The sequence below is a fragment of the Komarekiella delphini-convector SJRDD-AB1 genome, assembly GCF_014831675.1.
In the GTDB taxonomy this organism is placed as follows: domain Bacteria; phylum Cyanobacteriota; class Cyanobacteriia; order Cyanobacteriales; family Nostocaceae; genus Komarekiella.
On record NZ_VJXY01000007.1, the window covers coordinates 1 to 115,343 of the forward strand.

A 115,343-nucleotide genomic window follows, 5' to 3' on the forward strand; every position below is an offset into this window, starting at 1 on the left:
CCCCTGCCCCTCTGCCCCCCTTCCCCACTTGGAATGACGAACTATACTTAGAATTTCATCGCGGTTGCTACACGACCCACGCAGATCAAAAACGTTGGAATCGTCGTTGTGAAGGTTTGTTATATCAAGCTGAACTATTTGCTACTTTGGCAACAGTAAGCTGTGGCGTGATATATCCCAAAGCAGAGATAGAAGCAGCTTGGAAGCAGGTATTATTTCAACAGTTTCACGATATTTTGCCTGGTTCTTCAATTACTCAAGTTTATCTGGATGCACTGCCTCAGTGGCAACAAGTGGAACAAGTAGGAACGAAGATATTACATGAGTCACTTTTAGCGATCGCATCTCACATTACTTTACCAGAACCACCAAAGCCTAATAGTTTACCTATTTTCGTTTTCAATTCTCTCAATTGGCAGCGTTCTGAGGTAATCTCTGTCCCCTTAGCCACATCAGCAACAGCTACCCAGGAATGGCAGATTTACGATATTTCTGGAAAACAGCTTGCATCTCAGTTATCTGAACCATCTACGCTACTATTTCTTGCAACTGATATTCCAGCTGTAGGCTACCGTATATTCTGGCTTTCCCTCACTCCCCCCCTCCCTCCTTCACCCACTCCTACTCTTCCCCTAGAATGGATTCTGGAAAATGAATTTTTACGGGTTGTAGTTAATCCTGACACAGGAGATTTATCAAGTGTTTTTGATAAAGCTTATCAACGAGAAGTTTTGAGTGGTGCAGGGAATCAACTGCAAGCTTTTAAAGATAGTGGTCAATATTGGGATGCTTGGAATATAGACCCCAATTATGCCCAGCATCCCTTACCTCCAACGAGCTTGATATCTATTGAGTGTCTAGAACAAGGCCCTGTGCAAAGTCGTGTGCGGGTAGTGCGTCAATTGGGTGAATCGGAATTTTGCCAAGATTACATCTTGCAAGCTGGTTCACCTCTGCTAAAAATTGCTTCCACGGTTAATTGGCAAGAAAGTCAAGTATTAGTGAAAGCTGCTTTTCCTTTGAACATCGAAGCAGACTTCGCTACCTATGAGATTCCCTGTGGCGCTATTCGTCGCCCAACCAAACCCCAGACCCCAGCAGAACAAGCAAAATGGGAAGTCCCAGCCTTACGTTGGGCTGATTTGACTGGGCATACACAAGGTGATGCAGATATCTACGGTATTAGTTTGTTGAATGATTGTAAATACGGTTACGATAGCCAACCAAATCAACTACGTTTAACGCTGTTACGCAGCCCTAATTGGCCTGACCCAGATGCAGACAAAGGCTTTCACGAGTTTACTTATGCCTTGTATCCTCATACTGATAGCTGGGAATCATCTCATACGGTACGGCGTGGCTATGAATTGAATATACCGCTACAAGTAATAATGAATCCCCTTACTACTCAGAATTCCTCACGGGCTATGCCTCGCTACGCTAACAACACTCCTGATGGAGTTAAGTTCCTAGACTTATCATCTGAAAATTTAATCTTAATGGCGCTTAAGCCAGCAGAAGATAACCCACAGCAGTTAATTCTGCGGTGTTATGAATGTCATGGAAAAACAACCGAGTTATCTTTGCAAAGTGATTTCGGGTTGAGTCTTAAAGATACAGTAGATTTATTAGAGCGTTCTTCTGACACTACTGAATTCTCATCTCAGCAACAAATCTTGACGATACAACCCTGGAAAATCGCCAGTTTCAAGGTGATACCAGCGAATAATTCCAAGCTTGAGTGAGCCACTAGTTTTGAGTTTTAAGTTTTTAACTCATGACTCTAGAACGCCAGTTCACTCAACGGAGGGAACCCCCGCACGTGACTGGCTCCTCTTGACCCTCTTAGTCTTCGTGGTCGTCAAACGGATCGTTCAATTGCTTGCTAGGAGGGCCGAAAGAGGTGTAAATTGCCAGTCCGGTGATGGCAACTACCACAGAAGCTACAGAAATGCTAAGAACTATTGCGGGTTCCATAATTTAGGGATAGATTATGAGTGCTATTCTTATAGAATATTACAGAAGATTAAAAAAAGCTTTGGCAAGTAATCTTAGGTGAACTATGGCACAACGGACTAGGTTGGGAGATATCCTGAAGCCCTTGAATTCTGAGTATGGCAAGGTAGCTCCAGGTTGGGGGACTACACCTGTAATGGCTGTTTTTATGTTGCTATTTTTTGTGTTTCTGCTGATTATTCTGCAACTTTACAATAAATCACTGTTGGTTCAGGATGTACTTGTCGATTGGCGGAGTTTAGGCGGCTAACTGATACAAAGCGATTAAGCTTAGCTAACAAGTTAACCTATACCCGGCTCGTCCGGGTTTTTTTATCAGTTTTCAGTTGTTTATGATTTGTCGCTAAGTACTAACTATTGACTAAACTACAAATGTGGGTTTTTGAATAATTTTAGAGCTTACAGGAGAAAAAAATGAATATATTTGGTATCGGTCTGCCAGAAATGGCTGTAATTATGGTAGTAGCATTGTTAATCTTCGGCCCCAAGAAATTGCCAGAGATTGGTCGTAGTGTAGGTAAAACTATTCGTAGTTTTCAAGATGCTTCTAAGGAGTTTCAAAACGAGTTTCAAAAAGAAGCAGAACAGTTGGAACAAGTTGTAAAGACTACTGCTGAGTTGGAACCTAAGCAACTTGAGTCTGTTAAATCGGAGCAGGATACTGCTAGTTCTTCCCAAGCTAGCTAGGAGAGTGCTGCATATCGATTGATTGTAGGCAAAATGTTAGAAGCTGTTACGAAACCAGCTATGGTTATTCCCCAACTAATTGTCGGGTTGGGGAATCCAGACTCTAAATATGACCAAACACGCCATAATATTGGCTTTGCTGCTGTGGATGTTCTCTCTCGTTCATGGCACATTCCCATAGCGGAAAATCGCAAATTTCAAGGGGAGTACGGCGAAGGAATCGCACCAGGTGGAGGTAAAATCCGCTTGCTGAAACCTTTGACTTATATGAATCGCTCAGGTCAGGCAATACAAGCAGTAACTAGTTGGTATAAATTACCTTCAGAATCAGTATTGGTGATCTATGATGATATGGATTTGCCCTTGGGAAAAACTCGCTTGCGCTTGTCTGGTTCGGCTGGGGGACACAACGGCATGAAAAGTGCGATCGCTCATCTTAGCACGCAAAACTTTCCCCGTTTGCGAATCGGCATTGGTAAACCAAAAGGTGCAGCTAATAACGATAACTCAGAAGCCGTCTCCCATGTACTGGGGCGGTTTTCCGTTGCCGAAACTCAACTTATGTCTCTTGTACTTCAGTTTGTGGTTGAGTGTATGGAGCTAAGCCTCAAACAGGGAGTGGAAAAAGCTATGAATCTTTGTAATAGCCGCACCATCGATAATTCTGGGTCTTAGAGGTGGGTGAATGCTACCCTATTAACTTGATACAAGAAGCTCAATGGTGTTTTAAGGCGTTTATTTTGGTTGATGGGCAGCGATTTTAACCTGCTCTATACTAACCAGAATAAAATCTTGACGCACCTTGCTTATAGAGAGAGCATTTCACCGACACCCCAATAAGGGGTGCGGCACATTTTGATTAATTATTGTAAGAATAATGGCAACGCGCTGTTACTTGTTTTAGAACTATTTTCTCAAGTAACGCCAGTACCAAACCAAATAGCTTTATTTAAAGCGTCGTTTGCGTCTAGCTGCCACTGCCTTACGTTTGCGCTTTTCTATCGGTGTTTCAAAGTGCCGATGGTATTTTACATCGGCTAATATACCAGCTTTGGAAACCTGGCGTTTAAACCGACGCAAAGCTGAGTCTATTCCTTCGTTCTCTCCTAGAACCACTTGGGTCATTCTTACCTTGTCCTCATCATCAATAGTTTCCATTGTAATAGTAGCCTCAAACTTAGCCAAACTCCCCTAGGCTACAGCCAGAATTAAAAGGAAATTCATCCGGTTGAGGCTGCTTATCGTTCATGAAATTAGCACTTAGCTACAAATTAATGCTAGTGTTCACCATACTCTCAGCGGCAGCAGAGAAGATAAAAAAATTATAATACTAAATTTTCCTGAATGTACTATATTGCTGATAATCCAAGTAGATTAACTAGTAATGAACACAAGAAAAGTCTAATATTTCCACTTATTTTAAAAGTTGATTCTGCCCTCATTTAGTAATTTCTATCCAGCTGCCAATGCAGTGAGGTAGACCATATAGAGACATTGCATTGCAACGTCTCTAGCAAAGGATTTGTTGCTGGCATTTTTAAATTTATACTAGATATTACGTAAATGTTATTTTATTTAATCTGGTAATTCGGGACTCAAGACTAAAGAAAGAGCTAGTTGATAGAGTTGACGACGAGGAAGAGAAGTCATTTTTGCTAATTGACGACTGGCTTGCGATCGCGATATTCCCTGACTAATCAATTGTTGCAATTCGGCTTTCAATTCTTCTGGAGTCAGTAAAAGTTGAGTAGGTGGGTTTCCTGCCACCACTAAAGTATATTCGCCTTGGGGTTCGCGTTGGCTGTAATGGGCGATCGCCTCAGCAATTGTTCCCCGCCAAAATTCTTCAAACAATTTAGTTAACTCCCGCCCTAACACGATTTGGCGATCACTTCCCCAAACAAGCGCTAAGTCTTGCAAAGTTTCTCGCAAACGATGGGGCGACTCGTAGAAAATTAATGTGCGAGATTCTGTTTGCAAAGCTTCTAAATGTTCTTGTCGTTGTTGAGTTTTCGCTGGCAAAAAGCCTTCAAAGACAAACCGCTCAGTTGGTAGCCCAGCTGCACTCAAAGCAGTAATAGCAGCACTAGCCCCAGGAATAGGAACTACTGGTATATTCGCCTCAATACAAGCTTTCACCAATTCATATCCTGGATCGGAAATTCCTGGCATTCCAGCATCACTGACAAGAGCGATCGCTTTGGCATTACCCAACTGCTCTAATATCTCCGGGATGCGGCTGTTACGATTATGTTCGTGATAGCTCACCTGGGGTGTTTTAATTTGAAAATGCTGTAATAGCTTCCCTGTATGACGGGTGTCTTCCGCAGCAATCAGATCCACAGTTTGCAAAATCCGTACAGCCCGAAATGTCATATCTTCCAGGTTGCCAATTGGTGTCCCGACGACGTAAAGTGTTCCTGGTTTTGGATCGGTCTGCATGAGCGAGAAATTGGGAGAGTGGGAGAGTGGAGGGCAGAGGGGCAGGGGAGCAGGGGGGGATACAATAACTTTTGACTAATGACTAATGACTAATGACAAATCTTTTTACGGTTTATTTGTAGGTTTAGTAACCTTAGATTTGATTTATCTCGCTGACTCTGCTCTTAGGAATAATCAGAAGATTGTTGCTGCTGACTATACTGTAGCAGCAGGTGGCCCAGCCACAAACGCAGCTGTTACTTTCGGTTATTTAGGTAATCAAGCTAAGGTTTTGGGTGTGGTGGGTTCTCACCCGATGACGCAGCTAATTCGCCAAGATTTGGCAAATTACAAAGTTGCGATCGCTGATCTCGATTCCAGCACCATTACAGCACCGCCCGTCTCTTCTGTGATTGTCACCAAAGCTACAGGTGAACGGGCTGTAGTTTCGATCAATGCTGTCAAAACTCAAATTAGTGACGCATCTATCCCAACAAATATTTTACAAAATGTCGATATTGTGCTTATTGATGGGCATCAGATGACAGTTGGAAGTGCGCTCGCTCAAATGGCTAAAGCTCAGCATATCCCAGTGGCGATCGATGGTGGAAGTTGGAAATCTGGATTTGAGCAAGTTTTACCTTTTGTTGATTACGCTGTTTGTTCTGCTAATTTTTATCCTCCCAATTGTCACACCAGGGAAGAAGTTTTTGCTTACCTCCAGGCCTTTGGCATTCCTCATATTGCCATTACCCACGGAGAAAAACCAATTCAATACTTGAGTTGCGGTAAAACTGGCGTAATAGCTGTGCCACCTGTTCAAACGGTTGATACACTGGGGGCTGGAGATATTTTCCACGGTGCTTTTTGCAATTACATTTTAAAAGAAAGTTTTAACGATGCCCTAGCACAAGCAGCTAATATCGCCGCTGATTCTTGTCAATTTTTTGGCACGCGTCGCTGGATGGATTCTGAGTAAAGGGTACTGAGTAGTTAGGCTCAATATTGAAGTTAGTTCAAGTTAGACAAGGCTAAATTGATGAAAGATTTACAAGAAATATTAGCGATCGCTCTTGATGTAGGTTTAGGGGCAGCAAATATACTGCGGTCTTACTACCACGAGACTGCAAAAAATTCTAACTTAGATGTGCAGTATAAACATAATGAACCTGTCACAGTTGCAGATATAGCTGTGAGTCAATACATCTTGGAGAGCTTACAAGCGGCCTTAGGTAATGAAGACTTTGCCTATATCAGCGAAGAAACCTATCAATCGCAATTAGGTGGGGACACTCCTGAGTGGGTATGGATCATTGACCCTTTGGATGGTACACGAGACTTTATCGAAAAAACTGGGGATTATGCGATTCACATTGCTTTAGTGAACAAGACACGCCCAATACTAGCAGTAGTAGCAGTACCCGAAGCAGAAAAGTTGTACTACGCCACAAAAGGTGGAGGTACATTTGTGAAAACCCGTGATGCATCTATTTCCTTAAAAGTTTCCTCAAACAAACAAGTTGAAGATTTAACCTTAGTTGTTAGTCGTTCGCACCGCAATGAACGATTAAATTACTTGCTACAACACCTACCGTGTCAAAATCAGAAAGCTGTTGGCAGTGTCGGGTGTAAAATTGCCACCATCGTTGAACAACAGGCGGATGTCTACATTTCCCTTTCCGGTAAGTCTGCTCCTAAAGACTGGGACATAGCAGCTCCAGAATTAATTCTGACGGAAGCTGGGGGTAAATTTACTCACTTCGATGGGACTCCACTACAATACAACACTGGTGATATAAATCAGTGGGGTGGTTTACTTGCTAGCACCAGTCAGCATCACGAGGTGTTATGTCAAGAGGCAGAAAGGGCTTTAGCACAGTTTACACATAGCTAGAGTCTGGGCAATTTCCGTGCGAATGCGCTTTTATGACATTAGTTCATGGTAAGATTACCACCACACTCATAAAAAACATAACTCCTTAAATCCTTCGGTTTCAAATTCAGCCTTATTTTCAAGTTGAAAACTTTTAGGCGATCGCTAGCCACCTATTTACATCTAAACAATCCAAATAGAGCAGGCAACACGAACCCGTTATTGGCAGTTTCTCAAAACTGTCTTAAAGTTTTATTCTTGAAAGCTACTCCGTATGAGTTGCTAATTCAGGGCTATGCTATATTTATGGATATAAGGATTATTTTCGGTTGAGTAACCCGTTTTGATTTCTAAAAAGCGTCTCTCCGAATTTAACTCTCTACACTCTCTGAATTCGGAGACATTCTATGTCAATTTACGTGGGAAACCTGTCATATCAGGTTACAGAAGAGGACTTAAAGCGGGCTTTTGCAGAGTACGGAACAGTAAATCGCGTTCAATTACCCACTGATCGGGAAACAGGCCGTCCCCGTGGGTTTGCTTTTGTAGAAATGGAAACAGATACACAAGAACAAGCTGCCATTGAAGCACTAGATGGTGCTGAGTGGATGGGACGTGATTTGAAAGTAAACAAAGCTAAACCCCGTGAAGAAAGAAATAATTCCTCTCGTGGTAGCTGGGGCGGTAATAATGCCCGCCGCAACCGTTACTAAGTCCTTATACTGAAAAATTCACATCTAGAGTCTCCAGCAGAGGAAGCCAAAGGCTCAAATCTGCTGGAGTATTTTATTTTGTCTCTAGTTTTAAACTGTTCATCCACATTAGGAGGAATGAGAATGACGCAAGTAGTTTTAGGAGAGAATGAAGGTATTGAATCAGCTTTGCGAAGATTTAAGCGGGAAGTTTCTAAAGCCGGAATTTTCCAGGATATGAGAAAAAAGCGTCATTTTGAGACGCCAATAGAAAAAGAGAAGCGTAAAGCAATTGCTAGGCACAAGCAACGTCGTAAACAACGTTCTCGCTACAGTTAACATCCAAGCAAATTTGTCTTTCGATTTGATATCCAGCCAACATCTCTTCAGAATTCCATCTCACTTGTTTCATCTTTCTAGGTTCCTACGTCGAACATTTAGTGTTCTTTGTGGCTTTGTAGTGGCAAAAATTAATTTAATTAACCACCCTCCGGGTGACGCTCCTAATGTCGCTCTAAGCGTAGCCATGCCGCAGGCTTTACGCTACGCTAACACCAGTCGCCTAGGTTGGGAAACCCGCCAAAGAGCGCTGGTTCACGAAGACACTAAGGCACTAAGTAAAATTATTTGTTAATCGCACCGAGAAAGCAGATTTCTCACTACCTTGACAGGGCTAAGTGGGCAATGCCCACCCTATGTATATTTCAAAAATCCAATACCAGTCTTGTATAGACCAATTTCAGTAAAATTAAGTAATGCAGACGTATCTTCCTGTATACCCATAAAGTTACAATTTTTAGTTATGGATTTTCAGGAAAAATGCTGCGAGTATACCATCTTTTACTAGGTTCTATTTTATTTGTTTTAATCCCTCTGGGAGCAAAGTTGCTGCCTAACTTTTCTACTACTAAAGTGGCACAACCCTCAGCTGTGGTAAAGCTTCCTAGCTCTAGTGAGGAAAATATCTGGAAGAAAATCTTGGGAAAAACTGCTGCTCCAACTGGCTGGCAAGTGGCTGCTTGTGAGGGAAATGCACCCTTGTTGTGTATCTCTTCTAAAGAAGAACTTTTGGGTACGGTTGAGATCGGAGTTTACCCGCTAGCAAACAATCAGGATTTTCAAAAGCAGTTGGTAGCAGCAGGTATTCCACCTAGTTCTGGGGTAGAATACCAAACCACATATCAAACCCAAGTATTAACAGCACTTAAGGCTTGGGTTGCAGAATATTACACTGGTTTATTAAAAGATCGTCAGAGTGGATATGGAAAGCAGATAATTTTTTCAGTCTACCCAGCACAAACAGTATCCATTGGTAAGCTTCAGGGAATCCGCTATGGGTTTACTGGAATCAAGCAACAAGGTGGAGTACAAGAGCAACATATTAGTCATGCTGTGTTTGATGGTACTACACTTTACGTAATTACCACTGCCTTTGACCCAGGTTCGCAAACAGGTAAGTTTGAGAAACTAGAAAATTTGGCAATTTTTCAACCTTATTTATATGCGATCGCAGCAGAGTTGCGTTTGCCTCAATAGCACCTTGTCCCAACAGCTAAAAATATATTTACATAAAAATAAATTTCCATGCATGCTGGTGCTCCAGAATGTACGCAGTTTATGAAAATGATTGGCGAATTAATCAGGGATATTACACCTCGACATTTCATCACCGATTTGCAAAGCAGATATACTCAATCTAGCTGTGCCAATTTATCTTGGCGAGGTTTTATCCATGACTCAGCCTTCCTTCGATAAATCTAATAGCAATAGCGCTACCACTAGCTCTGTTGCTCGCCGAGACAAAGCTGCTAAGAGTAATTCCCACAGTAGACTTGATAGGCGTATGACAAAACTCAATAGTTCCGCAAGCCGTTCAGAGTCTCTTTTGCCTCAGCAGCAATGGAGTTTGAAGTCTAAAGCAACAGTTTGGGCGATCGGCTTAACTGTGCTCCCGGTGCTGACAGTTGGGATAGCTAGCTACCTTGGTAGTCAATCGATTACTAGGCAGATCACCCAAGCTAGATTTACAAGTAGTAAGACAGATCTCCAAGAAGTTGAACTTGCGCTCAACAAACACCATTCATCCCTATTATTTGAGACTGGGGTGATAGCTTTAACAGCAGGAGCGATCGCTGCTTTCCTGGCAAATCGTGCCACTAATCAAGTTCTATCTGCTACTAAGATTTCTACTGCTTTAGTAAATAGACTACAACGAGAGCAAGTGGGAACTCTGATTAGCGTTGCTGATCAAGATGAACTGGTGACGCTACAGGCAAATATTAATCTGCTACAAGAGCAGTTGCCAGAGTTGATTTGGAAACAAGAAGCTGAAGCCGAGCGTTCTCAGTTATTAATGAATGTTACTCGTCGCATTCAGGAAGCACTTTCACAAGAAGATATCCTGAGAACAACCGTCGAACAAGTTCGCGAAGCTTTCAAAATAGACCGCGTGGTGATCTTTCGCCTTGACGACCGTGGGAGTGGAACGTTTATAGAAGAAGCAGTAGCACCTGGTTTACCAAAGACTTTGTGGGCGACCGTCTCAGATCCCTGTTTTGAGGGGGGGTATGTCGAACAGTACCGCCAGGGGCGCATCCGAGCAATCAATGATATTTATCAAGCTAACCTTCAAGATTGTCATATCGGGTTATTAGAGCGATTTGCAGTCAAAGCAAATCTCATTGCACCTATCTTCAAAGATAACCAGCTATTCAGCTTGCTAATTGGACATCAGTGCTCTGCACCTCGTTTTTGGCAGCAATCTGAGATTAATTTGTTCGCCCAAATCGCCACGCAAGTGGGATTTGCTCTCGACCATGCCAAGCTTGTAGAACAGATAGATACCAGAGCCGACCAAGCCCAATTAATTATCGACATTACCCGGCGAATTCGGCGATCGCTCAACGAAGAAGATGTACTTAAAATCACCGTTGACGAAATCCGTAAAGCAATCAGTACTGACCGAGTGCTAGTCTATGGTTTTGATTCCAACTGGTATGGCACTGTGATTGCTGAAGCAGTGCTTCCAGGCTTTCCTAAAGCATTGCGGGCTAACATCAAAGACCCTTGTTTTGCTGAAGGCTATGTTGAACAGTATCAGGCAGGTCGAGTTCGAGCAACCAACAACATTTATGAAGCAGGACTGAGCGCTTGTCATATCAGCCAGCTCGAACCCTTTGCGGTGAAGGCGAATCTGGTTGCACCCATTCTCAAAGATGATCAGTTATTTGGTTTACTGGTTGCTCATCAGTGTTCTGCACCTAGAGAGTGGCGACAATTTGAAATTGATTTGTTTTCTCAGTTAGCTATGCAAGTTGGATTTGCCCTTGATCATGCCAGACTGCTCCAACGCATTGATGCTGAAGGGATGCAAACCCATTTAATTGCAGATATTACCAGGCGAATTCGCCGATCGCTCAACGAAGAAGATGTACTTAGAACCACCGTTGATGAAGTTCGCAAAGCAATCAGCACTGACCGAGTGCTAGTCTATGGCTTTGATTCCAACTGGTATGGCACTGTGATTGCCGAATCAGTACTTCCAGGCTTTCCTAGAGCATTGCGAGCCAAAATCAAAGACCCTTGTTTTACTGAAGGCTACGTTGAACAGTATCAGGCAGGTCGAGTTAAAGCAACCAACAATATTTATGAAGCAGGACTGAGCGCTTGTCATATCAGCCAGCTCGAACCCTTTGCGGTGAAGGCGAATCTGGTTGCACCCATTCTCAAAGATGACCAGTTATTTGGTTTACTGATTGCCCATCAGTGTTCTGCACCTAGAGAGTGGCAGCAGTCTGAGATTGATTTGCTCGCTCAGTTAGCTATGCAAGTGGGATTTGCTCTTGACCATGCTAGGCTTCTAGACCAGGTAGAACACGCATATGAATCTGTTGAATCCGCCTTTTACGAGCAGCAACAACAAAAAGAAGCACTCCAGCATCAAGCATCAGAACTACTGAGGGATAGTGAAACTGTTGTCGAAACTCTCTCCTCTGAGACACTCAGCCAGATGGAGTCTGTGACATCTGCCTACAATCAAATTCAAGCATTGGCTAATTCGGCTCAAGAAATGCTCCTCTGTCTCCAACAAGCTGAACGCCAAGAGCAGCGACTCAATGACACGTTAAAAGACGGGCTGGAGGGCATGAACCAGACTGGAGACAGTATTTGGGCAATCCGAGCAACAGTTATAGAAGCTGCCGCAAGAGTTAAGCGCTTAGATCAGCCTTCCCAAAAGCTCTTGCAAGGAGTGAGCCTGATCGCTCAGGTGACATCACAGATCAAATTCCATGTCATGAAGATCGCTCTGGAAGCAGCCCGTACTGGTGGAGCAGGTGGAGATGCTTCTGTGGCTGAAAAAGCCCTTTACCTGGCGCAGCAATTAGATGGCGACATTGCAGAAATTCAATCCCTAGTAGCAGAAATTCACACAGCAAATAATGAAATCGTAGCATTAATGGAGGCTGGAAAAGATCAGGCGATCGCTGGGACTAAAGGAGCCGCAGAAACTCAGCAAAAACTTAATCAAATCAACGTCATCAGCACCCAAGTGAATGCACTAATTGACGAACTAGCTCAAGCAGCTACAAACCAAGTAGAAACTTCAACCGCTGCTAGCCAATCTATTCTAGAAGTTGCAAGTATCGCTAATCAGACATCAGAACAAGCTGTAGCAGTAGCTAAGTCCTTGGCTAAGTTGACAGCGATTGCACAAGCTCCACAGGAGACTAATTCGTAATTAAGCTAATGCGCGTCTAAATTGCATAATTACTCTTTGTAATTGTTAACTGTTAACTGTTGACAGTTAACGGTTAACAGTCAACCTTAATATCGAGGTAATGTGCAATTTAGATGCATAACAGCTTATAACTAGCAATTTTCATGAAAGTTAGCGGCATAAGGGAGCCAGGGCTGTAGGTGTGTTTCCCAACTTAAGACAACTGGTGTCATGGGCATTGATACCTTCTTCCTCATTCTCCATGCTTAAAACTCCATTGCCTGTTGGATGGAGTTTTTTATTTTTGTGCTTTTGTGTCTATGCGCGAAACAAAAAAAGATGGATCATAGTGCCCATCCATTCAACCTAATTGTTGCAAGCCGATGCAATAACAATGTAAGCCGATGCAATAACAATGCAACTAAAAAGATACTGCAATCCGAAAACCGAGAAGGTTTCCCCGGCCATCTTGAGGATTCCAACTGCGATAAGCAGACCGACATAGCCTCAAAGAGTTTTTCCAAGAACCGCCTCGAACTAAACGAGACTGACCGTCATCGTCAGATAACCACACACTGCTATCAAAGGGTGCACCTTCATAATTGTCGTGCCAGTGATCCGCGCACCATTCCCACACATTGCCATGCATATCGTATAACCCAAAGGCATTTGCTGGAAAACTTCCTACTAAGCTCGTTTGCCCATAATTCGTCCTTTGGGAGCTAGCATTGTAGATATTGTTGTTATAGTTTGCCAAGCTGGGGGTGAGAGTTTCACCAAAATGAAAGGGGGTAGTGGTTCTGGCACGGCAAGCATACTCCCACTCAGCTTCGCTAGGAAGTCGATAGGCTCGTCCTGTTTTCTGAGACAATCGTGCACAAAACTCTACTGCATCATCCCAAGAAACTTGCTCCACCGGATAGTTTATCCCTTTAAAATTAGCTGGCTCAGGCTCGAGATCGCGATTAATTGGTGGAAGCAACGCAATTGCTCGCCATTGTGCTTGGGTAACTGGAAACTTACCCATAAAAAAGGATTGAACTGTTACAGAATGCTGTGGACTCTCAGAATCAAATCGTTCTAGTTCATAATCTGGAGAACCCATAAGGAACTGCCCTCCAAGAATAGATACCATCGCTAAGGTGATCTCATTACCTAGATCTTCAATAAAGTATTGAGCAAAGCCAGGAGTACGGTCAATGTCATAGGTAGCTGTGGAAGCAAACGATTGTTTTAAAGAGACAGTAGCTATCTCAAACTCAAATTGTTGCACAGGTAAGATTGTCGTCTCAACCTCAATTTTCTCAAACTCAAATAAATCGAGATCAAATTGCGATCCAACCATTGAGTTAAGGTTTGAGGATGAAGGTAATGGAGACGAGAGTAGTAGCGAGGATGATGGCGGCAACACTGTAATTGCAGTGAGTGCTTGCAACGCTTCAACTGCTGATGGATAGCGCAAAGTATAGTTATCGGACACCATTGTGTCTAGAATATCAGCAAAGCGATCGCTCACCCGTACACAGTCACGCCAGAGGGGTTGCCCAGTTCGGGAATCTTCATGCAGAAGATAGGGGGGAATTCCTGTCAAAGCTTCAATGCCCATCATTCCTAAAGCATAGACATCACTGCACAGGCGAGGTTTACCTCTGGCTTGCTCAGCAGGTATATAGCCTAAAGTGCCAATAAATACAGTGTTACGAATTAACTTCCGAAGATTAATTGAGAACGTGCCAAGTTCTTTGACGGAGCCAAAGTCAATCAAGAAAAGCTTACCATCCTGTTTACACCGCATCACATTTTCGGGCTTAATATCTCGGTGAATTACATTGTGTTGATGGACAAAGACTAGCACCTCCAAAATTTCCTGCAACAACTTTGTGACATCACTCTCTGCAAGTTGCTTTCCCCGCACAATTTCTTTTCTGAGAGTGTTTCCCTCTACGTAGTCTTGGATAATGTACAGTTCATTTTGTACAGCAAAGTGAGCCAGTAAGCGAGGAATTTGAGGATGTTCGCCTAATTTCTCTAGCATCACTGCTTCCTGCTCAAAAAGTTCCAGTATCTTTGGATGAGTATGCTTTGGCTTGAGCCGCTTGACTACACATAAAGGTTTGCTGGGACGTTTTTGATCTCTAGCCAAGTAGGTTTCACCAAAATTTCCTTCACCCAGTTGTTTCAGGATTTTGTAGCGTCCATCCAGTAGTTCTCCTATAAAATCCATACTCATTGGTAAAGTCCAGACTCAGTGCCAGTGAGGTTTTAGCGTATTTACGATTTTGCAGTTTCAAAGCTTCGGGTTGAGAGCAATGGGAAAAAGTTGTTGATCAAAAAGCTAGGATTTTTTGAGAGCAAATAGTTTAAGAGCATACGTCAATACCTTAAACATAGCAAAGTCACCAACTTCCTGGAACAGATAAACACTATCACCATTTGCAGAAATCGTGACAATGATACCGGATTGCCATAATTGTTGTTTGAGATTCCGGGAACAGCCTTCTAATGAAGAGTGCTGAGTACCGTAAAGCCCTGCGGGCATGGCTGCGCTTAGAGCGGATAGCTATGGTTTAGCCCGTACTGAGTACCAAGTGCTGAGTCCTGAGTTAAAAGACAGCTCACTTTAAAAAGGGGTATATATACTTCTCGCCGATAAAAGGATTCCGTCCACAAGCGAAAAGTCGGAGCGGCGGAAGCCGCCAAGGGCGAACGGTAACTCAGGACTCAATACTCAGAACTAAATTTGGTCAATAGTGAATCTGGACTCTTGATGCTTGACAGCCAGAACGCATAATCATCCACTCTTAACAAGTAGCAAATGATTACCTATTACCCACCCGCCTAAATCTCCGCTACAGCTCGTTCAATTAATCGACGTGCTAAAGTTTGCGTACCTGTATGTTCATAGTAATTTGTTGACATATCTAAGAACGCTGCTAAGTAGTCTAGTTTATCATCAGCAATTTCTACAAAACCTTGCAAGTTATGAACAACCTTTTGTGGTGTTAAATTATTAGTGTTGACGACACTACTCATCCAACCTTTAACTGAGTCAAAGCTTTCGCCAATAAAGTTTAGTTTGCCAGCAGAATTGTTGCCTGGAATCACATCTTTAATGTTTTGGAAAGTCGAGTTTTTTTCTAACTCTTGGGGATTTGTTTGATTAAGACCGGATATCGCTTTGCTAATGAAATCTGGCCCTAAAGGTATCAAACCATCAACGCAAATTAAAGCCACCATGCGGATGAGTGATTCACCACTATACTCACCTAAAGAGGCGACAAAATCCCCAATACTGTCTCCAGGAATACCGTTAATTTGGCAAAAAGCTACTAATTCAGCAACTAATTTCAATGTCAAATCGATGGTTTGAGCTTTGTCAGGCTTGGGAGTGACAGAATTTAAAAAACCCAAAAGAGGAATTTTCTCACCAACTTTGTTAGCTAAAGCTGCTGCACCAAGAGCTTTATCGGTACTATCAACAGTTTGATAAAGCCACAAGGCTGTTTGATATCCTTGAGAGCGATCGTTGTAAAGATAAATCGCTCGTTCGCCTATTTGCTGAATTAAATCTTCGTCGGTTTCACCAGTAACGGTCTTGATAGTGTTGACAAAGCCAACAGTGTTTTGCCATTCACCAGGAGCAACAAAATCGAGAGATTTTAACATAGAAATGGTTAAGTTGTTGGTTGGAAGTTGATCAACCAACTCAAAAATCGATTTGCTCACAAAAATCTCCTATCAGTTTTGTTATTTGAATGTTTGCAGTTGAGATTATTTCAGTTTGGCTAGACCATCAAGATTAAATTTACTTATCCAATTTGCGCGATCGCTCGCTGTAAATGACGGTGAGCGAGAGAGTACTTTCACTTGATACTTACCTACCAAAACAGCAGTTTGTGTCTTACCTTGTTCCACCGCTGGATAACCACCAATTTTTTTAGTGCTATTTGAAAATTTGGCCGCTGCTGTCGGTATGCTAGTGGTGTCAGAAATAGATAGCATGGCTAAATCTTTACCATCTTTTTTCAACTTCGCTTCTGCAAAGCCTTTTTTCTCTTGGGTATAGACGGACTGGTAGCCGGCTTGAGCAGATGGGAAGAACTCATTAAATTTCTCGCCTTGAGTTGCGTTTTTGGCAACCGCTTGACCACTCTTTTGTTGGCTGCTTTCTTGTTGCACCTGGTCAAAACGTCCGGGTGCTTTTGGAGTACAAGCTGTGGTTAGTAGTACGACTGAGAGCAATAAAGCAGCTAAAATTCTACGCTTACGGGTTAAAATCATCTCTGAGTTCTCTTTATCTTGAGCTTTTAGGCAATTATCTGCGCTGCTGTCAGTTATACCCAGAAAATTTACTTTTTGATAATTATTGTTGGATATCTAGAGTTACTTGTTTTCTAGCTTTGTGATTAATTGGAGGAGGCAGAAGGCAAGGGGAGCAGGGGAAGCAGGGGAGCACAAGGAAAATAATATACTAACTCTTGACTCCTCACTCATAACTCAGCACTATTGAATGCGGTGAGCAATCACAGCATAGAACGGATCTCCTCCGGCTGCACCCAACCACTGTAAAACAGCTGGTGCTGTTGACTTATGGACAATGACTTCTGGGGTAGAAAATCCTGGAACTGAGGCGAAGTAGCGTTTGACTAATTCAACTCTAGATGCTTCAGAAGCATCCCGCCAGGCTTGAATCGCTTTTTGAAAAAACATCCGGTTAGAAAAGCTAATAATTGCAACGCCACCTGGTTTGAGAATCCGATGAATTTCAGAAAATACTGCTTCTGGATACTGCACATACTGCACTGAAACGCAGTTGAGAACAGCATCAAAATCCTGATCTGGCAGAGGTAACTGAGGATTTTCGTTGATATTTTGGACAAAGTAATGATTTAAACGGGGATTACGTGCCAATTCTTCAGCATTTAGTCCGTGTCCCTCTACGTGGGCAAACTGCATCTCTTCAGGTAGATGAGATACCCAGCTGCTCATCATATCAAGTATGCGTGTGTTGGGTTGAAGGCGATCGCGGTAGAAATCCGTTAGCTGTTGAATAAATCCTTCATCGACATGAGTAACGAAGCGAGGATAATCATAAAACAGTTTGTCGTTTGTATCGTCTAATTTTAGGCGTTCATTTGGTCTTAGCATCATAAATCTCTGTTTTGCACAACTTTTTTCCTAAAATTGACTCAATTTCAGGTAATATTTTGAACAAGTGTTCTGTAACATATTTTAATAAAAGTAAGACCTATATAGCGATTCTCTGATCAATGAAATATCCGAACTCAAAAGAATCAATAACCAGAAGCCAGTAGCCAAAATGTATAATTCTCCTGTCTCCTGACTCTTAAACGACAGAGTATTTTAGACAACTGAGAATTGCGATCGGCAATCCACACAACAGCATTCAATTCTGATTAATTCAATGTTGTATAGACTACACTTGTTGCAGCCTATGTGGCGGCAAATGCTCCTAGCAGCAGCATTACCCTATATTAGTTTGTTACTTTGGATACTCCCCTTGTTGATATTCAGTTCTGGGGAGAATAGCCTTATGGCACATGATGAAGGGCTGTACGCTTGGCGAGCACGCCAGATGTTGGATTCTGGCGATTGGATAGCTCCTTGGGGTAATGCCCATCATAAAACTCCTGGGCCCTATTGGTTAATTGCTGTTTCCTACAAGCTGTTTGGTATCAGCGAAGCCAGTGGACGAATTCCTACTATGATAGCTGCCATTTTTAGCCTATTACTTATATATGAAATCGGCAAAATTTTGCTAGGTAAAAAAGTAGCTTGGTTAGCTGGTGCAATTTTGAGTGTGGAATTTCTTTGGTTGCAATACTGTCGCTTAGGTACGCCTGATTTACCGATGATTTTATTGGTACTTTTAGCTATTTGGTCTTTATTAAAAGCTGAATTGCATCCTAAATATTATTATTTTTGGAGTTTTCTTGCTGGCTTAAGTTTAGGTTTGGGCTTCTTAGTCAGAAGCTTTATGATTTTGTTGCCAATCATGGCTTTATTCCCTTATTTAATCTGGGAACATCGCCGTCATCGTCATCTTGCTAACCCAATTTTGTATTTAGGTTTAATAGTAGGTTTAATTCCTACCTTGGGATGGCTATGGTTTAACTGGCTGCGCTACGGTAATTTGAGTTATGGGCAGTTGTTTAAGTTTGTTGTAGATTTAGGTTCCGATGACCGTAACCACAATGGAGCATTTTTTTATGTCTGGAATATCCCTTTAAAATCATTTCCTTGGTTTTTTTTAAGTCTTTTAGGCTTAGTGTTAGCGTTACGCCGTCCCCTTCCTCGCTATCATCTTATATTGGTAGGTTTCCCACTTGTATTGTTTGCGGAACTTAGTCTGTTCTCAACTCGTTTACCTCACTATAGTCTTTGCCTTTATCCCTTCATCGCGATGCTTGCGGCGGTGGGTTTAAATTGGTTGGGTAGAATTTATCAAATAGGATTTACATACCAAAACATTTCGCCTCAATCGCTTCATAAAAAGGGGAGAAGAAATTTATTAACTCCCTTTGCAAAGATAGCTAGGGATCTTCCCCGTAACCTTAGTTATGTCTGTGGTGTGTTAGGTATTGTACTTATACTAGGGGGTATAGTTGCTTTAACTAGTGGTAATGCTGATATCCGCAAGTACTCACCACTCGGCTTGATTGTGGGGTTAGCTTGGTTAATTATGCCTGTGGTGTGGATTGGTCGTTACCATTTTGGTTACAAGTTTCTCACAGCTCGTTATTGGGTAGCTAGTTGGTTAATTCCCTGTTGGTTGGCTTTGGCTGTAGCTGGTAATATGGGTTTGCTAGGTGATTATAACCCTGTTTTTAGAGCTTTTTTACAACAAAGAGCGATCGCCTCAATTCTCCAAACTCATCCCATCTATTTTGTGCAAGTAGGAGGGAAAAACGCTGTACTGCTGAATTTATACACTCCTATTCACGCTCAACGAGTAGAAACCATTTCCCAAGTACCTACTTTTAGCTATGCTTGGATTTATACAAAAAAGCCTCCTGAATTATCTAAACCTCACCGGGTTCTCGGTACAGTAAAAGACTACCGATTGATTCAAGTGCTTCCTTAGTAATCTACCAAAACTAGGCATCAGCATATTTTAAGTGTGTCATTATCTTGATTTCCGAACTTCATAAAAATTTTCCTGAAAGCTTAAATCTCAAAAAATACAAATAAATAATACTGATTCAATTAATGTGGGACTTACGCAATAACTCTCTAAAACTCTTATTTCTTTGTGTCCTTCTCTACGAGACGCTACGCATTGCCATAACTGAATTAATCAAGTTATGATAATATTACGCACACTAAGCAATTCTCGAAATGGTTTCTACATCCGATTATTCCCAAACTGTGGAGTCGTGGCAGCAAATTCTTGCACCATACAGTATGGGCTACAGAATCAAATTGTTATCACAATTGCTCAGTCGCAAGTTTACTGAGAAGCTAGAACCGTTTGGACTGACTCCATTTCACTGGTTGATATTGTGCTGTTTATGGCAAGAAGATGGTTTACCAACTTCCAGCATTGGGGATAAACTCAAACAGGTGGGAGGGACTTTAACTGGTGTACTAGACCGCATGGAAGAACGCAGCTTGGTACGTCGAGAAAGGGATTCTCACGATCGCCGCATTTGGCGGATATGGCTAACGGATGCAGGTAAGGAACTAGAAACTGTTTTACCTCCAATCTCGGCAGAATTGCGTGACCAAGCGATGCAGGGTATTTCCTTAGCTGAGCGTGAACTGTTTTCGCAACTCTTGAATCAGGCGATCACTAACCTCTCCTAAAGGTATCCCACAATCACCCGACCGGAGGAAGCGCTGTTGATATTTGTTTTGAGAGAATATTACGTATACTAAGCAAATACCAAAGGAAGGTTATTAATTGAATATTACGCATTCTAAATAAACGACTATCAATTAAATCATCTAGTAAGCGAGTTAACAATCATGGGCGCTACTACTTCCAACGGACGCAACAAACACAAAGCCGCAATCCTAGAAAAAGAAATGATTACTGATTCAAAGTCTTTAGCAGATGAGACATCTATAAGTGCACAAGCAACTATTGTAATTCCTGAAGCCCCTGCAACTGAGGTAGATCACCAGCCAGAGGTGAGGAAAGAAGTTAAACCAAAAGGTAAAAAACCCATCGTTTTGATTTTGGCAGGATTAGGAGTGGGTGCGATCGCCGCAGGTACTTTTGGTTATCACTACTGGCAGTATGCCTCTACCCACCAGGAAACAGACAACGCCACCGTTGCAGGACATATCCACCAAGTTAGTAGCAAGATTCCGGGAAACGTCAGTCAAGTACTGGTGAGTGATAACCAACTGGTGCAACCAGGACAATTATTAGTGAAACTTGATCCACAAGATTATCAAAGTAAGGTGCAGCAAGCAGAAGCCGCCTTACAAAATGCTCGTCGTCAAGCCCAAGCCGCAGAAGCGAATATTGCCTTAACTGCACAAACAACCACTGGTAAGACAGCTCAGGCGCAAGGTGATGTCAGCAGTGCTGTAGCAGCGATTTCTACGGCACAAGCAGCAGTACAGGAAGCACAAGCAGGGATACCAGCAGCACAAGCTGAAGTGAAGTTAGCCCAAGCTGGGATTTCCGCCGCACAAGCACAAGTAGCCCAGGCAAATGCCAATTTAGAAAAAGCGCAAGCTGACTATAACCGTTACAACAGCTTGTTTAAAGAAGGTGCAATTCCTCGCCAGCAGTTGGACACAGCTAGGGCAGCCTATGATGTAGCCGTAGCCCAAAAAAGCGCTGCTGTTCAAGGAGTAGAACAAGCACAAGCCAGGTTAGCCTCTGCGAGAGTTGGTGTAGCTAAAGCGCAGTCTCAACTAGCACAAGCACAAGAAAATGTAACTAACGCCCAAGCGAAATTAGCAGCATCTAAGGGAGGATTGCAACAGGCTACCGCTGGCGGACAAGACACAACAGTAAAACGTAGTCAGTACGAAGCAGCAAAAGCAGCGATCGCGCAATCAGAAGCATCTCTCAAAGACGCACAGTTGCAATTATCCTACACCAACATTACCGCCCCTAGTGCCGGACGGGTAGGTAGAAAAAACGTGGAAGTCGGTAATCGCCTACAAGCAGGAACACCGTTAATGGCGATCGTTGATAACGAGTATTGGGTAATTGCAAACTTCAAAGAAACCCAACTAGAAAAGATGCAGCCAGGACAAGAAGTAGAAATTAAACTGGATGCTTTCCCACATCACACCTTCATTGGACACGTTGATAGTATTTCGCCAGCTTCCGGCGCTCAGTTTGCCTTATTACCACCAGATAACGCTACAGGTAACTTTACCAAAATCGTACAGCGTATCCCGGTAAAAGTAGTTTTCGACAAAAAGAGCATTCAAGGCTATGAATCCCGAATTACTCCTGGGATGTCTGCGGAAGTTGCTGTAGAAGTCAAGTAATACCAAATTGCCTTCAAATATACGAAAATCTCTTTCCCATTTTAATTGATGGTTTGAGTTACATTGCCGTAATTGCCTCTTTATTGGCAATGAAAATTAAACCTCGGAAAAATTTGGTAACTGATGGTAATCCCTTGCAAAAAGTCAAAGAGGGATTTGTCTATGCTTTTAGCTTTCCACCAATTCGCGCAATCTTATTGCTCCGCTTTAATTAGCTTTATGGGGCTGCAAAACACTATTATAGTACCAATTTTTGCCGAAGATATTTTAAAAGGTGGTGCAGAAACTTTGGGGTTCTTAATGGGGGCGTCTGGAGTTGGAGCTTTGTCAGGTGGTATTTACCTAGCTACACGGTAAACAATTTTGGGAATTGGTAGATTGATTGCGATCGCTCCAGCAATTTTGGGATTCGGTTTAATTAGCTTTTCATTGTCTAGATTTCTACCACTTTCTTTATTCACAATGTTGTTTGTTGGCTTGGGAACAATTCTGCCAATTTATGCTAACAACACATTTTTACAAACCATTGTCGAAGAAGACAAACGCGGGCGGTTGATGAGCTTAGGGGATGTTTGAAAAGTCCTTTTGTCGGTATCAAAAGTTCTAGATCCCTCTAAATCCACGCCACTTGCCTCAAGTCGGGAAACCCGCCCACGGCGCTGTCTCCCCAACACAGTGGCTCCCCTTGACAAGGGGGACTTTGATTCCGGTTCTCCCCTTAAAAAGGGGGGTTAGGGGGGATCTAAAAGTGCCTAAAGTCACAGCGAAACACTTTTCAAACACCCTCTTATACACAAAGCTTTTAAATAAATAATTTTAGATAAATATGATTTTCAGTTAATAAAACCCAATAAATTTTTATATATGTAAGTTTTCGTTAACTATAAAATTGGTTATTTAACAGTTTTTAATTTGAATTACTTTTTTTCTCCTTCACTTTGAAACTGGAGCAATACTATGGCTAACGCAGGTGCAATTCATCAGCAAGGACAAAATCCTGCTGTACCGCCAGATCGTGTACCGCTGAAAACCTGGATTGGTTTATTAGCTAGTATGCTTGGCGCATTCATGGCTATTTTAGATATTCAAATCACAAATGCTTCGCTGCAAGATATTCAAGCGAGTTTAGGAGCAACTTTAGAAGAAGGTTCTTGGATTTCTACCGCTTATTTAGTAGCAGAAATTGTAGTAATCCCCCTAACAGGATGGTTGTCGCGGGTATTTTCTTTACGACGTTATCTGTTAGTTAATACTGCACTATTTATCTTATTTTCTGTATGCTGCGCTTGGGCATGGAATCTCAATTCTATGATTGTCTTCCGTGCTTTACAAGGCTTTGCAGGAGGAGTATTAATTCCCACTGCTATGACAGTTGTGCTAACCACTTTACCCCCATCTAAGCAAGCAATTGGATTAGCTGCCTTTGCTATTACAGCGGTTTTTGCACCGTCAATTGGCCCCACACTAGGAGGATGGTTAACAGAAAACTTCAGTTGGCAGTATAGCTTTTATATAAATGTAATTCCAGGAGCATTTATGCTAACTGGAGTATGGTATGGAATTAAGCAAGAGAGACCCCAAATTAATTTATTAAAGCAAGGTGACTGGTGGGGAATTATTTCGATGGCGATTGGGTTAGGTTCGCTGCAAGTTGTATTAGAAGAAGGTAGTCGCAAAGATTGGTTTAGTTCAGCATTAATTGTGCGTTTAAGTGTGATAGCAGCAATATTTCTAGCGCTATTTTTCTTTATCGAATTAGCTCGCAAGCAACCATTTATCAATCTGCGCCTTTTGCGTTATCGCAACTTTGGTTTAGCTAGTATTGTTAACGTGTCTCTGGGAGTGGGTTTATATGGTTCAATTTATATCTTGCCACTGTATCTTGCCCAAATTCAAGATTACAATGCATTACAAATTGGAGAAGTATTAATTTGGGCTGGTATTCCCCAATTATTTATTATTCCTTTCTTACCCAAGGTAATGCAACGCATTGATATGCGCTTAATGGTAGCTGTGGGAGTTACTTTATTTGCTATTAGTGCATTTATGAACGCGGGAATGACTTATCAAACTGGATTAGATCAATTACGGTGGTCTCAATTTGTACGAGCAATGGGACAACCGCTAATTATGGTACCACTTACCTCTATTGCAACTGCTGGTTTGAAACCACAAGAAGCAGGTTCAGCAAGTGGTTTATTTAATATGATGCGGAATATGGGTGGTTCTATAGGGATTGCATCTTTAGCAACTTTATTAACTAATAGGGAGCAATTTCACTCAAATAGATTAGGTGAAGCAGTATCTCTATTTAACCCAGAAACTCAACAGCGAATTGACCAAATGACGCAGTATTTTGTTAGTCGAGGAGCAGATTTGAGTACAGCGCAAAATCAAGCGATCGCATCTATATCTAACATTGTCCGTCGTGAAGCTTTTATAATGGCTTTTAATGATTGTTTCTACTTTATCGGCATTGCTTTATTGCTCAGTGGTATTGCCATTCTATTTTTTAAAAAGGTAAAGGCGGCTGGTGGCACAGTTGCTCATTAGATTTGTCGTTTTGGTTAAAATGTTTTATACAACTACCAACACACTAATATGGTCATTAGCCAAAGTGAATACTATATCTCCCCAGAAGAATATTTAGAAGGCGAGAAAGTAAGTGAAATAAAACACGAGTATATTGATGGGCGAGTCTACGCAATGGCAGGGGCAAGTGATGCTCATGTCACAGTTAGCATGAATGTAGCTATGCTGTTACGAAACCATCTCCGTGGTAGTAGTTGCCGTGTCTACATGTTAGACATGAAAGCACAAATTGATGTAATAAATCGCTATTTTTATCCCGATGTAATGGTGACATGTGATATACGAGATAGAGAATCTGAATTTTTTAAGTCTCATCCTTGCTTAATTATCGAAGTGCTTTCTGAGTCAACTGAAGGCTATGACAGAGGCAAGAAATTCGCTAGTTATCGGCACTTAGAATCGCTACAAGAGTATGTAATAATTTCACCAGACCGAATGAGTGTAGAATGTTTTCGTCGCAATGAGGAAGGTCATTGGGTACTTTACCCTTATGAAAAAGAACAAGAAGTATATTTAACTAGCGTTGATTTTTGTTGTGCGATCGCTGCAATATATGAAGATGTATTATTAGTAGAAGATAATATTTCCTAATCCAACATTTTTTGATTAATTCCTAAAGCTCATAGGCACAACCAAGATAATATTTGAAATGTATTGTAGATAAGAAATTTATTTATTTACGAGTGTTGTACCAGTTAATCTTTGGATACTAATGCAATGCGATACCCTAAAGCGTCCAAAAATTCAATCAGAGTGTAAATTTCAGTACCTCCACTTTCTGAAAGCAATTTATCAAGTTGTTCATAACGTTGTTTAGCTTCCTGGGAGAGATTATTTAACAGCAACTTTACATCAATAATATCTTTTAACGCTGAACGCAGCAGTTCAGGTTCACGACCTTCTGCTTCCAATTCCAAAAAAGTTTCTAGATAAGCAGTAGCGTGTTCTGGATCTTTGAGAGAAGAAATTAGATAATCATGGTAACTACTACTTGTTGGCGTTCTCACGTCTTTCATAATCTTTCCAATATTCCCTAGCTGTTAAAATATCTTGTTCTTGGGTACTTTTATCTCCGCCACAGAGGAGGAGTACTATGTTTAACCCTATTTATTTGCCCAAATTATAGATACGGTAGCCTGGCCCATAGTCAATTTTTAGTTCACAGACTCCTTCACCAACTGCACGATAGTTACCTAAGTTACCAGACTCGACTCGTTTCAGCCTCTTTTCTATTTTAACTCTGGCTCTCATATCTCTGAGACAATCAAGCCATGCTGCAAAAGTATTGTTGCCATCTTGTGTTTGGTAGTTCCGTATTTTCTTTGGTTGTACTTCCACTATTTAATTATTAATGCTTCATGATTTAATTTCCTGGAGTAATATGTGCCTTGAATAAGTGAAGGCGGCAGCCCCCCCAAAAGAGCATTCCCAGCCGGAGGCTAGGAACAAGATCACGTCAGGATTTGCAAGTTAAGTTGATACCAATGGGCAAAATATCTACCCTACAATAATTACAAACTAGATATCTTTTGCCTCTTGCTAGATTCTACAACCGCTGCGGAATCTTACCCGATCGCAACTTTAGGCAAAGCGTCTGTAAATATTAATTTTATGAAACACTAGGATCATCAGCAGTTTTGATCTCGCGCAAAATTTGCTCGATTTGCTTAACTTTTTCATTTCTATTCTGTGCTTTGAAAATATTTAAAGCTTTTTCTAGAGAAGATAAGGCCTCATCGCGTTTATTTGTTTGCCACAGTACCAGCGCTACATTAGTTAATGCCTCGCCATAACTAGGATTAATTTCTAACGCTTTTTGATATTCTGTAATAGCTTCTTCCCAACGGTTTTGGCTTGCGTAAACCATACCGATCGCATTGTAAGCTAGAGCATATTGTGACCTAATACGAATGGCTTCGCGGTAAGCACTAATTGCTGCTTCTGGTTGATTTTGCCGAAAAAGCGTATTTCCTAGTTGAAAATGTCCAAAGGCGTCTTCTGGGAATTTTTTCAGAAATTTACGTAAATTTTCCTCTGCATCTTTGAAGTTTCCCTGATTGTACAGAGCATTAGCTTGCTGGATCAGCTGCGATCGCTCTGCTGGTTGTTCCGCACCGGAAAACTGTGCTAATTTTTGCGATTGCTTCTGTGCAGACTGTTCAGGCATGTGCAGAGAAATTCCCGTAACTGCTAATACTGATGGTGATATGCCAATTGCAGTGATGATACTTAGCATCATGCAGCTAAGAGGTTGAACAAATACTGATTTCAGTTTGTGCTTCAGCTTCATCGTCCTCAATATGTTAATAGTCTTCTAATTCTTATGATAAATTGAGGTGCGTTAGCAAAGGCGTAACGCACCACGATTATTCTTCGGTTACAAGTAAAGCGTCTGGCTAAGTGATTGTGAATTGTTTAAACGCCTTCCCGTAATTTATCCAACACGCTTCTATCTTCTAATGTCGAAGTATCACCAGATACCTCTTGCCCTGATGCGAGGTTTCGCAACAAGCGCCGCATAATCTTACCCGATCGCGTTTTAGGCAAAGCATCGGTAAAGCGAATTTCTCCAGGACGAGCGATCGCCCCAATTTCTTTGACAACGTGCAGCTTAAGCTCTTTACTCAGTTCCTCATTTGCCTGATAAGTCCCCTCTAAAGTCACAAAAGCAACTACTTCTTCACCTTTGAGTTCATCCGGCTTACCTACTACCGCCGCTTCTGCAACTGCTGGATGAGAAACTAAGGCCGATTCTACTTCCATTGTACCAAGACGATGCCCCGATACGTTAAGTACATCATCTACGCGACCCATTACCCAGAAATAGCCATTTTCATCCTGTCTTGCACCATCACCAGCAAAGTAAGTATAGTTACCATCTTTAGGGGGAATGTGTTCCCAATAGGTGCGGCGGAAGCGTTCTGGATCGCCGTAGACTGTCCGCATCATCCCCGGCCAAGGATGGCGTACTGCTAAATAACCGCCTTCGTTATTGGGTACAGTATTACCTTCCAAATCTACGATATCTGCAAGAATTCCTGGGAAGGGAAGAGTTGCTGAACCGGGTTTGGTAGGAATTGCTCCTGGTAGAGGCGTAATCATAATACCGCCAGTTTCAGTTTGCCACCAGGTATCGACGATTGGGCAACGTTCACCACCAATTACTTTGTGATACCACATCCAAGCTTCTGGGTTAATTGGTTCACCGACGGTTCCCAGCAAGCGCAACGAAGACAGATTTCGCGCTTTGGGATGATGTTCGCCCATCTTAATAAATGCCCGAATTGCCGTAGGTGCAGTATAAAAAATATTGACGCCGTATTTTTCAATTACATCCCAGAAACAGCCAGGATTAGAAGCACGGGGCGCACCTTCATACATCAACGTTGTTGCACCGTTAGAAAGAGGGCCATAAACAATGTAGCTGTGTCCAGTAATCCAACCTACATCTGCGGTACACCAATATACATCTGTGTCTTGTAAGTCAAATATCCACTTAGTGGTGATATGGGTATATAAGTTATAACCAGCGGTTGTATGCACAACACCCTTTGGTTTACCAGTACTACCGGAAGTGTAAAGGACAAACAGCATATCTTCGCTGTCCATCGGTTCAGCGGGACAATGTGCTGATGCGCTTTTTTGCAAATCATGCCACCAATGATCGCGCCCCCCCAACTGCATATAAGTTTCCTGTCCGGTGCGCTTGACAACTAAGACGTTTTGCACACTGGGAACAGCACCATCAGCTAAGGCTTTGTCTACTTGTTCTTTAAGCGGAACGATCGCATCTTTACGCCAACCACCATCAGCAGTGATAACTAGCTTTGCTTGAGCGTCAATTAAACGATCGCGTAAAGCTTCAGCACTAAAACCACCAAATACTACACTGTGGGGTGCGCCAATTCTCGCACAGGCTAACATCGCGATCGCAGCTTCGGGAATCATCGGTATATAAATACCGACGCGATCGCCTTTTTGTACACCCAGTTGCTTGAGCACATTGGCGAACTGGCAAACTTCCCGGTGTAGTTGGGCATAGGTAAGAGTACGCGAATCTCCTGGTTCCCCTTCCCAAATCAGCGCGGCTTTATTCTTACGCCAGGTTGTGAGGTGTCGATCAAGACAGTTGTAAGAGATATTAATTTTACCACCAACGAACCACTTAGCAAAAGGCGGTTGCCAGTCTAGAACCGTGTCCCATTTTTGAAACCAGTGCAACTCTTTTTCAGCTAATTCTGCCCAGAATTGCTGAGGATCAGCTTTAGCTTGATCGTAGAGACGTTGATAGTCTTCCAGACTTTTGATGTGGGCGTTCTGGGAAAATTCGCTAGGAGGATGGAATAGGCGCTTCTCTTGTAAGATTGATTCTATAGTTGGTTGAGACATAGTTATGGCTGCAAACGCTATTGTTACTGAACTATATTCTTAACGGAGATTTGTGCGAAAGTGTTTAGAGTTTCGTTAAGCTGGGCGAATGTAAAGGCGTTGCATGGCAACATCTCTATTAATAATGTTGCAAGATGTAAGTAGTCTTGACAAAGAACGCCTGAAACTATGCCACTTACTGTCGAAGCCAGCAGCCTATCTCTTAACGATGTTCATCGTTTTCTTAAACTAGAAAAGTTTTCTAATGGTTCATTCACAGATTTCTTAAGTCTAGAGCCACTCTCTGAGTTTGAACAGCAGGATCTATTGCGAATTAGAAGCGACTTTGAACGTTACTTAAGTGCAAGGAAAATTTCTGAGGGTTTAGTAAAATTTTTAACGATAGCGCCACTAATGCGGTTAGCTGGATTTTATGACGTGCCGATTCGGTTGACAATGGAAGATAGCATTGCGATCACTGTCGAAGATGAAGACAAAAAAATTACAGGCAGGATGGACATTTTAGCCATCAATAGTCCTCAAACCAATACTGCACCACCTTTTTGGGTTCTAGTGATTGAAACAAAAAACAGTGCGATTAATGTGATTGAGGGTTTACCTCAATTACTCACTTATGCTTTTAAGAGTTTAGAGGAGCAACCATCAGTTTGGGGTTTGGTAACTAATGGGCAGCTTTATCAATTTGTTTATCTAAGGCGTGATCAGCAGCTAACTTATCAAGTAATGACATTATTGAACTTAACTGAATCTGAGGGGGCAATAAAGTTATTACAAGTTCTCAAAGCTATCTGCCAGTTACTAAATTTTCAGTAAAATGAACGTAAATCATGGGGCGATCGCTTATGTCTGAACCTGGTATCTTAGAATTTGTCTCTTCTGATACTTCAGAGGACGAAGTTATTTTTCCTCCAGGCGATTTACTCAGCGACGAACCTCCCTTGGAAAGTGACCTACACCGTGACCAAATCGATCTCCTAATTCGCATACTTAAATTGTGGTGGCGAGAGCGGCAAGATTTCTATGCTTCCGGCAATTTGACAATTTACTATAGTCCCAACCAGAAAAAATCAGAGGATTTTCGAGGCCCAGACTTTTTTTTAGTGTTGGGAACCCAGAAAAAAGACCGTAATAGCTGGGTAGTATGGCAAGAAAACGGCAAGTATCTAAATCTAATTATAGAAATTTTTTCGAATACAACATCAGCAGTTGATAAAGGCTTAAAAAAACAAATTTACCAAGATACCTTCCGCACACCAGATTATTTCTGGTTTGATCCTCTAACAATGGAGTTTCAAGGATTTCATTTAGTAGATGGTAAGTATCAAGAAATTCAACCTACTACTGAAGGTAAATTATGGAGTCAGCAGTTAGAACTTTACTTAGGAGTTTATGAAGGTAAACTAAGATTTTTTACTACTGAAAATCAATTGATCCCATCATCTGAAGAACTAGCTCAACAAGAAAGTTTACGCGCTCAACAAGCGGAAGAACGCGCTCAACAAGCAGAAGAACGCGCTCAACAAGCAGAGCAAGAAATAGCTCGATTGCGTGAGGTTTTAAGGGCACAGGGCATCGACCAGCAGAATATTTGATGACATCGGGAAATTAACAGAGCCATTTTCCAGTTAAAATTAGTTGTAAATTTGTGAAAAAAGCGTTATTTTCTGAAGTAGGGCATCTGTTTGCAAGCAAAAGAGATTAAGGATAAGCTCAAGTCCCTCATCGAGCAAGCTTCCTCGATAGATCCTGATTTAGCGAGAAGATTAGATGAAATCAATCGCTGGGTAAAAAATATTAGGCCTGGCAATCTGACTGCTAAACCATTTGTTCTGGCCTTCCTCTTAGAGGTGATTACAGATTCTACAATTTGGCTGATAATTAAATCCCTACCTTCACCAGAAGAACAAAAAGCAAAATTTGAGCAGATGACGCCTAATGAGAGATATTGGTACGGTTATCTCTTTCCAAGATGGATTAATGCAAGTGACTCCAAATTTTATATTTGGAAGCAAAAATTAATGTCAGGCGAATTTAATCGGGTTGATAATGATATCATTAGATCTATAGCTCAAGATGTTGTCCAGCGAGAAGGTAGTTTTTGGCAGCGTTATATTGCCGACCTCTCTATGGCAACAGATTTAATTATTAGTAGTCGTAACAATCAGCCGCTCTGCATTCAAGTTACCAGTGTCAGTGAAGAACTCAATCAATACAAGTACCAAGCTTGGCAAAATACACTGCGATCGTGGGAAATAGAAAGAGGATTATTCTTAAGTTACAATCCCAAAAATGCTAACTTTGTCAACCAGTTAGTTAACGTAGCACTGTTTAACAGTGATTATCTTTCTGGTGGCAAGTATTTAAAATTTTAGTAATCTTCTCAGGAATTGGACATTCAAGATTTGTGTTATAGCCTACATACTTACTTGCTTATTACAGCTTTTATGGGTAATCAACGAGAGACTCACAGCTACGAAAATAAAATAGATAAATTTGCTGAAGCTTTAGAAACAGCCCGACAAATGCAACAAAACTGGTTAACTTATGGGCTTGATTTTGTTAATTTTTACGTTGAAGATGTGGATGGAGATTGGCTAGAAACTTGGGGAAACGACGAAATATTAGGCAATTCTCAATTAGATGTTATTAAAGAATTTTTAGTAAGTGACGATTATGTAGCTGTAAGGATAAGAGAACATTTGGGAGAACGTTCACTGTTTGATTTGGCAGTAAATTTAGAAGAGTGTTGCAGAATTACCGAAGTAAATGACAGATTATCTACTGTTAAAAATCTGTTGGCTGATGAAGAAAATAGTGTTAATAACGATATTGATTTATTGAATTTAGCAGATAGTCTGCTGGCAAAGTTGACAGAAATTTTGTGAAATTGTGCGATTTCTAAATAGCCTTATATCATTTTAAAAATCTTTGTAACAGGTGCAGTTGTAATGGCGTACAGATAGCTGTATATTTTTATCCATGTCTTTGTAGCTGGGGTACTCACTGGTGACTCTGAACTCAGTACTGATTAGGTGTATTGAATACAAAGGTTGCTAAACTGACATTCCAAACCTCGAATGTTCCAAATTCTGGCGATATTTTGTGACTAGGAATGTGCAAACTCCAATAACCAAGAGTGATGTCTACGACACGCTACGCGAATGCCAACACTTACGCACATTGTGCTTTTGTTGTAGTGGCATTAGAAATCAATGGGTTTTTCCTTATCCCTTTTGTCCAATGACTGTCAACTTTCGCTAAATTGGAAAAAGGTAAATTAAAGGAAATTTTAAATGTCAGCACAACTGTTACTGGTAGATGATGAACCAGGATTGCGTGAAGCCGTGAAAGACTATTTGCAAGAAAGCGGTTTCAGCGTTCAAGTTGCCAGTAACGCCCGTGAGGGTTGGGACTTGATGCAGCAAAATACACCTGATTTAGTTATTTCTGATGTCATGATGCCCCAAGTGGATGGCTATCAGTTCCTCAAGCAATTGCGAGAAGACCCCCGATTCCAAGCGCTTCCGGTAGTATTCTTGACTGCTAAAGGCATGACAGGCGATCGCATCCAAGGCTATCAAGCTGGTGTTGATGCTTATCTGCCCAAACCCTTTGACCCAGATGAGTTAGTGGCAATAGTCGAAAACTTACTAACCCGCCGCACCGCCACGCCTCCAGCTACGGGAGAAGAAGTTGAAACTCCTGATATTGCTGAATTGGCTAATCAGATTGCTCAAATTAAGGCCTTGTTAACTCAAAGAAGTGCAATTTCCCAATCCCCAGCCCCCTTCAAAATTGATTTAACTCCCAGAGAACAAAGTGTTTTAAACTTGGTAGCCGAAGGGTTAATGAACAAAGAAATCGCTCGTCGCTTAGAAACTAGTGTCCGTAATGTAGAAAAGTATGTGAGCCGTTTGTTTAGTAAAACTGGCACTAACAGCCGTACCGAGTTAGTTCGTTTTGCTCTAGAACACGGTCTTGCTAAATAGATAGCCCGTAAAATTCTCTTTTGATTGTGGCTAAGAGGTAACTGGCTGCTGATTCATTACCTATTACCAGTAATAAGTATTGAAACTCCATCCCACAAGTGGGATGGAGTTTTTGGGCATAGGAGATGGGGCAGCTTTCCTCCTTGCCCACTCTCTTGACAAGTTTCTCACCGTTTTCAATAAAACATAAGTATTCTAACCAAGATGATATTAGCTATATGCTTCAAGTACTTGGCTAACTTTACTACTGCCATACAAAATGGCATTATTCAACTTTGTCAAATACTACATTAGGTAAAGACATTAGCTTAGAACATCAGGCATAAATATTATTCAAAATACTTAATTTTTTCAGATATTTAATTGAATCAGTTACTAGCTGATATTACTTAAAATCTAAGCACAACAATGGTTTGAAGATTCTCTGGGAATATAAATTTAGAAAAATTGTAACCAACCTTGGAAGCAAGGTATGACTGCATTAGAAGTCACCTAAGTATATTCGTAGTGTAAGGGTTAAAGACTACCGTAGATGCTTCTTTAGCTTCCCTTTGGGTAAGCTCTAGCTTGTAGCTGCGGGGTTAATTTGTACAAGCCAACTGATGATAAGAGCAAATAGGCAAATAGACAAATTTAACACCAATTCAATATTTGATGCTTAATTCACAATTTGCCACTACTCAAACTACACTTTTAAGCTTGTGCATTGTCAGCAGCATTACGCAAGCGCATTAGCTGACGGCGCATTTGAGGTGAAGCTTTGAACTCAGATACTTCCTGGGCTTTAACAGACGCTTGTAGCGTCTCCAGAAAGTCGTCAGATCCCTCGGTTAAAGCATCAAGTAGCACCTGTAACAGTTGCTCGCGATCGCCCAATAGACTCTTTTCCTCAATCAACCGAAATTTCAGATGGATCTCGCACTCATAAACACCTACTTCGAGATTATTTATTTGGCGTGGTAATGCTTTGGAGTTCATAGTTTTTAGGATTCCTTTATTTGGGGGCTATCAGGGTCAGAAAGTAGATCTCCAGCAAAAATTCTTTATATTTTTTTTGAATCCAAAGTGTTTGAATTAAGAATTTTTCTTCATCCATCACATTTGTATTCCATTTCACTCTCCTGTGGTTTTTTTTGAAGCTAGACTTTCACTGTCTAGATTTGGCTGTGCCTGCGCCAGATGTCGCTCAAGGTAAGCCATAACTATTATTCAGTTTTTAAGATTCCATACAATAAAGTTTCTGTAAGAAGTTGTTCTGGCTTTTTAAAGGTTTTTACATCAACTTTATCTTTACGTCAATAACAGTTTAAGTTGTTACTAGATTTTTGGTGTTTATACGTAAGTAAAAACGCTGATTTTTTTCCATTTAATGAGAGCCAGAGGTCGATGTACCACAACTACGTAAAACTACTTGATGTACCTTTTATTCATCAGCAAATTTAGAAGACGTTAATGAGCAAAGTTATTCAAGATAAACTTTTTTCTGAAGGACAACATATGCATTGCTCAAATTATTCCAGTCGAGTATTTTATCCTACTGTCTTATGACCCTAATAAGTATGAAAAGTCTAGCTGTTAAGTTTTGGCAAGAATAGCAGACTGCTAAGACTTGTTTGTGGTTTTTACAAATGAAAACACTCTACCCAATAATTGTGGTAAGAGAACAATTAGACGACTTTAAATGCTAGTAGTTATCCCCTGCTTCAACCCCTAACAGCAGTCGGAGCAACAAGCAACCCAAGCGATATTATGACTTCAGCCCGTTCAATATTCCTTTGGGGAGTTGAGGCTGGGCTTAAAGCTTGTGAGTTGAAGACATTCAAGCTAAGGTATAACGTCTACAATGATTTCAGTGTAATTCACCCAAATCTTACACCCTCTTATGGATAACCCGATGCTGCTCAAGTCCACAACCCGTCATATCCGCATTTTTGCGGCTGAAATGGATCAAGATGGCGAACTGCTTCCCAGTAATCAAGTTTTAACGTTAGATGTTGACCCAGATAACGAATTCAATTGGAATGAAGATGCACTGCAAAAGATTTATCGGAAGTTTGATGAACTAGTAGAAGCATCTAGCGGTGCGGACTTGACAGACTATAACTTACGTCGCATTGGGTCAGACTTGGAGCATTATTTGCGATCGCTCCTACAACAAGGCGAAGTCAGTTACAATCTCTCTGCACGTGTTACTAACTACAGCATGGGAATCCCCCAAGTTGCAGCTGACGGTAATCAATAAAGTCAAAAGTTCTCAAATTATGAGTTATGAGTTTTGTAACTCTTGACTCATCGGGGTACGGTTCGTCCGTGCCCCAACTAACTCTTAAATGATGATTCTGAATAAAACCCTGCTGTATCATAAAACTGCTCAAACAGTATATTTATGATTTTGTCTGTTCTATTTACAACTTGTTAATAGTGGAATCCCATCACAATTTGCCAAGGTTTTCACCCCTAGAACAGCCAAACCTAACTTTTGTGAGAATGTCCCACGAATCCTAGCATGAAAGTTTAATATTTTAAAGAATTTAGCAGTAGCAAATTAAATTTTATAAAATCTCACAATTGAGCTAGTATCACGTTTAACGTCGGCTGTAATGTATTCTTCTCAGTACCAGTGGTTAGAAGTTTGAGTAATGTTAGCCGGGACATAGACAAGTAAACTTAAACAGAATAGATGATTAATTCATGACATAACTTAAGTTTTTATTCAATGGTAATAAAAATAGCTATGTAATTGCTGAACTAACAGTATTTAACAACCATGACCTGATTTTAATAGAGCGCCAACCTCACTCAGGCGATCCTAAAAGCCTAATTTTGTAAAAATCTGCTCAATACAAACACCTTCAAAAATTCAACACCAAAAATTTAAACAAACAGGTTTTTATCAATTAGAGATTGCTAGTAAATTTATTTAAAATTTAAAGTTGGAAAGAAATTACCAGAGATTTTAATATTAAGAGGTATATTTGTATTCCTCAGCCTAATCATTGCCAGAGTCTTAGTTGATGGCAACAATTGCTCTAATACATTACTACTACTATGAAATGGAGTAGTAATCTTCAATTTAAAGCCTGAAAACTAGACAAATCGCTTGCTTTAGGTAATCACCAAAATTGCTGATTGTTGAGTACAGACCAATAATGTTCTAATTGATTTATTTGTCAACGTAGAAAATACTAAAACTTAGCAAATATTTATTACCAACTATTTAAAATTATTTAGAATCACGATAACTTTATAGTTTATCTAGCTTAATTCTTAATTAAAGTTCATTGGTGGCTTCCTACTTATAAACTAAATGAATACCAACATTATCTATCTTTTGATGATGAGGTAATTTAATAAAAGAAAAGAGCATAGCTGAGCTTGGGTTATGTTTTGGTGACAGGCTTAGCGTTAGTTGCTCTGGTGATGCAGAGTCATAGAGCAATAGAGGCTATGATTGAGGCTGTAGGGTTGACTTAGGAGCGTGTTCTTTGGATAAGTAGGTAAATTAAGTATTAGCACCTGCTGGTATCTGCCAGCTAAAATCATCATCCAAAGTTTGGATATGTCAAGTTCAAGAAACATTAGCGGTCTAGGTTGCCGCTGCCAATGCTGTTGAAGAAATTGCCAAGCGCTGATCGGTGCGACAACTATGGAAAATGAAGCGGCAACGCTCTACTGCCCAAATGAAAACTGTCAGGCTCTCAACCCCCTGACTCACAAGTTTTGCCAGCGATGCTCCACACCCCTACCCAAAATTTATCTCTGGGCTGTGGTAGATGGATTGAGTGTGGGTAGCCCTGGAGAAATATTAGCCGATCGCTATTTAGTCATCAATCAATCTGTAGTTTTAGATACGAAGCCAGGTTTATTACCTCAAACGCCTGAGTTAGATGATGTAGAGGTAATCAGAGCTTATTTGAGGCTAATTCCCTACCGCTTAAATGTACCGCAGGTATATGGAGTGTTGCCTCTAACTGACGGGCATTCCCATCAAGAAATCTTACTTTTAGAACAACCACCACTGCTTGTAGATGACATTCAACAAGTGTATCTATGCAGCAAATTAATTACAGCTTGGCGTGATGCGACATCAATGCGTCAACTAAATTGGCTATGGCAGTTAGCTCATTTGTGGGAACCTCTTTTAAGTGAAGGCGTCGTTTCTAGCTTGCTTGATCCTGATTTATTGCGGGTAGAAGGGCCATTAGTGCGCTTGTTAGAATTGCGTTTCGACCCCGAAACAGTCCCAGAACTAACCCAATTAGGAGAATTTTGGCAGCAATTGCTGAGCGAAACCAAGCCAGTCATAGCTGAATTTGTCAGCGTTATTAGCCATTCTTTGATTCAAGGAGAGATTAACTCACCTGAGCAATTAATCGCAGTTTTAGATCGCGGACTAGCAGAATTAGGGCGATCGCAAACACCCACGATCGCAATTGCGACCAAAACCGACACTGGCCCCAGCCGCCAACGTAACGAAGACGCTTGTTACCCCCCCAGTGGCACACTTGTGAGCAAACCACCACAGCCGACAGCCTTAGCAATTGTCTGTGATGGCATTGGCGGACATGAGGGAGGCAATGTTGCATCAAATTTAGCAATTGAAACGATCCAGCAGCAGGTACAGCAATTAACAAAGGTTCCCTACGATCACATAGACCCTCCAATGCTGCTCGCTGATTTAGAATTGGCTGTGGCAGTTGCCAATGACAAAATTAGTCAGCGCAACGATGGAGAAAATCGCCAAGGGCGTCAACGCATGGGCACAACCTTAGTGATGGCATTGCCCGTTGCTCATGAAATGTATATTACTCATGTTGGCGATAGTCGTGCCTACTGGATTACACGCCACGGCTGTTACCAAGTTACTCTTGATGATGATGTCGCTTCCCGCGAGGTACGGCTAGGCTATGCAGTCTACCGCGAGGCTGTGCAACAGAGTGCTTCTGGCTCTCTTGTGCAGGCTTTGGGGATGAGCCCTAGCACTTCATTGCATCCCACTTCCCAACGATTTATCCTCGATGAAGATGCTGTTTTTCTACTCACATCCGATGGTTTGAGTGATTTTGATCGTGTAGAGGAGTCCTGGGAAACAGAAATTTTGCCAATTCTGGCTAGCGAAGTTAATTTAGCAACTGTTGCAGACAGATTAGTAGAAATCGCCAATACTAAGAATGGACACGATAATGTCACCATCGCTTTAGTACATTATCAACTCCAATACTGGGAACCAGAAATCTCAGTAAAAGCTGTCATTCCAGACAGTGCCTCAGTAAAAACTGCTGATTTAGCGTCCAGAGGGGCAGGTGGAACAGTTCTAGGCAGCCCCAATCAGAAAACTCAGGTAATTCCAGAAAGCAAGCCAGCTAAAACTCCCCAACTACCGCTACAGTTTCTAGTCCCGTTAATATTGGTGGTAGCCGCAGGTTCTCTGGGATACTTTGTGATGAAACTGCGATCGCCATCTGTGTCAATTCCATTATTGTCTAGTCCGACTCAACAGCCAACTCCCGCAGCAACACTTGAGACGCGATCGCTGGCTAACCTTGCAACTGGGTGGGTAATTCAAACTCAGCGTGAAATCCCATTAAGAAACAACCAATCACTTCCCTCTGGTACTTTTTTGGAAGTTATTGAGACAATCCCAAGTACTAGAACTGCTTCTGGTGGCTCTGAGGTGCAACTACGGCTCTGCTCAAATAAAATCACGCCAACAGCAAATACAAATAAGCCACTAGTATCTTACCCTGCGGCTGCAACAACACCTTTGCCGCCAGAGAAAACAGTATTGATTGATTTCTCCCAACTGAAACGTTTTGGAGTCTCTGTTTTGCAATCGGACGCACCAAGTCCATGTAATACTATCACAGCCCCGCCAGTTAGTAATTCACCTGGCTCCAGTTCAACTGAATCAAATACTCGATAAACTGGTAGAAACCTGAAATAATACAGGTAATAACTAAAATGAAAAATTTACAAGGTGAAGTTTTAACCTTGAGAAATTGTTATTTGAAATGATTGGTTTTTAGCTTGTAGTTTAATGAATCCATGCCATCCCTGAATCTGGCGATCGCCCGTCTCCTAAACACTGGCACTGACAACTTCGCCATTTGGGTGGTCAAAGCTCCCTATCCTAGTGGCTATGTTCTACGTGACTGTGTATGGCCTGATGAACTCACTCAAGTCTGGCAAGAATGGCAGCAAATGTTTGCTGGTCATAGTCGCTTAGATATTTCCCCTTCAAAATATGGGCGGGCCCCATCCCCCATTAACTTAGTTTCACCCCCTTCAAGTCAGATGACGGGGCCTTACAGTAGTCGTCTGATGCAATATTTAGGAATAAGTTTATGGCGTTGGGTATTCGACGGATCAATTCTCGGTAGTCTGGAACGTAGTCGCGGCATTGCTATGGGTCAGCATACACAATTACGCTTTCGACTGGAAATTCGTGACCCGGATCTGATCGCTCTGCCTTGGGAAATTATGCAGCGTGAGCCTGGTCAATCTGCTATGTCCTTGTCTCAAGATTTGCTATTTAGTCGCACCAGCAGTGAAGTTGACCCCCTGCCATATTTGCGAACTGACCAGGCTTTAAGTATCCTGCTTGTTTTGGGTCATGATGATAACCTGCAACTAAAACAAGAAGCCGCTATTTTACAGCAAACTCTTGCAGATGCCGCGACCATAGCTGGCAATTTCCAGAGATATGCACCCTGCATCGTGAATACGCTTCTGCAACCAACCCCGCAGGAGTTGATTCAAGAGCTAGAAACTAAAGCATACAATGTCTTTTTTTATGCTGGTCATGGTTTGCCTGGGCCAGACGGAGGGTTACTGTTTTTACGCCCAGAGATGACCCTGAATGGTATAGAATTAGCGCAAGTATTGACGCGTACAGGTGTGAAATTGGCGGTTTTTAATGCTTGTTGGGGAGCACAACCCGCTGCGATCAATCACCAAGCTGTGCCTGCTAGCAGTTTAGCAGAAGTACTCATCCGTCATGGTGTGCCTGCTGTTTTAGGGATGCGCGACGAAATTGCTGACCATGAAAGCCACAGTTTTATTCAAGCTTTTACCGAAGCTTTGCGATCGCGCAAGCCAATTGATGAAGCTGTAGCACAGGCCAGACAGGAATTATTAACTATATATAAATTCAATCAACCAGCTTGGACTTTACCTGTTCTCTACCTGCATCCAGATTTTAATGGTGAACTTATTAAAAGCTTTGATGAAGGAATTACGGAATTACCCGATACTGCTATCCCTGAAATCGGTTCCCCGGTTCCCACTGCTTCTTTGCGATCGCTTTCTCCAAGTGGTATAACCTGGTCTTTACGTTCTGGAGTCACTCGCATCGGTCGCACGAGAGATAATGATATTGTCATCCCAGAACCGTCGGTTTCTAAACGCCACGCTGAAATCTTATGTCGTAACACTCTCACCGATGCTACGCTGGTGCGAACTTATTACTTGCAAGATTTATCTACATACGGCACAACCTGGTTTTTAGCTCCTAATGGTTGGCAACAAATCCTCCGCGAGGAAGTCCCATTGAAATCAGGAATGCAGTTAAAGTTTGGTAGTGCTAGAGGCGAAACCTGGGAGTTTATTATTGAAGATTCTTAACTCAAGGTATAGCAGAAATGATATTTCAGTCATTAACATCAGCCTTTAGAACCTGCGTTTAGTATAGGGAAAAACAACTTGGTTTTTGCGGAAATCTGATCCTTGCAGTTGTAGCTGTCAATACCGCTAATTAATCAATCATGAGGCAAAAAATGAATAATAAAATCAACAGCTTTAACACTTCCAACTCTTTGCCGTCTCAAGTAGATTTAGAGTTTTTAGAAGCGTTATTGGAATCAGAGGATATTACTTATCCCTGGAATCCGGCTGATGAGGAGTCTGAAGCTTATTTTCACGAACTAGAACAGCAATTTGTTATCCCAGATTGGCTAGAGGATGAACTGACAACAAGATCAGAAAGTTTTTACAACCATCTAGATACAATTTGGTCTGGTGTTCCAGAATCTTCAGGTTACGAGCATACTACAAAACAAGCACTTGATCTTAATCTTCAAGAAACTTTACAAAATACTTTTGCTCCCTGTGTCCCCCAAGTTTGGCTCAACGCGATCGCCAAGAAAGCTGCTGAAATTTTTGCGCCTCACCAATCAATAGGCGGCCAGCTGGTTGAGTGCGTTCAGAGTGTACTACCAACTTGGGGAGCAGATGACCTATTGGTCTTAGCCCGTCCTCTTGCCTACTCTATGCGAAGCAAAGAACCGCAAAATGTAGCATCCGTAATTAGTAATCTTGAAAATCGTGAGTGGAAAACTTTATCAGAAATAGAGCAAGCTAAAGTTAGTTTGGCGATCGCTTACTATGCTTTAAATCAACTCAACAGCTTTCAGCCTAAACCATAACTTCAGCCTGTATCTATTCCTTTGATCTCACATTATTTTTGATTAGATTTAGGGGGCAAGTATGTATGATGTCTGTAAGTGGAGTAATGCTTGTGTTAAAAGTATTACAGTTCTCTTATTTTCTTCCTTCAGATATAGAAACCCCAATTTAATTTTACAATAAGTTTATTGTCAGAATACCGCCATCTATCCCAAGACACAAATAGTTAGTCAAGAGTCAAGAGTTATTATTCTCCCCCTGCCCCTCTGCTACTTTGGCCCCAAAAAGCGAGTTGCAAAATTTTGCGATCGCGTTGGTGACAGCGCCCGTGCTTTGAGAATTGCCGCCATCAAAAAGGCGTAAGACAAAACCCCAACAACCACTAACAGCAGAGCGTTGATAGATCCTGTAGCATTCCATAAAGCGTGAAGTGCAGCGGCGCTCAGATAACCAACCAAAAGAATCTGCCAACTCCTACTGGGTTTGAGCACAGCCAAACCAATAAAATAGCCCAAATACCCACTGTAAGCCATGTGTCCGGCGACAGAGCCTAAAATTCGCGGAATAAGTAATTGTAAACCCACCAATTGACCAGTTCCGATGTCCACCTGTTGGGTAACATTTTGAGTGATATCTGGCACATATTGTCCGAGAGTTTCCAATAGAGTAAAACCTACAGCAGAAGCCGTTCCTAGAAGAATGCCATCTAGAGGTTCCCAAACACCTATGCGTTCCCGCCAAGGTGAGGACAGTATTCTTCCAATAAAAAACGCTCCTAGTACAGGTAATGCCTTGAGTAATTCCTCCATTAACCCCGCACCAAAAAACATTCGCACTAGCAACTCTGTAAAGGTTGTAGAGTCTTGAGGCGAAGATAAGTTACCAGGCAGAATGCCGCGAAATACGAAGATAAAGAAATTCAACAGAGGACTGAGCAAAATTAGCGTTGTGCTTAATGCGGTAGCCATTAGCACCCACCAAGGCTTTTGTTTACCGCAAAGTTGGTAAACAAAATAGTAAGCAGCAGAAGCTATGTAAGTCGCTACTATAACTTGATTGGCTTGGGGTTGACCTACCGTAGCAAACATCAGTACCACAAAGACTACCGTCAGTATTCCTGGTACGAGGTAAGCTTTACGAGTCAAATCTTTACCAGTGGAAATAATTGGAAACAGTTGAGTAAAGCTAACCGAATCTGGCGGCTTTAATTGTGTGTGGTTGTAGTAGTTTGTCGCCGAAGGCAATGGTGTGACTTGGTTAGCCGACATTACTGTTGCTTGAGAAGTGAATTCATACTCAAAAACGAATTGCGGCCCATCAGTACCCAGAGAAATGCGATCGCCAGGGTGCAATTCCTGACACCCGTACAAACGCTGTCCATTTAAATAAGTGCCATTAGCACTATTCAAATCACAAACCAACCAGCTGAATTTGCTATCTGGTGATGAAGAGAGGGGACGAACCACTGCATGACGACGAGATACCATCCGGTGCATCATGGCATCCAAGACAACTTGGCAGCTGGGGTCGCGTCCAATTACCATCTCTTTACTGGGAGGGAGCGAGTAGCGAGATTCTGACCCAGAAGGTGCTCCATTACCAGACACTAGCCGCAGAAATGCATTTTGTCTTGCGTTTTTGCCTGTCATCGAGTTGAGTACGTTTCTAAAATTATTCTTAAAATACTTTGGCAGTAGGACTTAACCTTAGCCACATCAACACAACATTACTAAATACACTATAGCTTCACTCACTGCTAATAAATTCAAAATCATTAAAGTTCTGATTGATGGAAGCCATTGCTTCGATTTGTCTCAAAATTTAAAATTGTTTTACCAATGTTAATAAGCATTTAGGCTGTTAGTAGCGTTTCCTGTGTCTATGTCAGGTTTATTAATCATAGTCTATAAATTATCTACTCCTGACACTCTACTGCAAATTAAACGCATGATAATTTGTCAGAAAATAGTAGTTTTTACCACATTTAGTCGTATTCAAAAAAGATAAAATTATCAGCGGTCTATTGCCAGTTCTTTTTCCCACTGACAACAGACTGCTGACTACTGATAATTTTCAGACTTGAATGATTAGGCAAACAACTTGGGAGTTAACTTTTGCTAACACTTAATTAACTGTAGCTAGTTCCGAGTGTTCAACCTTAGTTCCAAGTACTTTGAGAAATTCTGCCAGCCAACGCGGGTGAGCAGGCCAAGCTGGTGCTGTCACTAAGTTGCTGTCAACTATTGCCTCATTGATCGGGATATTTACGTAGATACCTCCAGCTATATGTACATCTGGACGGCAAGCAGGATAAGCAGTACATCTCTTGCCTTGCAGTACATCAGCAGCCGCCAATAATTGTAAGCCGTGGCAGATAGCAGCAATAGGCTTATTTGCTTGAGCAAAGTGACGAGTTATTTCTAGTACCTGTTGATTCAGACGGATATATTCTGGTGCTCGTCCTCCAGGGATAACTAAAGCATCGTAAGTTTCAGCTTCTACTTGTGCAAACGTAGCGTTTAAACTAAAGTTATGGCCGGGTTTTTCACTATAAGTTTGGTCGCCCTCAAAGTCATGAATAGCTGTCCGCACCTGATCGCCAGCTTTCTTATCGGGACAAACTGCATGAACTGTATGTCCCACCATTTGCAACGCTTGGAAAGGAACCATTACCTCATAGTCTTCCACATAGTCCCCAACGAGCATTAAAATCTTTTTCGCAGCCATTTTTTAGTATCCTCATTTATTAGTCAATAGTTTAGAGTTATTTTAAAGGCTCAGATTCCCAACTTTTTTATAGAAGTCGGAAATCTTGTTATTCACGAATGATTTAGGATGGCTTACCACCAAATAGGTTGGTAAAAGAACAGGATTGGCGTTAGCGATCGCTCGTCAAATTGTTAAATAAACCCATAGTGGCAAGTTAAACTGTAACTCTGTTCTTAATAAGGGCACAGAATTTATAATTGAGATTCCTTGTGCTTGATGGCTAATTTCTTTTTTTCTTCTTCAGCTCATTTCCTCCTGATATCAATTCTTCAAAATAGGGCAACAGATTCAAATAATGTTACGCAGACTAAATCTGACGCCTCTTAATTACGTTAGCTTGACGGGGCGTAGACCCAGAGCGAATTAAGCATTACAAAGGTTTTTGAGTAGGTACACCAACAGCACGAGGAAAATTAGCTGGCGTGGTTGCTGTTTTACGCAAATACAAACAGTGACGGATGCTTGTACTAATAGGAGTAAGAAATTGCTCTATTGATTCAACAACTCCACCTAACTGCTTAACAGTAGTTTGCAAAGTGGTTATTTCATCTTCTGTGCAATTACCACGATAAATTATGGCTAACCCACCCTGGTTAAGCAATGGTAGGGCATACTCTGCACAAACGGATACTGTACCAACAGCACGGATCAAAGCAATATCGTAGCTTTGTCGGTGCTGGGATTGTTGACCTATTTCTTCTGCTCTACCCATGAGAGTGTTGGTATTGGTAAGAGCAAGTTCGGTCAATATTTTTTCGATAAAAGTAATTTTTTTCCGAGTAGAATCCAAAAGAGTAACTGTGCAATTAGGTACAGCAATTCCTACCGGAATCCCTGGAAAACCTGCACCTGTGCCAATATCAATTACAGACGCACCCGTTTGTAGAGAAGAGATAAATCGCATTTGGGGCGCAATTCCTCGCAAAGAATCCCACAGATGTTTTTCCCAAAACTCGTGGGGTTCGGTAATGCGAGTCAAATTCAATTGGCGATTTCCTTCCAGGATTAATTCATAAAGCCTCTGGAATTGTGCTTGCTGTTGAGCAGTTGGTTGCCAATTCAGAGTTTGCTGCCATATCTCTGGCATTTCTGGCAGTAAGGGAGTTGTTGGGTTTGTCATTTGTCATTGGTCATTAGTTTTGCTCCTCTTGCCTTCCCTGCTCCCTCTGCTCCCCCTATTTCCTCAATTTTGGATTTACAATTTTGCGGAAAGTCTGGGCGGAGGTTTCCGACGCTCGCGGACTCGCTCTAAGCGAAGCCATGCCGAAGGCTTTACGCTGCGCTATCCGATGGTCTGTTCACTGCCGAGAGGCGCAAAGCCTTGCGCCTCTCCTTTGTGTCCTCTGGACACAAGGCAACCGTTCTAAAAGAACGGTTGGGCAGTAAGACCCGCATAGCGAACAGAACTTTCCAAGACGGATTTTAGATTATTCAATCCAAAATCTAAAATCTAAAATCTAAAATCTAAAATTCTGCTCTCCCTACTCTATTTCACGCTGTCGGTTGGGGTTCTTTGACTTTGGCTCTTAGAGTTTCTGGGTCAATTGATTCTAGTTCACCGTGGTTGAGTGTCCAGCAACGATCTGCGATCGCCAAAAGATCACCAGCATCGTGTGTCACTATCAACAATGTCCAATCTTGTTTCAGTTTTGCTAATAAATTTACCAGTTGCCGACGCATTGACCAATCTAATCCAGCTGTTGGTTCATCTAACAATAGTAAATTTGGCTGGCGAATTAATTGCACTGCCAAAGCTAAACGTCGTTGCTGACCACCACTCAAAGCATAAGGTGCTGCCGAAAGTGATAAATGCTCTAATCCTACTTCACTTAGTGCCTGTCTGACTCGCTCTGACCCTAATTCAGGATGCCCTAAACGCAATTCTTCTAAAATCGAACCACCGCAAAAATGCCGCTCTGGAAACTGAAATACTAACCCAGCCAATTGTTGTAGCTGTTCGGCTATGAGTTCTTGTTCTCGCCACAAGACTGCACCAGAAGTAGGTTCGGCTAGTCCCGACAAAATTTCTAGTAAGGTACTTTTACCAGAACCACTAGGGCCAATAATCAGACCTAGCTGCTGGGGTGCTAATTCTAGGTTGATTGATTTGAGAATCGCTGTTGGGCAAGCTGTTGGGTGATAAGTTAGATTTCTAAGATAGAGCATTTGTTAAGATTACCAAAAAGTCAGCAAATTACTGATTAACTACACCAAGAGCAACTAGAAGATTCTGAAAAGTATTCATCGCGCATTACCTGCGTTTACACCTTAATCTAGCAGCCAGAATCATCCACCTTCTCTCCGAAGTTATCAGGTGGCGGTGTCCAAGAAGTCCAAGCGCCATTTATGAATCCTCTCCATTGTGGCAGACTTACCCGTGAACAATGCCTACAACAAGCATGGGAACCTGAAAAAATTACCGAAGTCAACCTGTGTAGAAAGTGTTGGCTGAAATCGTCGCAATTTTAGGATTAACCATTTTTTGCATTTTAAGTAAGACATACAACTATTTCAACGGCAATTATTCTGAGGGCTAAAATGACTAAACGGTTTTTTTCTCGACCAATTTTGTTTGCCAAATTTACTAGCTTTGCTAAGGTTACTTTTACAGGTGCGATCGCCTTTGGTGTTGCCCCTTGGGCAATCGCTCTTAATTTGTGGATAAGTCCCTCCCTTGCTGGAGATCCGTTTCGGAGTAATAAACCTCATGAAATTGGCGATCAAACGGAAGCAGCTTTTAAAGCAATTTTCCAACAAGGTAACTATCCAGAAGCAGAGCGTTACCTGCAAAAAGCACTATCCAATGAGCCAAATGAACCTCTAGCTTATGCTATGAAGGCATCCTTAGCTTATGGAAAAAAAGATTTTGACAAACTAGACAGCTACAGCCAGAGAACCTTAGAAACTGGACAAAAATTGATTTCAACCGACCCTTTGCGTGGTAATTTATACACTGCTGTTGGTCATTTTTTAGAAGGAGCGGTAATTCTCACACGCGAGGGTACAGTCAACGGTGCGCCTAGAGCTTTAGGTCGGTTGCGGCAAGTTTATGAATATTTAGACAAAGCCGAAGCGATTTCTGCAAATGACCCAGAACTGAATTTAATCAAAGGTTATATGGATTTGATGTTGGCTGTCAACTTACCTTTTGCTAGCCCGGATCAGGCAATTGAACGGTTAGAAAGAAATGCTGCTCCTCAGTACCTCGTAGATCGGGGTATTGCTCTTGCCTACCGAGATTTAAAACAGTACTCTCAAGCGCTAGAGTATGCCAACCGTGCGATAAAAACTACATCTGATAACCCAGAAATTTATTATCTCAAAGCTCAAATCCTCAAAGAACAGGGAAGAAAGGAAAAAAGCCAACAACTTATCCAAGAAGCGATCGCTAATTTTGACAAAGCATTGACTAAAAGATCTCAACTCCCAGCTAATTTAGTAAAACAAATTGAGAGTGAGCGCGGTGGTGCTATTAGTCGCCTGAATAATCAGGGTGGTTAATTGGGCATTGGGAAGATGGAAAAAATAACTCCTGTCTCCTATCTCCTGTCTCTTGATCCCCAGCCCTACCCTGATATGCTTATTTTTAGTAAGAGTAGTTAAAATATTTGTCCGCAATGCACATTCAGTTCCGTGATTTTAATCCATTTGATGTTTGGATTTGGCTAAAATTCAGCACCATTCCTTCTGGACGAGAAAAGCAGTATGTAGAAGAGGTTTTTAATTCCTGGTTTTATCTAGGTAAACTGGGTGCATTTAATGCTGAAAATCTGCAAGTGCAGGAAACTGGAGCAGATATCAACTACATGGATTATGATCCACAAGGGTATGATAAAAGCCTGTTAGCGCTGATGCATAACATGGGCGAGTTTGAGTACGAAGGCGTGTGGGCACGTTGCTGGTTTGACTTAGGAACGAGTGATGCGATCGCCTTAGATATTTTAATCAATGCTCTTACACAGCTTTCTGAGGAATATGTCACTCTTGAAGAATTATACATTGGTGGCGAAAATGCAGATTGGCCTGTCGAAGATAGTGACAGTCGTTCCCACTCTATTTACGACAATTAGTTACAACAATGAATAAACCAGGTGAAATTCGGCTATTAGCCTTGGGATTAATTAGGGATGGCGATGGCTCCGCCAACGCCAAGGGCGAACGCATATTTGTTTCTGAAGGCTATGACCCTATAAAGCAAGACACATTCTATCGTGCTCTGGGTGGTGGTGTTGAATTTGGTGAAACCAGCCGCCTAGCTCTAGAACGGGAATTTCAAGAGGAAATTCAGGCAGATTTAACAAATATTCGCTATCTAGGTTGTATAGAAAATCTATTTACATTTAATGGTAGACAGGGACACGAAATTATTCAACTTTATCAATGTGATTTTGCCGAACCAAAGTTTTATCAACTAGAAAGTTTAGTTTTTTCTGAGTCAGAAACTCATAAACATCTAGCACTATGGATAGATATTTCTCGCTTTAAGTCTGGTGAATTAAGATTAGTACCAGAAGCATTTTTTGAATATTTATAAGAGGATGTTTGAAAACTTTTTGGTGTTGTATTCGAGACTTGTAGATCCCCCTAAATCCCCCTTAAAAAGGGGGATCAAGCGAAATATTTAATACTTCTCAGACATCCTCTAAATGTGCTAGCTAAAAAATCGGAGATATTTAGCGAGCTAGAGGCTAAAACTCCGAAGTTAATCATATCAAATCTTGAAGAATTGAGATTAAAAAATGAGCAGTTTAGTGATTATTTATAACGTGGCATTGTGTGCGATCGCTGACTAATCATAATCTACTCTTTTTCGATTTAATAACTTTGATCACATTATCAGGTTTTTGACCATCTGATGTAATTTTAAGTAGTCTTAGTCAGGAGCCATTATTAACACTTTTTCCTTTCAAAAACTCGGCTCTAATCACGAATCGCAACAATATTTTGATAGGCAAATAATTCATAATGAATTTGTCTCCCACCTAAATACGCCTTCATAGGAATAAGTCCATCTCGCATCATTCTATGAAGACTATACCCCTTTAAAATCTCCTGAAAGTCTCGAAAGAATGTTCGAGACACAATATTCATATCGTTAAACTCAAATTGGATCATTTTTATAATGCCACTATTAAGGGTTTCTCTAGCCCCTTTTAAGACAGCTAACTCATGCCCTTCCGTATCTATCTTCAGAAAATCTATCTCTTTAATATTATGCTCTTTAACAAAATCATCAATGGTAGTTATCTCTATTTCGTACTCTCTCGATGATGAATAATGCAGCACTTCTATGACATTCTTGTACAGCGACGCATGTCCTGAAGAATCTTGATCCCGGTAGTCATATATCTTTGCTTTACCCTTTTGATCACCACATCCAACATTAATTGCTTGAAAGTTGAGTTCTTTAGCAACTTTGGATAATGTATTAAAATGTACAGGATGAGGCTCGAATGAATATAAAATCGAGTTCGGAGCTTCAGTCTTAATTTCACGCGAATAACTACCATTATTCGCACCTACATCAAATATTACCTTTTTTTCTTTTCCTTTGACGTAGTTTTTAATAAAAAAGTCTTCTCCTGAATCAACTTTGCTTTCATAATTTAAGATACCCATTCCTCGAAGCGAAAGATGAAACAGAGCTAGATGAAAATTAAATAAGGATTTCCTAGTAAAAAGAAATTGATAGGTTCGTTTTAGCCACTTCATCACAGAAAACCTCATCTAAATCATGTTGAAATTTATACCAATCGCTGTTATATTTATCATGTCAATTTATTAAAAATTAATTTCTATTATTGGATCTTGATGTAATGCTTTGCATAGCCTTTTTAAAACACTAAATTAATTAACATTAGCCCTTTCAAGGTGTAATATATTTTTCTTTGTGTCTTAGAGTCTTAGTGGTTAAAAAGGTAATTTTTTAACTACCAAGGCGAGGGCAGCCGTGTGGGTAAGTTTCCCAGCTTGAACGGACTGCCTTTACTAAGACACAAAAGTGAAAAGCCTTTTCCAAAAGTCCTATTTTATTATTTTCAGCTAATATTTATTTGCCGCTATAAAAAAAGGCAATTTCTTTCTCTTTTAGAGGTGCGAAATCAGCATCTACAAGTAATTTGTCGAGTTCTGCTTGGGGAATATGTTTTGCACCAATTCGCACAATACGCGATCGCATTGTATTAGAAACGCCACTACGCTGTCTATTGCCCTCTAGCGCCATGACTTTACCATAAAGTTCTAGCTTGGCAGGCGGAATGGGAGAACCATCAAAATCAATTCCTTGCGCGATGGCTTCATCAACAGCATCAGCACCCGTAGTAGTTTGATTCCCTGGGTTAGTTTCAGTAGGCATGATAATTTGCTCTCAAGGCTATAAGCAGATTTTACCAGCCTTGCTGATCCCTGAATGCTCTGTTTGCTTACTCACTAGTATTTTTTTAGAATTGCGATACCATATACGCTGACTATACATATATATACACTTGTCAGTTTTGAAGATTTTGGTTTAATCTCAAACCAACGGTGTGGCAATTAGGTGATGCTATGTCTGATGTCCAAACTCCTCACGACAAAGACCGTAAGCTCGAAAAAGCTCTGACTAACAAAATCATAGACGACTATTTTGACAACTCAGAAAGTTGGCTCAGAGCCATTTTGCGGATGTGTATCTTTTCGTTGGCTCACCTGGATGGTCTACCAGTTCTTGTTATCGAATGTCCGAATCAAGCAGTGGCTAAGCGGCTAAGTCGCAAGATTTATCCTTTTCGAGGAATTGTATATTATTTAACTGATAATCTTGATGGTCGCGATCGCAGTCTGTTTTGCTATCAAGAGCGCTCTGGGGATTGGCGTTGTTTTGATACTAGCACTCACACGTGGAAAACCTTGAGTAATTTGCAATCGCCTATTGCTCCGACTGATGGTTGATTAAGAAGATAGGAGACAGGAGACAGGAGATAGGAGACAGGAGTCAAGGGTCAAAATAAATGATAAATGACTATTGACTAATTACGAGTTTGACGCGTCACGGAACCGCCGACAAATGCCCCTAAGATTGTGCCTGTCCATATTCCTGTAGTGCTACCTTGCCACATTGCTCCTGGTGTTACCCAAGCGTTGCACATCTGCTTAAAACCCCAGGGCTGGTTTTGGCACTTTTGGTTATGTAGCATTAAGGTGATTTGTCCACCAATATAACCACCAAAAAAACCTGATGACAGTGCTAAAAAGGTGCAAATTAAAATTCGATTTTTAGTCATTTGTTAATTGTCAATTGTCATAGTCCTTTGTCATTAGAACATTACCAAGGACTAATGACAAAGGACTCCGCGCAGCAACTCAACCTGTATTTCTCATACCCGCGGCAATGCCATTGATGGTTAACAATGCCCCTCGCAGTAGTTCACCCTTGCTGTAACGGGAGTGGATAACTCCAGAAGTTGCAGTAGTATTTAGGGATTGTCGTAAGCGCTTGAGCAGGGAAACCTGTATAAATCCCAAGGGGACAATTGTACCATTGCGTAATTGCACAGATCGCTGCAATACAGGATCACCATCTAAAAGTCGATTATGACCAGTGATTTTTAACACCAAATCCCTTGTGAGATAGAATTCACTGGCAATTTGCTCAAAAACCTGCTCAAAGCGAAGTTTGTCTTCCGGCTTTGACAATTCCTCAACATAATGGTGCGCCATTTGTATGTCTACTTTTGCCAAGGTCATTTCTGCCTTGGAAATGACCATCTTGAAAAAGGGCCACTTGACATAAAAGTAGCGTAGTAATTTCAGGTGTTCTTCTGGTTCTCCATTCAAGAATTCTTGCAAAGCTGTGCCGACACCATACCAAGAAGGCAGCAAAAAGCGGGTTTGTGTCCAGCTAAATACCCAAGGTATAGCTCTTAGACTGCTTAAATCTTTCTTACCAGATGGACGCCGTGCGGGACGGGAACTAATTTGCAGTTGGCTGATTTCTTCAATCGGGGTTACTTGGTGGAAGAAGTCGATAAAATCGGGTTGTTCGTAGATTAAAGCACGATAATGTTGACGCGATCGCGCTGCTAATTCTTCCATAATCTCATTCCAGGGTTCAATATCATCAAACCCAGTCCGCAGCAAGCTAGCTTGAATCACAGCAGTGGTGATGGTTTCCAGATTGTACAAAGCTAAGTCCAGCAATGAGTATTTGGAAGCCAAAACTTCCCCCTGTTCGGTAATCTTGATTCGCCCATTAATACTGTGACCCGGTTGAGCCAAAATAGCCTCATAAGCTGGGCCGCCACCACGTCCCACAGAACCGCCTCGTCCGTGGAAAATCCGCAGATTCACGCCATACCCTTCTGCGATTGTCTGGAGTGATTTTTGGGCTTTATGAATTTCCCAGTTACTACTTAAAAAACCAGAGTCTTTGTTGCTGTCAGAATACCCCAGCATAACTTCTTGTAAGTTAGGGGTGAGGGGGGATGTAGGGGAGGTAGGGGGAGCAGAGGAAGCTGGAGAAGACTGGGAGGATAAATTTACACTGCCTTCTGTTTTTGTATTTTGGTAGCCGCCGGCTAACAAAGCTCGATATAAGGGGAGTTCAAAGAGCTGACGCATGACGCTTTTGGAGCGTTGCAAGTCTTCTACTGTCTCAAATAAAGGAACAACTTGAATCGTTCCTACAGCAATGGCAGGGTCAAAAAGTCTGGCTTCTTTAGCTAACAGCAACACTTCCAGGACATCGCTAACTTCGCGGCACATACTGATAATATAAGTGTGGCAGATATTGCCGCCAAACTCTTGTTGCAGCGATCGCATAGTGCGGAAGGTTTCAATTACATCGTTGGTTTTTTCGGAAAATGGCAATTCTGCTGGAATTAACGGCCGACGAGTTTTCAGTTCTCCTGTTAACCAAGCGACTCTTTGTTCCTCAGTGAGTTCGTTATAAGGTTGGGGTAGTACTTGTAAATATTCCAGAATTTCATTCAACGTATCGGCGTGGCGGGATGATTCTTGGCGGACATCTAGCTGTGTCAGGTTAAAGCCAAAAATTTCTACTTGACAAATGAGATTTTCTAGTTCCCGACAGCTTAAACCTGTTTCGGTTAAGTTGCGTTGAATCAACCGCAGTTCTGCTAAAAAATCCGCTCCCGAACGGTACATTGGGGTGTCTTGATTTTTCGGCGTTTCCCGGTTGTACAAGGCTAAATTGCGATCGCGTGTATTTTCTAGCCGTTTCTGCACATAAGCCAGCTTTAGCCGATAGGGTTCTTGCCGATAACGTAGCGCCAGGGCGTCGTATACTTCACTCAACTGAGACTGATCTAACTCCAGAGATTCCAACAAATCTGGTAAAACATCACTCCAGTGCATCGACACACTCAATAATTCAATCAGCTGCTTCACTGACTCGATGTATCTTCCCAAGACCATTTTGCGCTGATAGCAAGCTGTTTGCCAGGTAATTTCTGGTGTTACTGATGGGTTCCCATCCCTGTCTGAACCTACCCAAGAACCAAAACAGCAGAAGTTTTTACTCGGCGGTTCCAGCCAAGGAAAGGTAGCAGCTAAAGTGTATTTGAAGCGTTTATAAAGTTGGGGAATGCCATCAAACAATACTTCTTGAAAGTAGTGCAGGGCATAATCTACTTCATCTAGTACCGAGGGTTTAAACTGGTGAAGTTCGTCTGTGCGCCACCACAAGCGAATTTCTTCAAGCAATTGTTCACGTAAGTCTATTACTTCCCAAGCATATCCTCCTCCTGTACTACCAGCCCGACTTTCTAAAGAATCGAGCTGTTGCAAGAGTTTTACTACCTGTCGCTGTTTATCCCGGATGGTATGACGAACAATTTCTGTGGGGTGAGCGGTGAAGACTAAGCGCACATCCAGTTGTGAAATTAGCCGTTGAATTTGCTGGGGTGGTACGTTCAGTTTGAATAAATAAGGGAATAAAGCAGCAAAAGTACCTTTTTGTTTGCTTGATGCTTTATCCAGCCAATTCTTTGTCAATAAGTCTCCTACTATCCCCCTGTTAACAGGCGCGTCGTCTTCTCCTTGATTGGATGAATAGATAATATTGGCTAGGGTTTCCTGATCTGCTGGCTCAATTTCTGCCTCAAAGCGACTCAATTGCTGCTTTTGTTCATATTCCTGCTCTATGATGTTAATCAGCTGAAAATACAGAGCGAAGGCACGAGCCGCTCGGATTGCTTCGTTGATATTCAGTTGTTCAATCAATTTTACGGCTGAGGAGGCTTGGTCATTTGTTGCTTGTCCTTCTGGCGAACATAGATCGCGCAACTGCCGCAACAGATCTACCATATTTTGACCGCATTCTTGCCGCAAAACTGATTCCCACAATTCTTCTACCACCTGTAGGCGATGTCGCAAAAATAATTCCGATGTCGGACATATATTTGCAGCTTGAGACAAAGAGTATAAAAGGGAACCCATATTCTCTATTATTGATAAAGCTGATTACTGTTTACACTTCTACGTTTTGCACCCAATGCTCATGGTATTTTTCCGGAGCAAATAATTGTTTCTAGTATATTTTTCTAACTTTTATCGATTTCGTTATCTTCTGGGAAGTTGAGAATGGGTAAGCGATCGCCTCGAAATAATTCTTCACTGGCTTCCCCTATAGCTTCTAGTGCTCTTACAGTAGTTTTCTGTGTGGTGAGCAGCAGTAGTATAGACGCTGTACCTATTTGTAAAAGGAAAGATTGGGGAATGCTAAACAAAACCAGATTTAATCCAGAGTTAGGAGAAGGCTGTTGGTTGGCAGGAGGCATTGCTAATTCTCAGTTATTAGGAAGATGAGTAAAATAAACGCAAAACTTAAGATCAGTCTGACTTGCAACCGTACAAAACTATCTTTGCCCATTTTGCGAGCTACGAAGGTGACAAAAGTGTTAAAAAAAAATGTCAGAGTGTGATAAATCTATGGTTCTAGTTTACAAGTGCAGGCACTATCCCCCAATCATCGCTTCCTGTAAAGTTAACTTCCCATGAAAACAGTATTACCAGACCACCAACAATCCTTAGTGCAATTGGTAAGCCAAGCAACAGGAATTAACACTTTTGGGGTGAAAGTCCGGTTGCGGGGAAATGACCTGCACATTCTTTGTGAAGGTACAGAGTGTCCGCAACGTTGGCGCACTTTGTCTGATTTGCTGCGAGTATTACAGCAAACAGACTTGGATACTCTCACAAGCAGCGAACAACCCTCAATATACCAAGTATTTGTCTACGGTCGAAAAAAAGAGCAACAGCGCCCCCAATGGTGTCATCGGGTTTACTTGAATCAAATAGAACGGCATCTGGAGCAGGTGCAACAAGCTCTGTTAGAAGACTCGGAAAAATCAAGACAACCCGGTGGGGCGCTGATTGTCTCTAACGAAAGTTTGGCACGCCAGGGACATCCAGATGCTATTGCTCGTTATCTTAGCGAAACTTTGAGTACCTTGGGGGTGGCAGTACAGGTAAAGATTCGGAAGTCTCAACCAAGACAGAATTCTCAGCCTGATGAAAATCGCTTATGGATATTTTGTCAGTCGAGCTACAGCCCCGATGCATCATTGCTAGCGGAACCAGTAGCCCAGAAGTTGCGTCATCTGAAGCTTTCCGGCTACCAGGATGCTGTGATTGTTTCCCAAGTCAGCGGTGAGAGTGCGCCAGATTGGCTATTGCGAATTGATCTAACGCCACCAGAGATGATGCTCAAGGAATGGGCGCGTTGGGGAGATGTGCAAGCGATCGCTCTGCTATTAACTGAGTTATTTGCCGAGTCCAAAGTTGCTATCCAAGCTTCTCTCAAAGAATCAACTCTACATATCTTTTGCACCCCAGCTTTTGACCCTTTAGAAACCGCCCCAGCGCCAGATAAAGCAAAGTGTTTGGAGGCGATTTTACCACTGATAGAAGCGATCGCTCCCCAAGGCATTCTCGCCGCCACCATCTACGGACAAAAAACAGGCGACAAGCAACCCGCTTGGATTGATTGGGTTTCTTTACCCGCTACTGAACATCCTGCTCTTGCTGTGTCAGCGCTGGAACTGGCAACTAGTGGCGATGAACCTGCGATCGTTTTTTTACTGGAGCGCTTACTAAATCCTGACCTAGAGTGGCGTTTATTGACAGGTGGTATTCGAGTACTCCTGCTAAATAAAGGTGATTTATTGCACATTATGTGTGATGCGCCCGTTTGTCCAGCACGCAAAAAAGTCGCAAACAAAGTTGCTCAGTTTGTACGCCAGTTAAAACTTACTAACATTATGGGAGTGCGTGTTTACGGACGCCGTGCTGGCAATAAGGAACCTTTTTGGCACTACGGTGTTGATTTTGATCATCGCCAACGTTTAGTACCAGAAGCTACCCCAGAATTTGCTGCTACTTCTCAATACGTTAGCGACCTCATCACCTCTGAGACAGACGAGCCAGTTTTACGTCCCGACTTAACAACAGAGGAAGTTCAAAGTTTTGTTACGGGAGTGGCGCGGGATTGGGTGACAACAGCAAGTGCAACAGCGAAAAAATGGCTGTTGGCAACCCAGCTATTTACGGAAAGTAATCAATCAGAGAATCTTAACTCTGATAGTCAAGGACTTAAGGTCGCTTTAGTCTGGGGGACGTTGGGATTATTGCTTACTCTCCAAACCGATTGGGTGTTGGGTCAAATCATCGCACGTACCATGCAAACACCAACTGCTACCAGTGTCTCGTCTGCATCATCTTCTAAGCAAAAAGCATCGTTGACGGCTGGGAAAAATCAGAGTGAGAGTGAGAGAACAGCATTTTTAGCCAACACTTCTAAGACAAAATCCCCGCCAAATAATAGTTCTGTATTTAATGCTTCTGAGTTTACTGAAAGTGATGATACACAAGAAAGGAATTTAGCAGCTGCACCACTCAAAGAAAAGGCAACCGCAACTGCTATCTTGTTAGCAGCGCGATCGCAAATGCCAAGTTTCAATGTTAGACAGTTAGATGAGCAACTAGTACTGTACAAGCAACGTCTGGCTAAAACTGGTAATCCTCCAGATGTGTTGATTATTGGCTCCTCCCGCGCCCTCAGAGGAGTAGATCCAGCAGCGCTTTCTAAAGCTTTGGCAACTCAGGGTTATCCAAATCTTGACGTGTTTAACTTTGGTATTAATGGTGCTACGGCACAAGTTGTAGACTTTGTGATCCGTGAAGTTTTGGAACCATCAGAACTACCCAAACTCATTGTTTGGGCGGATGGTGCGCGTGCTTTTAATAGTGGTCGCGAAGATATGACCTTTAAGTCAATTGCTGCATCAAATGGCTACAAACAGGCATTGCAGAAAAAACTAGCAACTCCAAATAGCGATCAGGCTCTCAAAAATCCTACTGAGGAGCAAAAGACAAAAGCGGAAAAACAAGAGATTAGCATCTATCAAGCTGTAGACGGATGGTTAAATCAGGGTCTAGCTGTTTTCTCGGCTAGCTATCAAAACCGCGACCAGATTAAAAGTCTATTGCAAAAACAATTTACCTCATTGCCATTAGTTAGCGATCGCCCTCAAACAATCGCATCACAAACACAGTCAAAAACTGATAATTCCGAAGAGTATACTTCTCAGCAAGCAGTTGACTTTGATGGTTTTCTACCTCTGTCTATTCGCTTCAATCCTACTAGATACTATCAAAAACATTCGAGAGTTCCAGGGAATTACGACAACGACTATAAATCTTTCCAAATAGGAGGTGAACAAGATGCCGCATTCAAAGCCGTGCTTCAGTTTACCCAATCTAAAAAAATTTCCTTAGTGTTTGTCAACACGCCTCTTACCGCAGACTATCTAGACCCAGTACGCAAAAAATATGAGCAAGAATTTCAGCAATTTATGTTGAGTCTAGCTACTAGCCCCAACTTTATCTATCGTGATTTAAGCCAACAGTGGACAAAAACAAATGACTACTTTTCTGACCCTAGCCACCTCAATCGCTTTGGGGCATACGAAGTCTCGAAAAAGCTAGCTCATGACCCGATGATTCCTTGGCCAACTAAGTGAGAAGAGGAGCAGGGGAAGCAGAGGAGCAAGGGGGACAAGGAGGAGAAGAAATACTGTCTCTTATCTCCTGCCTCCTGACTTTTAACTCTTGACCAATGACCAATGACAAATAACTAACAGATGAACTTTATATCAATTTTTTATGCACTATTTTTGCTAAGTGTACTAGGAATTTACTGGTCTTTAGCAAAACAAAAATTACGTTTGTGGACGCTGCTAATTGCTAGCCTTGTTTTTTACGCATCTTTGCATGTACAGTACATACCATTACTATTAGCACTTACTTTTATCAATTTTCGTCTGGGGCTAGAGATTGGAAAAAACACCTCACCAGGACAACATTCTCTTGACTATAAAATTTCTAATGAAGAGTGGCAATTTTCTCAAGGTGACTGGAATCTTCGCCGACTAAAGCTGTTGTGGGTAGGTGTGATTTTAAATGTTTTATTGTTATTAGGCTTCAAGTATCTACCACTTTTATTCAAGTTTGTTTTTCAAATAGAAATCAACTCACCAGATCGTTATTTTAAGTTTATGCCTCTGGGGATTTCATTTTTCACTTTTGAGTGCATAGCCTATTTGGTAGATGTCTATCGTGGTGCGCCCGCTACTGATCAGTTTCTCAAATTTGCAACATATAAATTATTCTTTGCCAAACTGATCTCAGGCCCAATTACTCGCTATCACAACTTAGCGACTCAATTCAATACCCTAAATTTACCTACTACTGATAAAGTCGCAGAGGCACTGTGGTTGATTGCTAGGGGTGCTGTCAAAAAAGGTATTTTGGCAGACCAACTGGGAATTTTTGTAGATTTATGTTTTGGTAACTTGCAACGGGCGGGTAGTACCGATCTTTGGTTGGCTACATTTGCTTATGGGTTGCAGTTGTATTTGGATTTCAATGGTTACGTAGACATCGCCCGTGGCAGTGCTTTACTCTTCGGGTTAGTTCTGCCTGAAAATTTTGACTTTCCTTACTTCAGCACCAATATTGCGGAATTTTGGCGGCGCTGGCACATGACTCTGGGAGATTGGTTGCGTAACTATCTCTACTTTCCTTTAGGTGGTTCCCGACGGGGTTTAGCTCGCACTTGCTGGAATTTATTGATTGTGATGCTAATTGCAGGTATCTGGCACGGTTCTGCTATGGGTTATGTTGTTTGGGGCGCAATCCACGGGTTAGCTTTAGTGGTTCATCGACTTACAGATACTATGAGCGATCGCTTTGAGAATTTGGAACAATTCTGGCAAAATCCTCTAGGTATATTTGTAGCTTGGTTATTGACCCAACTGATGGTTTTCACCTCCTGGATTTGGTTTCGTCTACCCAATGTCCAAGACTCCTCTTTAGTAATCCGGCATCTTTGGGGTTATCCTGCTGATGAACAGTTTGCTCAAAAGGTCTACGTAGAAGTCCTGAATATGAGCCAATATCAACTCACTTGGGTACTGTTAGCCATAGCTGGTTTCATGGGTGTAGTTTATGTCTTTAACCGCAAATTGAAATTAGAGTTTCACTGGCCTATAAAGCTTGTTTTTGTGCCTCTATGCCTCTACGCCGTTTGGTTACTAGCTCCTGAAGGCAGTTTACCGTACATATACTTTGACTTCTAAATACAACCTGTGTATGTCAGCAGAGTGGATAATACTGACTCTGCTAAATTTTCTTTAATAAATAAATATTTTCTATTAAAGAGTTTAAAGACTATTTATTAAGAAATGTAAAGGTTGCTAACAAAGCGATCGCCTTGTTGAAAGCAGATTTTTTGAATGTTAAAAGGGCTTTGAGCGCCTCAATTAACTTTAATTAGTGGTAGATAAACTTTACAGTTACGTGAGCTTAACTCAAGAACTTTGTTACAGAATATTAAGCTATATATCGAATCAAAGTAAATTCATGTAGACTCAAATACAACAGGCAAACATTCATCTGCCTGATTCATTTTTAACAACCAATAGCACTCATAAAACAATGACTACAACCTTACAACAGCGCTCTAGCGCTAACGTATGGGCGCGTTTTTGCGAGTGGATTACCAGCACCGAAAACCGTATATACATCGGTTGGTTCGGCGTTTTGATGATTCCTACTCTCTTAGCCGCTACCACCTGCTTCATCATCGCTTTCATCGCTGCTCCTCCTGTGGACATTGATGGTATCCGTGAGCCAGTTGCAGGATCTTTGATTTACGGAAACAACATCATCTCTGGTGCAGTTGTTCCTTCTTCTAACGCGATCGGCTTGCATTTCTACCCAATTTGGGAAGCTGCTTCTTTAGATGAGTGGCTATACAATGGTGGCCCTTACCAATTAGTAGTATTCCACTTCTTAATCGGTTGTGCTTGCTACTTGGGTCGTCAGTGGGAATTGTCCTACCGCTTGGGTATGCGTCCTTGGATCTGCGTAGCTTACAGCGCGCCTTTGGCTTCTGCTGCCGCAGTATTGTTGATCTACCCCATCGGTCAAGGTTCATTCTCTGATGGTATGCCCCTGGGTATCTCTGGAACCTTCAACTTCATGATTGTGTTCCAAGCAGAACATAACATCTTGATGCACCCCTTCCACATGTTAGGTGTGGCTGGTGTGTTCGGCGGTTCTTTGTTCTCCGCAATGCACGGTTCACTAGTAACCTCCTCCTTGGTGCGTGAAACCACTGAAACCGAATCTCTAAACTACGGTTACAAATTCGGTCAAGAAGAAGAAACCTACAACATCGTTGCAGCCCACGGCTACTTCGGTCGTCTAATCTTCCAATACGCTTCTTTCAACAACAGCCGTTCACTGCACTTCTTCTTAGCTGCATGGCCTGTTGTCGGCATCTGGTTCACAGCTTTGGGTGTGAGCACAATGGCGTTCAACCTGAACGGTTTCAACTTCAACCAATCCGTGATTGACTCTCAAGGTCGCGTCATCTCAACTTGGGCAGACGTAATCAACCGCGCTAACCTGGGTATGGAAGTAATGCACGAGCGTAACGCTCACAACTTCCCTCTAGACTTGGCTGCTGGCGAAGTTGCTCCTGTTGCTTTAACCGCTCCTGCTATCAACGGTTAGTACTTAATACTGTAGAGATGTTGCATTGCAGCATCTCTATTAAATCAAAAGAGTCCTTCAAAAACGGAGGACTCTTTTTTGTTGTCAATCGAAATAATAAACAAAAAAGTCAAATAAATGGGTAAATGATGATCATGTTGTTTGTTGCTTTGTAGTGAGAAAATGCTATTGATAGACTACAAGCGCTGGGCGATACTTTCTCAACATCATGGGCAACACTTTTGGACATCTATTTCGCATTACTACTTTTGGCGAGTCTCACGGCGGCGGTGTGGGGGTTGTGATTGATGGTTGTCCTCCACAACTAGAGATTTCGGCTGAAGAAATTCAAGTAGAACTAGATAGAAGACGTCCAGGACAAAGTAAAATCACAACTCCTCGCAAGGAAGCGGACACCTGTGAGATCCTCTCTGGGGTATTTGAAGGAAAAACTCTAGGAACGCCCATAGCAATTATGGTGCGAAACAAAGACACTCGTCCTCAAGACTACGACGAGATGGCACAGAAGTATCGCCCTTCTCATGCAGACGCGACTTATGATGCAAAATATGGCATTCGCAATTGGCAGGGTGGCGGTAGATCGTCAGCGCGTGAGACAATAGGACGAGTAGCAGCAGGTGCGATCGCTAAAAAAATTCTCCGTCAAGTTGCAAATGTCGAAATTATCGGTTACGTCAAGCGCATCAAAGATTTAGAAGGCGTAGTTGATCCAAATACCGTCACCTTAGAACAAGTTGAAAGCAACATCGTCCGCTGTCCCGATGCTGAATGTGGCGATCGCATGATTGAATTAATTGAGCAAATTGGTAGACAAGGTGATTCTATCGGCGGTGTAGTGGAATGCGTGGCGCGGAATGTACCGAAAGCTTTAGGTGAACCAGTATTTGATAAATTGGAAGCGGATATTGCCAAGGGTGTGATGTCTCTTCCTGCTAGCAAAGGCTTTGAAATTGGTTCAGGTTTTGCGGGAACGCTGTTAACCGGAATAGAGCATAACGACGAATTTTATATTGATGAGCAAGGTGAAATTCGCACCGTCACAAACCGTTCTGGGGGAATTCAGGGAGGAATTTCCAACGGGGAAAATATAATTTTACGAGTTGCATTTAAGCCGACAGCAACAATTAGAAAAGAGCAGAAGACTGTAACTCGTGAAGGCGAAGAAACGCTATTAGCTGCGAAGGGAAGACATGATCCTTGTGTATTACCGCGTGCAGTCCCAATGGTTGAAGCGATGGTAGCTCTGGTGTTGTGCGACCATTTGTTGCGGCATCATGGACAATGTGAGGTATTGTAGATATTTCCTAGGGCAGTTTATGTGCGTTACTTTTTGAGAAGTAGCTTTCACTTTACCCAGGTCTACATACTTATCTGATAGGGTAGGTTGTATTATCTGCCCTTTTTTGCTGTATTTACGATGCCAGAAGATAATTCTTTTATAAATTGTGAATTGCCTTACTCTCAAGAAATTTCTGCTTTAGCTGAAACCATTGCTACTGAGTTTAGAACATTACCACAAGTAACCGCTGTTGCTTTAGCAGGTTCTCAAACGACTGAGGTTTCAGATGATTCATCAGACTGAGATTTTTATGTATATGTAACAGAAGAAATTCCAATAGAAATTCGTACCAATATTGCCAAAAAATTTGCCTCTTGTCTGGAAATCAATAATCAATTCTGGGAACCTGGTGACGAATGGATAGATCCAAATTCTGGATTTGCTATTGATATTATGTACCGTACTCCTGCTTGGATCGAAGCGCAACTAAATTCTATACTTGTGAAACATCAAGCGAATGTTGGCTATTCAACGTGCTTTTGGTGGAATGTTCTAAACTCAAAGTTATTGTATGACAAAGACGGTTGGTTTAAGCAGTTGCTCATAAGAGCTAGAAAGCCTTATCCTGAAGCATTAAAACAAGCTATCGTTGCTAAAAACTACCCAATCTTACGAAATAATATTTCTGCTTATACTCAGCAATTAGAATCTGCTGCCAGAAGACATGATTTAGTCAGTATAAATCACCGAATTGCTGCTTTAATAGCAAGTTATTTTGATATTGTTTTTGCTATTAACTATCTGCCTCATCCTGGTGAAAAGCGATTAGTAGAATTCGCCAAAAAATTTTGTGATAAATTGCCAAGAGATATGGAAAAGCAAATTAATAATTTAATTTTAGCTATTTCATCCACTGTCAATGCTCAAGAAATATCTAAAAAAACTAATATGTTAATTGAGAGTTTAGATGAATTATTAATAAAAGAAAGAATATTTATTAAAGATTGAATATAATTTTAATTCTTGTATGTCAGGCATCTTTTTGTCTTTTTTTACTAATCCAAAGAATGAGTAATCTACATAATAAATTGAAGATGAATAAAGGTTGTATCTAATGGATTTCATAACGTTTTTGGGATTTATTGCCGCTACAGTAACGACTTTATCATTCTTACCCCAAATGATTAAAACTTGGCAAAGTAAATCAGCAAAAGATGTATCTTTTGGTACATTAGTTAGTTTTAATATTGGTGTTTTTTTATGGTTAATATATGGAATTTTTTTACAAGCGTGGCCGATTATTCTTGCTAATGGGGTGACATTGTTTTTTAACCTTATAATTCTATGGCTTAAAATTAGATATAGATAAACTTACCTCTGAACACCCATCAGGCTAGAAGCTTAGGCTATAAAAACAATGCCCTGTGGACTTAATTAAACTTGCATCCGCAGGTTTTGTTCCTGTAGCCGCAACTTATAGTCGCCAGGGAGTATGAAAAGAGACTTTATAAATTTATTCCCTCTAATAAAAGTTGTGACATCATCTATATTTGCTTCTGAACGCCTATTATTTACCCCCACAACCCCTAATAACGACGCTATCCCGCTGATTTTTGCTTTTCCTAATCAGTACAGTGTGGGTATCACTAGCCTTGGTTATCAAGTTGTTTGGGCAACTTTGGCAATGCGTGATGATGTACAGGTGAGTCGCTTGTTTACAGATACTCATGAACAACTGCCTAGAAAACCGGAAATAGTCGGATTTTCTATTTCCTGGGAACTGGATTATGTGAATATTTTAACCTTGCTAGAATCTTTGCAAATTCCTATTCGGGCTACCTTTCGCGATGATTCTCATCCGATAATTTTTGGTGGTGGCCCCGTTCTTACTGCTAACCCCGAACCTTTTGCAGATTTTTTTGATGTCATTTTGCTAGGAGATGGGGAAAACCTGCTGAGAGATTTCATTAAAGCTTATAAAGAAGTCAGAAACGCTTCAAGACAAACTCAACTCAAAGCACTTGCACAAATACCAGGAATTTATGTTCCTAGTTTGTATGAGGTGGAATATCAAGCTATAGATGGTGTGGTTAAGTCTATTAAGCCAATTTTTCCAGAAATTCCCGCATTAGTCCAAAAGCAGACTTACCGAGGTAATACCTTATCTGCATCAACTGTGGTTACAGAAAAGGCTGCATGGGAAAATATTTATATGGTGGAAGTGGTGAGAAGCTGTCCAGAAATGTGCCGCTTCTGTATGGCGAGTTATCTCACCTTGCCTTTTAGAACAGCAAGTCTTGAAGGTTCGTTAATTCCTGCAATTGAAAAAGGTTTACAAGTTACAAATCGCCTCGGATTATTAGGAGCTTCTGTTACTCAACATCCAGAGTTTGAGACACTGCTAGATTATATTAGCCAACCAAAGTATGATGATATACGTCTAAGCATTGCTTCAGTACGAACCAATACAGTAACAGTAAATCTAGCGAAAACTTTGGCGAAACGAGACACGCGATCGCTTACTATTGCTGTAGAAAGTGGTTCGGAAAAAGTTCGGCAAATCATCAACAAAAAGCTAAATAATGATGAAATTATCCAAGCAGCTATAAATGCTAAAGCTGGTGGATTAACAAGCTTGAAACTTTACGGAATGGCGGGAATCCCTGGCGAAGAACCAGAAGATTTAGAGCAAACAGTGGCAATGATGCGTAGTATCAAAAAAGCTGCTCCTGGATTGCGCTTAACATTTGGATGCAGCACCTTTGTACCCAAAGCACATACGCCGTTTCAATGGTTTGGGGTAAATCGCCAAGCGGAAAAGCGGTTGCAGATATTACAAAAGCAGCTAAAACCCCAAGGCATAGAATTTCGTCCAGAAAGCTATAATTGGTCGATTATACAAGCTTTGTTATCAAGAGGCGATCGCCGACTTTCCCAGCTTCTCGAACTTACCCGTGACTTTGGCGACTCCTTGGGTAGCTACAAACGTGCTTTCAAACAACTTAAAGGACAAATCCCTGACTTAGATTTCTACGTTCACGCTGATTGGTCAACAGAGCAAGTATTGCCCTGGAGTCACTTGCAAGGCCCACTACCACAGTCTACACTACTAAAGCATTTGGCTGATGCTACGAGTCATTTCAACTCATCTACAAAAGAACTACAGCCATTGAATTCATAGCTGAAAACTTGATGCAAAACACAGCTGAGTATTACTGCGCTTATTGCGGCGAACCAAACTTAACCTTTATTGATTTAAGTGCTGGGGGACAACAATCTTATGTAGAAGATTGTCAAGTTTGCTGTCACCCAAATATTTTGTATGTGCGGGTTGACGAAGACACCTTAGATATCGAAATTGATACAGAATACGAAGGCTAAATTTTAGGTTTTTCTTTCCATGCTGCACTATAAACATTCTTCAGTGATTAATGCACCACCAGAAGTAGTTTGGAAATTTCACGAAAGATCAGATATTTTGCAACTACTAACTCCACCTTGGCAACCAGTCCAAGTTGTCCGCCGTGAAGGAGGACTTAATGTGGGTGCTATCACAGAATTTCGCCTTTTTCTAGGCCCATTACCCTTGACTTGGTTAGCACGTCACACTGAACACGAAAAATATCGCCTATTTACCGACGAACAGATATCTGGCCCTTTTGAGTCTTGGGTACATCGACATGAATTTGAATTAGAAAATGGCCAAACCAAGCTAACTGATGCTATATCCTTTTCTATGCCTGGTGGAGAAACAGTTGAATTTATCAGCGGTTGGTTAATACAAGCGCAATTAGAAGTTATGTTTCGCTACCGCCACTATGTAACAAAACGGGAGTGCGAGTCATGATAGCAAAATGCGCTGAAAAATAAAATTGTTCACTTGTCCTTATTCTTCAAGCCTTGCCGCGAAACCCATTTAATTAAACCAGGAAACAAGCGGTATAAACCTTGCGACACATTCGCCGAACCAACCATCACTTCTGACTTATTATTCTTAACTGCATCCCAAATAGCATTTGCTACATCTTCAGGCTTCTCTACAACAGGAGTTTTTACCACGCTGTTGAGCTGTTCGCGTCGAGTTTGGGCATCTTGTTCATCCTTACCCCGAAAAATTGCGCGTTCCATCAATCCAGTCTTGATTAAATTTGGATAAATACCACAAACATGAATACCTTTTGGCTGTAACTCTGCTTGCAGCGCTTCCGTCAAACCTGTGACAGCAAACTTACTAGTACAGTAGGCAACTAAATATGGGGTAGGCACTTTGCCCCCGATGGAACTTAAATTAACGATGGTTCCACTTCCTCGTTGAAGAAAATGAGGCAGAAGGGCATTAATAGTGTGGATATATCCCCATAAATTAGTGTCTATAACTTGGTGCCAATCGCTGAGAGAAAACTCTTCTACTGGCCCAGATGCAAAAATACCTGCATTGTTCACCAGCACATCGATATAGCCATAATGCTCTAACGCCTTTTGCACTAATGTGTCTACCTGAGATGAATCTGTGACATCGCAAGTAATAGTCAGTGGAGCTGCACAATCCAAACCTTGCAACTCCTGGGCTACGGCTTCTAAGTGGTCAGCATGACGAGCTGCAAGTACGAGGTCATATCCTTTTCGAGCAAACAAAAGAGCTGTTGCTTTACCAATACCTTGCGAAGCACCTGTAATCAAAACCGTAGGAGCCATACTTTAAGTTTAAAATTAAAAAACGTTTTTTCCTATCTATATAGTCTGAGCAATAAAATTCAATAAACCTTCTAACTTGCGTTAGATTTTTAATTGCAACTAGGGAAATATATTGCTGGCAAAAATCAATGTATTCAAGACTACAATTTAGCTATTAAACGAGGTTCTACTTAATAAGCTAAAACAAATTCTTATCAAACTTTTGCTATATAACTATTTCCTAAATCTCTTGAAAATCTCATCCTTTAGAGTTGCTGGCACTTTGGAACTACAGACAGATAGCACTAAATAAATAGGTTAAGTATTATAAAGAGTACAATTGTATTCTTAAGGAAAGTTAACAATGGAACGTTATCCTAACGATAAAACTGAAACTGCATACAATGGCAAAGACCGCAATGCCGGCGACGTTGGTATTACTCCTCAGTCTGAACTTTGGAACGGTCGCTTGGCAATGATCGGTTTTCTTGCTTACCTGCTTTGGGATCTCAACGGCTATAGCGTAGTGCGGGATGTACTCCACCTCATTTCCTACACTCCTGGCTCATAGCTGACGACCTTTGTTGCAGACTGGGGCTATTGACTAATTAAGGGAGGACACTAGTTGCTGCGGATACCAGTTTCAGCAGTGTCCTTACCCATCTCACTAACCTCTTAACCAAAAACTGTTTTTGGTTTGGCAGTTATATGTGTAATACTAATTAAAGTATCTTAATATTTCTACACATTTTAAATTGTCAGCACTGTTTAGTGCGAAACACTGACCACTTATAAACTTTTGAGATGGTTAGTGGTTTTTGTCATGACTATATTTTGGGAATTTTTACCTAAATCCTAGGCGGAGTAAAAGCGTGATCCAATTAGAACAAGCACCAAATCAACAAATAAAACTTACCCAAATATTGAAAAATAAACCCTTATTTAAGGGACTTTTCATTGCTATTGTTATTATTAGCGTATGGGTAGTTAGCCTGGTTTTATTACTTTCCCTTGATATCTCTAAGTTAAACTTTTTGGTATTACTGCCAGTCATTGTTTGGCAAACATTTCTATATACAGGATTATTTATTACATCGCATGATGCTATGCATGGCGTAGTTTTTCCTCAAAACCCCAAAATCAACCATATTATTGGGACGTTAACCTTATCTCTTTATGGTCTTTTACCATATAAAAAATTATTGAAAAAGCATTGGTTACATCATCATAATCCAGCTAGTAAAATAGACCCAGATTTTCATAATGGTAAACACAAAAACTTCTTTGCTTGGTATCTTCATTTTATGAAGAGTTATTGGAGTTGGGGACAAATCATAGCTCTAACTATCATTTATAACGTTTTTAAGTATGTGTTCCATATACCCACCGATAATCTAACTTACTTTTGGGTAATTCCTTCACTTTTAAGTTCATTACAATTATTTTACTTTGGTACTTTCCTACCTCATAGTGAACCAATAGGCGGTTATATTCAGCCTCATAAGGCCCAAACTATTAACCGTCCAATTTGGTGGTCATTTATTACGTGCTATCATTTTGGTTATCATGAAGAACATCATGAACATCCTCATGTTCCTTGGTGGCAGCTACCAGAAATTTATAAAATGTCTAAATAATTTTTATTGCTTTAAATTGTAATCGGTGATTGACGATCGCTTATTATTACCTATTACCTATTAGCAATTCTTCACTGCTGTTTAACGGTAGCGGCGGACGTAAACAAAGATAAGTAAGTGGGCCAAGTAATGGGACAAATACCACTACCCAAAACAGTTGGGGATTATTCCAGTGACGACGGCCCATATCATCACCAAGAATTGTGGGGAATAAAAGCCAAAAAAGGCAAAATGCTAAGCTCATACCATGAATGAAGCGATCGCTTTGAAACTGCTGTACAAAATCTCCCCAATCACCCAAACTAAAACTATAGGCAAGTAAAGCAATTGTACTAAAGCTCAAGATAATAGCAAAAAACCGAGAATCTAGCAACTGCAAAAAAGCATCCTTTTGTCCAGAAAATTCCTGATTTGGTTCACGAAAAGCTAAATAAGGTAAAAGTCCAAGCACACCTGAACCAACTGATGCTAAAGCAAAAGGCCAGAAAGGAATCCATTGCATCCTGCTATCAATAAACAGCAAACCACTGTAAATTAGTAGCCAAATTCCAACAAGAGCGAATAAGGACAGAACAATTGGATTTATAGCAACCCATTGAAGAGTAAATATATTCTTCAGCAGTGCCAGTGTTTCCTCTAAATGCAGCGGCGGTGCTAACAATATAATATAGGCTATAAATCCAACCCATATTAACAATAATCCGATTTTTCTTACCATAACTTTCATCTGGTTTACTTAGATTTGCTCCCGAAAAGAAATTAATGACTTCTTCGGTATTTCTAGGTTATTAAACCATTTTGAAATAAGTTTAAGGGTCAATTTCTAGTAATTAGATTAATTTGTTGCTGGTTGTTGTTGGCTGGATTTTAGCTCTGCACCTACTTCTGGTAAAGGTGGACGCACACACAGATAAATCAATGGCCCAAATAGCGGGAGCAATGCTATTAACCAGAAAAACTGCGGATTTTTCCAACCGCGACGCGTCATATCATCTCCTAGTAATGCCGGAAATAATAGGCAAAGTAGGCAAAAATCTATACTCATCACATGGATGAAGCGGCTGGTTTGCCACTGTTGCACAAAATTACCCCAATCTCCTCCTCGCAAACCAAAGGTAACGAGAATAAGCGTAGCCACTGTCAAGATAATACCAAGCACGCGGGAATCTAATAGCTTGAGAAAGGCGTTCTTTTTACCAACAAATTGTTTATTGGATTCCCTCAGAGCTAAGTAGGGTAACAATGTAAATATCCCAACTCCAAAAGAAGCGGTAGCAAATGGCCAAGCAGGTATTTTCTGTTCTCTGCCATCAATAAACACTAATGCGCTATAGATTAAAGGCCAGATACCCATGATGTAAAATAGTGCTATGACTAAAGGGTTAATACCTTGCCATTGACCAATACAAAGGTTTTTAATTAACTCAAATGTGCCGGGTTGAGTGGGAGGAGCCAAAAGAAAAGCATAGGTAACAAATCCTAACCATAATCCCCCAAAGGCAATTTTTCTTACCATAATTACAGTTAATTAATAATTGATTTTTTCGTTATAAATCGCGCTATATGCTTAATACGATTAATCTCTAAGGATTGAAATAACCGAAAGCTTCTGATAGGTAATCCGCAGCAGCAGCCACAACAGCGATGGCACTTTCATAATCAAGGCGTGTTGGCCCCAAAACTCCCACACTTCCTACTGGTATTGAACCTCGGCGATATGTGGAGGAAATTAAAGTACAGGTACGTATCGGTTCTAGTGGATTTTCTGCACCAATACGAACCGTTACCCGAGGTTTACCCACATCCTCTGCATCTGGCTCCTCAAAGATTAATCGCCATAGTTGGTCTTGTTCTTCTTCCAGCAGGTGGATAATCGTTTGCGCTTGCTGTAGTTGAGAAAATTCCGGCTGGCGCAAAACTTCTGCCACACCCCGAACCATAATTTGTGTAGCAGCAGGTGCAGCATTGCGCCTGGTCAATTCTGCAACTGAATTTTTCAAGAATTCGCCATAGCGTTGGAACTCCTGATCTAATTGACTCCAGTCGAGGTAAGCTAATTCCAACAAGCTTCGCCCCCGCAAGTGGCTATTTAAAAAGTTAGAAACAATTTGTAACTCCCGATCAATTACCTCTGGATCACGTTGTGTTTCTTCTGGTACTGATGGCAAATCCATCAACCTGGAATGCGTTTCATAACTGTCGGTCACCACAATTAGCATGATCCGCCCTGCTTCAATTTGCACTAATTGCAGATGTCGCAACAGCGCTGTAGTGGTTTGCGGCATCGTAATTAAGCTAATACAACCGCTTAAGGTTGCTAAAATTTGAGCGGCTCCTTGCAGTAGAGTTTCTAAACTCCAATCTTCCCACTGGAGGCGCTTTTGCAATGCCACCTCTACCTCTCGTCCTAAAGTTTCTGTACCACTTCGTGGAAGCAAGCTAGCAAGAGCGTCTGTCTGCGACACGCTGCGCGAACGCAGAGAAGGTGTAATTAGCTGGTCAACATAAATGCGATAGCCAGAGTCCGAAGGTACTCGCCCCGCCGAGGTGTGTGGTTGGTAAAGTAACCCAGACTTTTCTAAAACGCCCATTACATTCCGAATTGTGGCTGAGCTAACACCTAGGTCGTACTCTTCGACCAAAGCTTTTGAACCAACCGGCTCTGCTGTAGCGATATAGTGACGTACCGTTGCCCAAAGTATATGCTGTTGTCGATTTGTTAGCTGGACTTCCATAGGACATGTTTTGCTCAAAGCAAACTTTAATCAAACTTTGGAAATATTTGTAGAAAATTTGACTACAAAAAAATTATTAATAATTAATTAAGATAACAAATTACTTAATTATATTGTGACAAACAACTTTAAAGTTTACGTCTAGCAGTTTTTGAGATTTCGCTTTAAATAAAGCCTAACTTTTGCTGCCAAAGCTGCTGCTTATTATATGTATTTTAACCGTATTTTTGCATAAGTCCATACCAACAAAAGTAGTATTAGATACGTATTTATCTGCCAATTGATAATGTATTTGGAGTGAAAGGTTCGGTGAACATGTACTGAGTGCCAAAAGTTTCAAGCTTCTAGTACAAAATCCTTAACTTATGCATTTCTGTGTTCACAATAGCAAGAGCAAGCTGGAAGAGTAAGCTCCAACTGAGTTATGGATGATTTAGGAAATTAGAAGCTAATACTGGGGAATTGAAGAGTCAACCAATATGGAATAGGCATCAATACCGCCTGCAATATTTTTAACATTTGTAAATCCTTGAGCAATTAACCACTGACACATCTGGGCAGAGCGAATGCCGTGGTGACATAGCACAAGAGTTTCAGCTTGGGGATTGAAGAGAGTGGGCACTTGATCGCCCCATTCGACAAATTCACTCAAGGGTAGGTTGACAAAGCCCTCAATATTAGCGATCGCCAATTCTTGCGGTTCACGCACATCCACTAGCTGAATACCTGGCTCATTGGCAGATAGACGTTGTGCTAGTTCCTCTACACTGATTTGACCAAACATTTTCCCTGTCATGAGGTTTTTGTAGACAATCCTATATTATTTATGGTGACAGAAAACCTTTAATCTAGCATGAGCATCCATTTTAAGGAGGGTGTGTCTGCTTGCCTCACAATTTAAGTGAACTGTATTGATTTACGGGCATACTTTCTATCCAAGTCGCAATCTACTTAACCTGTCGTTCATCTCGCCGTCAAATTGAAATGGTGAGACATTTCTGGACGTTTTGGTTAAATTGCTGTAAACCTTCGCGTTTTATAGGTCTAATGTGAACAGGCACTCATTCTTTGGTTTCCTAGTAGCTGGTGCGATCGCGCTACTAGTGATTGTGATCGCTGGCTTTTATTGGTTTTTCGTTAAAAGTCCGGTTAACCTCATTGCCTCTACCTCCCAACCAAGTGCTGCCATATTTGTGTCGAAACTTGCCCCTGTTACGGCGTCATTACTGGTTAATCCAGACCGTTTACAGGCGTTGGAGCGTGAAGGTGAACTGTCTAAGCTCAAAACTAGTTTATTGGCTAAGAGTCGCATAGATTACAAACAAGATATTCAGCCCTGGCTAGGAGACGAAATTACACTAGCTATCACCACCTTAGACATTGATCGCGATCCAGAAAATGGACAGCAGCCAGGGTATCTCATGGCATTAGCAACCAAGCAACCAGAGAAAAGCCGCGAGTTTATTGAGTTGTTGTTTTCCAAACGGGCATTAGCTGGAGCAAACTTAGCCGTCGAGCAGTACAAAGGCGTCAAACTGATTTATGACAATTCTCAACCAGAGCAGGACTTGCTTACAGGTGCAGTTGTCGGCGAAGACTTTGTATTGTTTGCCAACAATCCAAAAGTGCTGCGAGAAGCCATCAATAACGTCCAAGCTCCCGATCTGAATTTGGCTAAATTCCCCGAATACCAAAAAGCCACTAAACAAGTACCCAAAGGTAGTTTAGCTGTAGCTTTTCTGAATCTTCCTATAGTGGCAAAATGGCAAGGCTTAAAGTTATCAGAAAAAACCTATGACAGCGAAATTATTTCTCTAGCTTTGAACCCCAAAGGATTACTAGCAGAAACTACCTTTCTGGCTTCATCAGAAATTGTTCCCCCATCTCCACTACTTTCTAAACCTGTAGAAGCGTTGCACTATATTCCAGCGTCAGCAGGTTTGGCAATCTCCGGCTCGAATTTGAGTAATTTGGGCAATAGCGATCTAGCCAAACTCTGGAAACAAGCTACAGCGACTATATACGGTTCTGAGGAAGATGTGACTTTTCCATTGCTAGAACCATTAGCGAATGTTCAAAAACGCTGGGGTGTAGACTTGCCAGAAGATGTTTTTAGCTGGGTACAAGGAGAATATGCAATAGCATTGTTGCCTCAGAAAGAGCAAGCAACTCCCCAGTGGATTTTTGTAGTGGAAAATACTGAAGGTGTACAACAAGGCGTTGCTCATTTGGATGCCATCGCCTCATCAAATGGACTCAATATTAGTCCCCTTACCCTAGGCAAACAAAAAATCTCTGCTTGGACAGAGTTAGTCACTGCTTCTAAACAACCCAATGTCAAAGAGCGACCATCGCTCAGCATTGAAGCAAAAGTACAAGGAGTACATACAACTTTAGGAAATTACGAAATTTTCACTTCTGACCTAGAGACAATGGATAAAGTCCTCACAGCCAAGGACAACTCCTTAATTGACAATCCCAATTTCCAAGATAGTATCGCTGCCATTCCCCAACAAAACCAAGGCTACATTTATCTTGACTGGTCAAAAAGCCAGAATCTAATAGAGCGTCAGCTACCAATTCTGAAGCTAGTTGAAGTATTAGGCAAACCATTTTTCGATAAACTGCGATCGCTCACAGTCAGTAGTTACGGAACTGACACGGATTCGCTCAAAGGCGGTGTCTTCTTCCAACTTGATCACTCGTAAGGGAGATGGGGAAAAGGATTCAAGAGACAGAGGGGTAAAGGAATTTTAGATTTTAGATTTTGCGGAAAATTGTAAATCCAAAATTAAGGGGGCAGAGGAGTAGGGGGAAAGAGGTGCTGCAACCTCCCCTCTGCTTCCACTCCTCCACTTCTGTTAACTACAAAAACTCTAAATGTGGCACATTTTAATGTGGCACACCTACTGAGATTATACGGGTTTTGATAAATAAAATATGTATATATAATAACATTAATAGCCTGTTGGAGGGCTACCATGAAATATCGTCGCCCCCGACTTCAGTTTCGTGCCGGGTTGTTACTGGCTATATTCACCACCATAACAGCTACCCCTGTAATAGCAGAAGAGACAGCACATTTTGGTAAATTCAGTCTGTCGCAAGGCTTTGAAGCAGCAAAAGGAATAGTGGAAGGGTATACAAGTGGTTCTTATTCCTTATCTGCCATTAGTAACCGCGATCAGCATAGGAATGCCTGTATTGGCTTTGCTGACCCCACCCCAGATCACATCATGATTTTGGAAAAAGACTTTTCTCGTCTGAAAATACAAGTTAACAGCAATGGATACGATACAACTTTACTTATCCAAGGCCCAGACAAAACTACAATTCGTTGTGGCGATGACACTGGTAAAAGTAAAGATGCTAGCATTGCCGACAACAACTGGAAAAGTGGCACTTATCGAATTTGGGTGGGTACATTTAATCCTGGGATGAAGCGTAACTACACTGTAACCGTACAGCAGCTATAGAGTGGGGATTGGGGACTGGGTACTAGGAGACAAGGTAGACAAGGGGACAAGGTGAATGACTAATCAATGCTTCATGCTCAATCCTCCTCTAAGAGATATGAGAGATAACACTTGGGACGATAATATGAGAGAGTAGCTCGTTTTGCTTTCCGAGGGTATTATCTCGTGCTATCTACTCTGCGTGCTGACCTTCGCATTATCTTTGAACGTGATCCAGCTGCCCGTAACTGGTTGGAAGTTTTGTTTTGTTACCCTGGGTTGCAAGCGCTATTTTTCCATAGGCTAGCTCACTGGCTGCATAGTGTTGGCATTCCCTTTATCCCTCGCTTGATATCTCACATAGCTCGGTTTTTGACTGGAATTGAAATCCATCCAGGTGCAGTCATTGGACAAAGCGTATTTATTGACCACGGGATGGGTGTGGTAATTGGCGAAACAGCGATCATTGGCGACTATGCCCTGATTTATCAAGGTGTCACCCTTGGAGGGACTGGTAAACAAAGCGGCAAGCGCCATCCAACTTTGGGCGAAAATGTCGTAGTTGGAGCTGGGGCGAAGGTACTGGGCAATCTCCAAATTGGTAACAATGTCCGCATTGGTGCTGGGTCAGTTGTCTTGAGAGATGTGCCTACTGACTGTACTGTGGTAGGCGTACCCGGTCGTATTGTCTACCGTTCTGGAGTGCGGGTTGCTCCGTTAGAACACAATAATTTACCAGATTCGGAAGCCGAGGTGATTCGTGCTTTGGTAACTCGTATTGAGTCACTTGAAGAACAAATACAAAATCTCCAGCGTACCCATTCTTCTGAAAAAACTCCTGTTTTGGTGGGTAATTTAGCTGTTAAAGAAGATGAGACGGTACAAAACTCTCGCTCATGTAACCTTAGAGATAAGGCGATCCAGCAATTTTTAGATGGTGCTGGTATTTAGTCAGGAGTCAGGGGTCAATTAATTTAGGATTTTAGATTTTGCAGAAAATTGTAAGGAGGGTTTCCCTCCGTAGCAAACTTTTCAAGACAGATTTTGGATTGACTCCACTGATAAATCTAGGGGCTTGAGGATTTTAGATTTTGCGGAAAATGGGCGGTGTCGGTTTCCGTCCCGCTCAACTTTCCAAGATGGATTTTTGATTCATTCCACAGATAAATCTGCTTGCTCTGTGTCACTAAGGAAGTATTGGTCAAAGATTCTTGGACTATTAACACTGGACTCTAGACTTTTTGACTTTTGACCACTAAATTACGGATTAATTTCTTGAGTAGACCACTCTTGCTGTTCGTTACGGCAATATAGCCATCTATTTTGTGGTTCACCGCGTAATTCTAAATGATCGACCTGCACGGGGTCGAGTAGCAACAGGCAAAAATTAGGCACTGGGTGAGCCGGATCGGGCGGTGATGGTTCAAAGGCTGCTTTTTGCTCTCTTAGTTGACTAGGATGGGGCCAAGCAAACTGTAAACGCGCTGGATCACTTAGTTCCTGCCAACTGGTGATGCGAGCAGGGTGAGAATCATCATTGCCTATTAGGGTCAAGCATCCAGTGATGCGGAATTGTTCTCGTGTATTGGGGAAGTACCAGCAAACTTCTGCCCAAGGTTGTTGCTGTATCTGCTCGGCTTTATCGCTGCGGGCATCAGTGACAAATTTTAGCTGGTTGGTATCTTCCAAAAAGCCGCGAAAGACTAGAGTACGATTAGCAGGACGACCATTTGCTCGTACTGTTGCTAGTTGCAAATAACGGGCATAAACAAGGCTGCGGTTGCGATGGAGAGCACGGGCGATCGCGCCTCGCCAAGGAGCAAGAGACATATTAATTCGTAGTTAGGGAAGGATGGAGAAATTGCGGGAAAAATAGTTAGTTCATTAACAGGACATTTGCGGAATCAAAGTCGATTTCGGGAAGCAATGCATCTGTGCAAATCAACCTTAGAAGTTACTAAAAACCATAGTCTTCTCAAACAAATTGCTTATTGTGAACACAAAATGCGTGAGGTTGATCAAGCATTAAACTATTACCAACAAGCTTTAAATCTTTGTGCCGCAGAAGACGAACAAGAATTAGCATCAATTTATCATTATTTAGGGATGCTGAAAGCTGACAATGGAGAAGTGGATGAAGCGATCGCACTCTACAATCAGTCTTTGGAAATAAATGAACGCATTGGAAATGTCCGAACTCAAGCAATGACTCTGTGGTGGTTAGGAGATTTGGCAGAACAACAGGGTGAATACACTAAAGCGATATCCTATTTGCAACCAGCTTTAAAGATTTTGCAGCGATTGCAGTCACCGGATGCTGAAAGTGTGAGTGCAAGCCTCAATAGGGTAATTCGTAATTCGTAATTCGTAATTCGTAATTCGTAATTACTGAAATATTTTTGTCTCACGCAGATGCGCTCCAGGCGCAGAGAAGAAGGCGAGAGTGTGATTTAAGTAAATGAAAACTACTGTAATGAGTCTTTTATACTCGTGAATGAGTCTTTGATATTCGTGAACGAGTCTTTTATACTCGTGAATGAGTCTTTGAACTCCATTAATGAACCTCGGAGCTTCATTCGTGAACCTTTGAGTTTCATTAGTGAACCTCGGAGCTTCGTGAATGAGTCTTTGAACTCCATTAATGAACCTCGGAGCTTCATTCGTGAACCTTTAAGCTTCATTAATGAACCTTTGAGCTTCGGTCATGAACTTCGGAGCTTCGTTGTGGACTTTATTAATGTAGCAGAATGTTTTTAGAGAATGTTTTAAAAGTGGTCGGCTGTAATTTTAGGCACTTCTAGATCCCCCCTAACCCCCCTGAAAAAGGGGGGAACTGGAATCAAAGTCCTCCTTTTTAAGGAGGATTTAGGAGGATCTAGAACTTTTTGATACCGAGCAGAGGACTTTTAAAACATCCTCTTAGATTAAATCAGGATCTACACCGAGCGATGTCTAACGACAAGCCGCTTTGCGTCTACGCAATTGTTATGCTTTATTTCATTAATAGATTTTGATAGCAATTCAGGACAGAGAATCAGGATCTACACCGAGCGATCGCAACCGTTCTCGTAATAATTGGGTTTCTTGTTCTGCCTGCTGAGCTTTTTGTTCTGCAAGTTTTTCCTTTTCTTCTGGTGTTAAAAACCTCTGCCCTTGCTGGTTATACCAATACATCCATTCTCGCGGAATGCCTAGATAAGTTCCTCGTTCGATGCCAATTCCTAAACCAATCTCTGTTAGCCAAACAGGATTACCATTTTGAAATTCATAAACATTATTAATTAATTTGTAAACTTCTAAACGTGACTTACGGCGACGAAATGGATTGTAAACTACATAATACAAAATCCCCAATCTTGCATACTCTGCTTTTTTAGTTGAGTACTCACCGCGATATGTCTGAGATACGACCTCAAGCACTAATATCGGTAGTTTCTTCTCTTCCCAAAGCACATAACTGGGGCGGAGATTTTCATCATAAAATCGCTCTACACCCAAACTTAAAAACCCATCTGGGACGATCGCTGGTAAATTTGGGTCGTAATAAATACCCATACGAATACCAAAAAACCAATCCATCCTATCTGCCCAAGCCCTTGCCAATATAGTTCTGAGTAAATCAGGAATTGATCTTTGTAATTGATTATCTACTGGGGTATCGTCAGAGTCAGGTAGCTCTTTTGAAGAGGGCAAACGAGCTGATGGATCGTACTCTAGCATGATGGTTTCAGCGATTATCTCTTAATTTCAGATCGTAGACGCAATTAACTGTTATGAGTGTGAGAGAAAGTTATGCACTTGCGATCGCTTATTAATCCTGTCTTTCCATCAGCGCTCGCGTTTGGATAAACTTATGTTTTAATTGCAACGCAGTACTTAGCTGTGTCGGAGGAGAATCGACATTATACATCATAAATTTTTGTTGCAATTAGTGCGGCTTAGAGCTAGCGTAAAGTGGACAATTTGACAATCTTTAATCCTAAAACTACTTGGCGTATAGTCTTATATCTATCCGCATGCAACAAGACTTGATTTATGGTTCGAGAGCTTGAACGAAAACGCCAAAGTGCAAAGTTTCCAGAAACCGCCCCTGCTGCCAATCCTGTTTTTTTCAGAACTTACAGCCGCCGTACAGCGGCAGGGTTGAGAGAAACATGGGATGAGGTATGCGATCGCACCCTAACAGGTTTAATCAAGTTGGGGAAATTACGCCCAGAAGAAGTTGCCATATTAGATCTGATGCAACGAAACTTGAAAGCTTTACCTAGTGGGCGCTGGTTATGGGTTGGTGGTACAAACTGGATAACTAAGCCCAAGAACTTTTCTGGGGCTTATAATTGCACCTCTACTAATCTAGAAGACTGGAGTGCCTTCGGATTGATGATGGATTTGGCAATGATGGGCTGTGGTACTGGAGCCATCCTAGAACCACAATATATTAACCAGTTGCCACCCATCCGCAATCACCTAAATGTCACTGTACAAGGTGAAATCGGTAGCACGCCTAAACAAATGCGTCGTGAATATACTCAAACCCGTATAGAAGGCAACAGCGTCACTATTCACGTGGGAGATAGCCGTGAAGGTTGGGTTGAATCATATCAAACCCTATTGGAACTCTCTACTGATGAACGATTTGCCAAAGTAGAAACGCAAAATTTTGCGTCTGTACAAGTATTAGTCGATATCAGCGACGTACGCAAAGCAGGAGAAACTCTTAACGGCTTTGGAGGAGTTGCTAATCCTGTTAAATTGCCTGGACTTTATCAGCGTTGTGCATCCATTCTCAATAAAGCTGTAGGTAGACAATTAAATTCAGTTGAATGCTGTCTGTTAATTGACCAAGCTGCTGTAACAATTGTTGCAGGAAATATTAGAAGAAGTGCAGGGATGCGTCAATTTACGGCTGACGACCAACAAGCAGCCATTGCTAAAGATAACTTATGGCAGCAGGATGAAAACGGTAACTGGCGAATTGATCCAGAGCGTGATGCTCTAAGGATGGCAAATCATACTAGAGTTTTTCACCGCAAACCGACATTAGAAGAATGTCTGAATGCTGTCCGCAAACAATATTACAGCGGTGAGGGAGCAATTCAATGGGCTGGTGAAGCTGTAGCTAGAGCGAACATTGATTTGCTGTCAACCTCTGACTTAAAAACTGATTTCTTGAAATCTTACGAACAAGGAACAGCAAAACAATGGTTACAGGAACGCTATCCTCAGCTTGATGCTAATGAACTAGAACATCGTTTGGCTCGTTATGGGCTAAATCCGTGTGGTAAGTAATTTTGCCTCACGTTAAACACCGGAGAAAATCGGTGAACCCTGCGATTGGGAATACCGAGGTAATCAGAGAGATTAAAGCACCTTTGACACCGTACAGACTAGAGAGTGAACCTTTTTACAATTTCAAATAGATGTTAATTGTAAAAAGAATATAATCTGGGTTTTACTCCCGTTTTTAACAACGGCTCCACGAGTCTCCGGCTACTAATGATACTTTTAATCTTTAGTAGAAAATATAGTCGGATCTACGGGGAATTAAGAACTCGTAGAACTAGAGGATAAAAAGCCTCTAGGATAACAAAAATGGAAATTATCGGCAGTAACTTCCACTGCAATTTGTCAGAAGTCCACCTAAATCAAATAGATCCATATAACTATAAAGAACAAGAGGAAGCTTTCACTGCTGGAGCATTATCTGTAGCAGCACTTTTGAATCACAAATTCTTAGAACCTCGCTATCAATACAGCCGTGATTTAGACCCAATTGTAGGGGTTTCTTTCACAGGTTTATTTGATTTCTTTGTCCATGCTTTTGGCGTTGATTGGCTGCGCTGGTGGGCCGAAGGAAGACCTGCAACTGAACAAGGATTAGCGTTTAAGCACCAAGAAGAGAAATATTTAAGTTCTTGGAGAGATATTGTACATCGGGTGGTTTGGGATTACTGCGATCGCCACAATCTTAAACGTCCAAATCGCTGCACCACAGTCCAACCTAGTGGTACTAAAGCTTTATTAACTAATGCTAGTTCTGGATGGCATCCTCCCAAAGCCCAAAGATTTATCCGGCGGATTACTTTTGGGAAAAATGACCCAGTAGCCTTAGCTTGTATTGACTATGGTTATAATGTCATTCCCTCTCAATCTGACAAAGATGAACAAGGCAATTTACTCAACGACCCCTTTGATCCACGAGTGAGCGAATGGTTAGTAGAAATCCCTGTTTCTGTACCTTGGGCTGATTTATCTGGTGCTGATGAAGTTGATGTTTCTCAGTTTTCAGTCTTAGCTCAATTTGATTTTGTTCTCCAAGTTCAGCGCTGGTACGTTACCCATAATACATCGGCTACTTTAGAACTGCGCTCTGATGAAATTGAACCATTAGGACAGCAAATATACGAAGCCATTCAAAATGATGAAGGATATATTTCCGCCGCTCTTTTAGCCCGTTTTGATGACTTGCAATCATTCCCACGTTTACCGTTTGAACCAATAGATAAAATTACCTACGAACGTTTGATTCAAGAAGTAAAAGCACGGCGCAAAACAGATGATTTCTGTGCTGTATTAAGCCGCTATGACTTAGGTGAATTATCAGAAGCGGGCCCTAGTGGTTGTGATTCTGACAAGTGTATGTTTCCCGATCAGCAACCAAGCTCATAAGGTAAACTAACTATCAACTTAGGATAGATACTTATCATTACAATAAACAGCAGTGGTTTGAGCCGAAGTTTAACCACTGCTTTTTTATTACGGAGTTTTATGGGTAATGTTAAGCTCATCCCACCCCTAGAAGAGGATGGGATAACACGAAAGACTGTTGACTGTTGACGGTTAACTGTTAACAGTCAACAGCCTAAAAAGGCGTCTTTCATCCCATCCCCCTTGTGACATTCAACCGTACAGCGCTAGACACGTTACGATCAGTTAAAAAGTGATAATTTTTTACGACAGCGCTAGGAGAATCTTAATGTTCATTGATGAATTGTCACCTATATTTCGAGAATTGACTCAGCATCCAGTTTCGTTTCTGGGTGGGTTCTTCTCTGGTGTACTTCGACTTAACCTTGCAGACGATCCCGTTAAAGGTTGGCTGGATCAACAAATCCGCTCCAACAGTTACACCATTGCCATAACTGAGGCACATAATGGCAAAGCCAGTGGCCCTCAGCAGATTTCAATTGACTAATGTTTAGGTAATGATATCCTCCCGCGTCACAATTAGACGCGGGATTACCCAAGTTACGCCTAGGTTCCCTATTTATCAAGCTCTTGATTTTCTTAAATCAGTTGGGCGTTATTAGCAGTATTTATGAAAACTACGATGAAAATAATATGAGACTATATGTTTAAACGTGATGAGAGTTTGTAAAATCTCATACTTTGAAAAACGTCACAATCAGTTATTATATGAGCGTACGCGTAAGTTTAGCACGGGCAGTTGCTTCACTGAAGAAATCTCAGCAAAGCACTACCTCCAGATAGCATATTTAATTGTAAATAATGTCGCCTGACTTGATTGGTTAGTCTTCCACAACATTCACGAATGGCGAATGCTGTAGAGGAAATTATGCAATATTTGCAATTTTATTAAATCTGTTTTGCCGCTGAACTAATCGCTCTTTGTTGACAATTACGTGATCTCACATGACTATTTACGTTGGAAACCTCTCCTACAGTGCTACCGAAGCAGACTTAAGAGCCGTATTTGCAGACTACGGCGAGGTCAAAAGAGTTGTCTTGCCTACTGATCGCGAAACAGGTAGGATGCGTGGCTTTGCCTTTGTTGAAATGAATGATGATGCCCAAGAAGATGCAGCTATCACCGAGTTAGATGGTGCAGAGTGGATGGGTCGTCAACTCAGAGTCAATAAAGCCAAACCGCGAGAAGATAACCGAAGAGGTGGTTGGGGCAAAAAGCCAGAGTTTTAACAAACACGAATATTTATAATAGCAAATTGTTTTCTAGTTACGCAATACAATGTCGTTGAAATTTACTAGAAACAATGCAAAATCAAGCAACCTGATAAAATTACGCCCGACTAGTTGCGATCGCCAAACACATATCACAACTAGTTGGATTTTCCGATGACAGAGTAAAATATCTCAGTATATCTACTAAAAAAGTATTTCCTATTGGTGGTGTCTATCCTTACAAAACAATCAAGCCAAACATTAAGCTTCGGCATTTTTATGCTTGGGAAATAGAAGCCGCCAAATATTCATTTCTTTAGTTTATCTAAAATCACATCTAAGTTAGAGACTTACCTTTCTAAGATAGAGGCAGCAACCATAAATTGCCACGCAAAAAGACCACCCAACTAACAGCCCATCGTTAGAGAGAATACAAAAATGGCTAAAGCGCCAGAATCTTTAGATTTGTTGATCAACGATCCTACAGATAAAGCCCTAGATCGTGATTGTACAACCTTATCCCGTCACGTCTTACAGCAACTTCAGAGTTTTTCACCAGATGCACAAGATTTAAGTGCATTGATGAATCGGATCGCCCTAGCTGGTAAACTGGTTGCTCGTCGCCTCAGTCGCGCTGGTTTAATGGAAGGCGTTCTCGGCTTTACTGGGGAAGTAAATGTGCAAGGAGAATCCGTCAAAAAGATGGATGTCTATGCCAACGACGTATTTATCTCGGTGTTTAAGCAAAGCGGCTTAGTCTGTCGCTTAGCTTCCGAGGAAATGGAAAACCCCTACTACATACCAGAAAATTGCCCAATTGGTCGCTATACCCTACTGTATGACCCAATTGACGGTTCATCCAACACTGATACTAATCTGAGTTTAGGTTCCATCTTTGCCATTCGGCAACAAGAAGGAAACGATAGCGATGGCAAGGCGACTGACCTACTCACCGACGGACGCAAGCAAATTGCTGCTGGATACATACTATATGGCCCCAGCACGATGCTGGTCTATACTATTGGTAGAGGGGTTCATTCGTTTACCCTTGACCCCAGCTTAGGGGAGTTTATTCTCACAGAAGAAAATATTCGGATTCCCAACCACGGTTCTGTTTACAGCGTAAACGAAGGGAATTTCTGGCAGTGGGAAGAATCAATCCGGGAATATATTCGTTACGTTCATCGCACAGAGGGCTATACCGCTCGTTACAGTGGGGCGATGGTGAGCGACATTCATAGAATTTTGGTTCAAGGCGGTGTGTTTCTGTACCCAGGCACAATTCAAAAACCAGAAGGTAAATTGCGCTTGTTGTATGAAACTGCTCCTTTAGCCTTGTTGATTGAGCAAGCAGGTGGTCGCGCCACTACAGGACTGGTAGATATTCTAGACGTAGTACCGAAAAAACTGCATCAGCGCACGCCTCTAATTATTGGTAGTAAAGAGGATGTCGCAAAGGTGGAGTCTTTTATTCAAAACGGTCACTAATACAAAGTAAAAAGCAGAAGGCGCAGATGCTTGACGGTGTATAGTTTTTGTCTATTTTTAACGTCGGTTTTTCCGCCGTCAAAAATAGACGGGGGTGGAAAGATTGTCAAAGATGCATCTGGTGTAAGTCAGTAATTAGAAAATTAATCATGGCATTTTGTGGTTGGAATGCAGAATAGCACTTTAATGAATGTGAATTAAAGATTACCTCAGCTGGTCGATGCAATAAGTGATTGGCAACGTCAGAATTCAAGAGTTACCGTCAACTAACATTTTGATGGGTTTTGCTTGCCTTCACTTGGAAACATCATTAACAGGAGTGAAAAACAAGAGCTATGGCAACCAATCATCTACTAGAGATTAAACAATACGGTCAAAGTATCTGGATGGATAATTTGAGCCGTGACATCATCCAATCAGGCGAACTCAAAGACCTGGTTGAAAATCAAGGAATCTGTGGAATTACCTCCAATCCAGCCATCTTTGAAAAAGCGATCGCTGGTAACGTAATTTATGATGCCGATATTGAAGCCGGAGTTCGCGCTGGCTTACCAACATACAAAATTTACGAATCGCTAGCTTTTGCAGATATCCGCAGTGCTTGTGATATATTACACCCTGTATATGAAGCCTCGAATGGACTCGATGGTTACGTGAGCATAGAAGTACCACCCACTATCGCTCATGATACTCAAGCCACAATAAACGAAGCCCGACGTTATTTCCAAGAAATTGGTCGGGAAAATCTGATGATTAAAATTCCTGGTACTGAGGCTGGTTTACCAGCAGTAGAACAGGTAATAGCCGAAGGCATGAATGTCAATGTCACGCTGTTGTTTTCTGTAGATAGTTACATTAACACAGCTTGGGCTTATATTCGTGGCTTAGAAAAACGGGTGGCTGAGGGTAAAGACATCAGCAACATTGCTTCAGTAGCTAGTTTCTTCCTCAGTCGGATTGATAGCAACATTGACGCCAAAATTGATGATAAATTGAAAAAAGGCGTTGATGATATTGCCGTAGAAGCAAAGCTAAAAGCTGTCAAAGGGAAAGTAGCGATCGCAAACGCGAAGATTGCTTATCAAGAATACAAGAAAATTGTTAACAGCGATCGCTGGCAAGCCTTGGCAGCAAAAGGGGCAAAAGTCCAACGGCTACTTTGGGCAAGTACCAGCACCAAAGACCCCAACTACAACGACGTGATGTATGTCGATGAGTTGATTGGCCCAGATACAGTTAACACCCTACCACCCGCGACAATTACAGCTTGCGCTGATCACTGCGATGTAGCTAATCGCGTGGAAACGAACGTAGAAGAAGCTTACACGCTGCTGGAAAACCTTAAAGATCCCGACATCAATATTGATCTCGGTAAAGTGATGGACGAACTACTTGTTGAAGGAATTGACAAGTTTGTCAAGCCCTTTCAATCCTTGATGAACTCTTTAGAAGAAAAAATCAAGGTATTGTCACCAGTGTAGGATCTGGGGACTAGGGACTACGGACTGGGGACTGGGGAAGAGTTTTCCCAATCCCCAGTCCCCAATCCCCAGTCCCCAATCCCAAATCTCAAATCCCAAATCCCAAATCCCAAACTTCTATGGTCAGTCTGCTAGAAAATCCCCTGCGCGTTGGCCTGCAACAGCAAGGGATGCCCGAACCCCAGATTATAGTCATCTTTGGAGCTTCTGGTGATCTTACCTGGCGCAAACTAGTGCCAGCACTTTATAAATTGCGGCGGGAACGGCGCATTCCACCAGAAACCACCATTGTCGGTGTAGCACGTCGAGAGTGGAGCCACGACTACTTCCGCGAACAGATGCAAAAGGGCATGGAAGAAGCCCATGCTAGTGTCGATCTAGGGGAACTGTGGCAAGATTTCTCTCAAGGTCTGTTCTACTGTCCTGGAGACATAGACAATCCTGAAGGCTACCAGAAACTAAAAAACCTTTTGAGCGAATTAGATGAGAAACGGGGTACACGTGGGAACCGAATGTTCTACCTGTCCGTGGCTCCTAACTTCTTTCCTGAAGCCATCAAGCAATTAGGTACAGCAGGGATGCTGGACGATCCGTATAAGCATCGTCTGGTAATTGAAAAACCCTTTGGTCGAGATTTGGCTTCTGCTCAGAGTCTTAACCAAGTGGTACAGAAATTCTGCAAAGAAAATCAAGTATACCGTATTGACCACTACTTAGGTAAAGAGACAGTTCAAAATCTGCTCGTATTCCGCTTTGCCAATGCGATTTTTGAACCCTTGTGGAATCGTCGTTTTGTTGACCACGTTCAAATTACCGTAGCAGAAACCGTGGGAGTGGAAGACCGGGCTGGTTACTATGAAAAAGCCGGTGCACTGCGGGATATGTTGCAAAACCATCTGATGCAGCTTTATTGCTTAACTGCAATGGAGCCACCCAACGCAATGGACGCCGACAGCATCCGCACAGAAAAAGTGAAAGCACTCCAAGCTACCCGTCTTGCTGATGTTCATAATCTGTCACGTTCAGCAGTCCGTGGTCAGTATAGTGCTGGCTGGATGAAGGGTCAACCAGTGCCAGGATATCGTACAGAACCAGGAGTTGATCCCAATTCGTCAACACCCACCTATGTAGCGATGAAGTTTCTGGTTGATAACTGGCGCTGGCAAGGTGTTCCCTTTTACCTACGAACCGGGAAGCGGATGCCGAAAAAAGTAAGTGAAATTTCGATCCACTTCCGCGAAGTTCCCTCTCGGATGTTTCAATCCGCCGCGCAGCAAGCAAACGCCAATATTTTGGCGATGCGGATTCAGCCAAATGAGGGTATTTCTCTACGCTTTGATGTGAAAATGCCTGGGGCCGAATTCCGCACTCGTTCCGTTGACATGGACTTTAGTTATGGTTCCTTTGGCATCCAAGCAACTTCTGATGCCTACGATCGCCTGTTTCTTGATTGTATGATGGGTGATCAAACATTGTTCACACGGGCAGACGAAGTGGAAGCAGCCTGGCAGGTAGTCACTCCAGCCCTTTCCGTTTGGGATGCCCCCGCAGATCCCACTTCCATTCCCCAGTACGAAGCCGGAACTTGGGAACCAGCGGAAGCAGAATTCTTAATTAATCAAGATGGTCGTCGCTGGCGCAGACTGTAAAAATTAGTCATGAGTCATTAGTCACTTGTCATTTGTTTTTACTAATGACTAATGACTGATGACTAATGACAGATAACAAATGACAAAACCCACAATTTGCTATGACTCCCCAAGCTCCTACCATTTTTTCACTCCAAGCACCGAAGGATATTTCGCTCTCAGAAATAGACGCGGAACTTAATCAAATTTGGCAAAGCTACGGCATCACCGGTGAAGACGGTGGGCTTCCGGCTGCTACTCGAGCCACGACATTTACCTTAGTTGTTTACGAACCAGAAGAAACCCAGTATCTACTAGCTGCTTTGGGTTTTTACAACGGCCCGATTGATGGGATTTTAGGGCCGCAAATGGACACAGCACTGCGACAAGTCCAGAAAAAATATGGAGTGCCGGAAACTGGCACAGCAACGCCTGAAACCCTAGCCGTATTACGGGAAGAATTTTCCAAACGTCAGGGAGGGGCTACAGGAGATAATGGTGGTGGTACTTATAGCTTAAATGCTGCAAGCCCCAGAATTGCCGATGAGATCGCCCTTCGCAACCCTTGCCGCATCATTGCCTTATTTCCAATTGCTGGGGAAGATGAAGGGGTCAAAGCTCAAGTTTCTGCCTATTGCCCCATCCAAAAACAATCATCAAGTACACTTATCTGTTGTGAATATATAACTCTTAGTGGCACTGCTGCTGCTTTAGAACGCATAGGTGGGATGATTCCGGCATTGTTGATTGGTGGCTTGCCGAAGTTTCTCTGGTGGAAGGCAACACCAGACCCTAACAACCCTCTATTCAAACGACTAGCAGCAGTCTGCAATAATGTAATTGTAGATTCTTGCAACTTTAACGAGCCAGAAAGCGATTTACTCAGCCTGCAAGAGTTGGTAGAGATTGGCGTTCCTCTGGCTGACCTCAACTGGCGTCGTCTTTCATCATGGCAAGAGCTAACTGCTGAAGCATACGACTCACCCCACCGTCGCGCAGCTCTGAAAGAAATTGACAGAGTAACAATTGATTACGAAAAAGGCAACCCTGCTCAAGCTTTGCTTTTTTTGGGTTGGCTGGCGAGTCGGTTGGAATGGCAGCCAGTTTCTTACCAAAAGGAAAGCGGAGATTATGACATAACTCGAATTCGCTTCGTGGCCCAAGATCAACGACAAGTAGAAGCCGAGTTAGCAGGAGTCCCGGTTGCTGATGTCGGTCAGATTATGGGCGACTTGATTGCCTTGCGCCTCAGTTCAACAAATCCCCAGGCAGACTGTGGTACAGTAATCTGCTCGGAAACTGGTGGTTGTATGCGGATGGAAACACACGGCGGTGCTCAATCCGCAGGTCTATTTCAACAAGTAAGTTCACTTTCGGAACAAAAGGCGGAAGCCTTGCTGAGTCAGCAAGTACAACGCTGGGGTCGTGAGTCACTTTTTGAAGAAAGCCTTGCAGTGACAGCGAAGATTCTCAAACTGGATAATTAAATGATGTAATGAGGACTGAGGATTAGGGACTATGGACTGGGGACTAGGGATTAGGACTAGTCCTGGGAACTAAATTCTTCCCAATTCCCAGTACCCAATCCCCAGTACCCAGTACCCAATACCCGATACCCCTATGGCTTTAGTCATTGCAGGAGAACGTAGTGGGGTGGGCAAGACAACAGTCACGCTCACCCTTTTAGCATCTTTGCGCCGTCGTGGTGGCGTGGTGCAATCTTTTAAGGTAGGCCCAGACTATATTGATCCGATGTTTCATCAGCATGTTACTAGTCGTGCTTGTCGGAATTTAGATCCGGTGCTGACTTCAGAAGCTTACGTTCAAAAATGTTTTGCTCGTCATAGTCAAGAGAGTGAATATGCTTTGGTGGAAGGGGTGATGGGGTTGTTTGATGGAGTGAAGGGATTCGGGAACTGGGGACTAGGGATTGGTGACTGGGAACTAAATTCTTCCCAATACCCAATACCCAGTCCCCATTGCCCCTTATCCCCAGAGGGGGCCCCGAGTTCCCCAATCACCTTTGCCAGTACAGCTCACATCGCTCGGTTGCTAGATTTGCCTGTGGTATTGGTGATTGATTGCAGTCGCTTGTCTGGTTCTGTAGCTGCGATCGCCTACGGCTACCGCTGTTTTGATCCCCGAATTAAAATGGCTGGGGTAGTACTCAATCGCGTGGGCAGCGATCGCCACCTCTCTCTACTTAAAGACTCTCTAGAACCCCTACAATTGCCGATTCTCGGCGTATTGCGGCGTCAGGATAACATCACAATTCCCGATCGCCATTTGGGTTTAGTCCCCACAGCAGAACTACCCCAACTCAATGCTTTAATTGATCGCCTTGCCGATTTAGGAGATACTTGCTTCGACTGGCAACGTTTATTACCCCTATTAAAATCAGAAGCATTCTCCCCCTCTCCACCTCTTTCTCTTCCCCCCTCCATCAAAGTTGCAGTTGCCCGCGATCGCGCTTTTAATTTCTATTACCAAGACAATCTCGATTTGCTGCAACAGTTGGGTGCAGAATTAGTTTTCTGGAGTCCTTTGGAAGATACTCAACTACCAAAGGGTATACAGGGAATGTATTTTGGTGGTGGTTTCCCAGAAGTTTTTGCTCAGCAACTTGCACAAAATACCAGCGTTCGGAATGAGGTGAAAAGAGCAATTCTTGCAGGAATGCCTGCGATCGCCGAGTGTGGAGGATTGATGTATTTGTGCGAGCAAATTATCGATTTTGAAGGTAAATCTTGGTCAATGGCGGGAGTGTTACCGACATCTGCTGTCATGGGTAAACGTTTAACTTTGGGGTATCGTCGCGCAGTAGCTTTGCAGGATAATTTGCTAGTAACAGCCGGTACAAATGTTTATGGGCATGAATTTCATCGTTCCCATTTAATCTCAAATCCCTATCAGCCCTTGTTTGAAGCTTATCGCTACGATTGTGAGGAAAATATGGGACGCGAAGGATGGGGTTTACCTAGGAATGTTCACGCCTCTTATATTCATCTACATTGGGGAGAAAGTGTAGAGATTCCACAGCGATTTCTTAAGCAATGTCTAGACAGTAAACAGTGAACAGTAAACAGTAAACAGTGGTCAGAAAAAAACTGATAACTGATAACTGTTAAACAATGCTTACCACCAATTGGTGGTTTTTTTTAAACCCAAGGATAAACATCTCATTCTTTACTGATAACTGTTCAAGTGAACTACTTACACTGATGCTTCGGTGAGCGTGTAGGTTTCCTGCCCAACAGATAGCGTAGTAGTAGATTTCTTCATCAATGAAAATATTTAATGGAAAATTGACTAGATTATTTTCAACAATTTTTAGCAAGCACCGCGTAATCTGGGCTGTTTTACTCCTCGGTACGGCACTGGTGGTAACGCTAGTGCTGTCCCTGTCTCAAGGTGCAGTACCCTTTAGTATCTCCGAATTTTGGCAAGCAATTCTTCACGAAGGTGATAGCGTCAAACAGACAATCCTCTGGGATTTGCGTCTCCCGCGGATTATCGCTGCTCTCATCGTCGGCGCAGCTTTGGGAATGTCTGGAGCATTGCTACAAGGTATGTTACGCAATAGTCTTGCCGATCCGTTTATTCTTGGCATTTCAGCGGGTGCAGGACTAGTGGTCATTCTCATGATAGTGTTGCAAGTATTCCCAGTCGCGATTCCTTTGGCAGCGTGGATGGGAGCAATTTTGACTTCAGCGATCGTCATTTTGCTCGGTCGTGCAGGATCGGGAATTTCGGTTGAGCGGTTAATTTTAGGCGGAGTAGCTGTAAGCGCTTTATTTGGAGCGGTACAAAGTACATTGCTCTTACTAGCTGAAGACGGTCAAATTCAAATTGCGCTCAGCTGGCTGGTTGGTACTCTTAATGGGCGCGGTTGGAAAGAAATCTCAACGGCTGGCCCTTACATTATTGTCGCACTGCTAGGCGGATGTCTACTGGCGCGGTCGGTTAATGTGCTGGCGTTGGGAGACGATATGGCTGTAGGTTTGGGGGTTTCATTAACGCGATCGCGCCTTTTAATTGGTGGTATCGCCACTCTATTAGCCGCAGGCGCAGTCAGCATTGGCGGCTTAATTGGATTTGTTGGTCTTGTCGTTCCTCACGGTGTCCGCCTCATCGTCGGTACAGATCACCGCTTTGTTTTGCCACTTTCGGCGCTGGCTGGTGCATGGTTACTCACCTTTGCAGATTTACTCTCCAGATTAGGAGCAGTAGAACTACCAGTAGGTTCCGTCACCGCCTTGCTAGGTTCCCCATTATTTATCTGGTTGCTTTATCGTCGTTCTGCTGGCTTTAATAAATTCTGAATACAACGTTTCATAAACTCGAAGCGAATTAAATTTGACAAGACTCTCCATTCCTCTGCATTTACTCCGCGTTCCTCTGCGTTTAAAAACACTTTATTTTTCCTAATTTTAAATTATTAAAATGCCTCTCGAACTGCAAAATCTCACTGGTGGTTACGCCGCAGTACCAATTGTCCAAGATGTTAATCTGACTCTGCAAACAGGAGAATGGTTAAGTTTAGTCGGTGCGAATGGTTCTGGAAAGTCTACATTACTCAAATTGTTGAGCCGTATTCTCTCACCTCAACAAGGAACAGTGCTACTTGATGGCAAAGCAATTCACTCTCAACCACCGAATTTAGTTGCACAAAAACTAGCATTATTACCACAACAACAAACGGTTCCTGTGGGGTTGACAGTGCGGCAATTAGTAAGTTTAGGACGCACGCCACATCAACCCTGGTGGCAATGGGAATTAAACACTGAAGATTGGCAAAAAGTTGAAGCTGCAATTCAAAAAACGCAACTTGAAAAATTAAGCGATCGCCTAGTAGAACAACTGTCAGGCGGTGAAAGACAACGCGCTTTTTTGGCTTTAGCGCTAGCGCAAGAACCAAAGGTATTACTATTAGATGAACCTACAACTTATTTAGATATTAACTATCAATTACAACTCCTGGAACTACTTAAAAATCTGAATCAGCAACAAGAATTAACCATTGTCACAGTTTTACACGAATTGAATTTAGCGGCTCGCTATAGTTCCCGCATCGCTTTGTTAAAACAGGGTCATCTTTGGGAAGTTGGCACACCAGAAAAAGTTCTCAACCCAAACACCATAGAGCAAGTATTTGGTGTCGAATCTGTGATTATTCGCACGCCTGTTGGTTTACAAGTTTGTGCGATCGCTGCTGTATAAATTTCAGATAATATCCAATCCTTAGTTTATATACTAGGACTTATTAGCGTCTCGCAGAGAAGAAATAAGAGTTTCAGAGAGTTATTGCGTAAGTCCTATATACCTTTAAATCCCATACCAGTTTCTATTTCTTGTTTTGCTTGATTAGAGCTAACTTTACTCAAAGCAATACGAGAATTTTGACGCCGAATCCCAATCTGGCTTAAAAATATGCCAACTAAAATTAAACTACCGCCGATATATTGAGCGAATGTAGGAGCTTCGCTCAGTATTAAATAAGCTGCCACTATACCCACAATTGGGACAAAAGAGCTAGCTAAAGAAGCAGCAGAAACCGTAGAAGCTCTCAAGCCTTTGATCCAAAATGACTGACCTAACACCACAATTAAAGCACCATAGAGCAACATCCATCGCCACAGAAAAGGTGAGAACACATCCATGAAATGGTCGCTTCCATATAGTATTAAAGCAAGGAAGAAAAATATTACAGTTCCTAGGGCAGTACGAAAGATACTATAAATTCCCAGAGGAATATGAGAGATTTGTCCTTTGCTAACAATTGTGGCAGCAGACGAAGCCACTGCTCCTGCTGTTGCCAAAAGTTCTCCGATACCCACACTGAAACCTCCCATGTTGATCATGGCTTCCTGTGGAGGCTGAAGAATAATAGTTAGAGTAACACCGATAAATGCTGCGATCGCTCCCACAATTTCCCAAAGATTCACTCGTTCTCTCAGCAACCAAATGGACAAAGCCAAAGTTAAAGGGAGTTCTAACCTACCAACCAAAATCACATTATTAACCTTAGTTAATGCCAGCGCTTGGAAAATTAAACCAGGGGCGATCGCTCCTGATAAAATTGCTACTGCTGTTAGACTGAACCAATCCTTCTTTGACAGTTGCATCAAAGTTGTTTTGTTCCACTGTCGCCAATAAATCAGTATTAGAATGATCAAGGCACACAGATTTCCCACAAACAAAACATTGCATAAAGAAATTGGATTTCGACTACCGATAAAATGTTGAGTACCGATTTCTGTGAGCTTACGAGTAACTGCACTAGATGCTCCAAAAATCAGGATTGCTAACCAGAGATAAGTTTGACCTGGAATTTTGTGGATAAGATGATGCAGTTTTCTCGGTTGAGTCACAATAATACTAATATGAAAATACTGTTAATTATACTCAGCTTATTTTATTAGGTGATTAGATAAATATAAGAAAATACTGAAAATAAACTGAAAAATTAAAATAAGCTGTTATGCATTTAAATTGCACATTACCTCGACATTAAGGTTGACTATTAATCCTTAACTGTCAACAGTTAACAACTACAAAGAGTAATTATGCAATTTAGACGCGCATTAGTTTACCATACTTGTCTGAGAATCTGCTGAATTCAGACTGAATATTCCCAAGGGATAAATTCAGATAAACTCTGGCTTGGTTTCATATAAGCTTCAGTACCAAGTGCGATGCTTTGATTATTCGAGATCAAAGATCAGGAGAAATAAATGAAACTTGCCTCATCCCTACTTACAGGTGTTGCTCTAGCTGGTATTTTGACAGTTTGGGATGTTCCACTCCAGGCTGTGAATCCTTCATTAGTTCGAGCATCAGCCGAGGAAATGAAAGATGCTACGGGTTTAACTGCTCAACAAAAAATTGATATGCTCATCAAGAATAAGGGTAAATTTGGTAGCGGTGATCAGCTACGTCGTTTCTTTTTTGGTGATCTTGAACCGATCGCAGTTCAACCTGGTGGTGCAGGAATGGTAGTCAACCTTTACAATAAAGCCAATAATGTAACGATCGCTTATTGTGCAACTTACGATGTGGTAGTTGCAGTGCAAAAGGGTAAAGTCAATAAGTTTGCTGCTAGTGAAGTCAAATAATTCCTAATTAGAAATTCTTACCTGTGTTCAATGCGCTAGTAGGGTTGGCATTGTAATGCCAGCCCTACTGCGGTCTATTCATATAAAACCTGCTGTAATATATCTCAGAACTTACGCACTCAGATCCCCCAACCCCCTTAAAAAGGGGGCTTTATAAATTCCCCCCTTTTGAAGGGGAGCCAGCGCGGTCTTCTCCCAAAGGGAGAGGCTAGCGCCAAGGGGGTTTCCACGCCACTCCCCACAACGGATAGCGCAGCGAAGCGCGAGTCTTGTCTGCGACACGCTACGCGAACGAGCGTCGGGAACCTCCGCCTTGGGGTGGCTCCCCATGAGCGACTGGCGTGGGCTAGGGGGGATCTAGGTTTCAGCCTTCAGTGCGGTAAGTCCTAATATCTGTATAAGTTCTATAAACTGCCCACACTAAAGGTGTCCTTGCGTACAAATAAGAAGGGACGCCTTATGACTATTTAACCTGATACCAATTTAATTAATGATTGCAACAAATCCTTTGGTAGAGATGTTGCATTGCAACGTCTCTACATGTTCTGTCTGTCACCTTCTTTTTTTAATTGGTATGACTTGCACCAATCTCAATTAGCACCCTTCTAATGCTGAGTTTCTTGTGTCTGTGTGTCGATAATTGCACTCCAGTCATCGTTTTTTACAGCAGCTTCGAGTTGACGCTGGCGTTCGGCTTCAGTTGTATCTATTGTGTTTGACTCTTTAGAGAGGGTTGTGTCAGCCATTGCTTTCCGTAATTTTAACTTTTTCTCTTCGTAGGCTTGACGTTCCACGTCTGACATTGCCGCCTTAGCAACTTCGCCTACCGTACTAGCCCACATTTCGCTTTCGGAAGCATTACCAGCTGGTATGCTATCTAGTTCTGCTATCCACGCGTCTCGTAAATCTTCCATTTCTTGACGCTTGGGAAACTTGAATGTTTGCACACGCACAAAAGCACATTTTTGCTCACCATTTTGGGCGACATGACCATTTAGAGATAGCAACACATTTCGGGAATAGCCAATGTACTGCATACAACTTTCTGTGTCCAATACTGCATAGACACCTGCGATTTTTGCATTCTGAGCAGCTGCACACCAAACCGCAAGAGGCATGATTTCAACCCCATTATTTGCCAATTCAGGGGTTATGCTCACTTCAGTAGTGGTGTGTTCGTTGTCAGAATTATACAAAAAATCATGTAGTCCACGGTGATTTGTGGGGACATTTTGGTGTTCAATTGATAGGTTGTTCTGAGTTTCCATTGCAGTTGCTCCATGTGCAAAAATTGGGCGATGCCTACGGCGGCAAGCTACGCAAATATATGCCTTTAAAATATTGAAGCTTAAATCTACTCACATCCCCAAATCTTTTAGTCTTGAAGATTTTTCCAGAGCAAAACCCCAATATGCGTTACCTTAATCTAAAAAATGCACCGATGAATCAATTGACTTCTAAAAATTGGATGTTTATTAAACAACGGCTGACTCCTTATTTGTTTTTGTTACCTGCCTTAGTTCTTTTAGGGCTAACTGTTTTTTGGCCTGCGCTGCAAGCGTTTTACCTCAGCTTTACCAGTTACGAAGATCTTGCTGAAGCGCCGCAATGGATAGGTCTTGCTAACTTCCTTCAGCTTTGGAAAGATACAGTTTTTTGGAAAACTTTAGAAAACACTTTTTTATATCTTGTGGGTGTAGTACCGATTTTAGTAATTGCTCCTTTAATCTTGGCAATTTTAGTTAATCAGAAACTACGGGGAATGAATTGGTTTAGATCTGCATACTACACTCCAGTGGTGATTTCAATGGTAGTTGCGGGGATAGCTTGGAAATGGTTGTATGCAGAAAACGGCTTACTTAATCAGTTCCTCAAAACTTTGGGTATTTTTCCAGAAGGTATTCCTTGGTTAACTAGCCCTGCTAAGCTTTTTGGAATTGTGCCAATTTCTCTTGCCAGTGTGATGGCTGTGACTGTGTGGAAGGGACTAGGCTACTACATGGTCATTTATTTAGCGGGTTTGCAATCAATTCCTGCTGATGTGTACGAAGCCGCAGCCATTGATGGATCTGATGGTATCCGCAAACACTTAGATATTACCATACCTTTGATGAAGCCGTATTTGGCATTAGTGGCGGTAATTTCAGCTATTTCTGCCACCAAAGTATTTGAAGAAGTATACATCATGACCCAAGGGGGGCCACTCAGTAGCTCGAAAACAATTGTTTACTATCTATATGAGCAAGCCTTCAACAATTTAGAAATTAGCTATGCATGTACAATTGGCTTAGTGTTATTTTTAATAATTTTAGGGCTATCGATTTTACGATTATTGATTAATCATCAAGGAAGCGATAATATTACAATCTAATTTGGCTGTTAGTGGATCAAACAGACAACATAAAATTTTAGCGATCGCCTACATATGGAATGACAGCACTATATTGCTATAAGTCTCAGATAATACTATGTTTAACTCACATTCAATTCGATCTAGATAGAATCTCTAACATAGCTGAAACTCTATTTTTATTCTGATCAATTTGAGTTTCAGCTTTTTTTGTAATTTGGAAAACTCCTCATTATCGTTATTGATTTCATTGTCAATAAATCCTGTGGTATTTCAAACTCCTTAATTCTTCAAAGCTTTATGAAAAGACGTCGGGAAAACTATTCCTTCTCGGTAGGTGATGAAAGACGCCCCAACGCCGTTGACGGTTGACGGTTAACAGTCAACTGTCAACTGTCTTTCGTGTTATCCCATCACATTTTAGGGATAGGATGAGCTTAACTATTCTGATTTTCAGCCTTTATATTCTGTATCACTCACGTTAACCTCAATCCCCAATACAAATGAATACCTTGGGAATAGAGATCCATATTGCCCTAAAATTCTACACGGGGAGTGAAGCTGAATGCTCCCATGATTCACTGTTAGCGGAGGAGTTTTTTGTGGACTTATCTCGTATTCCTGCCCAACCTAAACCGGGTCTAATCAACGTTCTGATTGAAATTGTAGGCGGGAGTAAAAATAAATACGAATACGACAAAGACATACAAGCTTTTGCTCTAGACCGGGTACTTTATTCCTCGGTACAATACCCTTATGACTATGGCTTTGTGCCCAATACCTTGGCCGAGGATGGCGATCCACTGGATGGTATGGTATTAATAGATGAGCCAACCTTTCCAGGCTGTGTTATAGCCGCAAGACCAATTGGATTCCTAGAGATGATTGACGGCGGCGATCGCGATGAAAAAATCCTTTGTGTTCCTGACAAAGATCCCCGCTACGCTCAAATAAAATCCCTGAAAGACTTACCGCCACACCGCTTAGCTGAAATTGCCGAATTTTTCCGCACTTATAAAAATTTGGAAAAAAAGGTAACTGAGATTCGCGGCTGGCAAGATGTTGAAGAGGTTATGCCTTTAGTAGAAAAGTGCGTAAAAGCCGGTAGTGAAAAGGGTCGGGATTCTGATTCTCAAACTACCTGAACAAACCTTCAACACAAGTCAGGCAAAAAGAAAGCACAAAACTTTACTTAACTTGACTTTAGCTCAATTGCCACAGAACTCATAAACGCAATGCAGCGCACGCTCCTTTTGGCAAAAATTCACAACTGTACTCTCACTGGGGCAAATCTCCACTATGTGGGTAGTATCAGTATCGATCAAATCCTCCTAGAGAAAGCTGGCATCTTACCCTATGAACAGGTACAAGTAGTAAATAATGCCAATGGCGAGCGCTTCATTACGTATGCGATCCCGGCTCCTGCCAATTCTGGAATAATTGAGTTAAATGGAGCTGCGGCACGTCTAGGCATTATTGGCGATCGCTTGATTATAATGACTTACGGGCAGTTCACTCTAGAAGAGTTAAAAAGTTACTCTCCTACGGTAGTCATTGTGGATGAAAAAAATCGGCTGTTGGAAGTCCGGCACTACAATGACCTGCTCAGCGAGGTCTAAATTCAAGGAAAATGTCAAATTTTGAGTTGTCGGGTTCTCAGAGTTACCTAACTGAAAAATCAACTACCCCGCTAAGTAACCTATCGGGTGAATTTCTTGTGCAATTCTGGGGTGTACGGGGTTTAATTCCCACCCCAGGCAGTAACACTAGTTGCTATGGTGGCAATACCGCTTGTGTAGAAATGCATGTAGCCGGAAAACGCTTAATTTTTGATGGCGGTACTGGCTTACGCATACTGGGTAAAACTTGGCAACAGCAACAACCGCTGGAAGCTCATTTATTTTTTACCAACTCCCAATCAAATCGTATTCAAGGGTTTCCCTTTTTTGCCCCTGCATTTATTGCAGAAAACTGCTTCCATATTTACGGTACAGCTGCTTCAAATGGAGCCTCAATCAAACAATGTTTATGTGACCAGATGCTCCAGCCACACTTTCCTTATCCTTTGCAGGTAATGCAGTCGGAATTGCAGTTTTATAATCTGACTCCAGACAGGGAAGTGAAGCTAGATGATGTCACTATCACAGTAGCGTTGATCAATCAAACTCAGCGCTCAGTTGGCTATCGAATTACCTGGCAGCAATATAGTGTTGCTTATGTCACAGATTTGCACCAAAATGCCGATGAAGTAGAGCGAGAGCGGATTTTACAGTTTATTAAAGGCGTTGATTTACTGATTGCCAATGCTACCTACACTCCGCCAACGGCTCACAACCACGATTCAGCTGATTTGCATTGGCAAACTGCGGTGAGTGTGGCTCATAACGCTAATGTGCAACGCTTAGTAATCTCTCACCACCACCCAGATGACAATGATAATTTCCTTGACAAAGTTCAAGTTGAACTTGAATTTGTCTTTCCAGAAGCATTACTAGCCCGTGAAGGTTTGATGTTAACTGTTGGTAAATAATTTACAAAAGTTAAAGCAGAAAGCCCACCAGCATCAACCAAGAATCAAGCATTCGTTTAATACCTGATTTTTATGGGTATTTTAAGCATCATTGCTCATAGATAAATGCAACTGTATCTTATCTGCGATCGATGTTCTGACATTGGATTTTAAAACGAATGTTGAGATCTGGTAATTTCAATAAACACAAGCTACAATCACACTGATTGTTTCTTCAATACAACCTTTTACCACCCTACTGTTAGTTTTTGCAATATCACTGTTCAAGCTGTACCAAAATTTTAACTTCCTCAAGTTGTTGTTTTAACCAAGCAGAAAACAAGTCTCCCAAAATCTTACAGCGCAGTGGCTCGTTTAATTGAGGTTGAATGATTTCTTCCACCCAAATAAGATAGATTCCTTCCTGTGTGATCATTGGCTTAAGAATCTGCGGCGGATGGGCAGCAAAGACATAGGCTGCAATCTCCGGTCTAAAATTGCTACGGTGTTGTATTCCGCAATATCCACCAACGCGACGTAGTTCTGGATCTTGTATGTATTGCCTGGCAATCTCTGGGAAACTAATTTTGTTTTCTTGCAGCGCATAAAACAGTTTCCAAGCCAAGTCCTCGTCATCTAAAACAACTTCATAAGTAACAGATGCGGCATAATCAAGTTGGTGTTCAAAAAAAAACGGTTCGACTTGCTTCGCAAATAAATAATTTGCTAACTTTTCAGAAAGCAGGTTAATTCTGGCTAATTCTTTAAACTCATCCAGAGAAAGATAATGTTTTTGTAGCCATATCCAGGTATCTTCAGATTTGATAAGTTTTTTATTTAATCGTATATTATCGGCTGACTGTTGAAGCTCTCCCTTCTCAATTTTAATGCCTGCTTTATCGGCACTATCGGCAATAATTTTACGAGTAGCTATTGCTTCAATTATATCAGGAATTTGGCAGGAAAGTTTGATTTGTTGGATAATGTCTACATCGGAAAAAATAAAAAAGTTTGTCATGATTTAACTCCTAAAAATTTAAAAAATATTTATTATTTAATTACTACTCAATAAAGACATAAACTCCCTTTAGAAAAATTTTTAACCAGAAACTGTAGATGTAAATATGGGATTAGTGATTGGTCTTAATTAATGAAATTGAGTAACCATCAAAAACCAGACCTTCAGGGAAATTGCAGATCGCTTATAGTAATCTCATAATCTTGGGTATCGTTAGTTTCTTTTTTAAGGCTATTGTTTCTTGGTTTCGTAGACAGTCCCATTTGTTTGAGCAGACGGCTAATGTGACGTTCAGTAATTTCAATCCCAATTTCAATTGCTAAATGTTTGCTTAACCATTGTGCCGTCCAGCAGTGAAATGGATAGCCATATTCACGAGGGCTATGGCTTACCAATTCTTTCAAGCGTTGGAGATATTGCTCATTAATACTCTTCGGTCTGCCTATTGGTTGCTCTTGCCATTTGTGAGCTAAACCAGCTTTTGCTACACCAATCCAATATCGCGCCATATGATAGGAACAGCCTAATATTTCACAAATCTGGGTTGGAGATTTACCCTGATCTGCTAGTAACATAATTTCGATGCGACGACAGTACTCTGGTTGTAAACTTGCTTGGAGATTTTTCAGCAGAAATTTCCGTTGAAAAGGCGTTAAAAACTTGCTCTTATTAACGTCGTATTTCTCAAAATATTGAAATTGTTCTTCATTGTATGACATAAATAGTACAAGGTTGAAGTAACTATTAAATGGTCATTGAATAAAATTATTTAAGATTCATTTTTTGTACTAATCGCCATTTTATTAATCTACTTTTTAACAATATTTTTTGAATATTGATTTGATTGCATTTAATAGTATTAAAGGATTTTTAGCAAACACATCTATAAATAGTATTAAAGAAAGTATTCCATTTTTTTTAGAATTCTATCCTAAGAAATATTTTTAATCTAAATTTATTTTTTGATGGCAGCACAAAATATTCGACACATAAAAATGGGTGATTGATAGTGAATGTGCTATAAAATTAATGCACTATATATCTAAATAGCAATTTTTGCTTTTAAGTAGCACTCGTTCTTAAGTAAATATTTCGGACTAAAGATACTTGATAAAGGGTAACAATTACAAGCAAATAGACGATTTAATATATTTCTAGCTATTAGGTAGTTTAGTTAGTTAAAAACTAGTGCAATACAGCGTAAATCAACAGATCATATTAGTGGGAGAATAAATAATCAGGTTAAAACCAGTTTTACCGAACGGATCAAGGAATCACAGTGTGGCAAGATTAACTGCTAAAGCATTAAACTTAATCGATGGCGAGCGTGAACAACTGCAACAATTGACCAACAGGCACAACACGCCGCAACAGATAGTGCTACGAGCCAAAATAGTTCTCATGGCGTCAGATGGTCAAAACCAAATTTGGTGGGGGCTATGACACGAAGTAATTACGAATTACGCGCTTCGCAGCTCTCTTCGACGCAGGAGCGTCATTACGAATTAGTAATTATTTGGTCAATAATATTGACTTTCTTGTCAATGCGTAAGTTCTAAATTTCTAACTCTAAAGGTGTATAAATATTATTAGAGTTGGAATTGAGGTAAGGATACTGCAATTGAATACCTTGTAAATCGAAGTGTTTGATAATCAAAGCCATCCGATTTTCTTTTGACTCATTGCCTTGTTGCCAAGCTTCGAGCAAACTATTGGTAACAATTTGACAACGATTCAAACCAAAACTTTCTTTTTTAGTAAATTTATTATCTGGTTCTTCCGCTAAAGCAAGTCCTGGTGCAAGCAATTTTGTGAACAGTGGTACTTCCTCGCTAAAATGTAACTTATACTTCGCATAGACAGATTGCAATACTTGTCGAATAACTGGATAGTTGCTTTTTTCAAAGTAAAGCACAGCTGTATCATAGCGCTCATAGTCTGAAGGATTGTATAGCGCTTTAAAAGTGAAGGGAATGAATATTGTGTTGAGTTGGTGTGTTAGGTTGCCCATAACCGTAACTGCACCTTCAGGACTTAAATTAAAGTAGACGCGCACAAGATGCGAATCGATGAGTGTATCAGCATGACTTAGCGCTCCTGCATTACCAACTGCCATATAAAAACCGTTTTGCACCAGATTAGGGGGCATCCTGATAGTAACCAGGTCGCCAGCGATCGCATGTTGCTCTGTGCCTTGGAGATAGCGATCGCGCTCTATATACACAGTCAACTCGTCCTTTTTCACTGCCAGGATACCATTGCTCTCTTCCCTTAGCACTTGCCAACCTGGGTCAAAATAGCCTTCACCTTTATTGGACAAGTGCAATCGCTCATAAAACTCCACATCTACTCCCAGAAAAGTATTGTTCTCTAGATTCTGAGACATTGTTGAATCCATTGGCTCTGCATCTAGAGCAAGAAGAGTTCGAGCAGCACCGTTATAGTAGATGCCGTAGAGAAAATGGCACAATTGTGAATTAAGAAACTTGTGTTGAAGGTTTAAGGGTAATCGTTGAAAGCGGAGTACTACCTCATCTGGAACTTTTAAAGGTTTGTAATCTGGATGGCAAATACAAAAGTTAGATTGAATCTCAACCTTACTGGCTATATCTTCCAGAGTCGTTAGCAATTCCTGACTCGATGTATTTGACGTTTGCAATATAAGCGAATTTAGTAATTGCATAATTTGTTACCTGTAACTAGAATTACTTAAAAAAGCGCAAATCTTTATGGTGACTCAGTTCAAAAGCTGACATACCGAACACAGTTTGGATTGATTGTTCTGGACGGCACAACAAAGTTTTGGCAACCTGGAGCATACAGATCTCGGTATTATCAAAGGTTTTTTGATGCTGAAGCGTTGCCAGAATTGCTTGAATCAAGGCTAGACCTGAAAATTGCACAACTCGCAGCAAAAAATCAGGACGGCGCTCCAAAATTTCTGGAAAGTTACTTAAATAAGTGTTTACCAGAGCAATTATCGAAGGCTGGAGTAGTTCTAGGGAAGTTGTAGCTAGGTGTAAAGACTCTTCTATGGCAATCGTTTTACTAGTAATCAAGCCATACAACCAGATTTGCAGGTAGCTAGCGATGAGTGTTCCTAAATCGCTAGCTGGATCTCCCCAATTTGATTTTTCCCAATCAATCAGGCGAATGATACTGTTAGCTGGTAGCGATGTTTGAGAAACTATCTCCTCCCAACTATTGGCTAGTAGGATATTATTCAGCTTTAAATCGTTATGAATTAGACAACAGGGTTTAATAGCATTGCTCAACTCTGCGATCGCCTGCTCCAAGCTAGAGTAGCGCTGATAAAGCACAAAGAATTTCAGAGCATCGGCAGGATAGCTACCAAAAATTTCCGGAGTCAAACGTTTTAAACTATGAATCATTTCAAAAGCTGGGTTATTAAATACTTCTGTGCTAGATTCAAAAACTTCTTGATAATCTCGACGGTCTAAAGTTAGGCGATGAATTAAGGCGACTGTTGCACTGATTGCAGTGGCAATGGTGATAGGAAAGATATTTTCTCTACTGTAGAAATCTGCTACATCGCGATAGTCTTTGAAATAATTAAAAACAATAATAAAATTCTCAACATCAAAATGAATTGCCTGCGAAAACGAAGAAAGAATAGGGCTAAAATCTGGAGAACTATGTAACATTTTTTGAAATTGCCACTCTCTTAAAAATTCACTTGCCGTTTTTCCTTCACGATTACGAGGCTCTTGCTTAACTAAAAGTTGACGACCCTCTGGCAGGGTGAGTAACAGGTTAAAGTTTTTAGCAGGTTTTAATTCAATTTTGCTTGGGTACTGATTTTTTTCAGTACAGATACCCTTGTTAATCAAATACTCAAAAACATTTTTATTGCTTAATAAAAAAGACATCTTGAAATCCTTATTTCAAATTTAATTATTAGCAGAATAAATCTAGATAAAATCAACGTTTAGAAGAAGCAATAAATAACTTTACTAGTGAGGTAATGTTATGAATTGCAAATTCTACTAACGCATATCTAAAGCTATTACGCCAAACTTCATTTCCTCAGAAGAACTATCAAGGTTTTGTGTAGTAAAACCAGGGAGAGATTTTTTTGACAACTAATTAGATGGATATCATATAGACTTGTCTAACTCACGTCATAACAGATAAGTTTTATCAAAGCCTTTCAGAATCATAAAAAGATTCCAAATCAATAGAGTGCAAATTAACAATTGATGTTTTATTCATCTCTTATACTCGTCAAATAACTATTGATATTATTGGTATACTGGTTAGTCTGAGCAGGATTAAGCCCTTAATTTCTTGATCCTGCTCTTAGTTGATTTGAGTAGGATTCAGCAATCAAAAGCTGAATCCTACTTAACAGTGAGATATACAGCAGTTTTAAAATGAATAGACCACGCGCAGACCTTTCTGTGTTGAAAAGTTCTGTTCGCTGGAAGCCAATGCACCCTGCGGGATAGCAAGCTACAGACTTTTCGTTCCTACACTAAAAGAGGCTTTGAATTTTCCCCTTCTCTACTAGGGAACTCGAAGCCCCCACAGAGTGGGGATTAGGGTCAGGGGGTAGGGCGTCAGATCTTTTTTTGTAGTCTACTCAAGTGAAAATCGCTGTAAACTATCTCTTACCGCCCTGAGGAGGCTGAACAGCACTAATTGATTTCACTAGGGATATAACATTCTGGATTGCATACACGCCTAGACCAAACTGAAGCAACCCATGAATGTTGGGGCCTTCTCCTCCCTGCAAAGCCATAGCATCTGTATCAGATAGGTCTTGTAGAAAGCTTTCAGAATCCATAAATAGTTCGGAACCAGCAGGATTCAATCCAGACAAATTGATATTTTCCATTGCTTTTACCTCAATTAACTTGAAACAAAACATTAGCATTTGTGTGAGATTAAGCTTTGATTACTTAACCTTACACTTGCAATTATTAGCCGTTAAATTGCAAATTACAATCCTAAAAAATTGATTTATTCGACGTAAACTGACTAATTATGTCCTGCCCAGTTTTTCAAGATTCAACCTACTCTTACATACCAGTGTTGCGCTTGTAAAACTATTATTAATTAATCTAATTAAATTTAATCGAGGATGCTTTGATAAGTAATGTCAGACGTTGTTGTTATGCCTGCTAGTATGAAGCACATCTCAAAATGCGTGACAATCGTGTCGAAATTTTTCTCTAACGCATCCTTAAGATTCATAACAATGTCTACCTGTAATGCTTCGCAAGGCAGTGTATGTTGCAGACAAAATTTAGAGACATAATTAGACAAGTTTTGTCTTTAAAAGAGGATAAATCGTCTGCAAAACCGGATGTGAGACTTGTGACCTCATCTAATCGGCGTGCGGTGATGAGCGCAATATTCTACATTTTGTGTGCAGCCTATGCATGACAATGCTGCCACATGATTTTTTCAACTGGCAAACACTGTACTATTTCGAGAATAGAAGATTGATGACATATGAGAGCGGATGAACTACAAACTCCAAGAATGGGTGCGTGTTATTGAAGATTGCTAACTAAACTCAGCGCTATAGTATATTAAATAAAAAATCTAAAATCTCAAAGGATCATAAACTAGAAATGTGAGTGGTAGTTGCTTTTTGGAAAAATGTTTTGAGCTACTAAATTTACTGCTTGACTGAGTTCTTGAAGTTTACTAGCTACTGCGCCACTGGTTAATAATTCTGCCGCTTTGGCTATACCCGATCGCATATCTGGACAAATGCCACTACGCCACAGGTAAAACCCGCCATTCCACAAGGCTGTTTGCATCAGTTCGCCTGGGTTGCCAAGCAAAACTTGCTGCATATCCGCTACTAGTTCTTCTGTAGTGCCAAGGGGTAGGTTCTTGGTAGTAAAACTGTATTCACGCGGTACAAGGTGCAAGCGTTCTAGTTCTTGCGGTGCTGATGAAGATAAGCCAATAATCGCGGTGCGATCGCGTGGTAAGTCGCAACTGCCTTCCAATCCCTTTACTAATGTAAATTTTGTGACGCCTCGCAGAGCCAAAGCTACCTGAAACATCGCTTCCGTAGGAGGATGGACAAACCCCGTAATTATATGAGCATCCCCAGCATAAGGACACCAAATTAATTCCATTGTCGCCAAAGGCGGACGCTTGCCGAGTTGGTCACGGTATTCCCAAATATTGTTAATTAAAGGAAAATGCTTTGGTGTATAAATAAACCCAACACCCGTTTGCTCAAACACCTGTTGGGTCTTCGTTAGTGGTAAGGCAGTCCAATTGACACCTAATCCCTGCCAAATATCTATCAGAGGTAATCCATACTTTGTTGGCAGGCGATCGCCACCATGCATCACCACTGGTTGACCAACTGCGGCAAGTAGTAAAGCAGTTACGGGGCTAATTGGTGCGGTGCGCGTTCTCCCATCATAAGGTAGACCCAAAACTATCGCCGGACGTGCAGAAGTGATTGGTTGCAGTTTTGGCCCTAGTTCCTCATAAGCATCCAACATGCCAGCTAACTCTTCCCCAGTAGGACGCTTAATCCGATGGGCAATCAAAAATGCTCCAATTTGGGCTGGTGTTGCTTCACCCAGCAGCATCATTTTTGTAGCAGTGGCGGCTTCAGCACGGGTTAAATTCTCACCTGTGTGGTTTCCACTGCCTACTTTTTGCACGAATTCCCTAAATACGTTGCTCATTTGTCCTTTGTCCTTTGTCCTTGGTAAGAGTGTCAATGACGAATGACCAATGACTAATGACACTTAAGAAGCTGATCGCTGCTGGTTGAGTTGTAGTGGGATATTTTCTCGTACCAGTTGCCAAAAGTGCTTGATGGGGGGAATTTGGAGACGGTCTTGAGTTGTTACCATCACTACGCGACGAGTCAAACTCGAACTATCAGGCAAAGTCCCCGTACTATTACTGGCTAGGGGTCTGACTGCAAGGGTAGGGTCGCAACGTGCTTCGATCAGTGCTGATTGAGGCAGCAAAGCTATCAATTCTCCTTGGCGCACTACTCCTCGGAAGGCGTCTAGGGTGTTTACCTCTAAAGCCGCCTGAAGTTTTGCTTCTAGTCGCTCAAATCTATCTTGTATTAGACGTTGCATTCCATAACCATCTTTAAAAACCACTTGGGGATAACGAATTAGCTCCGACCAAGGGATACATTCATACTTAGCTAAGGGATGATTGGCTGCGGCTAGGATTTCTATAGGTTCATCATAAAGTACTTCTACTACCATTTCTCTACCAGTGGTTAAAAACCGATTATTCATTACAATTGCCAGATCCACCAATCCATCTTTGAGGACTTTGAGGGCGCGATCGCTACCTAATGAAGTCACCCGCAATTGTACATCTGGATAATCATGACAAAATTTTTGCAACACTGGTGGCAGATAAGCTGCACACATTGAGTGAATCGCTGCAATGCAAAGTTCTGGCTGTTTTCCTGCGATTAAATCTGCTAACTCGTCTGTGGCTGTTTGCCACTCTTGGCAAATTTTGCGGACGCGGGGTAGCAAACGTTCACCTGCTAGTGTCAACTTGGCATGACTCGTTCTGTGAAACAGTTCTAACCCCAAATCTGCTTCCAATGCCTGGATTTGGCGACTAATCGTCGATTGGGTTACACTACATTGCCGCGCTGCTTGTTGAAAGCTGCCGGTTTGGGCGATCGCCAGAAAGGCTTGCAACTGCTCTAGTCGCATTTTTATGTAGCCTGAATTACATTTATGGCTTTCATTAAGTTAACGGTTTTGTATCCACAATTTAGTAAAGTTTGTTACAGGTCTTTGTCTGAGATTTATATAAATATAAATTATGTTTGACTGCATTCATCGTCAATTATCAGCTTTGCAAAGCCTTTTTCGCTAAATATCCCGTAAAAAGACTTGTGTATTTTATTCTGTAATGTTGGAATTTTTAGATAAGATTTTCAACTTATCACATTCAGTCATTGGGATATATCTCAATGGCTGAATGTGAATCTTGCTAATTTTTTCTACATGGCTACAACTTAGAGAGCAACATGTCATACTTTGTGTGTGAACCAACCCAAAACCAGATGACTGTATCGCCTTCTAACTGTCCAACTACCCGATAACTTTTGCTGATGCGAGCAGAGTAAATTGGTAATTCTGGATGTACTTTTTTGAAGCGCAAACTGGGATGACGAGGATCTTGCTTGAATTGGCGATATGCTTCGCGTGTTTGCTTTTGAACTTGTTCAGGTAAATCAGCAAAGGCTTTACGGAATTGGGCAGTTGTGCGTGACTTCACAACCTCTCTGGGTCTAACTCTTGTGTTTTCCCTGCGTGATACTCAGCCATTGCTTCGGCTGCGAGTTTAGCAAGGGCATCCTTAGAACTTGTGAATGCTTCATCCCATCGGATTTCGTCTTCGAGTTCTTCCAAAATCATTGCAGCGATCGCATCTTGCTCACTGGCAGGCAAAGTTTTCAACCTGGCGATCGCTTTTTCAAGTAACTCGGTCATAACTACCGAACTCCCACAAACGTAGTACTACATTATTATCGTTCACTGCATTATTGCGCGATAGATCCTTTGTCTGACTCAATTATAGATGTTAAGCTACTGACGCTGGACAACCTGAATTAACAATTTCAATGTGTCATTATATAGATGGGGTATAATTTAATAATATTTTCCTAGCTTGCTAGAAGAACACATTGCCTTTTTATAGTAGGTTAGTAAGCGTAGCAGGTCTTTGCCAGTAAATTTAACCGTACAAACAACAAATGTAGGCTGATAAGGATTCGCTTTATTAATACAAGCAAAAAACTTATCAGCCTGTAAATTTTATTTAGAGTGAGATTGGCTTAGGCTAATCTATCAAGTCCGCCTTCTAAAAGATTCTTAATAGCATCTCCGAAATCAGCCCCCTCTTTTGCTTTGGTAAGTTCATCAAAGATATCTCCATCCGGAGGCTGTTGAGTCAAAACTTCGCGTTGCATTGTGTAGAAGTGAGTATATACGCCTTCGGTTTCTAATTCAGCTGTTACCATACGAAAACCTTGAACACCCAAGTAGTTCAAAAATTCATGCATAGTTTTTGCTTTGGGCTTGAGTCGCTTGCCATTCACATAAAGATTCATAATCTCATTGGTAATGCCCCGCCCAAGCAGTTGAACACGAATTTGAAGAAACTGGTATGCTTTTCTCGTCGATACGGAAGTGGTGGATATTATTGTAGCAGTCATAGTAAAGTACTCCTTTGAAGGTGCTTTAGGAGATGAGATGTAGAACACTACATATTGACCAATGTGAATCTACATCTTTAGTTTCTTGTCAGAATAATGGCAAGTTACAAAAGCTCCTGATAAATAGAGTTCCCTGATGAGTAAATGGAGTAACACAATATCAGATGATTTGATTGTCAACTAGATAATCTCAAAGATTTATTACACCCATGACTTCACTAAAACTTGAACACTAACAAATAACCTCTAAACACCTCCCCATTTTTATATACAGAGAGTTACCACTCTGCTAGGGCGATCGCTACTCCTGTTTGCAAATCTGGTGCGAGTGTGGCGTTATTTGCTAACTGCTGCAATTGTTGATGTGCGGCTTCCCTGTCCAGATTTTTCAGTGCAGCGATCGCGTGTAGTCTCACCGCTGGATTAGGATCTGCTAGTAGCGAAATCAATGGTTCAATTGCTTGCATTTTGCCTAGCTGCCCTAATGATAGGGCGATCGCGCTTTTGATGTTGGCAATTTCTGTGGCTGGATGCTTTGATTGCAAGATTTCCAGCAAAATTTCTGTAGCTTGTTGAGTTAACTGCGGCTTTTGTACTCGTCCTAGAACTGTGACTATTTCCTGCCACATTGTCTGTGACAAATTGTGATTCAGTGCTTGTTGTATATATTCCAAACCAGATGGTGTCGCCATCCAACTCAAAGCGCGGATAATTTCGAGTTGCAGCTTGATTGGTGTGTGAGGTGATATCAACACCTGAAATAATTGCTTGGCAGCATCATCACAACTCATCCGCGAAAGGGCAACTGCTGCGACACAACAAACCTCAAGGTTAAAGTCATAAAGCCTAGGTTGCAGTCTCGTAACTAAATCTAATTCTGCACATAAGTCAGGGCGAAAACCTAAACCCAGCACTGCTGCGTGTCTGACTGTGGCAGCTACATCATCCAAAGCAATCAATAGCACTGGTGGGATACGTTCGTCATGAAAGCTACTGAGAGCTTCAATTGCAGCGCTGCGTACTGCTGCTTGTGAATCTTGGACTACACTCAACAGAGGTGTGATGGTTTCTGGTTGCCGAATACAACAGAGCGATCGCACTGCTAAAAGCCGTGTATCTTCTGCTGCTAGGAGTTCCGAGAGTGCGGCGATCGCAACAGTACCCATTTGCCCAAGTGCTGTTGTAGCGATCGCTTTGAGTTCTTCATTTTCATCGATTTTCAACAATTCTACCAAAGACGCGATCGCATCTGGGTGCTGAAACTCACCTAAAATCTTTGCTGCATACCAACGCAATTCTTCTTCTGCGTCTTCATCTTCTAAAATTTCAATGAGTGGCAAGATGGCAATATTTCCCAAGCTAGTCAACACCTTGGTAACTTCCCAACGTTGTTGAAAATCACCCATCTCTAAAATTGAAATTGCTAATTTCAGGATATATTCTCGATTTTTAACTATCTCTGAATGTCTAGAGTTTTCTCCCAAAACTAACTGTTGCAAATATTGAATCAGCGATGACCAATCAGCTGCATCATGTGCTATTTTGACCTGCACCAAAAGCTGGTTGAGATTATTCACGACACTTTGCTTAAATTTGGAATTGTCTAGGTGGGCTTAACCACAACTGAATCACCCTCAATCTTAGCGGCGTAAGTTTTTAGCGGTGTTGTTGCTGGGCCTCTTTGCACTTTACCATCAACACCAAATTCCGAACCATGACAGGGACAGGCGAATTTTTTTGCCTCAGCTTGCCATGCCACTGTGCAGCCTGCATGAGAACAAGTCGGGTTAACAGCAGTCAGATTTACGTTTTTAGATGTACCCACTACCAAAACCGGCCCAACGGGTGAGTTTTTAGCAAGTATTTGACCAGTCTTATCTAATTCTGCTGATGTGCCCACAGCTTGCCAATCTCCAGCAGTTGTCTGAGAAGAACAAGCTGCAATAGCTACAGGTAAAGAACTCGCTATCGAACCCAAACCCACCCAATAGATGAAATCACGACGTTTCATGACTGCGTTTTAGCTAACATACATTGATCTTAAATGCTGTTCAGTAAGTGCTTTGCACCGCTGATTGGCTAGTCTTTATGCAGAAAACGCATAGTGTTAATACACTTTCAGCAATTTTACTAAAAAACCGTAACAATTTATACGATTTTAACATAAATCCCGTCTTAACTTAGAAGTATCGAAATTGTTACATAAACAGTATCCACAGCTTCTTGACAAATTTGCAAAATGTAAAGGAAAGAGATTTTCCCTAACCACCAGGGATTTTCAGGCAGGCATATTAACTATTTTAGGTTTCAGGTTGTAATGCTCTTGAGTGCAGATAATCAGCCGTAACTAAATCAAATTTTTTGATTATTAACCCTCGTAGACCCATGAACTGATGAGACTGCGGGCTGGTTGATATTAGGTAAGTACTTTTACAAGTTCTCAGCGAATCAGTAACTTGCAACGAGACTCATCTCATGACAGACACAGCAACTACCACCACAACAAGCCTTAACAAGTTTGAGAAATTCAAAGCAGAAAAAGACGGACTCGCCGTTAAAGGTGAGATAGAGAAATTTGCTGCCCTAGGCTGGGAAGCAATGGACGAAACAGACCGTGACCACCGACTCAAGTGGGTTGGTGTATTTTTCCGCCCAGTCACTCCGGGCAAGTTTATGATGCGGATGCGCTTACCTAACGGTATTCTCACTAGCAGCCAGATGCGTGCTTTAGCAGGAGTGGTGCAGCGTTACGGAGATGACGGCAATGCCGACATTACTACTAGACAAAATATCCAATTGCGGGGCATCAGGATTGAAGACTTACCTGATATTTTTAATAGATTTCACGCAGTTGGTTTAACCAGCGTTCAATCAGGGATGGACAACATCCGCAATATCACAGGCGATCCGGTGGCGGGGTTGGATGCAGATGAATTGTATGACACACGAGAGGTGGTACAGCAGATTCAGGACATGCTCACCAATAAAGGTGAAGGCAATCCAGAGTTTACCAACCTACCAAGGAAATTTAACATTGCGATCGCTGGTGGACGAGACAATTCAGTTCACGCCGAAATCAACGATTTAGCTTTCGTTCCCGCGTTTAAGGAAGGGACTGGGGACTGGGGACTGGGAACTGGGGAAGAATCTTCCCAATCGCCAATATTTGGATTCAACGTCTTGGTGGGTGGCTTTTTCTCAGCTAAACGCTGTGAGGCGGCGATTCCTCTAAATGCTTGGGTGTCTCCAGAAGATGTGGTAGCCGTATGTAGAGCCGTTTTGGAAGTTTATCGGGATCACGGTTTACGTGCCAATAGACAAAAATCCCGCTTGATGTGGCTAATTGATGAATGGGGTTTAGAAAAGTTTCGCCAAGAAGTCGAAAACCGTTTGGGTAAATCATTATTACCCGCAGCAGCAAAAGACGAAATTGACTGGGAAAAACGCGACCATATCGGCGTATATAAACAAAAACAATCAGAATTCAACTACGTAGGCTTGCACATCCCCGTTGGTCGGCTGTATGCCGAAGACATGTTTGAAATTGCACGTCTAGCAGAAGTTTACGGTAGTGGTGAAATCCGCTTCACCGTTGAGCAAAACATCATTATTCCTAATATTCCTGACTCGCGGTTGGCAACATTTTTAACAGAACCACTGCTGGAAAGGTTTTCGATTGATCCTGGTTTGCTGACGCGATCGCTAGTTTCTTGCACAGGCTCACAATTTTGTAACTTTGCCCTAATTGAAACCAAAAACCGTGCTTTAGGAATCATCAAAGCATTAGAAGCAGAGTTAATACTCACTGCAAATGTGCGAATTCACTGGACAGGTTGTCCTAACTCCTGCGGACAGCCCCAAGTTGCAGATATCGGCTTGATGGGAACTAAAACTCGCAAAAACGGCAAAGCTGTAGAAGGGGTTGATATCTACATGGGTGGCAAAGTTGGCAAAGACGCCCATCTAGGAACTTGTGTCATCAAAGGCATACCCTGTGAAGACTTACAACCATTCTTGCAAAATTTACTCATTGAACACTTTGGGGCAAAACCGAGGCAAGAAGCCTTGGTAACTCATTGGTCAGTAGATCACAACTAAACAGTTAACAACTAAATAAAGGACAAATGGCAAATCTTTCAAGAAGAAAATTTATTTTCACCGCAAGTGCTACTGCTACCGCTGCTATTTTGGCTCACGGTTGTTCTGCTGGCAGCAATACAGCCTCAACAGGTGGTGACTCACCCTCTGCTGCTCCAGCCGCCAACGTCTCTACAGTGGCTAATGCTCCGAAGGTAGAAACAACCAAAGCCAAGCTAGGATTCATCGCTCTAACTGATGCTGCTCCCTTAATTATTGCTAAAGAAAAGGGTTTCTTTGCTAAGTACGGCATGACTGATGTCGAGGTGATCAAACAGAAATCTTGGCCTGTGACTCGTGACAACTTAAAAATCGGCTCGGCTGGCGGTGGTATTGATGGCGCACATATCCTCAGCCCGATGCCTTACTTGATGACCATCAACGATAAAGTGCCAATGTATATCTTGGCAAGGTTAAACACCAATGGTCAGGCTATCTCTGTTGCCAATAGATTTAAAGAACTCAATGTTAATTTAGAAAGCAAAGGGCTGAAAGAAGCTGCAAGTCAGGCCAAAGCTAATAAAAAAGCCTTAAAATTTGGTGTTACCTTTCCCGGTGGTACTCACGATTTGTGGATGCGCTATTGGCTAGCGGCCGGCGGCATCAATCCAGATCAAGATGTGGTTTTAGAACCCGTACCACCACCACAAATGGTGGCGAATATGAAAGTCAACACCATCGATTCTTTTTGTGTGGGAGAGCCTTGGAACGCTCAATTGGTAAACCAAAAAATAGGTTATTCAGCTTTAGTTACAGGCGAATTGTGGAAAGATCATCCAGAAAAAGCCTTTACTATGCGGAAAGATTGGGTTGATCAAAATCCCAATGCCACACAAGCAATGTTGATGGCAGTTATGGAAGCTCAACAATGGTGCGATCGCGCAGAAAATAAAGAGGAGATGTGCAAAATCTGCTCTGATCGTAAATACTTTAATGTTGCCGCCGCAGATATTTTAGAAAGGTCAAAAGGCAATATTGACTTTGGTAATGGTCGTACTCAGCAAAACTTCCCAAATCGCATGAAGTTCTGGGCAGATAATGCCTCTTATCCTTACAAAAGTCATGATATTTGGTTTCTAACAGAAGATATTCGTTGGGGCTATTTACCAAAAGATACTAAAGTTCAAGAAATAGTTAACCAAGTCAATAAAGAGGACTTGTGGAAAAAAGCAGCTAAAGCTATTGCTGTTCCTGATTCCGAAATTCCTAAGAGTAGTTCTCGTGGCATTGAGACTTTCTTTGATGGTGTGAAATTTGACCCAGAAAAACCAGAAGAATATTTGCAGAGTTTGAAAATTAAAAAAGTTTAATTAATGATTTAGGCATAATTAAACATCAAAAAAATAGTTAGTAGTGAGCGATTCATCGCTCATAGCAAGTTATATCAGGACTAAAGTCCTTACTACAAACTTGAATTTTTACGCCTAGCTACTTAAAGGCAGTGGGAGAAAATAGAAAATGGCAGCTATTCTTGGAAGTCGCACTATCAAGAAAAATCACCGTAAGAATTTCAATAAATTAGTTTCGCAAAAAATTGTGCCGCCACTGGTAGCATTAGCTATTTTTCTAGTGATTTGGCAACTACTTTGTTTAAATCCTAAC

At 41.6% G+C, this 115,343-nt stretch carries 106 protein-coding genes and 3 pseudogenes (1 of these 109 running past the window's edge); 66 read left to right on the top strand and 43 right to left on the bottom strand.

Translation table 11 applies throughout. The annotated features are described in order from the left end of the window. Nucleotides 1-1,745 (top strand): alpha-mannosidase (locus FNW02_RS08450; RefSeq protein WP_191757111.1); only part of this gene is annotated, 1,745 nt, incomplete at its 5' end. 100 nt (nucleotides 1,746-1,845) lie between these two features. Here the strand turns inward: FNW02_RS08450 and psbN are convergent. Then, nucleotides 1,846-1,977, bottom strand: coding sequence for a photosystem II reaction center protein PsbN (psbN, locus tag FNW02_RS08455; protein WP_162394685.1), 132 nt, complete (start codon nucleotides 1,975-1,977; stop codon nucleotides 1,846-1,848). A gap of 85 nt (nucleotides 1,978-2,062) precedes the next feature. On the opposite strand from psbN, the gene psbH reads away from it, so the two are divergent. The 3 genes from psbH (at nucleotide 2,063) to pth (ending at nucleotide 3,378) form a co-directional block, all read left to right on the top strand. Beyond that, nucleotides 2,063-2,266 carry a photosystem II reaction center phosphoprotein PsbH gene (psbH, locus tag FNW02_RS08460; RefSeq protein WP_191757112.1) on the top strand — a complete coding sequence of 68 codons (204 nt, stop codon included), beginning with the start codon at nucleotides 2,063-2,065 and terminating at the stop codon, nucleotides 2,264-2,266. Nucleotides 2,267-2,430: 164 nt separating this feature from the next. Beyond that, nucleotides 2,431-2,703 (top strand): TatA/E family twin arginine-targeting protein translocase, encoded by a 273-nt coding sequence (locus tag FNW02_RS08465; RefSeq protein ID WP_191757113.1) that lies wholly within the window; start codon nucleotides 2,431-2,433, stop codon nucleotides 2,701-2,703. Nucleotides 2,704-2,736: 33 nt separating this feature from the next. Beyond that, nucleotides 2,737-3,378 carry an aminoacyl-tRNA hydrolase gene (gene pth, locus FNW02_RS08470; protein ID WP_191757114.1) on the top strand — a complete coding sequence of 214 codons (642 nt, stop codon included), beginning with the start codon at nucleotides 2,737-2,739 and terminating at the stop codon, nucleotides 3,376-3,378. Nucleotides 3,379-3,648: 270 nt separating this feature from the next. Here the strand turns inward: pth and rpsU (FNW02_RS08475) are convergent, their stop codons facing one another. Then, the gene (gene rpsU / locus FNW02_RS08475; RefSeq protein WP_017655011.1) at nucleotides 3,649-3,828 is read right to left on the bottom strand and encodes a 30S ribosomal protein S21; all 180 of its coding nucleotides are present in this window, start codon (nucleotides 3,826-3,828) and stop codon (nucleotides 3,649-3,651) included. Nucleotides 3,829-4,278: 450 nt separating this feature from the next. Next, nucleotides 4,279-5,145 (bottom strand): 16S rRNA (cytidine(1402)-2'-O)-methyltransferase, encoded by an 867-nt coding sequence (rsmI, locus tag FNW02_RS08480; RefSeq protein ID WP_191757115.1) that lies wholly within the window; start codon nucleotides 5,143-5,145, stop codon nucleotides 4,279-4,281. An 85-nt stretch (nucleotides 5,146-5,230) separates the two neighbouring features. On the opposite strand from rsmI, the gene FNW02_RS08485 reads away from it, so the two are divergent. From FNW02_RS08485 to FNW02_RS08515, 7 genes are all read left to right on the top strand, one after another. Next, nucleotides 5,231-6,103 carry a sugar kinase gene (locus FNW02_RS08485; protein ID WP_191757116.1) on the top strand — a complete coding sequence of 291 codons (873 nt, stop codon included), beginning with the start codon at nucleotides 5,231-5,233 and terminating at the stop codon, nucleotides 6,101-6,103. Nucleotides 6,104-6,163: 60 nt separating this feature from the next. Then, nucleotides 6,164-7,018 carry a 3'(2'),5'-bisphosphate nucleotidase CysQ family protein gene (locus tag FNW02_RS08490; protein ID WP_191757117.1) on the top strand — a complete coding sequence of 285 codons (855 nt, stop codon included), beginning with the start codon at nucleotides 6,164-6,166 and terminating at the stop codon, nucleotides 7,016-7,018. Nucleotides 7,019-7,404: 386 nt separating this feature from the next. Next, entirely contained in the window at nucleotides 7,405-7,710 is a 306-nt protein-coding gene (locus tag FNW02_RS08495) for an RNA recognition motif domain-containing protein (protein WP_191757118.1), read from the top strand. Between the two features lie 123 nt (nucleotides 7,711-7,833). Beyond that, nucleotides 7,834-8,028: a 30S ribosomal protein S21 gene (rpsU, locus tag FNW02_RS08500; protein ID WP_191757119.1), complete on the top strand. Its 195-nt coding sequence runs from the start codon at nucleotides 7,834-7,836 to the stop codon at nucleotides 8,026-8,028. A gap of 121 nt (nucleotides 8,029-8,149) precedes the next feature. After that, complete coding sequence (locus tag FNW02_RS08505; RefSeq protein ID WP_191757120.1) at nucleotides 8,150-8,323, top strand: hypothetical protein; 174 nt, start codon at nucleotides 8,150-8,152, stop codon at nucleotides 8,321-8,323. A 185-nt stretch (nucleotides 8,324-8,508) separates the two neighbouring features. Next, nucleotides 8,509-9,225: a hypothetical protein gene (locus tag FNW02_RS08510; protein ID WP_191757121.1), complete on the top strand. Its 717-nt coding sequence runs from the start codon at nucleotides 8,509-8,511 to the stop codon at nucleotides 9,223-9,225. 196 nt (nucleotides 9,226-9,421) lie between these two features. Continuing rightward, a complete protein-coding gene (locus FNW02_RS08515) occupies nucleotides 9,422-12,427 on the top strand; it encodes a methyl-accepting chemotaxis protein (protein WP_191757122.1) in 3,006 nt (1,001 codons plus the stop codon). Nucleotides 12,428-12,827: 400 nt separating this feature from the next. Here FNW02_RS08515 and FNW02_RS08520 read toward each other — a convergent pair whose 3' ends face one another. From FNW02_RS08520 to FNW02_RS08540, 5 genes are all read right to left on the bottom strand, one after another. Next, nucleotides 12,828-14,636, bottom strand: coding sequence for a bifunctional serine/threonine-protein kinase/formylglycine-generating enzyme family protein (locus FNW02_RS08520; protein ID WP_225225528.1), 1,809 nt, complete (start codon nucleotides 14,634-14,636; stop codon nucleotides 12,828-12,830). A 105-nt stretch (nucleotides 14,637-14,741) separates the two neighbouring features. After that, entirely contained in the window at nucleotides 14,742-14,945 is a 204-nt protein-coding gene (locus FNW02_RS08525; RefSeq protein ID WP_191757123.1) for a hypothetical protein, read from the bottom strand. 299 nt (nucleotides 14,946-15,244) lie between these two features. Beyond that, nucleotides 15,245-16,132, bottom strand: coding sequence for a hypothetical protein (locus tag FNW02_RS08530; RefSeq protein ID WP_191757124.1), 888 nt, complete (start codon nucleotides 16,130-16,132; stop codon nucleotides 15,245-15,247). A gap of 45 nt (nucleotides 16,133-16,177) precedes the next feature. Then, complete coding sequence (locus FNW02_RS08535; RefSeq protein ID WP_191757125.1) at nucleotides 16,178-16,687, bottom strand: hypothetical protein; 510 nt, start codon at nucleotides 16,685-16,687, stop codon at nucleotides 16,178-16,180. 222 nt (nucleotides 16,688-16,909) lie between these two features. After that, on the bottom strand, nucleotides 16,910-17,557 hold the full coding sequence (locus tag FNW02_RS08540) for a class I SAM-dependent methyltransferase (protein ID WP_191757126.1): 648 nt from the start codon (nucleotides 17,555-17,557) through the stop codon (nucleotides 16,910-16,912). A gap of 274 nt (nucleotides 17,558-17,831) precedes the next feature. On the opposite strand from FNW02_RS08540, the gene FNW02_RS08545 reads away from it, so the two are divergent. From FNW02_RS08545 to FNW02_RS08570, 6 genes and pseudogenes are all read left to right on the top strand, one after another. Further along, entirely contained in the window at nucleotides 17,832-19,511 is a 1,680-nt protein-coding gene (locus tag FNW02_RS08545) for an ArnT family glycosyltransferase (RefSeq protein ID WP_191757127.1), read from the top strand. A 254-nt stretch (nucleotides 19,512-19,765) separates the two neighbouring features. After that, nucleotides 19,766-20,233, top strand: coding sequence for a MarR family winged helix-turn-helix transcriptional regulator (locus FNW02_RS08550; RefSeq protein ID WP_191757128.1), 468 nt, complete (start codon nucleotides 19,766-19,768; stop codon nucleotides 20,231-20,233). Between the two features lie 162 nt (nucleotides 20,234-20,395). After that, on the top strand, nucleotides 20,396-21,886 hold the full coding sequence (locus tag FNW02_RS08555; RefSeq protein ID WP_191757129.1) for an HlyD family secretion protein: 1,491 nt from the start codon (nucleotides 20,396-20,398) through the stop codon (nucleotides 21,884-21,886). Nucleotides 21,887-21,927: 41 nt separating this feature from the next. Continuing rightward, nucleotides 21,928-22,450: pseudogene (locus tag FNW02_RS08560) on the top strand (MFS transporter); the annotation flags it as partial. A gap of 393 nt (nucleotides 22,451-22,843) precedes the next feature. Continuing rightward, nucleotides 22,844-24,439, top strand: a complete 1,596-nt coding sequence (locus FNW02_RS08565; protein WP_191757130.1) for a DHA2 family efflux MFS transporter permease subunit — start codon at nucleotides 22,844-22,846, stop codon at nucleotides 24,437-24,439. A gap of 48 nt (nucleotides 24,440-24,487) precedes the next feature. After that, the gene (locus tag FNW02_RS08570) at nucleotides 24,488-25,069 is read left to right on the top strand and encodes a Uma2 family endonuclease (RefSeq protein WP_191757131.1); all 582 of its coding nucleotides are present in this window, start codon (nucleotides 24,488-24,490) and stop codon (nucleotides 25,067-25,069) included. A gap of 104 nt (nucleotides 25,070-25,173) precedes the next feature. On the opposite strand, the gene FNW02_RS08575 is transcribed toward FNW02_RS08570, so the two are convergent. From FNW02_RS08575 to acs, 4 genes are all read right to left on the bottom strand, one after another. Then, nucleotides 25,174-25,494, bottom strand: coding sequence for a helix-turn-helix domain-containing transcriptional regulator (locus FNW02_RS08575; RefSeq protein WP_191757132.1), 321 nt, complete (start codon nucleotides 25,492-25,494; stop codon nucleotides 25,174-25,176). Nucleotides 25,495-25,585: 91 nt separating this feature from the next. Beyond that, nucleotides 25,586-25,816 (bottom strand): type II toxin-antitoxin system RelE/ParE family toxin, encoded by a 231-nt coding sequence (locus FNW02_RS08580; RefSeq protein WP_348535380.1) that lies wholly within the window; start codon nucleotides 25,814-25,816, stop codon nucleotides 25,586-25,588. A 271-nt stretch (nucleotides 25,817-26,087) separates the two neighbouring features. Continuing rightward, nucleotides 26,088-26,768: a tetratricopeptide repeat protein gene (locus FNW02_RS08585; protein ID WP_191757133.1), complete on the bottom strand. Its 681-nt coding sequence runs from the start codon at nucleotides 26,766-26,768 to the stop codon at nucleotides 26,088-26,090. A 125-nt stretch (nucleotides 26,769-26,893) separates the two neighbouring features. Further along, complete coding sequence (acs, locus tag FNW02_RS08590; protein ID WP_191757134.1) at nucleotides 26,894-28,867, bottom strand: acetate--CoA ligase; 1,974 nt, start codon at nucleotides 28,865-28,867, stop codon at nucleotides 26,894-26,896. Between the two features lie 168 nt (nucleotides 28,868-29,035). Here acs and FNW02_RS08595 point away from each other — a divergent pair, with 168 nt between their 5' ends. The 5 genes from FNW02_RS08595 to FNW02_RS08615 all read left to right on the top strand — a co-directional run bounded on the left by FNW02_RS08595 (nucleotide 29,036) and on the right by FNW02_RS08615 (nucleotide 32,856). Next, on the top strand, nucleotides 29,036-29,680 hold the full coding sequence (locus FNW02_RS08595) for a restriction endonuclease subunit R (protein WP_191757135.1): 645 nt from the start codon (nucleotides 29,036-29,038) through the stop codon (nucleotides 29,678-29,680). Nucleotides 29,681-29,709: 29 nt separating this feature from the next. Continuing rightward, nucleotides 29,710-30,459: a Uma2 family endonuclease gene (locus FNW02_RS08600; RefSeq protein ID WP_191757136.1), complete on the top strand. Its 750-nt coding sequence runs from the start codon at nucleotides 29,710-29,712 to the stop codon at nucleotides 30,457-30,459. Between the two features lie 90 nt (nucleotides 30,460-30,549). Further along, the gene (locus FNW02_RS08605) at nucleotides 30,550-31,239 is read left to right on the top strand and encodes a hypothetical protein (protein ID WP_191757137.1); all 690 of its coding nucleotides are present in this window, start codon (nucleotides 30,550-30,552) and stop codon (nucleotides 31,237-31,239) included. Between the two features lie 72 nt (nucleotides 31,240-31,311). Then, nucleotides 31,312-31,752, top strand: coding sequence for a hypothetical protein (locus FNW02_RS08610; protein WP_191757138.1), 441 nt, complete (start codon nucleotides 31,312-31,314; stop codon nucleotides 31,750-31,752). 408 nt (nucleotides 31,753-32,160) lie between these two features. Beyond that, nucleotides 32,161-32,856: a response regulator transcription factor gene (locus tag FNW02_RS08615; protein ID WP_191757139.1), complete on the top strand. Its 696-nt coding sequence runs from the start codon at nucleotides 32,161-32,163 to the stop codon at nucleotides 32,854-32,856. Nucleotides 32,857-33,549: 693 nt separating this feature from the next. Here the strand turns inward: FNW02_RS08615 and FNW02_RS08620 are convergent. After that, nucleotides 33,550-33,834, bottom strand: coding sequence for an Npun_R1517 family heterocyst differentiation transcriptional regulator (locus tag FNW02_RS08620; protein ID WP_162394713.1), 285 nt, complete (start codon nucleotides 33,832-33,834; stop codon nucleotides 33,550-33,552). A 904-nt stretch (nucleotides 33,835-34,738) separates the two neighbouring features. Between FNW02_RS08620 and ndhM the strand changes: the two genes are divergently transcribed. From ndhM to FNW02_RS08640, 4 genes are all read left to right on the top strand, one after another. Then, nucleotides 34,739-35,098 carry an NAD(P)H-quinone oxidoreductase subunit M gene (gene ndhM, locus FNW02_RS08625; RefSeq protein WP_191757140.1) on the top strand — a complete coding sequence of 120 codons (360 nt, stop codon included), beginning with the start codon at nucleotides 34,739-34,741 and terminating at the stop codon, nucleotides 35,096-35,098. A 1,404-nt stretch (nucleotides 35,099-36,502) separates the two neighbouring features. Next, nucleotides 36,503-38,779 (top strand): protein phosphatase 2C domain-containing protein, encoded by a 2,277-nt coding sequence (locus FNW02_RS08630; RefSeq protein WP_191757141.1) that lies wholly within the window; start codon nucleotides 36,503-36,505, stop codon nucleotides 38,777-38,779. A gap of 122 nt (nucleotides 38,780-38,901) precedes the next feature. Further along, on the top strand, nucleotides 38,902-40,479 hold the full coding sequence (locus tag FNW02_RS08635) for a CHAT domain-containing protein (protein ID WP_191757142.1): 1,578 nt from the start codon (nucleotides 38,902-38,904) through the stop codon (nucleotides 40,477-40,479). Between the two features lie 152 nt (nucleotides 40,480-40,631). After that, on the top strand, nucleotides 40,632-41,279 hold the full coding sequence (locus FNW02_RS08640) for a hypothetical protein (protein ID WP_191757143.1): 648 nt from the start codon (nucleotides 40,632-40,634) through the stop codon (nucleotides 41,277-41,279). 249 nt (nucleotides 41,280-41,528) lie between these two features. Here FNW02_RS08640 and FNW02_RS08645 read toward each other — a convergent pair whose 3' ends face one another. From FNW02_RS08645 to FNW02_RS08665, 4 genes are all read right to left on the bottom strand, one after another. After that, entirely contained in the window at nucleotides 41,529-42,908 is a 1,380-nt protein-coding gene (locus tag FNW02_RS08645; protein ID WP_191757144.1) for a PrsW family glutamic-type intramembrane protease, read from the bottom strand. A 475-nt stretch (nucleotides 42,909-43,383) separates the two neighbouring features. Beyond that, entirely contained in the window at nucleotides 43,384-43,986 is a 603-nt protein-coding gene (locus FNW02_RS08650) for a DJ-1/PfpI family protein (protein WP_191757145.1), read from the bottom strand. Between the two features lie 412 nt (nucleotides 43,987-44,398). Then, nucleotides 44,399-45,148 (bottom strand): 16S rRNA (guanine(527)-N(7))-methyltransferase RsmG, encoded by a 750-nt coding sequence (gene rsmG, locus FNW02_RS08655; RefSeq protein ID WP_191757146.1) that lies wholly within the window; start codon nucleotides 45,146-45,148, stop codon nucleotides 44,399-44,401. A gap of 371 nt (nucleotides 45,149-45,519) precedes the next feature. After that, entirely contained in the window at nucleotides 45,520-46,194 is a 675-nt protein-coding gene (locus FNW02_RS08665) for an ABC transporter ATP-binding protein (protein ID WP_191757148.1), read from the bottom strand. 372 nt (nucleotides 46,195-46,566) lie between these two features. Between FNW02_RS08665 and FNW02_RS08670 the strand changes: the two genes are divergently transcribed. From FNW02_RS08670 to FNW02_RS08680, 3 genes are all read left to right on the top strand, one after another. Further along, nucleotides 46,567-47,529, top strand: a complete 963-nt coding sequence (locus tag FNW02_RS08670; protein ID WP_191757149.1) for a Sll0314/Alr1548 family TPR repeat-containing protein — start codon at nucleotides 46,567-46,569, stop codon at nucleotides 47,527-47,529. Between the two features lie 116 nt (nucleotides 47,530-47,645). Next, on the top strand, nucleotides 47,646-48,098 hold the full coding sequence (locus tag FNW02_RS08675) for a DUF3531 family protein (protein WP_191757150.1): 453 nt from the start codon (nucleotides 47,646-47,648) through the stop codon (nucleotides 48,096-48,098). Between the two features lie 8 nt (nucleotides 48,099-48,106). Further along, nucleotides 48,107-48,562 carry an NUDIX hydrolase gene (locus FNW02_RS08680; protein WP_191757151.1) on the top strand — a complete coding sequence of 152 codons (456 nt, stop codon included), beginning with the start codon at nucleotides 48,107-48,109 and terminating at the stop codon, nucleotides 48,560-48,562. Nucleotides 48,563-48,948: 386 nt separating this feature from the next. On the opposite strand, the gene FNW02_RS08685 is transcribed toward FNW02_RS08680, so the two are convergent. Both FNW02_RS08685 and FNW02_RS08690 read right to left on the bottom strand, forming a co-directional pair. Then, on the bottom strand, nucleotides 48,949-49,740 hold the full coding sequence (locus tag FNW02_RS08685; protein WP_225225542.1) for an FkbM family methyltransferase: 792 nt from the start codon (nucleotides 49,738-49,740) through the stop codon (nucleotides 48,949-48,951). Nucleotides 49,741-50,077: 337 nt separating this feature from the next. Further along, nucleotides 50,078-50,383 carry a small RNA NsiR4-regulated ssr1528 family protein gene (locus tag FNW02_RS08690; protein WP_191757153.1) on the bottom strand — a complete coding sequence of 102 codons (306 nt, stop codon included), beginning with the start codon at nucleotides 50,381-50,383 and terminating at the stop codon, nucleotides 50,078-50,080. Nucleotides 50,384-50,574: 191 nt separating this feature from the next. On the opposite strand from FNW02_RS08690, the gene FNW02_RS08695 reads away from it, so the two are divergent. After that, nucleotides 50,575-50,958: a hypothetical protein gene (locus FNW02_RS08695; RefSeq protein ID WP_191757154.1), complete on the top strand. Its 384-nt coding sequence runs from the start codon at nucleotides 50,575-50,577 to the stop codon at nucleotides 50,956-50,958. A gap of 77 nt (nucleotides 50,959-51,035) precedes the next feature. Here the strand turns inward: FNW02_RS08695 and FNW02_RS08700 are convergent, their stop codons facing one another. The 3 genes from FNW02_RS08700 to FNW02_RS08710 form a co-directional block, all read right to left on the bottom strand. After that, nucleotides 51,036-51,290, bottom strand: a complete 255-nt coding sequence (locus FNW02_RS08700; protein ID WP_191757155.1) for a hypothetical protein — start codon at nucleotides 51,288-51,290, stop codon at nucleotides 51,036-51,038. Between the two features lie 79 nt (nucleotides 51,291-51,369). After that, nucleotides 51,370-54,465: a phosphoenolpyruvate carboxylase gene (locus tag FNW02_RS08705; protein ID WP_191757156.1), complete on the bottom strand. Its 3,096-nt coding sequence runs from the start codon at nucleotides 54,463-54,465 to the stop codon at nucleotides 51,370-51,372. Nucleotides 54,466-54,569: 104 nt separating this feature from the next. Continuing rightward, nucleotides 54,570-54,806 carry a hypothetical protein gene (locus FNW02_RS08710; RefSeq protein ID WP_191757157.1) on the bottom strand — a complete coding sequence of 79 codons (237 nt, stop codon included), beginning with the start codon at nucleotides 54,804-54,806 and terminating at the stop codon, nucleotides 54,570-54,572. Nucleotides 54,807-55,022: 216 nt separating this feature from the next. On the opposite strand from FNW02_RS08710, the gene FNW02_RS08715 reads away from it, so the two are divergent. From FNW02_RS08715 to FNW02_RS08755, 10 genes are all read left to right on the top strand, one after another. After that, nucleotides 55,023-58,049: a DUF1574 family protein gene (locus tag FNW02_RS08715; protein WP_191757158.1), complete on the top strand. Its 3,027-nt coding sequence runs from the start codon at nucleotides 55,023-55,025 to the stop codon at nucleotides 58,047-58,049. Between the two features lie 120 nt (nucleotides 58,050-58,169). Further along, nucleotides 58,170-59,666 (top strand): MBOAT family O-acyltransferase, encoded by a 1,497-nt coding sequence (locus FNW02_RS08720; RefSeq protein ID WP_191757159.1) that lies wholly within the window; start codon nucleotides 58,170-58,172, stop codon nucleotides 59,664-59,666. 358 nt (nucleotides 59,667-60,024) lie between these two features. Then, nucleotides 60,025-61,107, top strand: a complete 1,083-nt coding sequence (gene psbA, locus FNW02_RS08725; protein WP_191757160.1) for a photosystem II q(b) protein — start codon at nucleotides 60,025-60,027, stop codon at nucleotides 61,105-61,107. A 208-nt stretch (nucleotides 61,108-61,315) separates the two neighbouring features. Further along, nucleotides 61,316-62,404, top strand: a complete 1,089-nt coding sequence (gene aroC / locus FNW02_RS08730) for a chorismate synthase (RefSeq protein WP_191757161.1) — start codon at nucleotides 61,316-61,318, stop codon at nucleotides 62,402-62,404. 120 nt (nucleotides 62,405-62,524) lie between these two features. Further along, nucleotides 62,525-62,689, top strand: coding sequence for a hypothetical protein (locus tag FNW02_RS38515; protein WP_225225529.1), 165 nt, complete (start codon nucleotides 62,525-62,527; stop codon nucleotides 62,687-62,689). Nucleotides 62,690-62,839: 150 nt separating this feature from the next. After that, on the top strand, nucleotides 62,840-63,394 hold the full coding sequence (locus FNW02_RS38520; protein WP_225225530.1) for a DUF4037 domain-containing protein: 555 nt from the start codon (nucleotides 62,840-62,842) through the stop codon (nucleotides 63,392-63,394). 106 nt (nucleotides 63,395-63,500) lie between these two features. Further along, entirely contained in the window at nucleotides 63,501-63,755 is a 255-nt protein-coding gene (locus FNW02_RS08740) for a SemiSWEET transporter (protein ID WP_191757162.1), read from the top strand. 165 nt (nucleotides 63,756-63,920) lie between these two features. Next, entirely contained in the window at nucleotides 63,921-65,567 is a 1,647-nt protein-coding gene (locus tag FNW02_RS08745; protein ID WP_191757163.1) for a radical SAM protein, read from the top strand. An 11-nt stretch (nucleotides 65,568-65,578) separates the two neighbouring features. Further along, nucleotides 65,579-65,767, top strand: coding sequence for a CPXCG motif-containing cysteine-rich protein (locus FNW02_RS08750; RefSeq protein ID WP_191757164.1), 189 nt, complete (start codon nucleotides 65,579-65,581; stop codon nucleotides 65,765-65,767). A 19-nt stretch (nucleotides 65,768-65,786) separates the two neighbouring features. Continuing rightward, entirely contained in the window at nucleotides 65,787-66,233 is a 447-nt protein-coding gene (locus FNW02_RS08755) for an SRPBCC family protein (RefSeq protein ID WP_191757165.1), read from the top strand. Nucleotides 66,234-66,262: 29 nt separating this feature from the next. On the opposite strand, the gene FNW02_RS08760 is transcribed toward FNW02_RS08755, so the two are convergent. Beyond that, the gene (locus FNW02_RS08760; protein WP_191757166.1) at nucleotides 66,263-67,081 is read right to left on the bottom strand and encodes an SDR family NAD(P)-dependent oxidoreductase; all 819 of its coding nucleotides are present in this window, start codon (nucleotides 67,079-67,081) and stop codon (nucleotides 66,263-66,265) included. A gap of 343 nt (nucleotides 67,082-67,424) precedes the next feature. On the opposite strand from FNW02_RS08760, the gene FNW02_RS08765 reads away from it, so the two are divergent. Together FNW02_RS08765 and crtW are read left to right on the top strand one after the other, a co-directional pair. Then, nucleotides 67,425-67,631 (top strand): chlorophyll a/b-binding protein, encoded by a 207-nt coding sequence (locus FNW02_RS08765; protein ID WP_191757167.1) that lies wholly within the window; start codon nucleotides 67,425-67,427, stop codon nucleotides 67,629-67,631. A 301-nt stretch (nucleotides 67,632-67,932) separates the two neighbouring features. Further along, nucleotides 67,933-68,697: a beta-carotene ketolase CrtW gene (gene crtW / locus FNW02_RS08770; RefSeq protein ID WP_191757168.1), complete on the top strand. Its 765-nt coding sequence runs from the start codon at nucleotides 67,933-67,935 to the stop codon at nucleotides 68,695-68,697. A 46-nt stretch (nucleotides 68,698-68,743) separates the two neighbouring features. Here crtW and FNW02_RS08775 read toward each other — a convergent pair whose 3' ends face one another. From FNW02_RS08775 to FNW02_RS08790, 4 genes are all read right to left on the bottom strand, one after another. Further along, nucleotides 68,744-69,415 carry a hypothetical protein gene (locus tag FNW02_RS08775; RefSeq protein WP_191757169.1) on the bottom strand — a complete coding sequence of 224 codons (672 nt, stop codon included), beginning with the start codon at nucleotides 69,413-69,415 and terminating at the stop codon, nucleotides 68,744-68,746. Between the two features lie 117 nt (nucleotides 69,416-69,532). After that, on the bottom strand, nucleotides 69,533-70,213 hold the full coding sequence (locus tag FNW02_RS08780; RefSeq protein WP_191757170.1) for a DUF2834 domain-containing protein: 681 nt from the start codon (nucleotides 70,211-70,213) through the stop codon (nucleotides 69,533-69,535). Nucleotides 70,214-70,280: 67 nt separating this feature from the next. After that, nucleotides 70,281-71,432 (bottom strand): HrcA family transcriptional regulator, encoded by a 1,152-nt coding sequence (locus FNW02_RS08785; RefSeq protein ID WP_191757171.1) that lies wholly within the window; start codon nucleotides 71,430-71,432, stop codon nucleotides 70,281-70,283. A gap of 448 nt (nucleotides 71,433-71,880) precedes the next feature. Next, on the bottom strand, nucleotides 71,881-72,228 hold the full coding sequence (locus tag FNW02_RS08790) for a rhodanese-like domain-containing protein (protein WP_191757172.1): 348 nt from the start codon (nucleotides 72,226-72,228) through the stop codon (nucleotides 71,881-71,883). A 253-nt stretch (nucleotides 72,229-72,481) separates the two neighbouring features. On the opposite strand from FNW02_RS08790, the gene FNW02_RS08795 reads away from it, so the two are divergent. The 3 genes from FNW02_RS08795 (at nucleotide 72,482) to cysE (ending at nucleotide 75,838) form a co-directional block, all read left to right on the top strand. Further along, entirely contained in the window at nucleotides 72,482-74,140 is a 1,659-nt protein-coding gene (locus FNW02_RS08795) for a DUF3352 domain-containing protein (protein ID WP_191757173.1), read from the top strand. A 273-nt stretch (nucleotides 74,141-74,413) separates the two neighbouring features. Further along, nucleotides 74,414-74,908 (top strand): hypothetical protein, encoded by a 495-nt coding sequence (locus FNW02_RS08800; RefSeq protein WP_191757174.1) that lies wholly within the window; start codon nucleotides 74,414-74,416, stop codon nucleotides 74,906-74,908. Between the two features lie 165 nt (nucleotides 74,909-75,073). Then, nucleotides 75,074-75,838, top strand: coding sequence for a serine O-acetyltransferase (gene cysE, locus FNW02_RS08805; protein ID WP_191757175.1), 765 nt, complete (start codon nucleotides 75,074-75,076; stop codon nucleotides 75,836-75,838). Between the two features lie 309 nt (nucleotides 75,839-76,147). On the opposite strand, the gene FNW02_RS08810 is transcribed toward cysE, so the two are convergent. Further along, complete coding sequence (locus FNW02_RS08810; protein ID WP_191757176.1) at nucleotides 76,148-76,717, bottom strand: Npun_F5749 family FMN-dependent PPOX-type flavoprotein; 570 nt, start codon at nucleotides 76,715-76,717, stop codon at nucleotides 76,148-76,150. A gap of 96 nt (nucleotides 76,718-76,813) precedes the next feature. On the opposite strand from FNW02_RS08810, the gene FNW02_RS08815 reads away from it, so the two are divergent. Continuing rightward, nucleotides 76,814-77,251: a tetratricopeptide repeat protein gene (locus FNW02_RS08815; protein ID WP_191757282.1), complete on the top strand. Its 438-nt coding sequence runs from the start codon at nucleotides 76,814-76,816 to the stop codon at nucleotides 77,249-77,251. 657 nt (nucleotides 77,252-77,908) lie between these two features. Here FNW02_RS08815 and FNW02_RS08820 read toward each other — a convergent pair. Further along, nucleotides 77,909-78,607: a Uma2 family endonuclease gene (locus FNW02_RS08820; RefSeq protein WP_191757177.1), complete on the bottom strand. Its 699-nt coding sequence runs from the start codon at nucleotides 78,605-78,607 to the stop codon at nucleotides 77,909-77,911. A 315-nt stretch (nucleotides 78,608-78,922) separates the two neighbouring features. On the opposite strand from FNW02_RS08820, the pseudogene nrdJ (FNW02_RS08825) reads away from it, so the two are divergent. The 11 genes and pseudogenes from nrdJ (FNW02_RS08825) to FNW02_RS08875 all read left to right on the top strand — a co-directional run. Then, nucleotides 78,923-80,173, top strand: a pseudogene (gene nrdJ, locus FNW02_RS08825) (ribonucleoside-triphosphate reductase, adenosylcobalamin-dependent); the annotation flags it as partial. Between the two features lie 309 nt (nucleotides 80,174-80,482). Then, a pseudogene (nrdJ, locus tag FNW02_RS08830) lies at nucleotides 80,483-81,556 on the top strand (ribonucleoside-triphosphate reductase, adenosylcobalamin-dependent); the annotation flags it as partial. A 307-nt stretch (nucleotides 81,557-81,863) separates the two neighbouring features. Next, entirely contained in the window at nucleotides 81,864-82,082 is a 219-nt protein-coding gene (locus FNW02_RS08835; RefSeq protein WP_191757178.1) for a hypothetical protein, read from the top strand. A gap of 458 nt (nucleotides 82,083-82,540) precedes the next feature. Then, a complete protein-coding gene (locus FNW02_RS08840; RefSeq protein WP_191757179.1) occupies nucleotides 82,541-82,825 on the top strand; it encodes an RNA recognition motif domain-containing protein in 285 nt (94 codons plus the stop codon). A 420-nt stretch (nucleotides 82,826-83,245) separates the two neighbouring features. Continuing rightward, entirely contained in the window at nucleotides 83,246-84,295 is a 1,050-nt protein-coding gene (gene fbp, locus FNW02_RS08845) for a class 1 fructose-bisphosphatase (RefSeq protein ID WP_191757180.1), read from the top strand. Between the two features lie 335 nt (nucleotides 84,296-84,630). Next, on the top strand, nucleotides 84,631-85,776 hold the full coding sequence (gene tal / locus FNW02_RS08850; RefSeq protein WP_191757181.1) for a transaldolase: 1,146 nt from the start codon (nucleotides 84,631-84,633) through the stop codon (nucleotides 85,774-85,776). 119 nt (nucleotides 85,777-85,895) lie between these two features. Continuing rightward, nucleotides 85,896-87,425 carry a glucose-6-phosphate dehydrogenase gene (gene zwf, locus FNW02_RS08855; RefSeq protein WP_191757182.1) on the top strand — a complete coding sequence of 510 codons (1,530 nt, stop codon included), beginning with the start codon at nucleotides 85,896-85,898 and terminating at the stop codon, nucleotides 87,423-87,425. Between the two features lie 101 nt (nucleotides 87,426-87,526). Beyond that, entirely contained in the window at nucleotides 87,527-88,891 is a 1,365-nt protein-coding gene (gene opcA / locus FNW02_RS08860) for a glucose-6-phosphate dehydrogenase assembly protein OpcA (protein ID WP_191757183.1), read from the top strand. 133 nt (nucleotides 88,892-89,024) lie between these two features. Continuing rightward, nucleotides 89,025-90,479 carry a cobyrinate a,c-diamide synthase gene (locus FNW02_RS08865; RefSeq protein WP_191757184.1) on the top strand — a complete coding sequence of 485 codons (1,455 nt, stop codon included), beginning with the start codon at nucleotides 89,025-89,027 and terminating at the stop codon, nucleotides 90,477-90,479. A 209-nt stretch (nucleotides 90,480-90,688) separates the two neighbouring features. Further along, nucleotides 90,689-91,726: a FecCD family ABC transporter permease gene (locus FNW02_RS08870; protein WP_191757185.1), complete on the top strand. Its 1,038-nt coding sequence runs from the start codon at nucleotides 90,689-90,691 to the stop codon at nucleotides 91,724-91,726. A gap of 121 nt (nucleotides 91,727-91,847) precedes the next feature. Further along, a complete protein-coding gene (locus tag FNW02_RS08875; protein WP_191757186.1) occupies nucleotides 91,848-92,624 on the top strand; it encodes an ABC transporter ATP-binding protein in 777 nt (258 codons plus the stop codon). Nucleotides 92,625-92,719: 95 nt separating this feature from the next. Here the strand turns inward: FNW02_RS08875 and FNW02_RS08880 are convergent, their stop codons facing one another. After that, the gene (locus FNW02_RS08880; protein WP_191757187.1) at nucleotides 92,720-93,775 is read right to left on the bottom strand and encodes an EamA family transporter; all 1,056 of its coding nucleotides are present in this window, start codon (nucleotides 93,773-93,775) and stop codon (nucleotides 92,720-92,722) included. A gap of 363 nt (nucleotides 93,776-94,138) precedes the next feature. On the opposite strand from FNW02_RS08880, the gene FNW02_RS08885 reads away from it, so the two are divergent. Next, the gene (locus tag FNW02_RS08885) at nucleotides 94,139-94,519 is read left to right on the top strand and encodes a hypothetical protein (RefSeq protein WP_191757188.1); all 381 of its coding nucleotides are present in this window, start codon (nucleotides 94,139-94,141) and stop codon (nucleotides 94,517-94,519) included. A gap of 605 nt (nucleotides 94,520-95,124) precedes the next feature. Here the strand turns inward: FNW02_RS08885 and FNW02_RS08890 are convergent. Continuing rightward, nucleotides 95,125-95,787, bottom strand: coding sequence for a GIY-YIG nuclease family protein (locus tag FNW02_RS08890; RefSeq protein ID WP_191757189.1), 663 nt, complete (start codon nucleotides 95,785-95,787; stop codon nucleotides 95,125-95,127). A gap of 173 nt (nucleotides 95,788-95,960) precedes the next feature. On the opposite strand from FNW02_RS08890, the gene FNW02_RS08895 reads away from it, so the two are divergent. From FNW02_RS08895 to FNW02_RS08910, 4 genes are all read left to right on the top strand, one after another. After that, the gene (locus tag FNW02_RS08895; protein WP_191757283.1) at nucleotides 95,961-96,890 is read left to right on the top strand and encodes a carbohydrate ABC transporter permease; all 930 of its coding nucleotides are present in this window, start codon (nucleotides 95,961-95,963) and stop codon (nucleotides 96,888-96,890) included. Between the two features lie 581 nt (nucleotides 96,891-97,471). Next, entirely contained in the window at nucleotides 97,472-98,014 is a 543-nt protein-coding gene (locus FNW02_RS08900) for an inorganic diphosphatase (protein ID WP_191757190.1), read from the top strand. Between the two features lie 90 nt (nucleotides 98,015-98,104). Then, nucleotides 98,105-98,488, top strand: a complete 384-nt coding sequence (gene panD / locus FNW02_RS08905) for an aspartate 1-decarboxylase (RefSeq protein WP_191757191.1) — start codon at nucleotides 98,105-98,107, stop codon at nucleotides 98,486-98,488. 11 nt (nucleotides 98,489-98,499) lie between these two features. Continuing rightward, the gene (locus tag FNW02_RS08910) at nucleotides 98,500-99,399 is read left to right on the top strand and encodes an MBL fold metallo-hydrolase (protein WP_191757192.1); all 900 of its coding nucleotides are present in this window, start codon (nucleotides 98,500-98,502) and stop codon (nucleotides 99,397-99,399) included. Between the two features lie 256 nt (nucleotides 99,400-99,655). Here FNW02_RS08910 and FNW02_RS08915 read toward each other — a convergent pair whose 3' ends face one another. Both FNW02_RS08915 and FNW02_RS08920 read right to left on the bottom strand, forming a co-directional pair. Then, nucleotides 99,656-100,396, bottom strand: a complete 741-nt coding sequence (locus FNW02_RS08915) for a peptidylprolyl isomerase (protein ID WP_191757193.1) — start codon at nucleotides 100,394-100,396, stop codon at nucleotides 99,656-99,658. A 164-nt stretch (nucleotides 100,397-100,560) separates the two neighbouring features. Beyond that, on the bottom strand, nucleotides 100,561-101,115 hold the full coding sequence (locus tag FNW02_RS08920; RefSeq protein WP_191757194.1) for a helix-turn-helix domain-containing protein: 555 nt from the start codon (nucleotides 101,113-101,115) through the stop codon (nucleotides 100,561-100,563). A 562-nt stretch (nucleotides 101,116-101,677) separates the two neighbouring features. Here FNW02_RS08920 and FNW02_RS08925 point away from each other — a divergent pair. After that, complete coding sequence (locus FNW02_RS08925) at nucleotides 101,678-101,839, top strand: hypothetical protein (RefSeq protein WP_191757195.1); 162 nt, start codon at nucleotides 101,678-101,680, stop codon at nucleotides 101,837-101,839. 112 nt (nucleotides 101,840-101,951) lie between these two features. On the opposite strand, the gene FNW02_RS08930 is transcribed toward FNW02_RS08925, so the two are convergent. From FNW02_RS08930 to FNW02_RS08975, 10 genes are all read right to left on the bottom strand, one after another. After that, nucleotides 101,952-103,079 (bottom strand): T3SS effector HopA1 family protein, encoded by a 1,128-nt coding sequence (locus tag FNW02_RS08930; RefSeq protein ID WP_191757196.1) that lies wholly within the window; start codon nucleotides 103,077-103,079, stop codon nucleotides 101,952-101,954. Nucleotides 103,080-103,101: 22 nt separating this feature from the next. Next, nucleotides 103,102-104,286, bottom strand: coding sequence for a phosphotransferase (locus FNW02_RS08935; protein ID WP_191757197.1), 1,185 nt, complete (start codon nucleotides 104,284-104,286; stop codon nucleotides 103,102-103,104). A 734-nt stretch (nucleotides 104,287-105,020) separates the two neighbouring features. Continuing rightward, nucleotides 105,021-105,254, bottom strand: a complete 234-nt coding sequence (locus tag FNW02_RS08940; protein ID WP_191757198.1) for a hypothetical protein — start codon at nucleotides 105,252-105,254, stop codon at nucleotides 105,021-105,023. A gap of 736 nt (nucleotides 105,255-105,990) precedes the next feature. Then, complete coding sequence (locus FNW02_RS08945) at nucleotides 105,991-107,082, bottom strand: anthranilate phosphoribosyltransferase family protein (protein WP_191757199.1); 1,092 nt, start codon at nucleotides 107,080-107,082, stop codon at nucleotides 105,991-105,993. A 63-nt stretch (nucleotides 107,083-107,145) separates the two neighbouring features. Continuing rightward, nucleotides 107,146-108,093, bottom strand: a complete 948-nt coding sequence (locus tag FNW02_RS08950) for a LysR family transcriptional regulator (protein ID WP_191757200.1) — start codon at nucleotides 108,091-108,093, stop codon at nucleotides 107,146-107,148. A gap of 301 nt (nucleotides 108,094-108,394) precedes the next feature. Next, complete coding sequence (locus FNW02_RS08955) at nucleotides 108,395-108,664, bottom strand: ParE family toxin-like protein (RefSeq protein WP_191757201.1); 270 nt, start codon at nucleotides 108,662-108,664, stop codon at nucleotides 108,395-108,397. Then, the gene (locus FNW02_RS08960; protein ID WP_191757202.1) at nucleotides 108,661-108,879 is read right to left on the bottom strand and encodes a hypothetical protein; all 219 of its coding nucleotides are present in this window, start codon (nucleotides 108,877-108,879) and stop codon (nucleotides 108,661-108,663) included. The genes FNW02_RS08955 and FNW02_RS08960 overlap by 4 nt, the downstream gene beginning before the upstream one ends. Nucleotides 108,880-109,223: 344 nt before the next feature. Beyond that, nucleotides 109,224-109,604 (bottom strand): hypothetical protein, encoded by a 381-nt coding sequence (locus FNW02_RS08965; RefSeq protein WP_191757203.1) that lies wholly within the window; start codon nucleotides 109,602-109,604, stop codon nucleotides 109,224-109,226. Nucleotides 109,605-109,882: 278 nt separating this feature from the next. After that, nucleotides 109,883-111,181 carry a HEAT repeat domain-containing protein gene (locus tag FNW02_RS08970; protein ID WP_191757204.1) on the bottom strand — a complete coding sequence of 433 codons (1,299 nt, stop codon included), beginning with the start codon at nucleotides 111,179-111,181 and terminating at the stop codon, nucleotides 109,883-109,885. A 26-nt stretch (nucleotides 111,182-111,207) separates the two neighbouring features. Further along, nucleotides 111,208-111,615 (bottom strand): QcrA and Rieske domain-containing protein, encoded by a 408-nt coding sequence (locus FNW02_RS08975; protein ID WP_191757205.1) that lies wholly within the window; start codon nucleotides 111,613-111,615, stop codon nucleotides 111,208-111,210. Nucleotides 111,616-112,079: 464 nt separating this feature from the next. Here FNW02_RS08975 and FNW02_RS08980 point away from each other — a divergent pair, with 464 nt between their 5' ends. The 3 genes from FNW02_RS08980 to ntrB form a co-directional block, all read left to right on the top strand. Next, on the top strand, nucleotides 112,080-113,702 hold the full coding sequence (locus FNW02_RS08980; protein ID WP_191757206.1) for a ferredoxin--nitrite reductase: 1,623 nt from the start codon (nucleotides 112,080-112,082) through the stop codon (nucleotides 113,700-113,702). Between the two features lie 26 nt (nucleotides 113,703-113,728). Continuing rightward, nucleotides 113,729-115,051 carry a CmpA/NrtA family ABC transporter substrate-binding protein gene (locus FNW02_RS08985; RefSeq protein ID WP_191757207.1) on the top strand — a complete coding sequence of 441 codons (1,323 nt, stop codon included), beginning with the start codon at nucleotides 113,729-113,731 and terminating at the stop codon, nucleotides 115,049-115,051. Nucleotides 115,052-115,199: 148 nt separating this feature from the next. Further along, on the top strand, nucleotides 115,200-115,343 hold the beginning of the coding sequence (gene ntrB, locus FNW02_RS08990; RefSeq protein ID WP_191757208.1) for a nitrate ABC transporter permease. 690 nt of this gene lie beyond the right edge of the window; 144 of the gene's 834 nt are visible here — the first part of the coding sequence; its start codon is at nucleotides 115,200-115,202; its stop codon lies off the right edge, out of view.

What these genes read in the sequence shown, in the direction of transcription:
- FNW02_RS08870 (WP_191757185.1), top strand. Translation starts at nt 90,689, where the DNA reads ATGAAAATATTTAATGGAAAATTGACTAGATTATTTTCAACAATTTTT.
- FNW02_RS08835 (WP_191757178.1), top strand. Translation starts at nt 81,864, where the DNA reads ATGTTCATTGATGAATTGTCACCTATATTTCGAGAATTGACTCAGCAT.
- FNW02_RS08975 (WP_191757205.1), bottom strand. Translation starts at nt 111,615, where the DNA reads ATGAAACGTCGTGATTTCATCTATTGGGTGGGTTTGGGTTCGATAGCG.
- fbp (WP_191757180.1), top strand. Translation starts at nt 83,246, where the DNA reads ATGGCTAAAGCGCCAGAATCTTTAGATTTGTTGATCAACGATCCTACA.
- FNW02_RS08685 (WP_225225542.1), bottom strand. Translation starts at nt 49,740, where the DNA reads ATGAAGTGGCTAAAACGAACCTATCAATTTCTTTTTACTAGGAAATCC.
- ndhM (WP_191757140.1), top strand. Translation starts at nt 34,739, where the DNA reads ATGGATAACCCGATGCTGCTCAAGTCCACAACCCGTCATATCCGCATT.
- FNW02_RS08665 (WP_191757148.1), bottom strand. Translation starts at nt 46,194, where the DNA reads ATGCTCTATCTTAGAAATCTAACTTATCACCCAACAGCTTGCCCAACA.
- FNW02_RS08875 (WP_191757186.1), top strand. Translation starts at nt 91,848, where the DNA reads ATGCCTCTCGAACTGCAAAATCTCACTGGTGGTTACGCCGCAGTACCA.
- FNW02_RS08720 (WP_191757159.1), top strand. Translation starts at nt 58,170, where the DNA reads ATGAACTTTATATCAATTTTTTATGCACTATTTTTGCTAAGTGTACTA.
- FNW02_RS08960 (WP_191757202.1), bottom strand. Translation starts at nt 108,879, where the DNA reads ATGACCGAGTTACTTGAAAAAGCGATCGCCAGGTTGAAAACTTTGCCT.
- zwf (WP_191757182.1), top strand. Translation starts at nt 85,896, where the DNA reads ATGGTCAGTCTGCTAGAAAATCCCCTGCGCGTTGGCCTGCAACAGCAA.
- FNW02_RS38515 (WP_225225529.1), top strand. Translation starts at nt 62,525, where the DNA reads ATGCCAGAAGATAATTCTTTTATAAATTGTGAATTGCCTTACTCTCAA.
- FNW02_RS08495 (WP_191757118.1), top strand. Translation starts at nt 7,405, where the DNA reads ATGTCAATTTACGTGGGAAACCTGTCATATCAGGTTACAGAAGAGGAC.
- FNW02_RS08690 (WP_191757153.1), bottom strand. Translation starts at nt 50,383, where the DNA reads ATGCCTACTGAAACTAACCCAGGGAATCAAACTACTACGGGTGCTGAT.
- psbN (WP_162394685.1), bottom strand. Translation starts at nt 1,977, where the DNA reads ATGGAACCCGCAATAGTTCTTAGCATTTCTGTAGCTTCTGTGGTAGTT.
- FNW02_RS08950 (WP_191757200.1), bottom strand. Translation starts at nt 108,093, where the DNA reads ATGCGACTAGAGCAGTTGCAAGCCTTTCTGGCGATCGCCCAAACCGGC.
- FNW02_RS08760 (WP_191757166.1), bottom strand. Translation starts at nt 67,081, where the DNA reads ATGGCTCCTACGGTTTTGATTACAGGTGCTTCGCAAGGTATTGGTAAA.
- FNW02_RS08780 (WP_191757170.1), bottom strand. Translation starts at nt 70,213, where the DNA reads ATGGTAAGAAAAATTGCCTTTGGGGGATTATGGTTAGGATTTGTTACC.
- FNW02_RS08645 (WP_191757144.1), bottom strand. Translation starts at nt 42,908, where the DNA reads ATGACAGGCAAAAACGCAAGACAAAATGCATTTCTGCGGCTAGTGTCT.
- FNW02_RS08680 (WP_191757151.1), top strand. Translation starts at nt 48,107, where the DNA reads ATGAATAAACCAGGTGAAATTCGGCTATTAGCCTTGGGATTAATTAGG.
- FNW02_RS08785 (WP_191757171.1), bottom strand. Translation starts at nt 71,432, where the DNA reads ATGGAAGTCCAGCTAACAAATCGACAACAGCATATACTTTGGGCAACG.
- FNW02_RS08705 (WP_191757156.1), bottom strand. Translation starts at nt 54,465, where the DNA reads ATGGGTTCCCTTTTATACTCTTTGTCTCAAGCTGCAAATATATGTCCG.
- FNW02_RS08915 (WP_191757193.1), bottom strand. Translation starts at nt 100,396, where the DNA reads ATGACAAACTTTTTTATTTTTTCCGATGTAGACATTATCCAACAAATC.
- FNW02_RS08490 (WP_191757117.1), top strand. Translation starts at nt 6,164, where the DNA reads ATGAAAGATTTACAAGAAATATTAGCGATCGCTCTTGATGTAGGTTTA.
- FNW02_RS08585 (WP_191757133.1), bottom strand. Translation starts at nt 26,768, where the DNA reads ATGAAGCTGAAGCACAAACTGAAATCAGTATTTGTTCAACCTCTTAGC.
- FNW02_RS08700 (WP_191757155.1), bottom strand. Translation starts at nt 51,290, where the DNA reads ATGACTAAAAATCGAATTTTAATTTGCACCTTTTTAGCACTGTCATCA.
- FNW02_RS08940 (WP_191757198.1), bottom strand. Translation starts at nt 105,254, where the DNA reads ATGGAAAATATCAATTTGTCTGGATTGAATCCTGCTGGTTCCGAACTA.
- FNW02_RS08525 (WP_191757123.1), bottom strand. Translation starts at nt 14,945, where the DNA reads ATGCCCGCAGGGCTTTACGGTACTCAGCACTCTTCATTAGAAGGCTGT.
- FNW02_RS08630 (WP_191757141.1), top strand. Translation starts at nt 36,503, where the DNA reads ATGGAAAATGAAGCGGCAACGCTCTACTGCCCAAATGAAAACTGTCAG.
- FNW02_RS08775 (WP_191757169.1), bottom strand. Translation starts at nt 69,415, where the DNA reads ATGGTAAGAAAAATCGGATTATTGTTAATATGGGTTGGATTTATAGCC.
- FNW02_RS08535 (WP_191757125.1), bottom strand. Translation starts at nt 16,687, where the DNA reads ATGATTTTAACCCGTAAGCGTAGAATTTTAGCTGCTTTATTGCTCTCA.
- FNW02_RS08635 (WP_191757142.1), top strand. Translation starts at nt 38,902, where the DNA reads ATGCCATCCCTGAATCTGGCGATCGCCCGTCTCCTAAACACTGGCACT.
- FNW02_RS08800 (WP_191757174.1), top strand. Translation starts at nt 74,414, where the DNA reads ATGAAATATCGTCGCCCCCGACTTCAGTTTCGTGCCGGGTTGTTACTG.
- FNW02_RS08890 (WP_191757189.1), bottom strand. Translation starts at nt 95,787, where the DNA reads ATGGAAACTCAGAACAACCTATCAATTGAACACCAAAATGTCCCCACA.
- FNW02_RS08615 (WP_191757139.1), top strand. Translation starts at nt 32,161, where the DNA reads ATGTCAGCACAACTGTTACTGGTAGATGATGAACCAGGATTGCGTGAA.
- FNW02_RS08555 (WP_191757129.1), top strand. Translation starts at nt 20,396, where the DNA reads ATGGGCGCTACTACTTCCAACGGACGCAACAAACACAAAGCCGCAATC.
- panD (WP_191757191.1), top strand. Translation starts at nt 98,105, where the DNA reads ATGCAGCGCACGCTCCTTTTGGCAAAAATTCACAACTGTACTCTCACT.
- FNW02_RS08715 (WP_191757158.1), top strand. Translation starts at nt 55,023, where the DNA reads ATGAAAACAGTATTACCAGACCACCAACAATCCTTAGTGCAATTGGTA.
- FNW02_RS08565 (WP_191757130.1), top strand. Translation starts at nt 22,844, where the DNA reads ATGGCTAACGCAGGTGCAATTCATCAGCAAGGACAAAATCCTGCTGTA.
- FNW02_RS08510 (WP_191757121.1), top strand. Translation starts at nt 8,509, where the DNA reads ATGCTGCGAGTATACCATCTTTTACTAGGTTCTATTTTATTTGTTTTA.
- rpsU (WP_017655011.1), bottom strand. Translation starts at nt 3,828, where the DNA reads ATGACCCAAGTGGTTCTAGGAGAGAACGAAGGAATAGACTCAGCTTTG.
- psbH (WP_191757112.1), top strand. Translation starts at nt 2,063, where the DNA reads ATGGCACAACGGACTAGGTTGGGAGATATCCTGAAGCCCTTGAATTCT.
- FNW02_RS08610 (WP_191757138.1), top strand. Translation starts at nt 31,312, where the DNA reads ATGGGTAATCAACGAGAGACTCACAGCTACGAAAATAAAATAGATAAA.
- FNW02_RS08815 (WP_191757282.1), top strand. Translation starts at nt 76,814, where the DNA reads ATGCATCTGTGCAAATCAACCTTAGAAGTTACTAAAAACCATAGTCTT.
- aroC (WP_191757161.1), top strand. Translation starts at nt 61,316, where the DNA reads ATGGGCAACACTTTTGGACATCTATTTCGCATTACTACTTTTGGCGAG.
- FNW02_RS08930 (WP_191757196.1), bottom strand. Translation starts at nt 103,079, where the DNA reads ATGCAATTACTAAATTCGCTTATATTGCAAACGTCAAATACATCGAGT.
- FNW02_RS08695 (WP_191757154.1), top strand. Translation starts at nt 50,575, where the DNA reads ATGTCTGATGTCCAAACTCCTCACGACAAAGACCGTAAGCTCGAAAAA.
- FNW02_RS08595 (WP_191757135.1), top strand. Translation starts at nt 29,036, where the DNA reads ATGCCACTTACTGTCGAAGCCAGCAGCCTATCTCTTAACGATGTTCAT.
- FNW02_RS08865 (WP_191757184.1), top strand. Translation starts at nt 89,025, where the DNA reads ATGGCTTTAGTCATTGCAGGAGAACGTAGTGGGGTGGGCAAGACAACA.
- FNW02_RS08570 (WP_191757131.1), top strand. Translation starts at nt 24,488, where the DNA reads ATGGTCATTAGCCAAAGTGAATACTATATCTCCCCAGAAGAATATTTA.
- FNW02_RS08620 (WP_162394713.1), bottom strand. Translation starts at nt 33,834, where the DNA reads ATGAACTCCAAAGCATTACCACGCCAAATAAATAATCTCGAAGTAGGT.
- rsmI (WP_191757115.1), bottom strand. Translation starts at nt 5,145, where the DNA reads ATGCAGACCGATCCAAAACCAGGAACACTTTACGTCGTCGGGACACCA.
- FNW02_RS08945 (WP_191757199.1), bottom strand. Translation starts at nt 107,082, where the DNA reads ATGAGCAACGTATTTAGGGAATTCGTGCAAAAAGTAGGCAGTGGAAAC.
- FNW02_RS08670 (WP_191757149.1), top strand. Translation starts at nt 46,567, where the DNA reads ATGACTAAACGGTTTTTTTCTCGACCAATTTTGTTTGCCAAATTTACT.
- FNW02_RS08765 (WP_191757167.1), top strand. Translation starts at nt 67,425, where the DNA reads ATGGAACGTTATCCTAACGATAAAACTGAAACTGCATACAATGGCAAA.
- FNW02_RS08520 (WP_225225528.1), bottom strand. Translation starts at nt 14,636, where the DNA reads ATGAGTATGGATTTTATAGGAGAACTACTGGATGGACGCTACAAAATC.
- psbA (WP_191757160.1), top strand. Translation starts at nt 60,025, where the DNA reads ATGACTACAACCTTACAACAGCGCTCTAGCGCTAACGTATGGGCGCGT.
- FNW02_RS08750 (WP_191757164.1), top strand. Translation starts at nt 65,579, where the DNA reads ATGCAAAACACAGCTGAGTATTACTGCGCTTATTGCGGCGAACCAAAC.
- pth (WP_191757114.1), top strand. Translation starts at nt 2,737, where the DNA reads ATGTTAGAAGCTGTTACGAAACCAGCTATGGTTATTCCCCAACTAATT.
- FNW02_RS08810 (WP_191757176.1), bottom strand. Translation starts at nt 76,717, where the DNA reads ATGTCTCTTGCTCCTTGGCGAGGCGCGATCGCCCGTGCTCTCCATCGC.
- FNW02_RS08600 (WP_191757136.1), top strand. Translation starts at nt 29,710, where the DNA reads ATGTCTGAACCTGGTATCTTAGAATTTGTCTCTTCTGATACTTCAGAG.
- FNW02_RS08790 (WP_191757172.1), bottom strand. Translation starts at nt 72,228, where the DNA reads ATGACAGGGAAAATGTTTGGTCAAATCAGTGTAGAGGAACTAGCACAA.
- FNW02_RS08965 (WP_191757203.1), bottom strand. Translation starts at nt 109,604, where the DNA reads ATGACTGCTACAATAATATCCACCACTTCCGTATCGACGAGAAAAGCA.
- FNW02_RS08980 (WP_191757206.1), top strand. Translation starts at nt 112,080, where the DNA reads ATGACAGACACAGCAACTACCACCACAACAAGCCTTAACAAGTTTGAG.
- FNW02_RS08820 (WP_191757177.1), bottom strand. Translation starts at nt 78,607, where the DNA reads ATGCTAGAGTACGATCCATCAGCTCGTTTGCCCTCTTCAAAAGAGCTA.
- FNW02_RS08935 (WP_191757197.1), bottom strand. Translation starts at nt 104,286, where the DNA reads ATGTCTTTTTTATTAAGCAATAAAAATGTTTTTGAGTATTTGATTAAC.
- FNW02_RS08675 (WP_191757150.1), top strand. Translation starts at nt 47,646, where the DNA reads ATGCACATTCAGTTCCGTGATTTTAATCCATTTGATGTTTGGATTTGG.
- FNW02_RS08985 (WP_191757207.1), top strand. Translation starts at nt 113,729, where the DNA reads ATGGCAAATCTTTCAAGAAGAAAATTTATTTTCACCGCAAGTGCTACT.
- FNW02_RS08885 (WP_191757188.1), top strand. Translation starts at nt 94,139, where the DNA reads ATGAAACTTGCCTCATCCCTACTTACAGGTGTTGCTCTAGCTGGTATT.
- FNW02_RS08740 (WP_191757162.1), top strand. Translation starts at nt 63,501, where the DNA reads ATGGATTTCATAACGTTTTTGGGATTTATTGCCGCTACAGTAACGACT.
- FNW02_RS08545 (WP_191757127.1), top strand. Translation starts at nt 17,832, where the DNA reads ATGTTGTATAGACTACACTTGTTGCAGCCTATGTGGCGGCAAATGCTC.
- FNW02_RS38520 (WP_225225530.1), top strand. Translation starts at nt 62,840, where the DNA reads ATGTACCGTACTCCTGCTTGGATCGAAGCGCAACTAAATTCTATACTT.
- FNW02_RS08465 (WP_191757113.1), top strand. Translation starts at nt 2,431, where the DNA reads ATGAATATATTTGGTATCGGTCTGCCAGAAATGGCTGTAATTATGGTA.
- FNW02_RS08550 (WP_191757128.1), top strand. Translation starts at nt 19,766, where the DNA reads ATGGTTTCTACATCCGATTATTCCCAAACTGTGGAGTCGTGGCAGCAA.
- FNW02_RS08640 (WP_191757143.1), top strand. Translation starts at nt 40,632, where the DNA reads ATGAATAATAAAATCAACAGCTTTAACACTTCCAACTCTTTGCCGTCT.
- acs (WP_191757134.1), bottom strand. Translation starts at nt 28,867, where the DNA reads ATGTCTCAACCAACTATAGAATCAATCTTACAAGAGAAGCGCCTATTC.
- FNW02_RS08575 (WP_191757132.1), bottom strand. Translation starts at nt 25,494, where the DNA reads ATGAAAGACGTGAGAACGCCAACAAGTAGTAGTTACCATGATTATCTA.
- FNW02_RS08895 (WP_191757283.1), top strand. Translation starts at nt 95,961, where the DNA reads ATGAATCAATTGACTTCTAAAAATTGGATGTTTATTAAACAACGGCTG.
- tal (WP_191757181.1), top strand. Translation starts at nt 84,631, where the DNA reads ATGGCAACCAATCATCTACTAGAGATTAAACAATACGGTCAAAGTATC.
- FNW02_RS08840 (WP_191757179.1), top strand. Translation starts at nt 82,541, where the DNA reads ATGACTATTTACGTTGGAAACCTCTCCTACAGTGCTACCGAAGCAGAC.
- FNW02_RS08515 (WP_191757122.1), top strand. Translation starts at nt 9,422, where the DNA reads ATGACTCAGCCTTCCTTCGATAAATCTAATAGCAATAGCGCTACCACT.
- FNW02_RS08485 (WP_191757116.1), top strand. Translation starts at nt 5,231, where the DNA reads ATGACTAATGACAAATCTTTTTACGGTTTATTTGTAGGTTTAGTAACC.
- FNW02_RS08540 (WP_191757126.1), bottom strand. Translation starts at nt 17,557, where the DNA reads ATGATGCTAAGACCAAATGAACGCCTAAAATTAGACGATACAAACGAC.
- rsmG (WP_191757146.1), bottom strand. Translation starts at nt 45,148, where the DNA reads ATGACAAACCCAACAACTCCCTTACTGCCAGAAATGCCAGAGATATGG.
- FNW02_RS08650 (WP_191757145.1), bottom strand. Translation starts at nt 43,986, where the DNA reads ATGGCTGCGAAAAAGATTTTAATGCTCGTTGGGGACTATGTGGAAGAC.
- FNW02_RS08755 (WP_191757165.1), top strand. Translation starts at nt 65,787, where the DNA reads ATGCTGCACTATAAACATTCTTCAGTGATTAATGCACCACCAGAAGTA.
- FNW02_RS08710 (WP_191757157.1), bottom strand. Translation starts at nt 54,806, where the DNA reads ATGCCTCCTGCCAACCAACAGCCTTCTCCTAACTCTGGATTAAATCTG.
- FNW02_RS08920 (WP_191757194.1), bottom strand. Translation starts at nt 101,115, where the DNA reads ATGTCATACAATGAAGAACAATTTCAATATTTTGAGAAATACGACGTT.
- FNW02_RS08910 (WP_191757192.1), top strand. Translation starts at nt 98,500, where the DNA reads ATGTCAAATTTTGAGTTGTCGGGTTCTCAGAGTTACCTAACTGAAAAA.
- opcA (WP_191757183.1), top strand. Translation starts at nt 87,527, where the DNA reads ATGACTCCCCAAGCTCCTACCATTTTTTCACTCCAAGCACCGAAGGAT.
- rpsU (WP_191757119.1), top strand. Translation starts at nt 7,834, where the DNA reads ATGACGCAAGTAGTTTTAGGAGAGAATGAAGGTATTGAATCAGCTTTG.